The organism is Amycolatopsis dongchuanensis (genome assembly GCF_039542405.1).
Taxonomy (GTDB): Bacteria; Actinomycetota; Actinomycetes; order Mycobacteriales; family Pseudonocardiaceae; genus Amycolatopsis_E; species Amycolatopsis_E sacchari.
Window position 1 is genome coordinate 1 of sequence record NZ_BAABIB010000091.1, and the last position, 111,815, is coordinate 111,815.

Sequence of the window (111,815 nt, forward strand, 5' to 3'; positions counted from 1 at the left end):
TGGTTCGTGGCCCCGCGCCGCCCGGTCTCCCTGGCGACGAAGAGAAGATTACACACCCTGGAACCCCCCTGGAACAGGGGGGTCCGTTAACCACAAAACAGCAGGTCAGAACGGTTACCAGGGCACGATCCCGGCTTCGGCGAGGAACTGACCGGACGGGACGTCGTCGGCGGCCAGTGCGACTCGGGCGATCACCGCGGCACCGTCGGCGGCGGTCCGCGACCCGCGGTACTCGTTGAGGTCCGTCGCGCACAGGCCGGGCGCGGCGGCGTTCACCTTGATCCCGTCGGCCGCGAGCTCGTGCGCGTACATGACGGTGAGGGAGTTGACCGCGGACTTCGACGTGCTGTACGCGAGCAGCATGGGGTGGTCGGCGTACCACCCCGGGTCGCTGCTGATGGCGAGCGAGCCCAGCTCGCTGGACACGTTCACGATCCGCGGCGAGGTGGAGCGGCGCAGCAGGGGGAGGAAGGCGTTGGTCACCCGGACGACGCCGAAGACGTTCGTCTCGTAGGCGGTCCGCACCACCTCGGCCGTCGTCTCGCTCGGCCGCGCCTGCCCCGGGGGGTTGATGCCGGCGTTGTTCACCAGGATGTCGAGCCGGCCGTACCGCTGGTCGACCTCCTTCGCGGCGGCCTCCACCGATTCCTGGTCGGTGACGTCGATGGTGAGGGCGCTCGCCCCCAGCTCTTCGGCGGCGGCCTGGCCGCGCGCGGCGTCCCGCGAGCCGATGAGCACGGTGACCCCCTCGGCCAGCAACAGCCGCGCGGTCTCCCTGCCGATTCCCTTGTTGGCGCCCGTGACCAGGGCGATCTTCTCGTTCATGCCTCCACCCTCGGCGCTGGGGCGCACCGGTGGCAGAGACCGTTCAACCAGGGACCGGCGGTCCCTGGCAGCAACCACCGGCACGCCGCAGACTGGGGACGTGGACCGGAAAGGACTGGCGGACTTCCTGCGGACGAGGCGGGCGAAACTGCAGCCGCGGGACGTCGGGCTGCCCGCCGGACTGCGCAGGCGGACTCCCGGCCTGCGCCGGGAGGAGGTGGCAGGCCTGGCCGCGATCTCCACGGACTACTACACGCGGCTCGAGCAGGCTCGCGGGCCACAGCCCTCGCGGCAGGTGCTGACGGGGATCGGGCGGGCGCTGCGGCTGTCCGACGAGGAGCGGGCCCACCTGTTCCACCTCGCGGGCGAGGTGCCGGACCTGCCCCCTGGGCCGTCGCGCGAGGTCACGCCCGGTCTGCTGCACCTGATCGACCGGCTGGACGACGCCGTCGCGTACGTCACCGACATCGCCTTCGACGTGCTGGCGTGGAACCCGCTCGCCTCCGCGCTGATGGGTGACCTGACGAGGTTCGGCCGCCGCGAGCGCAACCTCGCCCGGCGCCACTTCCTGCCCCAGCCCGACGACGGCTTCCGCTGGTACCACTCGGACTTCGGCCGGACCGCCGTCGGCAGGCTGCGCACCGCGGCGGCGAAGTACCCCGACGACACGTACGTGCGGGAACTCGTCGACGAGCTGCGCGCGGGCAGTGACGAGTTCGCGGAGCTCTGGTCCCGGCATGACGTCGTGGCGCACCCGGCGCAAGGCACTCTGGCACCCGCTGGTCGGCGAGTTCGAGGTCGACTGCGAGGTGCTGCTGGTTTCCGAGCGGGACCAGCAGCTGGTGCTGTTCACCACCGAGCCCGGCACGTCCGGGCACGAGGCGCTGCAGCTGCTCAAGGTCGTCGGCACGCAGGACCTGGGACAGGTGAGCCACTAGGTTCGGCTGCCATGCCGACCCTGCTGATCGTCCACCACACACCTTCGCCGAACGTGCAGGCGATGTTCGAGGCCGTCGTGGCCGGAGCGACCACCGACGAGCTCGAAGGGGTGTCGGTCGTCCGCAAGCCCGCGCTCGCGGCCACCGCGCCCGACGTGCTCGCCGCCGACGGCTTCCTCCTCGGCACGCCCGCGAACCTCGGGTACATGTCCGGCGCGCTCAAGCACTTCTTCGACACCGTCTACTACCCCTGCCTCGACGCCACCCGCGGACGGCCGTTCGGCTACTACGTGCACGGCGGCAGCGACGTCGCCGGGACCGTCCGGGGCATCGAGGCGATCACGACCGGGCTGGGCTGGCAGCAGGTCGCCGCCGCGGTCACCGTCACCGGCGAGCCGGGCAAGGGCGACCTGGAGGCCTGCTGGGAGCTGGGCGCGACAGTAGCGGCGCACCTGGTTCCGTGACACTGTTTTTAAAACAGTGTTATGGTCACTGGCATGACGCTCACCGGTCCTGTCCAGCTGTTCACCGTCATCGCGCTGGTGTCACTGCCCACCGTCATGTTCGGCGGCTACTCCCTGCTCGGCCTCCTGCGCAGGCGCAGGCTCACCGAGGAGCAGCGGGCGTTCTTCCGCGCCGGGCACGCGCACGCGGGCGTGCTGCTCGTCCTCGCGCTGGTCGCGCTCCAGCTGCTCGGTCAGGGCGGGCTCGGCGAAGCACTCCGCTGGGTGACGTGCTTCCTGCTCCTGTTCGGCGTCCTCGCCCAGTCCGGCGGCCTGTTCCTGCACCTGCTCCCCCGCAAGGCGCTCGCCCACCGGGTGACGGTGAGCGGCGCGGTGCTGCTGGGGGCGGCGATGCTCCTGACGGCCTGGGGTGTGGCCGTCGCCTAGCTGGATAAACTGGGCGCACACCAGTTTTCCGACCGTGAGGATCGTCGTGCCCGAGTACCTGCCGACCGCGCCGTACCGGGGGACCAGGGATTTCCTGCCCCCGGAAATGTCCGTCCGGACGCAGGTGTTCGGCCATCTCTACGACGTGCTGGAGCGGTACGGCTACCAGCGCTACGACGGGCCGGTCCTCGAATCCGCCGAGATCTACGAGCGCAAGTCCGGGCAGGAGATCGCCGACCAGCAGCTGTACACGCTGACCGACCGCGGTGGCCGCCGGCTGGCGTTGCGGCCGGAGATGACGCCGTCGGTGGCGCGGATGATCGCCGGGAACGCGGGCTCGCTGCAGTTCCCGGTGCGCTGGTACAGCCACCCGAACTGCCACCGCTACGAGCGGCCGCAGCGGGGCCGCGTGCGTGAGCACTGGCAGATCAACGCCGACATCTTCGGCTCGGACAGCGCGAACTGCGAGATCGAGATCTTCGAGCTGGTTCACGATCTGATGCGGGGCGTCGGCGCGACCGACGACATGTTCGTCGTGCGCGCCAACGACCGGAACCTGCTCTCCAGCGCGCTGACCGACCTGGTCGGGGTGACCGCCGAGCAGCTGCCGCAGGTGTTCGGGCTGGTCGACCGGTGGGAGAAGTACGACCGCGAGACCCTGGCCACGCAGGCCGAGGAGATCGGGCTGCCGGACAAGCAGTTCGAGAAGCTGGGTGACGTGCTCGGTGCCGGCACGGCGCTGCTGGACGAGCTGCCCGAGCAGGTCAAGGAGACGTCGAACCTCGTCAAGGTGCTGGCCAACGAGGCCGCGGGCCTGGTGCGGTTCGACCCGATGATCGTGCGCGGGCTGGCGTACTACACGTCCACCGTGTTCGAGGTCTTCGACACCTCGCCGGAGAACAACCGCGCGCTCTTCGGCGGCGGCCGGTACAGCGACCTCGCCGGGATGTTCACGTCGCAGCAGATCCCGGGCATCGGCTTCGGCATGGGTGACGTGACGCTGATGGACTTCCTCGGCACGCACGGCCTGACGCCGCAGCCGCGCAGCGAGGTCGACGTCGTGGTCATCCCCGTCGCCGAGGAGCTGGCCGGGGCCGCCCGGCAGGTCGCCACCGAGCTGCGGGGCGCCGGGATGCGCACGTCGACGCCGCTGGAGCTGCGCAAGCTCGGCAAGGAACTGGGCCGCGCGGACAAGGCGGGCGCCAAGGTGGTCGTGATCGTGGGCCAGGAGGACTGGGCCGCGGGCAACGTGACGGTCCGCTCGCTGGCGACGCGGGAGCAGCGCGTGGTCGCGCTGACGGAAGCCGCCGCCGCGGTCGCGGAGCTGCTGGCCTGAAAACCCGTGGTCGCGCCTGCCCAGACGCGACCACGGGGGCTTCAGCGACCCGCGTTGCGGGCCAGGTGCGCCGGGTAGCGTTCGCCGGCCACGGCGTCCTCCGGTGCCGCGGCCTCGATGCGGGCGAGGTCGTCGGCGGACAGCTCCAGCGTCGCCGCCGCGACGTTCTCCTCCAGGTACGTGCGGCGCTTCGTGCCGGGGATCGGGACGACGTCGGCGCCGCGGTGCTGCACCCACGCGAGCGCGAGCTGCCCTGGCGTGACGCCCTTTTCGGCGGCCAGCGCCCGCAGCGCTTCCACGATCGCGAGGTTGCGGTCGAAGTTCCCCTCCGCGAACCGCGGCAGGCCGCGCCGCATGTCGTCCTCCGGCAGGTCCTGGACCGACCGCACGGCGCCGGTGAGGAAACCGCGGCCCAGCGGCGAGAACGGCACGATGCCGATACCCAGCTCACGGCACACGGGCACGACCTCGTCCTCCAGCTCCCGCGTCCACAGGCTCCACTCGCTCTGCAGCGCCGTCACCGGGTGCACGGCGTGGGCGCGGCGGATGCTGTCCGCGGACGCCTCCGAGATGCCGAGGTAGCGGACCTTCCCCTCCTCGACCAGCTCGGCCAGCGCGCCCCACGTCTCCTCGATCGGCACGTCCGGGGCCACGCGGTGCTGGTAGTACAGGTCGATGTGGTCGAGGCCGAGCCGCCGCAGGGACTCCTCGCAGCACTGCCGGACGTACGCCGCGTCGCCGCGGACACCCTGCCCGTCCTCGCCGAAGACGATGCCGAACTTCGTCGCCAGCACGACCCGGTCGCGGCGGTCGGCGATCGCGCGGCCGACGAGCTCCTCGTTGGTCCCGGCGCCGTAGACGTTCGCCGTGTCGATGAGCGTCACGCCGAGGTCGAGCGCGCGGTGGATGGTGGCGATCGACTCCTCGTCGTTGTCACGCACCCCGTAGGCGTGGCTCATCCCCATGCAGCCCAGGCCCTGCGCGCCCACTTCCAGCGCACCGAGCTTCCTCGTCGGGATCACGCCGACATCTCCTCCACGGTCACCCCGACGGCCACCATGTCGCGGCAGATCCGGTCGTAGTTGTCGATCTTGTAGTCGAGTATGTCCAAACAGGACTGCAGCTCGGCGATCCTGGCCCGCACGGAGTTCCGCTGCTCGATCAGGATGCCCATGCGGCGGGCGGCGCTCGCGTCGCCGTGGCGCCGCAGCTGCGCGTACTCGCGCATCATCTTGATGGGCATGCCGGTGGTCCGCAGGTGGGTGAGGAACTCGAGCCAGGCCAGGTCCTCGTCCGAGTAGGCCCGGCGGCCCGCCGTGTCGCGCGCCGGCGGGTCGACCAGCTTGATGCGCTCGTAGTACCGGAGCGTGTCGATGGACAGCCCGCTCCGGCGGGCGGCTTCCGCTATCGAGTAGCTCATGGTGGCTGACAGTACGACCTGGAGTGCACTCCAGGTCAACTCCCGCGGCCGGATTGATAACAGTGTTGCGATACGCTGGGACCATGCCCCGTCCTCGCACGCACGACGAAGCACTGCGGCTGCGCCTGCTCGACCGAGCCGGAGAACTGCTGTCCACGGAGGGCGCCAAGGCGCTCAGCCTGCGCAGGCTCGCCGCCGACGCCGGCACGTCGACCACCGCCGTGTACTCCCTGTTCGGCAGCAAACCGGATCTCGTCAACGCGCTGTACGCCGAGGGTTTTCACCGGTTCGGTGCGCGGATGCGGGCGGTCGAGCGGACCGGGGACGCCGTCGAGGACCTCGTGCGGCTGGGACTGGTCTACCGGGAGAGCGCGCTCGCCGACCCGCACCTCTACTCGGTCATGTTCACGACCGCCGTCCCGGGCTTCGAGCCCACCGAGGAGGCCCAGCGGCTCGGACGGGAGGCGCTCGCGCCGCTGGTCGAGGTCGTGCGGAACGGGGTCGAGTCGGGCCAGTTCGAGGACGTCGCACCCGAAACGATCGCCATCAGCGCGTGGGGCCTGGTGCACGGGCTCGTTTCGCTCGAACTCAACGGCACCCTGCCACCGGACTTCGACGTGGCCTCGTCCTACGAAACCGCGCTGCGCGCACACGCCGGGGGGTGGCGGCGCCACTAGACTCCGGCCGTGACCGTCATCGACGAGCAGGGCCGCCCCGAACCCCCGGTCGCGGCGGGCGAAACCGCCACGGTGCTGGGCTTCCTGGAGTTCCAGCGTGCGACCTTCGAGTGGAAGTGCGCCGGGCTGGACGCCGACGGCCTCACCGCGACGGTCGGCGCCTCCACCATGACGCTCGGCGGGATGCTCAAGCACCTCGCGTGGGTCGAGGACCACTGGTTCTCCCGGCGGCTGTTCGGGCACGACCCGCTGCCGGTGTTCACCGGGATCGACTGGCAGGCCGAGCCCGACTGGGAGTGGACGACGGCCGCCGCCGACAGCCCGGAGGAACTCCGCACGCTGTGGCAGGACACCGTGGCCCGCTCCCGCGAGCTGGTCGACGAGGCGCTCGCGGACGGCGGGCTCGACCGGATGGCGGTCCAGCCGTGGCAGGACGGGCGTGTGCCCAACCTGCGCTGGATCGTCTGCCACATGATCGAGGAGTACGCCCGGCACAACGGCCACGCGGACCTCCTCCGCGAGGCCGTCGACGGGGAGACCGGGGAATAGCCCTCAGCGCGGCCCGTACTGCCGGTCGCCCGCGTCGCCGAGGCCCGGCACGATGAAGCCCGAGTCGTTGAGCCGCTCGTCCACGCTCGCCGTCACCACGCGCACCGGCAGGCCGGACTCCTCCAGCCGCTTCAGCCCTTCCGGGGCCGCCAGCGCGCAGATCGCCGTCACGTCCGTGGCACCGCGCTCGGCGAGCAGCTGGATCGTGTAGACCATCGAACCGCCCGTGGCGAGCATCGGGTCGAGCACGAACACCGGCCGGGAGGCGAGGCTTTCCGGCAGCGACTCCAGGTACGGCGTCGGCTGCAGGGTCTCCTCGTCGCGGGCGAGGCCCACGAAGCCCATCTGCGCGTCGGGGATCAGCTTGTGCGCCTGGTCGGCCATGCCGAGGCCGGCCCGCAGCACCGGCACGAGCAGCGGCGGGTTCGCCAGCCGGTACCCCTGGGTGCGGGCGACCGGGGTGTGGATGCGCTCGGCCCGCACCGGAGCTTCGCGGGTGGCTTCGTAGATCAGCATCACGGTCAGCTCGTGCAGCGCGGCGCGGAAGGCGGCGCTGTCGGTGCGGGCGTCCCGCATGGTCGAGAGCCTGTCCTTGGCCAGGGGGTGGTCGACTACCAGGACGTCCATGGGGAAAAGGTACCCGCCGCGCGGGCCGGTGCCGCTACGCTCACCTGCGTGACGGAGGGGACCCCGGAAAGACCACCGATGCGGGCGTCGGACGCCGACCGCGAGCGGGTGGCGCAGATCCTGCACAACGCGTTGTCCGAAGGCCGGATCACCGTGGCCGAGCTGGAAGAACGGCTCGACACGGTGTACGCGGCGAAGACGCTCGTGGAGCTGGAGCCGCCGATCGCGGACCTGCCGGGCGTGTCGGTGGGCAAGGCCGTCGCGCACGCCCCGTCGCAGGCGGTGGACACGCGCATCGGCGGGATCCCGGGCTCGCAGGCGTCCATCGCGGTGATGTCCGGGGCCAACCGCAAGGGCAACTGGGTGGTGCCGCCGAACCACACGAGCTTCGCGTTCTGGGGCGGCGTCGAGCTCGACCTGCGGGGCGCGCGCTTCGCCGAGCGCCACTCCACCATCACGGCGATCGCGATCATGGGCGGGATCGACATCGTGGTGCCCGACGACATCGTGGTGGACGTCAACGGCATCGGGCTCATGGGTGCGTTCGAGAGCCAGGACCACGCGGGCGCCACCGCCGGGCGCGCCGACGGTGAAGATCACGGGTTTCGCCTTCTGGGGTGGCGTCACAGTTCATCGGAAGCCGCGAAAGCAGCAACCTACTATCGAGGGGTGAGCACACCTACTCTCCCGGCGGGGCTCGACGACGCGACCCGCGACGACGCCAGCCTGCGCCGGTTCCTGCACGGCCTGCCCGGCGTCGACCAGGTCGGCGTCGAGGCCAGGGCCGCTTCGCTGGGCACGCGCAGCATCAAGAAGGCCGCCAAGCTCTGGGCCATCGACACCGCGATCTCGATGGTCGACCTGACCACCCTCGAAGGCGCCGACACCCGGGGCAAGGTCCGCGCGCTGGCCGCGAAGGCCAAGCTGCCCGACCCCGAGCGGCCCGGCACCCCGCGGGTCGCCGCCGTCTGCGTCTACCCCGACCTCGTCGCCACGGCGGTGGAAAGCCTGCGCGGCACGGGGATCGGCGTGGCGAGCGTCGCGACCGCGTTCCCCTCCGGGCGGACCAGCCGGGAGATCAAGCTCGCCGAGGTCGAGTTCGCCGTGGCCGCCGGGGCCACCGAGGTCGACATGGTGATCGACCGCGGCGCGTTCCTCGAAGGCCGCTACGGGCAGGTGTTCGAGGAGATCCAGGCGGTCAAGGCCGCCTGCGGTGACGCGCACCTGAAGGTCATCCTCGAGACGGGCGAACTGGCCACGTACGACAACGTGCGCCGGGCGTCGTGGCTCGCGCTGCTCGCGGGCGGTGACTTCATCAAGACCTCCACCGGCAAGGTCTCCCCCGCCGCGACGCTGCCGGTCACGCACGTGATGCTGCAGGCCGTCCGCGACTGGTTCACCAGCACCGGCGAACTGCGGGGCGTCAAGCCCGCCGGTGGTATCCGGACGACCAAGGACGCGATCAAGTACCTGGTGGCGGTGCACGAGGTCGCCGGTGAGCAGTGGCTCACGCCGGAGCTGTTCCGGTTCGGCGCGTCCAGCCTCCTCAACGACCTGCTGCTGCAGCGGCGCACCCAGCTCGACGGCCACTACAGCGGCCCTGACTACGTGACGGTGGACTAGATGCCCGCCCGTCGCCCGACCACCACCCCCGATGGAGACGCTTTGCGCCGCCAATCTTTATTCGAATACGCCCCCGCGCCAGAATCGCGCGACCTGGCGAACCTCAAACCCAGCTACCGGCCTTTCGTCGACGGCGAGTTCGTCGACGGCTCCGGCGAGCCGCTCAAGACCATCAACCCCGCCACGGAGGAGATCCTCGCGGAGGTCGGCACGGCGAGTGAGTCTGATGTGGACACCGCCGTGAAGGCGGCGCGGCGGGCCTACGACAAGGTGTGGGGCCGGATGCCCGGCACCGAGCGCGCGAAGTACCTGTTCCGCATCGCGCGCCTGATCCAGGAGCGGTCGCGTGAGCTGGCCGTGCTGGAGACGCTCGACAACGGCAAGCCGATCAAGGAGTCGCGCGACTCGGACCTGCCGACGGTCGCGGCGCACTTCTTCTACCACGCGGGCTGGGCGGACAAGCTCGAGTACGCGGGCTTCGGCCCCGAGCCGAAGCCGCTCGGCGTGGCCGGGCAGATCATCCCGTGGAACTTCCCGCTGCTGATGCTGGCGTGGAAGATCGCGCCAGCGCTCGCGACGGGGAACACCGTGGTGCTCAAGCCCGCGGAGACGACCCCGTTGACGGCGCTGGTGTTCGCGGAGATCTGCCAGCAGGCCGACCTGCCGCCGGGCGTGGTGAACATCCTGCCGGGCGCCGGGGACGTCGGTTCGTGGCTGGTGCGGCACGAGGGCATCGACAAGATCGCCTTCACCGGGTCCACCGAGGTCGGCAAGCTGATCCAGCGCGAGGTCGCGGGCACGCCGAAACGGCTGACGCTGGAGCTGGGCGGCAAGGCGGCGAACATCGTGTTCGACGACGCGCCGCTGGACCAGGCCGTCGAGGGCATCGTGAACGGGATCTTCTTCAACCAGGGGCACGTGTGCTGCGCGGGCTCGCGGCTGCTCGTGCAGGAGTCCATTGCGGACGAACTGCTGGAGAAGCTGCGGTACCGCGTCTCGACGATGAGGCTGGGCGACCCGCTGGACAAGAACACCGACATCGGCGCGATCAACTCCGCGGAGCAGCTGGCGAAGATCCGCGAGCTCGTCGACTCCGGCGAGGCCGAGGGCGCGCAGCGGTGGACCAGCTCGTGCCCGGTGCCGGAGCGCGGGTTCTTCTTCGCCCCCACGGTGTTCTCCGACGTGCACCAGTCGATGCGGATCGCGCGCGAGGAGATCTTCGGGCCGGTGCTGTCGGTGCTCACGTTCCGCACGCCCGACGAGGCGGTGGCCAAGGCGAACAACACGCCGTACGGGCTGTCGGCGGGGATCTGGACCGAGAAGGGGTCGCGGATCCTGTCCGTCGCGAACCGGCTGCGTGCCGGGGTCGTCTGGGCGAACACGTTCAACCGCTTCGACCCGGCCGCGCCGTTCGGCGGGTACCAGGAGTCGGGCTTCGGCCGTGAAGGTGGCCGCATCGGCCTGGAGGGGTACTTGGATGTCTGACCGGATCGCTGTCGCGAAGACCTACAAGCTGTTCATCGGCGGAAAGTTCCCGCGGTCGGAGTCGGGCCGGGTGTACCCGGTGACGGACGACAAGGGCAAGTTCCTCGCCAACGCCGCGCAGGCGTCCCGCAAGGACGTCCGCGACGCGGTTTCCGCTGCCCGCAAGGCTTTCCCCGGCTGGTCCGGCGCCACGGCGTACAACCGAGGGCAGGTGCTGTACCGGGTGGCCGAGATGCTCGAGGGCCGGCGGGACCAGTTCATCGCCGAGGTGTCGGCGTCCGAGGGTTCCCGGCATGCGGCGTCCACTGTGGACGCCGCGATCGACCGCTGGGTGTGGTACGCGGGCTGGACCGACAAGATCGCGAGCGTCCTCGGCGCTGCGAACCCCGTTGCGGGGCCGTACTTCTCGTTCACCGTGCCGGAGCCGACCGGGGTGGTCGGGGTGCTGGCGCCGCAGCGGTCGTCGTTGCTGGGGCTGGTGAGCGTGCTGGCGCCGGTGCTCGCGACGGGCTGCACGGCGGTCGTGGTGAGCAGCGAGGAACGGCCGTTGCCCGCGATCACGCTGTCCGAGGTGCTCGCGACGTCCGACCTGCCCGGCGGGGTGGCGAACATCCTCACCGGGCGCGCGGCGGAACTGGGCCCGTGGCTGGCTTCGCACGCCGACGTGAACGCGCTGGACCCGACGGGCGCGGAGGACAGGGCCGCCCTGGCGCGCGACGCCGCGGGCACGGTGAAGCGGGTGCTGAACGTGCCCGCCGAGGAGCCGGACTGGACGCTGCGGCCGGACATCACGCGCCTGCGCCGCTACCTGGAGGCGAAGACCGTCTGGCACCCGATGGGGAACTGAGCGAGAAGATCGCCTCGCGGTCCGGTTCGCGCTCGCACCGCGCGACCTTGGCACCCCGGAGTGACTCGCCCGCTTGCGAGCCCCCATGCGGCCGGAGAGCCGGTTCGCGCTCGTACCGCACGGCCTCAGCCGCCGCCGGGCGCCGACACCGGCGGCCCCTTTCCCGGGGCCGCCGGTGTCCGCTGCTTCAGGACGCGTTGTACTGCTTCGCGATGAAGGCGGCGGCCGTGTTCACGCTGCCGTCGTTCGGGTAGCTCAGGTGTCCGTAGCCGGGGCCCGTGCCGGTGCCGCCGCAGACGGTGTCACCGCGGTTGCAGAACTCCAGCGACTTCGGGCCGTACGTCGGGCTGGCGGTCTTGATGGTCTGGCCGTAAAGCCCGAGCGGGTTGCCGAACGCGACGACCGCCACCACGCGGGAGGCCAGGTCCGTGGGAATGGTCTGCCCGGTGCCCAGGTAGGTGCGGATCCCGATCGCGATGTCGGTGACGCTCGCGCCCTGCGAGTAGCCGCCGATCGCGAACTTCGTGTCCGGGCACTGCGCGGCGGTCGTCTTGATGTGGTTGCTCATGTCGGTCGCGCCGGGGCCGGCGCTCGTCTGGTCGTAGCTGGCCGCGTAGTTCACGGCGTACGACGAGACCGAGGACGAGCCGACCGCCGACTTCACGGCGGACACCAGCGGAGTGCCGACGACGCCCAGCCCCGGCACCTCGCCGCTCCCGCGGGCGAAGACGACCTCCAGCGAGGAGCACGTGGCCTTCGCGTCCGCCGCGGCGGCCGGGAGCGCGGCGGCGGTCAGTGCGAAGGTGGCGGCGGCGAGCGCCGTGAGCAGCCGGGTGATGCGGACCATGACGTCAGTTCCTTTCTCGAACGCGACGAGTCGGAAAATAAGTCACGGCCGTAACGCCCGCATCGGCATATCCGCCAGTCCCGGCGGGAGTCAGCGCCTGCGGAGATCGTCCCCGGTCACGGGACGGCCGGGCAGCGGCGCGCCCGGCCGGGCGCGCAGTGCGTCGAGCATGAGCGCCAGGACGCGGTCGTGCACCTGGAGCTCCTCGTCCGGGGGCGCGGGCAGCCGCTTGAGCAGCAGCGACACGAGCACCGCCACGTCACCGGCTCCGACGTCGGCGCGCATCACGCCCTCACGCTGCGCCTCGCCGACGAGGTTCTCCAAGATCTCGAGGATCGCATCCCGGTAGCGCTGGGTCTCCGGGTCGTCGCGGACGACGGTCCACGCCTGCTGGGACAGCAGGGCGAGGTGCATGCTCAACCGCAGCGGGCGCGAACCGCTGAGCAGCCGCACCAGCGCGTCCCACGCCGTCGGCTCCTCGGCCGCCGCGGCCTCGGCCTCGGCGAGCATCTGCGCGAAGTTGTCCTGGGCGACCGCGCGGATGAGCGCGTCCCGGTCCGGGAAGCGGCGGTAGAGCGTGCCGACGCCGACCCCGGCCCGGCGGGCGATCTCCTCCATCGGTACGTCGAGGCCCTTTTCCAGGAACATCGCCTTCGCCGCCGCCACGATCTGGTCGCGGTTGCGCCGGGCGTCGGCACGCAGGCGGACCTCCGGGTCAGCGGTCATGTCCCGATTGTCGCATCCCACGGGAGGTGGACGAAGTCCTTCCGGTTCGGTAGCGTCGGCAAAGAAGTGGAAGGTGTTCGTCCGCATACTCACAGTACGGATCGGGGTGGAACCGTGACCACTGCTTCGCCGCTTCCCATCACGAGAACCTGTCCCTTCGCGCCACGCGAGGAACACCGCCGGATGCAGGAGGAGGAACCCATCTCCCGGGTGACGCTGCCCGACGGCCGCGAAGGCTGGGCGCTCACCCGGCACGAGGACATCCGGACCATGCTGACCGACCCCCGGTTCAGCTCCGACCGGCGCAACCCGGGCTTCCCGCTCCTGGTCGAGCGGCAGCAGCAGCCGCCGCTCTTCCGCGCGTCCCTGATCGGGATGGACCCGCCCGAGCACGGGCCGGCCCGCCGGGCGGTGGTCGGGGAGTTCACCGTCAAGCGGATGGCCGCGTTGCGCCCGCGCATCCAGGAGATCGTCGACGAGCACCTCGACGCGATGCTCGCCGGCCCGAAACCCGCGGACCTCGTGCGGGCGCTGTCCCTGCCGGTGCCGTCGCTGGTGATCTGCGAACTGCTCGGCGTGCCCTACGCCGACCACGAGTTCTTCCAGGAGCGGTCCGCAAAGCTGCTGCGGCGCACCACCCCGGCCGAGGAGCGCTCGACGGCGGTCAACGAGCTGCGGGACTACCTGTTCGACCTGCTCGAAAAGAAGGCGCAGGCACCCGGTGACGACCTGCTCAGCAGGCAGCTGGCGAAGCAGGACGACCGCGAGGAGCTGGTCAGCCTCGGGTTCCTGCTGCTCATCGCCGGGCACGAGACCACGGCGAACATGATCTCGCTCGGCACCATCACGCTGCTGGAGCACCCCGAGGCGCTCGCCGTGATCCGCGAAGACCCGGCGAAGACCCCGGACGCCGTCGAGGAACTGCTGCGGTACTTCACGATCGCCGAACTGGCGAACTCGCGCGTGGCCGTCGAGGACGTCGAACTCGGCGGGGTGCTCATCCGCAAGGGCGAGGGCGTCATCGCGCTCGGCAACACGGCGAACCGGGATCCGGAGGCCTTCGAGCGCCCTGACGACTTCGACATCGAACGCGGCGCCCGGCACCACATCGCCTTCGGCTTCGGGGCGCACCAGTGCCTCGGCCAGAACCTCGCGCGGATGGAGCTGCAGATCGTGTTCGACACGCTGTTCCGCCGCGTGCCGACGCTCCGGCTGGCGAAACCGGCGGACGAGCTGCCGTACAAGGAGGACGCGGCGGTCTACGGGGTGTACGAACTTCCCGTGACCTGGTGAAGGTAAGTGGTGGGGAGCGAGCGGGCAGACCCGGCACGGGCTCGTGGACGGCGGTGCCCCGGCTCGGTAGCGTCGGGCCCCGCACGTCGCCGGAGTTCGTCCGCAATTCCCAGTCTCGGATCGGGGTGGAACCGTGACCACTGCTTCGCCGCTCCCCATCACCAGGAGCTGTCCGTTCGCGCCACGCGAGGAACACCGCGCGCTCCGCGACGAGACCCCCGTGGCCAGGGTGGTCCTGCCCAACGGCCGTGAGCTCTGGGCGCTGACCAGGCTCCAGGACATCCGGACGATGCTCACCGACCCGCGGTTCAGCTCCGACCGGAGCCACCCCGGCTTCCCGGTGCTGACCGGGCAGCAGCAGACGACGACCAACCTGCGGGTGTCCATGATCGGCATGGACCCGCCGGAACACGGGCCCGTCCGCCGGTCCGTGCTCCGCGACTTCACGGTCAAGCGGGTGGCCGCGTTGCGTCCCCGCATCCAGGAGGTCGTCGACGAGCACCTCGACGCGATGCTCGCCGGCCCGAAGCCGGCCGACCTCGTGCAGGCGCTGTCCCTGCCGGTCTCGTCGTTGATCATCTGCGAACTGCTCGGCGTGCCCTACGCCGACCACGAGTTCTTCCAGGAGCAGTCGGCGAAACTGCTCCGGCGCACAGCTCCGCGCGAGGAACTCGCGGCGGCGCTCGGCGCGCTGCAGAAGTACCTGCTGGAGCTGGTCCAGCGGAAGGAACGCGAGCCGGGCGACGACCTGCTGACCAGGCAGCTGCCGAGGTACGACGACCAGCGGGAACTGGTCGGCCTCGCCTTCCTGCTGCTCGTCGCCGGGCACGAGACCACCGCGAACATGATCTCGCTGGGCACGATCATGCTGCTGGAGCACCCCGAGGCGCTCGCCGCGATCCGCGAGGACCCGGCGAAGGTGCCGAACGCGGTCGAGGAGTTGTTGCGCTACTTCACGATCGCGGAGTACGCGAGCCGCCGCGTCGCCGTCGAGGACGTCGAACTCGGGGGCGTGCGCATCCGCGCCGGTGACGGCGTGCTGCCGCTGGGAGCCATCGCCAACCGCGACCCGGAAGCGTTCGACAACCCCGACGAATTCGACATCGAACGCGGTGCCCGGCACCACATCGCCTTCGGCTTCGGGGCGCACCAGTGCCTCGGCCAGAACCTCGCGCGGATGGAACTGCAGGTCGTCTTCGAGACGTTGTTCCAGCGCGCACCGAGCCTGCGGCTCGCCGTCCCGTCCGGCGAACTGCAGTACAAGGACGACGGGATCGTCTACGGGGTGTACGAACTTCCCGTGACCTGGTAAGGGGAAACCATGCGAATCGTGGCCGACACCGATGTCTGCGTTGGCGCCGGGCAGTGCGTGCTCACCGACCCGAAGACCTTCGACCAGAGCGAGGAGGACGGCACGGTCATCGTCCTCGCCGAGCACCCCGCCGACGAGCAGAAGGCGCGCGAGGCGGTGCACATCTGCCCGAGCCAGGCCCTGTCGATCGAGGAGTGACCCGGGGTTTTGAGGGTCGGCGCGCAGCCGCGCGGCGGCCGAGCGGGCGAACCGGGTGATCGACTCGGCGGCCCGCTCGCGCCGTTCGCGCAACTGCGCCTGGTCCGCGGCGGCCTCGACGTCCCCGATGACCGCGATGGTCCGCTCGGCCAGCGACGCCAGCTCGGCGTCCACCATCCGGTAGTAGGCGGCCCACGCCTCGGTCCTCGCGGCGTAGAAGGCGTCGGCCGCGGCCAGCTGGACCGCCTCGTCCGCGCCCTCGTGGCGGCGGTACCAGCGGTCGCCCGCGAGCCGCCGCGCCTGGCCGGCCAAGGCGGCGAACTCCGCGCACGCCGCCTGCAGTTCCTGGTCCAGCCGCTCCGTACGGGCGGCGCGCCGCGACCAGCCCGCAAAGGCAGGTCGGCGGCGCGCCGCCGGTGCCCCCCGCTCCTCAGCGCGTTACTTCACCGCGCCCATCGACAGGCCGCGGACGAGGTGGTTCTGCGCGATCCAGCCGACGATCATCACCGGCAGGGACGCCAGCAGCGCCGCCGCGGACAGCTGCGCCCAGTACAGGCCCTCGCTCGTGATGAACCCGACCAGGAACACCGGCACCGTGCCGGCGCGGGCCGCGGTCAGGTTCACCGCGTAGAAGAACTCCGTCCACGAGAAGATGACGCAGATCAACGCGGTCGCCGCGATGCCGGGCGCCACCACGGGCAGGATCACCCGGTACAGCAGCAACGGCAGCTTCGCGCCGTCCACCCGGCCCGCCTCGATCATCTCCGTCGGCACCTCGAGGAAGAACGAGCGCAGCATCCAGATCGCCAGCGGCAGGTTCATCGCGGTGTAGAGGATGATCAGCACCAGCACGTTGTCCAGCAGCTGCGTCCGCTGCGAGATCACATACAGCGGGATGATCGCCGCGACGATCGGCAGCATCTTCGTGGATAGGAAGAAGCCCAGCACGTTGCTGGTCTTCGGCACCGGCGCGAGCGAAAGCGCGTACGCCGCGGGCACGCCCACCAGCAGCACGATCAGCGTGGACACGACCGTCACGAACGCGGAGTTCGCCAGGTACGGCAGGAAACCGCGCTCGATGATGTTCGCGAACTGCGACAGCGTCGGCGAGAAGAACAGGCGCGGCGGATCGGTGTAGGCGTCGGCCTCCTGCTTGAAGGAGGTCAGCACCATCCAGATCAGCGGGAACACGAACAGGATCGCGATGACCCAGGTGACCACGCTCAGCGAAATCCCGCCCGCGCGGCGTTGTGCGTGCGTCGTCATTTCACACCCCTGCTCACGTCGAAGGTGCGGAACATCAGCCGCAGCGCGAACGTCGCCACGATCAGCGTCAGCACGACCGTCACCACGCCCATCGCGGACGACTGGCCGATGTCGAAGCCCTGGAACGCGCGCTGGTAGATGTAGTACGGCAGGTTCGTGCTGGCCGTGCCCGGCCCGCCCTGCGTCATCAGGAAGATCGCGTCGAAGCTGTTCACGATGTAGATCGCGCCCAGCAGCACGGAAAGCTGGATGTAGCGCGACAGGTGCGGCAGGGTGATCGACGCGAACGTGCGCCACTTCCCCGCCCCGTCCACCGAAGCGGCCTCCAGCACGTCCTTCGGCTGGCTCTGCAGCCCGGCCAGGAGCAGCAGCATCATGAACGGCGTCCACTGCCACACGATCTGCGCCATCACCGACGCCAGCGGGAACTCCGACAACCAGTCCGTGTCCCCGCCGAACACGAAGTTCAGCAGCCCGTACGTCGGGTCGAACATCGTGGTCTTCCACAGCAGCGCCCCGGCGGCGGGCAGGATCAGGAACGGCGTGATGAGCAGCGTGCGCACCACCCCGCGGCCGAGGAACTTGCGGTCGAGCAGCAGCGCCAGCCCGAGCCCGAGCACCAGCGCGACGAACACGCACACCACCGTGATCAGCACGGTGTTGAGCAGCGCGCCGCGGAACTGGCTGTCGGTGAACACGTCGGCGTAGTTCCGCAGGCCGACGAAGTGCTGCGAGCCGGGGCGGACGAGGTTCCACGACTGGAACGAGTAGATCACCGTGACCACGAACGGGATCTGCGTCACGATGATGGTGAACAACAGCGCGGGCAGCAACGGCGCCCGGCGGGCCCACGCGCCGGAGCGCGAGCGGGTCCTGGCCGTCGTGGCGCGGGCGGGGGTTTCCAGTGAGGGAGCTACCGCAGTCATTTCGTCTCCCGGTAGGACTCGCCGACGGTCTGCGCGTACTTCTGGGACTGCTCCAGTGCCTCGTCGACCGAGACCTGCCCGGCGATGGCGGCGGACAGCTCCTGGCTGACGCGCGTGCCGAGGTCCTGGAACTCGGGGATGCCGACGAACTGGATGCCAGTGTAGGGCACCGGCGTCACGTGCACGTTCTCCGGTTTCGCCGCGTCGATGCTGTCCAGCGTCGGCTGGGCGTAGGCCTTCGCGGCTTCGCGGTACTCGGGGATGTCGTAAGTGGACAGACGGCAGCCCGGCGGCACGCGGTTCCAGCCGTAGGTCTTGCCGACCAGCTGCACGAACTCCTTGCCGGTCATCCAGTTCAGGAAGTTCCACGCGGCCTGCTTGTCCTTGGCCACCTTGGGGATCGCGAGCGACCACGTGTAGAGCCAGCCGCTGGACTGGGTACGCACGACGGGCGCGGCGACGTAACCGGACTTGCCGACGACCTTGCTGTTCTCGGGGTCCTCGTTGGTGCCCGCCATGACCGTGGCGTCGTACCACATCGCGGCCTGCCCCTGGGCGTACCGCGTGCCGCACTCCGAGAACCCGGCGCTCGACGCCCCGACCTCACCGTGGTTGCGCACCAGGTCGACGTAGAAGTTCGCCGCCTGCTTGAACTCCGGCGAGGTCAGCTGCGCGTTCCAGTTCTGGTCGAACCACGAGGCGCCGAACGTGTTCGCGACGGTGTCGAACGGGGCGAGGTTCTCGCCCCAGCCCGGCTTGCCCCGCAGGCAGATACCGGAGATCCCGGCCGCCTTGTCGTCGAGCTTCGCGGCGAAGTCGGCGATCTGCTGCCAAGTCGGGTGCTCGGGCATGGTCAGCCCGGCCTTCTCGAACAGGTCCTTGCGGTAGGCCAGGAACGACGACTCGCCGTAGAACGGCACCGCGTACAGGGAACCGTTGTAGGACAACGACTCCTTGATGCTCGGGATGAAGTCGCCCGGGTCGTAGCCGGGGGTACGGTCGACGTAGGGCTGCAGGTTCTCCAGCCAGCCGTTCGCCGCCCACTGGGGGGTCTCGTAGTTGCTGATCATCACCACGTCGAACTCGCCGCCCTGCGTGGCGGTGGAGGCGGTGATCTTCGCGCGGGCCTGGTTCTCCGGCAGCGACACGAACTTCAGGTTCACGCCGGGGTTGGCCCGCTCGAACTCGCCGGACAGCGAAATCGCGTCGTTCATCTGCGGGTTGGCCACGATGGCGATGACGAGCGTCCGCCCGCCCGAGCCGATCGCGCCGGCACCGGCGCAGCCCGTCAGCGCGAGCAGTGCGGCGACCGCCAGCAGGGCGAGGCGCTTACGCATCGGTCCCTCCCGGCAGCACCTGCACCTTCAGCCCCGCACCACTGCGCATGAGGTCCAGTGCTTCCGGGAACTTCTCGAGTGGAAGCGCGTCGGTGAGCAGCGCCCTGGTGTCGATCGCGCCACCGGCGACCAGGTCGAGCGCGGCCCCGTAGGAGTGCAGTACTGCCATCGAACCCACCACCGTGATCTCGTCGTTGTAGATACGGAAGGGAGAAAGCGCTATCCGGGCCTCGGCGGGCGCGACCCCGAACACCAGGAACCGGCCGCCGCGGCGCAGCGCGTCGAACGCGGCCTCCATCGCGGGCGCGGCACCGGTGCAGTCGACGGAGGCGTCGAACCGCTCACCGTCCAGTTCGGACACGTCACCGGCGACGGCGTGCGCGCCGAGGTCCTTGGCCCGCGGCAGGCGGCTGGTGTTGCGGTCCACCATCGTGACCCGCGCGCCCGCCCGCTGCAGGAGCTGCTGCATGATCAGGCCCATCGTGCCGGCCCCGACGACGAGAAAGCGCTCTCCCGCCTCGACGCCGATCCGGCGCACGCCGTGCACGGCGCAGGAAACCGGCTCGACGAGCGCACCCTCCTGCCAGCTCAGGTGGTCGGGCAGGCGGTAGCAGTTCGCCGAGGGCACGGCGACGTACTCGGCGAAGGCGCCGTCCACCGTGTCGCCGGTGGCGCCCCAGTTCTCGCAGAGGTTGCCGTGGCCCGCGCGGCACGGGTCGCAGTACCCGCAGAACAGCGACGGGTCGACCGCGACCCGGTCACCCACCTGCCAGCCGCCCGGCACGTCCGGCCCGACCTCGACGATCTCGCCGGCGAACTCGTGGCCGGGGACGATCGGGTACGGGGTGGGCGGGAAGTGGCCGTCGGCGATGTGCAGGTCCGTACCGCAGATCCCGGTGGCGCCCACCTTGACCACCACCTGGCGTTCCCCGGGGGTGGGGTCGGGCACCTCGCCGACCCGAATCGAACCCGGCTGGTCAACGATCGCGGCCCGCACTCCGGCTCACCTCTCCCTGCGCTCAAATGAGCGCGTCACGACACTGTGGTCCTATGCATGCCCGAGCATTAGAGGACTTTCGCCCATACCTCGTCAACCAGCAGGACGCTATAGTGCTCAAGTGAGCGTCAAGCGGAATCTCGCGGACACGATGACCTCGGCCGTCATCGCCCACCGGTTCTACGTGGGCGGCCGGTCCAAGATCGAGATCGCCGAGGAGTTCGGCATCAGCCGCTTCAAGGTCGCGCGCGTGCTCGACTGGGCGCGCGAGAGCGGGCTGGTGCGCATCGACTTCGACCTGCCGGTGCCGGTGGACGTGAAGCTGTCGGACCAGGTGCGGGCGGCCTACGAGCTGGACCAGTGCTTCGTGCTCGACCGCACGGCGAGCGAGGGCGAGCGGCCGGAGGTGCGGCGGCGCATCGGCGCGGTCGCGGCGCGGCTGCTGTCGGAGATCGTCACGGAGAACGACGTGCTCGGGTTGTCGTGGGCGCGCTCGGTGAACGTGACGACGGAGGCCGTGCGCAGGCTGCCGAAGGTCCCGGTGGTCCAGCTGTGCGGGGTGCAGGCGGGCATCGACAGCCGGGACCGCTCGGTGGAGACGGTGGCGCGGCTGGCCGCGACGTCGGGCGGCGAGGCGTACCCGATCTACGGCCCGCTCGTGCTGCCCGACCGGCGCACGACGGAGATCCTGCGGCGGCAGCCGGGGATCGCGGAGACGTTCGGCCAGTTCAAGAACCTGACGAAGGCCGTGGTGAGCATCGGCGCGTGGCTGCCCGGTGAGTCCACTGTGTACGACGCCGTGCACCCGGACGAGCGCAGGGCGATCGCCGAGCGCGGCGCGAAGGCGGAGGTCGCGGCGCGGCTGTTCGACGGCGAGGGCAAGCCGATGGACACCGGGCTGGCGCACCACGTCCTCGCGATCAGCACGGAGGAGCTGCTGCGCGTGCCCGAGGTCATCGCACTCGGCTACACGGCCCCCAAAGCCGAGGCGATCGACGCCGTGCTGCGCTCGGGCCTGGTGTCCACGCTCATCACGGACACCCCGGCCGCCATCCGCCTGCCCCGGCTAGCGGGTTAGCGACACCGGCAGGGTGTCGACGCCGTAGACGACGGACGTCTGGCGGTACGCGAGCTCGTCCGGTGCGACGGCCAGGTGCATGTCCGGGAACCGGCGCACGAGCGCGGGGTACGCGGCACGCAGCTCCATCCGCGCCAGCTCCGCGCCGATGCACCGGTGCACGCCCCAGCCGAACGCCAGGTGCGACGACGGCTCACGCGTCGCGTCGAAGGTTTCCATGTCCTCGCCCAGCTTCGCGTCCCGGTTCGCGCCGCTGAGCGACACGAACACGACGTCGCCCTTCGCGATGCGCGCGCCCGCGATCTCGACGTCTTCCTTGGCGAAGCGCGGGAAGGCCACCTGCACCACCGTCAGGTACCGCAGCAGTTCCTCGACGAACGGGTTCACCGACTCGTCGTCGTCCCGCACGCGCTCGAACGTTTCGCGGTCGCGCAGCAGCACGATCGCGCCCAGCGCCAGCATGCTCGCGGTCGTCTCCAGCCCACCGGTGAGCACGCCGTCGGCCAGCCCGGCCAGCTCGACGTCGGAGATCTCGTCGCCGTGCTCCTTGATGAGCATCCCGAGCAGCCCGTCCCCCGGCGACTCGCGCTGCTTCTTGACGATCTCCATCAGGTACGACAGGGACTCCGAAATCGCCCCGAAGGACGCGCCCGCCCCGGCGAACAGGTCGAACCGGACGGTGCTCAGCCGCTGGAAGTCCGCGCGGTCGGCGTAGGAGACGCCGAGCAGCTCGCAGATCGTGAGCGACGGGATCGGCAGCGCGTAGGACTGCATGAGGTCGACCGGACCCTCGGCCGCCGCCATCGCTTTCAGCTGGTCTTCGATGATCTCGTCGATGCGCGGCGTGAGCCGGCTCAGGCGGCGCATCGTGAACTCGGGCGTCAGCAGCTTGCGCAGCCGCGTGTGGTCCGGCGGGTCGGCGAACCCGAGGCCGCCGGGGTTCTGCTCCGCGGACATCCCCGCCGTGCCCACGAGGTTGGTGTAGTCGTTGCTGAACTTGCCCGCCGCGGCCAGCACTTCCTTGGCCTCGTCGTAGCCGGTGACCAGCCACGCGCGCAGCCCGAACGGCAGCTTGAGCCGGGCGATGGGTTCCGTCCCGCGCTTGTGCCCCAACTCCGGCACCGGGTCGAGGCCGGTGCGGCGCAACGGCATCAGGGTGGATTCGGGCAGCAGGGAAAGCAGGTCCACGCCCTTCTTCTGCTTCCGCTGGATGTACTTGCGCCCTGCCCACCCGATCACCCGGGAGCGAAGATCGGTCATGGTCCGGATGCTACACGCGGGAACCCGCAGCTCCGCCCGTGTTTGTCGGCCTCCCCACTTCGCGGTAACAGCCCGCGCACTGTCACTCACCCAGGTGAGTCAAAGCACCCACACCGGTGAGAAAGGGGGTCCGCTCGGAGCGGCCAGGGTAAGCCGCAGCGAGGTGGCGGGGACGGGCCCCGGAACCGGGAGACGGGAGTAGGCATGCCGAAGAACGTGGGCAGGTGGCTGGCGGCGGCAGCGCTGGGCGTGGTCGTGCCGCTCGCGCCGGCGGCCGCGGAAGCGACGGCGGCGACCGTGCCCGTGGCGCAGTACGCACAGCCCGGATCGCAGCAGAACGACAACGACCAGCCGGGGAACGACAACGACAAGACCAACGACAACGGGATGTGGGGGCTGCTCGGCCTGTTCGGGTTGCTCGGCCTGCTGGGCCTGACGCGCCGCTCGCCGAGGACGCCGAAGTCCGACGTCGTGCCCGAACCGCGCCCCGCCCGCCGACCGGAGGAGCCGCGCGCCGACACGGCTTCCGGCGTGTACCCGAACGCCGTCGCGGCCGGGTATCCGCCCCACGCCTCGACCGCGGAACGCCCGGCGTACGCGACCGGGGAACGCCCGGCGTACGCGACGGGGGAACGCCCGGCGTACGCGACGGGAGAACGCCCTGGGTACGCGACGGGGGAACAGCAGGCCTACGGGACGGGGGAACAGCAGGCGTATTCGGCGCCGACGGGTGAGCAGCCGGTGTACGCGCCGACTGGTGAGCAGCCCGCGTATGCGCCGCCGGCGGGTGAGCAGACCGCGTACCCGGCGGCTGAGCAGTCGGGTTACCGCCAGCCCGTGGGCGAGCAGGGTGCCATGGGCAACTACCCGCCACCGGAGCAGACCGCGCCGCCGACCGGTGCCGCGCCCGAGGGGAGGCGCCGCCGGTTCTGAGCGGCAGAATGCCAGCTCCTGCCCCACCCCGACGGGGCAGGAGCCGGCTCTTTTTTGGGGTGTCGGGAAAGCGCTTACCCGACCTTGACCCTCGCCAGGGCACCGACCGCAAGCACTCGCCCGGCCAACCACGGAAGCGTCGGTCGCCAGAAAGCGCTTACCCGGGCCTGACCCCCGCCAGCCCGCCGACGGCAAGCACGCACCCAGCCAGCCAGGGCAGGAGCCCGCCGCCAGAAAGCGCTTACCCGGGCCCTGTCCCGGCCAACCCGCCGAAGGCGAGCACGCGCCCACCAACCACCGCACGCATGAGCCAGCCTCGGGAAAGCGCTTACGTTGCCTGACCCCCGGCCAGGCCGCAGACGGCAAGCGCGCGCCCGGCCAACCGGGGCGGGAGTCAGCCATGGGAAAGCGCTTTCGCCGCCCTGACCCCGCCAACCCGCGGACGGCGAGCACGCGCCCGGCCAACCACGGCAGCAGTCGGCCGCCTGAAAGCGCTTACCCGCGCCCTGCCCCCGGCCAACCCGCCGACGGCAAGCGCGCGCCCGGCCAACCTGGGCGGGAATCAGCCGCCTGAAAGCGCTTACCCGGACACTGCCCCGGCCAACGCGCCGACGGCGAGCACGCGCCGCACGAGCCACTCGCCAGAAAGCGCTCACGCCGCCCGAACCCCTTCCAACGTGCCGACCGCGAGCACGTGCCCCGCCAGCCGCGGCAGCAGGCCGTCCACGGCACCGCCCCCGCCCGGGTCCACGGCCGTGTCCAGTGCGTACAGGTGGAACCGGTACCGGTGCGTCCCGTGGCCGGGCAGCGGCCGGGGGCCCACGTAACCGGTGCGGCCGCGGTGGTTCGGCACGTAGCGGAAACGCCCATCCTCAGCCGCCAGCGCACCTTCCTCCAGTTCGGACACCGCCGCGTCGAACAGGGCCACCGTGTGGATGCCCGGTTTCGCCGTCGGCGTGTCCACGTCTTCGATGATCAACAGCAGCGCACGCGTCCTCGCGGGAAGTCCACGCCACCGCAGCGCGGGTGAGGTGTTCACGCCGATACCCGGACCGCAGTGCCGGGCCGGAATCGTTTCGCCGTCGCGGAAAGCGGGTGAAGTGACCTCGATCCGGTCCGAAGTGGTCAGTTCCGGGGCCCGAGTGACACTGAGTGCCTCGTCCGCGCGTTCGCGGCGCAGCAGCCAGCCGAGCGGGGTCAGCAGGAGTTCGAGCAGCTTCACGAGGAGCCTTCCGTCGAGGGGGAGTCGGCGATCGCCTGGAGGAGGCGCGCGGCCTCCGCGAGGGTGCGGCGCTGGTCGGCGGTGAGGGCGCCCAGCTGCGAGCTGAGCCAGTTCTCCCGGTGCCGCAAGGATTTCTCCGCGATCTCCCGCCCGCCCGCGGTGAGCACGAACAACACCCGGCGCCGGTCGGCGGAGTCCCGTTCGCGGACGACCTGACCGTCGGCTTCGAGCCGGTTCACGGTCTGGCTCATCGACCCCGGCGTCACCCGCGCACGGTCGCTCAGCTCGCCGAGGCTGAGCGGGCCGTGCTTGCGCAACTGGTGCAACACGAGCAGGGCGGCCTCGGCCACCTCGCCATCGGCCCGCTCGGACCGGAACCGGCTGTACACGCGCGCGACCGCGGTGCGCAGCTCCGCACCCAGTTCCGGGATCGGCACATCCTTCGCTGACTTCGCCACGATTCTTTAGTATAACGAAAGAATACGCTTAGTACTACTAAGGATGGCGATGGTGGAGAAGAAGCCCTTCGGCCTGCGGTTCACCGGCCCGCTGATGCTCGGCACGACCCTCAACCCGCTGAACAGCTCGCTGATCGCCACCGGCCTCGCCGGGATCGCGGCCGACTTCTCACTCGGCCCCGGCACGGCGGCGACGCTGGTGTCCGTGCTGTACCTGTGCAGCGCCGTGATGCAGCCGACGATGGGCAAGCTGGCCACGTTGTTCGGACCCCGGCGGATCTTCCTCACCGGCGTGGCGATCCTGCTGGTCGGCGGCGCGCTCGGCGGGCTCGCGGTGAACTTCGGCATGCTGCTCGTCTCGCGGGCGCTGATCGGCGTCGGCACCTCCGCCTGCTACCCGGCGGCGATGGCGCTGGTGCGCCGGCGTGCCGACCGGCTCGGCACCGGCGTACCCAGCCGCGTGCTCGGTGACTTCAGCATCGCCGCGCAGGTCACCGTCGTGCTCGGCCTCCCGGTCGGCGGGGTGCTCGCCGGGGCGTTCGGCTGGCGCGGGCTGTTCTGGGTCAACGTGCCGCTCGCCGCCGTCACGCTGGTTTCGGCTTTCTTCGCCGTCGAGAAGGACGAACCCCGATCCCGCACCCGCGCCGCGATCGACCTGCCGGGCATCGCGTTGTTCGCGGGTGCCGTCGTCGTGCTGCTGCTCTTCCTCGGCGGCCTCGCCCATCCCGTGTGGTGGCAGCTCGCCGTGGCGGTCGTGCTCGTCGCCGCCCTGCTGCTGTGGGAAAGGCGCGCCACCGCTCCCCTGATCGACGTGCGGATGCTCGCCGGAAACGGCCCGCTGCAACGAACCTACCTGCGTCAGCTCGTCGTCGGACTGGGCGTCTACACCTCGCTGTACGCCACCAGCCAGTGGATGCAGGAGGCGGGCGGGTACTCCGCCTCCGCGTCCGGGCTCCTCCTGCTGCCCATGTCGCTGCTGAGCATCGTGCTCGCCCGCGTCACGTCCGCCAGGGGCTGGGTCCGGCTGCCACTCACCGCGGGCGCCGCCGCCGTGATCGCCGCGGGCGCGCTGATGCTCGACGTCCACCGCGGCTCGCCCGTCCCGGTACTGATCGCCCTGTCGGGCCTGTTCGGGGTGACGAACGGGCTGTCGAACTTCGCCAACCAGGCGACGCTCTACGCCCGCTCCCCCGGCGACACGATCGCCGTCGCGGCCGGCCTGTTCCGCACCGCCGGCTACATCGGCGCGATCTTCTCGTCGAGCCTCATCGGCATCACGTTCGGCGGCCAGGTCACCGACGCCGGCTTCCACCGGCTGGCCCTGCTCGTCCTCGGCATCGGGGTGGTCTCGACCCTGCTCGCGGGCCTGGACCGGACGATCCCGGTCAGAGCCGGTTCACGTCCGTGATGCGCAGGACGGCCGAGCCCGCCTCGTCGGAGGCCGCGAGGTCCACTTCGGCGCTGATCCCCCAGTCGTGGTTGCCGTCGGGGTCATCGAAGATCTGGCGCACCCGCCACACCTCGGGCTCCTGCTCGATGATCAGCAGCGCGGGGCCGCGGGCGTCCGGGCCGGTGAGCAGCTCGTCGTGCTCCTCGTAGTACTCCTCCAGCGCGGCCTCCCATTCGACCGCGTCCCAGCCGGACGCCGCGTCCAGCTCGCCGAGCTCCTCGTACGCCCGCCGCGCCGCCAGCTCCACGCGGCGGAACAGCTCGTTGCGCACGAGCACCCGGAACGCGCGCTCGTTGCGCGTGACCGGGGGCGGGCCCTCCGGCAGCGACGGCGCGTGCGCCGCCGGATCGGTCGGGTGGCGCAGCGCCTCCCACTCGTCCAGCAGGCTCGAGTCCACCTGACGCACCAGCTCGCCGAGCCACGCGATGAGGTCCTGCAACGGCTCGGTCTTCGCCTCGTCGGGCACGGTGTGGCGCAGCGCGTCGAACACGTCCGCCAGGTACCGCAGGACCAGGCCTTCCGACCGCGCGAGCGAGTAGAAGTTGACGTACTCCACGAAGTTCATCGCGCGCTCGTACATGTCGCGCACCACGGATTTCGGCGACAGCTCGTAGTCCGCGACCCACGGGTGCCCGCGCCGGTACGTCTCGTACGCCGCGTGCAGCAGTTCCTCCAGCGGCTTCGGGTACGTGACCTCGTCGAGCAACGCCATCCGCTCGTCGTACTCGATGCCCTCGGCCTTCATCGCCGCGACGGCCTCACCGCGTGCCTTGAACTGCTGCTGCGACAGCACCGGCCGCGGGTCGTCCACAGTGGACTCGATGACGGACACCACGTCGAGCGCGTACGTCGGCGACTCCACGTCCAGCAGCTCGATCGCGGCGAGCGCGAACGGCGACAGCGGCTGGTTGAGCGCGAAGTCGAACTGCAGGTCCACCGTCAGCCGGACGGTGCGGCCCTCCTCGTCCGGCTCGTCCAGCCGCTCGACGACCCCGGCCGCGAGCAGCGCGCGGTAGATCGCGATGGCGCGCAGGATGTGCCTGCGCTGCGCCTGCCGGTCCTCGTGGTTGTCTTCCAGCAGGTGCCGCATGTGCTCGAACGCGTTGCCGGGACGGGAAATCACGTTCAGCAGCATCGAGTGCGTGACGCGGAAGCTCGACGTGAGCGGCTCCGGCGGCGACGCGATCAACCGCTCGAAGGTGCTCTCGGTCCAGTTGACGAACCCCTCCGGCGCCTTCTTCCGGACGATCTTGCGCTTCTTCTTCGGGTCGTCGCCCGCCTTCTCCAGCAGCTTCGCGTTCTCGACCACGTGGTCCGGCGCCTGCACGACGACGTACCCGTCGGTGTCGAACCCGGCACGCCCCGCGCGGCCGGCGATCTGGTGGAACTCGCGTGCCTTCAGGTGCCGCTGCCGCACCCCGTCGTACTTCGTCAGCGCGGAGAACACGACCGTCCTGATCGGCACGTTGATGCCGACGCCGAGCGTGTCCGTCCCGCAGATCACCTTGAGCAGGCCGGCCTGGGCCAGCTGCTCGACGAGCCGCCGGTACTTCGGCAGCATCCCGGCGTGGTGCACCCCGATGCCGTGGCGCACGAGCCGGGACAGCGTCTTCCCGAACCCGGCCGAAAAGCGGAAGTCGCCGATCATCTCGGCGATCGCGTCCTTCTCCGCGCGGTTGGTGACGTTGATGCTCATCAGCGCCTGCGCGCGCTCGACGGCCGCGGCCTGCGAGAAGTGCACGACGTAGACGGGCGCCTGGCCGCCGTTGAGCAGCTCGGACATCGTCTCGTGCAACGGCGTGAGCGCGTAGCGGTACGTCAGCGGCACCGGCCGCTCCGCGGACGTGACGACCGCCGTGCTGCGCCCCGTGCGCCGCGTCAGGTCCTTCTCGAAGAAGGAGACGTCGCCGAGCGTGGCCGACATGAGCACGAACTGCGCCTGCGGCAGCTCGACGATCGGCACCTGCCACGCCCAGCCGCGGTCGGGCTCGGAGTAGAAGTGGAACTCGTCGGCGACCACCTGGCCGACGGGCGCGTCGGCACCGAAGCGCAACGCGATGTTCGCCAGGATTTCCGCCGTGCAGCAGATGATCGGCGCGTCCGGGTTCACGCTGGAGTCGCCCGTCATCATGCCGACGTTGTCCGCGCCGAAGATCTCGATGAGCGAGAAGAACTTCTCGCTCACCAGCGCCTTGATGGGCGCGGTGTAGTAGGAGCGCCTGCCGTGCGCCATCGCGGTGAAGTGCGCACCCACGGCGACCAGGCTCTTTCCCGAGCCGGTCGGTGTGGAGAGGATGACGTTGGCACCGGAGACGACCTCGATCAACGCCTCCTCCTGCGCCGGGTACAGCTCGATGCCGCGTTCGGTCGTCCAGGACGAGAACGCTTCGAACAGCGCGTCGGGGTCGGGATCCGCTGGTAGGAGGTCTGCGAGAGTCATCGTGGGTCCATCGTGCCATCCCCGGTGCCGGGGCCATGGGGCCCATCGCGGTCACACCCGCAAACCCGTAGGCTTCGCTGCACACAGGTGGTGAACCGGAGGACTGGCAATGGCACAGGACATCGTCCCGATCGAACTGGGACTGCCGCAGGGGGACCTGGTCACCCTCTGGGCCCCGCGCTGGCGGGAGGACGGTGAGGAGTGGGAGGCCTTCCTCGGCGACGGCGAGGACCTGTACGCCTTCCCCGACGCCGCGCACCTGGCGGCCTTCGTCCGCACCGCCGAGCAGCACGACCTGATCGACCACCCGGCGTGGCACGTCGTGCCCGCGCTGAACGTCCCCGAGCTGATCCCCGACGACGACCACTCCTACGACCTGGTGGGCGTGCCGGAGCTGGTCGCCGAGGAGCCGGACTCGTGGACCATCAGCGAGCTGGCCGAGATCGTCGGCATCGTCCGCTCGCTCGCCGACGTGTGCGAGCTGGACGAGGTGCACGAGGTGCTCGACGCCACCGAGGGCTTCTCGCTGCTGGACCAGGGGCGGCTGCCGTTCACCGGCCGCGAGGGCGAGCGCCTGTGGACCGACCTGTCCGAGGCGGTGTCGGAGAAGTGGGACACCGTGCTCGACGCGATCGACAGCCTCGTGAAGGTGCCCGACGTCGACGCCGCGACGCTGGACCAGACCGCGGAGGAGCTGGCCGCGTTCCTGGAGGAGTCCGCCGAGGCGGAGGCCGGGGTCGAGGCGCAGGACGACGAGGACCTCGACACCACGGTCGACGAGGCCGACGAGGAGGACGACGAGCCGACGGGCTTCTGGGCCGAGGTCGGCATCGACCCGATCAAGATCGTCACCTCGGACAAGGAGTACTACACGCTCCGCTGCTACCTCGACGACGAGCCGGTGTTCCTCGGCAGCGACGGGCGGATCGACGTCTACACCTCGCCCAAGGCGCTGCTGCGCGCGCTGGCGGACCCGGGTGAGCTGGCCGAGACCGACCTGGCGCAGGTGTCCACTTGGGACGAGGTGCTCACGAAGGCGACCGCGGGCGAGCTGGAGCTCGACGTCGACACCGACAACACCTACGTGCTCGCCGGTCTCGCCGAGGACCTCGGCGAGGGCCCCGACTCGGTCGACCCGACGCAGCTGGAGCTGGCGGTCGAACTGCTCACGGACGCCGGGGACTGGGCGGACGACGACAGCGCGGGCGCCGCACTGTCCTCTTCGGAGAGTCTGGGCTGGCTGGTGTCGTTCGTGCTGCGGCCGGACCCGAACCGGCTCGCGCCGAGCGCCCCGTTCGACACCGAGCAGAGCGAGTGGCGCAAGCTCGTCGAGGCGTTCGAGAACCGACTGCGGGCGCACTGACGGCCCCTCCGGGTTGCCCGTAAGACTCCGGATCGGTGCGTCCGGTGCCGCCTACCCCTAGGGTCACGCACACCGTTTTCACCGATCCCCCCGGGAGTTCCTCGATGCCTTCGTCCGGCAGATGTCTTGCCGCCCTGCCCGTCCTCGCACTCGGCCTGGCCGCCTGCGGCACCGACGCCCCGGCCGCCTCGAGCGGGCCGGCCCCGTCCTCGGCGGCCGCGTCCACGTCGTCGGCCGCGGCCGCCGGCCCCGAGGACGCCGTGAGCACGTGGGTCACCGCCGTCCTGCGCGAGGAGTACCAGAAGGCGTGTGAGCTGACCGCCTCGCCGGGCGACGACCTGAGCAAGTGCTCCTCCCCCACCGCGACGAGGACGTTCAGGTCGCTGCACGAAGCGTGGGCGAAGCCGGGCGTCACGCTGCCGCCGCAGGCGCCCGTGAAGGTGAGCACCACCACTGCCGGGGGCGACGCGATGAGCGTGCCCGACACCGCGATCACCGTGGACGGGCACAGCCTGCACGACCTGATGCTGATCGGCTCGAGCGGCGAAGGGGTCGGGAACTTCCACCTCACCCTCAAGCTCAAGCAGCAAGACGGCTCCTGGCGCGTCAGCGGCCTCGACCTGAAGTGAGCGCCCGCTCCGCCTGAACCGGCGTGAGGCCGATGGCCAGCACCGGGAAGATGGCCGCGACGCAGAACGCCAGCGCGTACCGCGAGTCGCCGATGACCAGGCCCAGCAGGGGCGGCGTGAGCGACGAAGCGATGTTCTGCGCGGTGTTCTGCGCGCCCATCGCCCGCCCCGCCCAGTCGATCCCGGCGAGTTCGGCGGAGGCGGTGAAGCCCAGCCCGTTGTCGGCGACGGTGATCACCGCGGCGAGCACCAGCGCCAGCAGCACCAGCCATGGCCACGTCGCGTCGCCGAGTGCGACCAGCAGCATCACCGCGGCGCTGGCCACGGCGAGCTGCCGCATCGGGCGGAGCCTGCTGCCGACGCGGTCCGACCAGTAGCCGGACGCCAGCCGTCCCGCGGCGCCCAGCGCCTGCACCGCCGCGAGGAACCACCCGGCGGCCAGCGGGCTCCAGTGGTGCGCGCTGACCAGGTACACCGGCGCGAACGCCGACACCGCGAACTGCGGCACCACCAGCAGCGTGCTCGCCCCGTGCAGCCGCCACAGCGCAGGCTGCCGGTACGGCGAAACCGCCTTCGGCGCGCCCGCCTTCTTCGGCGGGCGCGGCGGGTCGAGCACCAGCCACGCGACCAGGGCCGCGACCACCAGCGCCAGGCACGCGGGGAACAGCATCGCGGCGTGGAAACCCCAGTGCTGCGCCAGCGGCGGCAGGCCCAGCGCGGCGACCCCGACGCCGAGGGGCTGCGCGGTCTGCCGGATGCCCATCGCGACCCCGCGCTCGGACGGCGCGAACCAGCCCATCACGGCCCGGCCGCTCGCCGCGTTGACCGACGCCGTGCTGGCGCCGGCCAGCAGGAACAGCGCGATCATCAGGCCCAGCGGCGGACCGCCCAGCCCGACGGCCAGCAACAGCAGCCCCGAGCCGCCCAGCCCCAGCGCCATCACGAGCCGCTCGCCGTAGCGGTCGGCGGCGGCGCCCCACGCGATGAGCGTGAACAGCAGGCCGACGCTGGGTGCCGCGACCACGGTCCCGGCCTGCGCGAGCGACAGGCCGTCCGCCGCCCGCATGGCCGGGACCAGGAACGGGATGCCGTACAGGAACGCGCAGCTCGCGGTCTGGGCGGCGAGCCCGAGCGCGAGGATGCCCCAGCGCCGTTTGCTCTCCGTGCCCGGTACCGCGGTGCCCGCCATCGTTGCCATCCCAAAATGTGAGAAGTAGCTCTTACATCTTGGACATTACTTACTCAGGCTAACTACAGCAAGGGGTTTCCCGCACGGTCACACCAGGTGGGCGTAGCCCGGTTTGATCACGTTGTCGATCAGGTCCAGCCGCTGGTCGAAATCGATGAACGCGGACTTCATCGCGTTGATCGTGAACCACTGGAGATCCGCCCAGCCGTAGCCGAACGCCTCGGCCAGCGCGGCGAACTCGCTCGACACCGTGCAGCCGCTCATGAGGCGGTTGTCGGTGTTGACGGTCACCCGGAAGCGGAGCCGCTTCAGTAACCCGATGGGGTGGTCGGAGATCGACGCGGCGGCCCCGGTCTGCACGTTCGAGGACGGGCAGATCTCCAGCGGGATCCGGCGGTCGCGGACGTAGGCGGCGAGCCTGCCGAGCTCCACCGACCCGTCGGGACCGGTCTTGATGTCGTCCACGATCCGCACGCCGTGCCCGAGCCGCTCGGCGCCGCAGTGCTGAATGGCCTCCCAAATGGACGCGAGCCCGAACGCCTCACCGGCGTGAATGGTGAAATGCGCGTTATTCGTACGCAGATATTCGAAAGCGTCGAGATTACGGGTCGGCGGAAATCCGGCTTCCGGTCCCGCGATGTCGAACCCGACGACTCCGGCATCCCGGTAACGCACCGCGACTTCCGCTATCTCCTGTGCGCGGGCGTGCTGACGCATCGCACACAGAAGAGTACCCATTCGGATGTTTTTCCCCTGTTGGGCGGCCCGGCGCTCACCCTCCGCAAACCCCGCCTGGACGGCCTCCACGACGGCGTCCAGCGACAGACCGCGCTCGGCGAACAGCTCGGGCGCGTACCGGACCTCGGCGTAGACCACCCCGTCCGCCGCGAGGTCCTCCGCGCACTCCGCGGCGACCCTGACCAGGGCTTCCTCGGTCTGCATGACGCCGCAGGTGTGGGCGAAGGTCTCCAGGTAGGACTCGAGCGAGCCCGAGTCGGCGGCCTCGCGGAACCAGCGGCCCAGCTCGTCGGCGTCCGTCGTGGGCAGCGCGTCGTAGCCGGTGGCCGCGGCGAGCTCGACGACGGTGGCCGGACGCAGGCCACCGTCCAGGTGATCATGGAGTAACACCTTGGGCACGGAACGTATCGCTTCCAAGGTCAACGGGGGTACGGCAGCAGACATGCCCTCACGGTACCCACGGCCCCGTCACCCCGATGGCCGCTGAACTCTCCACCTCGACCTCACCCTCAGCTCCGCAGGCAGCGGGCGGAATGGGCCATGTGAGTAGCGCGGGACCGGCCCGCCTTTACGGGGGCGATACCCAGAGCAATTTTATCCCGGTTAAGCTTCGGCCCAACGTCCCTTCTTTCCCCGCCGACGAAGGACCTCGAAGTGACCACTGACAATCACATTGGAGCGCCGTCCTTCGACCGGATGCGCAACATGCTGGTGCGTGCGGCCGAAGTCCGGGAGAGCGAGCAGCAGCAGATCTTCGACGCTCTCGACGACATCTACGCGCGGCTCGCGCCCGTCGACTCGCTCGGCGCCGTGCGCAAGCGGCTGTCCGAACTGCCCGACCGCACCGAGGTCAGCGTCCTGGCCGAGCGGCTGGACGAGGCCATGTCGAAGCTCGAGGCGCAGGACAACGCGATCGCGGACCTGGCGCGGGCGGTCGAGAGCATCGTCGACAAGCTCGCGAAGCCGTTCGCGCAGCTCGACGGCAGGCTGGACGGCGTGGCCGCGCGCTTCGAGGGTGTCGCGGGGCGCATGGACGGCCTCGAGGACAAGCTGGAGAGCATCCACCGGCGGCTCGACGAGCTGAACGGGCACCTGGACAAGCAGGACGCGAAGCTGGACGCGCTGCCGCAGTCGGTGCACGGCCCGGTGAACGAGCGGCTCGACCGTGCGGAGGCGGCGCTGCGCGAGCGCGTCGAGGCGGGCGACGCCGATCTGCGTGAGCGGATCGAGTCGGGGCAGGCCGAGCTGCGGTCGCGGGTGGACACCCTCGACACGGCGACGCGGGAGCGCCTGGAGGCGACCGCGCAGGGCCTGCGCACGGCGATCGACGAGACCGGCGAGATGCTGGACTCGACCCAGCGGCTGGACGGCCTGTCGAGCAAGCTGGAGACGATCACCAACCGCCTCGACGACCTGACCGGCCGGATCGACAAGGTCGAGGAGGGCGTGAACGCCCAGTTCGGCGACCTCGGCGGTTCGGTGAAGAGCGGTTTCTCACGGGTCGAGAACACGCTGTCGAGCCGTCCGGACGCGGACAACGTGTCGAACCTGGTGCGCCAGCACAACGAGGAGTCGGAGCGCCGCATCGGCGGCCAGCTCGACGAGGCGATGGCGACGTTCGCGGAGCTGATGCTCGGCGGCGGTCCCGCTGTCCCGCAGATCGCCCCGCCCCCGCCGGCCCCGCGCCAGCCCCGCCGCGCGAGGAACGGCCGCGCACCGAAGGGCACGGAGATCAAGGCGAAGCCGGACACCGACGAGTCGAACGAGAACTAGGCACAAGGGCCCTCCCACTACTCCACAGAGCGGGAGGGCCCTTTTTCATGCCCACAGCACCCAACCGCCGCCCGGCGATGCAACGCGAGCGGCCACACCGCCCACACCCACCCCCGCCCCGATCCCCAGCCGCACTTACGGCCGCTCCGGCGAGTCAAGGGTGGGCGGGGGTGGGGCCGCTCAAGCAGGCGCGCCAGCGCCGGGCACACAAGCCGCACCCCCACCCCCAGCCCCAAGCCCCACCCCGACGATCAACCCAAATCAGCCAGATCCAGCACGAACCGGTACCGCACATCCCCCCGAGCCAACCGCTCCAAGGCCTCCCCGACCCGCCCGGACGGCAGCACCTCGACGTCGGCAACCACCCCGCGCTCAGCGGCGAAAGCCAGCATCTCCGCCGTGCCCCGCCGCCCGCCGGTCCCGGACGAGGTCACCTTCTTCCGCCCGTAGACCAGCTTGATCAGCGGCGCGGGCTCCTGCAGCGGGTAGCCGAGCACGCTCAGCGTCCCGTCCAGCGTCAGGAGATCGACCAGCGGTGACAGCTCGTGCGGCCCGGGGATGGTGTCCAGCACCAGGTCGAACCGCCAAGCCGACTGGCGCAGCTGCGCTTCATCACTGGTGACCACCAGGTCGGTGGCGCCGAGCCGACGCGCGTCGTCGAGCTTGTCCGGGGTGCGGCTGAGCACGGTGACCTCGGCACCGAGCGCGGCGGCGAACTTCACGGCGAGGTGCCCGAGACCGCCCAGCCCGGCGACGGCGACCTTGCTGCCGGGCCCGACGCCGGCCGCACGCATGGCTTCCCAGGTCGTGATCCCCGCGCACAGCAACGGCGCCGCGGCCGCCGGGTCGAGCCCGTCGGGCAGCCGGTAGGCGAACTTGTCGCGCAGCACGTACTCGCGGCTGTAGCCGCCCTTCGTCACCGTGCCGTCGATGCGGTCGGTGCCGCCGTAGGTGTTGACGCCGCCCTCCAGGCAGAAGTTCTCCTGCCCCGCCTGGCACATCGCGCACTTCCCGCAGGAGTCGACGATGGTCCCGACCGCGACGCGGTCCCCGACGGCGAAGTCCGTCACCGACGGGCCGACCTCGGTGACGGTGCCGGTGAACTCGTGCCCCGGGACCATCCCCTCGGTCGGCTTGCCGGTGAGGCCTTGGAGCGCGTGCAGGTCGCTGTGGCAGACCCCGCAGTAGTCGACGCGCACGGCTATGTCGTCGTCACGCAGGTCGCGACGCTCGAACGGGAGCCGCCGCAGTTCGGTGCCGCCGGCGCTCTGCCAGCCAGTGGTCGTTCGCATGGGAATCCTTCCAGACAGACTATTCGGTCTGTTTCCAGCGTACACGCAAACAGACTGGTTCGTCTGTTAGGGTTGTTCCCGTGCCCGCACTGCCGACCACCCCGCGTGGCGCCGCGACCAGCCGGCGCATCCTCGACGCCGCCGCGGTGGAGTTCGCGGAACGCGGCATCGCCGGCGCCAGGGTGGACCGCATCATCGCGGCGGCCCAGACCAACAAGGCGCAGCTCTACGGCTACTTCGGCAACAAGGACGGGTTGTTCGACGCGGTCGTCGCCGACCGGGCCGACCGGCTCGTCGACGCCGTCCGCTTCGACGCGAACGACCTGCCCGGCTGGGCGGTGGCGATGTACGACGAGACCCTGCGCCACCCCGAACTGGTCCGGTTGATGACCTGGCTGCGGCTGGAGCGCCGTCCGACCGGCAGGCTTTCCGACGGCGCGAACGACGAAGCCAAACTCTCGGCCATCGCGGCCGCCCAGGCGGCGGGTCGCGTCCGGCCCGGGGATCCGCTCGACCTGTTCACCATGGTCCTGGCGATGGCCTTCGCGTGGTCACCGGTCAGCGGGATGCACGCCGCCACGCCGGACGACCCGGCCGAGGACCACGAACGCCGTCGTCAGCTGCTCCGCGAGTGCGTCGAGCGCGCGGTGATGCTCTAAGCGCGCACGGTCTCCAGCACCAAAGGCCGCTGAGACACGGGCCCGTCGCCGACGACGACGGCCCCTTCCAGCGCCTCCAGAGCTCCCGCCACTGCCTCCGGCGTGTCGGTTCGCAGCTCCAGCAACGGTTCCCCCGCCGAGACCCGATCACCGGGTTTCGCTTGCAGGACAACGCCTGCCGCGTGCTGGACCGGGTCCTCGCGGCGTGCCCGTCCCGCGCCGAGGCGCCACGCCGCGACGCCCACGGCATAGGCGTCCAGCTGCTCCAGGATCCCGTCGCGTGGCGCGGGCACCACGTGCACGTGCTCGGCGACGGGCAACGGCGCCTCCGGGTCGCCGCCCTGGGCGCTGATCATGCGGCACCACGTCTCGTACGCCTCCCCGGACGCGAGCACCGCCGCCGGGTCCGCGTCGATGCCCGCCAGCGCCAGCATTTCCCGCGCCAGCGCGACCGTCAGCTCGACGACGTCCGCCGGTCCCCCGCCACGCAGCACCTCGACCGACTCCGCGACCTCCACGGCATTGCCCACGGCCCGGCCCAGCGGCACGGACATGTCGGTCAGCAGCGCCGTCGTCGCGACCCCGTGCGCGGTCCCGATCTCGACGAGCGTGCGCGCCAGCTCCCGCGCCTGCTCCGGGGTTTTCATGAACGCGCCCGAGCCGCACTTGACGTCCAGCACCAGCCCCGACGAGCCCTCGGCGATCTTCTTGCTCATGATCGAACTCGCGATGAGCGGGATGGACTCGACAGTGCCCGTGACGTCCCGCAGCGCGTACAACTTCCGGTCGGCGGGCGCGAGCCCCTCGGTCGTCGCGCACACCACGGCGCCGACGTCGTTGAGCTGCCGCGTGATCTCGTCGGTGGACAGCGCCGCCCGCCAGCCGGGGATGGACTCCAGCTTGTCGAGCGTGCCGCCCGTGTGCCCGAGCCCGCGCCCGGACAGCTGCGGCACGGCGGCCCCGCACGCCGCGACGAGCGGGGCCAGCGGCAGGGTGATCTTGTCGCCGACCCCGCCCGTCGAATGCTTGTCCACGGTCGGCCGGTCCACGGCCAGCGACAGGCGCTCCCCGGAGTCGATCATCGCGCCGGTCCACGTGGCGGTCTCGCGGGCGTCCATGCCCCGCAGGAAGATCGCCATCGCCAGCGCGGCCATCTGCTCCTCGGCCACGGCTCCGCGCGTGTAGGCGTCCACCACCCACGCGATCTGCTCGTCCGACAGCCGCCCACCGTCCCGCTTCGCGCGGATGACGTCGACCGCGGTGATCACGGCAGGTCGTCCGGGCCGAAGGCGTCCGGCAGCACCGACGACATCGGCAGGATGCCCGACGGGGTGTCCACCAGGCACTCCGGTCCGCCGTGTTCGTACAGCAGCTGGCGGCAGCGGCCGCACGGCATCAGCAGGTCCCCGTCGCCGGAGCGGCAGGCGACCGCCACCAGGCGGCCGCCGCCGGACAGCCGCAGCTGCCCCACCATCGTGCACTCGGCGCACAGGCCGAGCCCGTAGGAGGCGTTCTCCACGTTGCAGCCCTGCACGACCCGCCCGTCGTCGGTCAGGCCCGCCACGCCCACCCGGAGCTTCGAGTAAGGCGCGTAAGCGCTTTCCGCCACCCGCACGGCTTCCGCCCGCAGCGCATCCCAGTCCACAGTGGACACCCGTCAATCCCCTTCACCACGCCGGTACCGCGCCCCGTCGGCCTTCGGCGGCCGCAGCCGCTGCGAAGCCGCCGCCAGCACGATCAGCGTCACCACGTGCGCGGTGTACGGGATCAGGTCACCGGGCAGCGAGTCGTTCGACCAGTAGATCCAGTACAGGATCCCCGCGCCGACGACACCGAGCGCCGCCGCGATCCACTGCCGGCGGATCAGCTGCACCACCACGACCACGACCAGCAGCAGCACCGCGCCGTACAGCAGCGCCAGCACCGCCTTGCCACCACCGGCGAGCTGCAGACCGTCGGCGTACCCGAACAACGCGGCACCGCCGAGCAGGCCGCCCGGCCGCCAGTTGCCGAAGATCATCGCGGCCAGGCCGATGTAACCGCGGCCGTTGGTCTGGTTCTCCAGGTACCCGCCGCCGCCCTGCAGCAGCACCAGCGCCGCGCCGCCCATCCCGGCCAGCGCACCCGAGAACAGCACGCCCACGTACTTGTACGCGTAGACGTTCACGCCCAGCGACTCCGCCGCGACCGGGTTCTCCCCGACCGAGCGCAGCCGCAGCCCGAACCGCGTCCGCCACAGCACCAGGTAGCTGACCGGCACGAGCAGAATCGCGATGATCGTCAGCGGCGAAACCCCCGTGACGAGCCCGTCGACCAGCCCGGCCGCGTCGGAGATGCCGACACGCTGCTGGTTCTCCAGGTCACGCAGCCAGTCGGACAGGAACGTCGCCGAGTACGTGTCGAACACAGGCACGGTCGGCGACTGCCGCGGGTTTCCGGACAGGGGCTGGAAGATCAGCGTCGAGAGGTACTTCGCGATTCCCAGCCCGAGCAGGTTGATCGCCACACCGGAGACGATGTGGTTGACGTTGAACGTCACCGTCGCCACCGCGTGCAGCAGCCCGCCGAGCGCACCGAACACCATCGCCGCGAGCAGGCCCAGCCACGGGCCGCCGTGGTAGGCACCCCAGGCCGCGCCCCACGTGCCGAGGATCATCATGCCCTCGAGCCCGATGTTGATCACGCCGGCGCGTTCCGCCCACAGCCCGCCGAGCGCGGCCAGCAGGATCGGCAGCGCGAGGCGCAGCGCGGTCTGCGCGGTGTTCGTCGAGGTCAGCGTGTTGACCCCGGTCAGGTACGAGGCCGTGGACAGCACCGCGATGATCCCGACCGCCCACAGCACGCCACGCGCCCAGCCGGGCACCCGCCGCCGCCTCGGCGGCACGGGCACGGTCGTCGCGTCGCCGGCCTGAGCCGTTCCGAGCGCCATCAGATCGCACCGCCTTCCGCGACCGAAGCCGGTTTCCCGCCCGAGAGCGCCCGGCCGACGCGGCGTTGCGCGGCGGCCAGGTCGGCCCGCTTCACGACCTCGTAGGCCACCACGACCGACAGCACGATCGCGCCCTGCATGATCGTCGCGATCTCCTTCGGCACGTTGACGGTCTCCAGCGAGACGGCGGACTTGTCCAGGAACGCCCACAGCAGGGCGCCGAGCGCGATCCCGCCGGGGTGGTTGCGGCCCAGCAGCGCGACCGCGATGCCGGTGAAGCCGTAGCCCTGGGTGGAGGTGATGGCGTAGCTGAAGTCGCGGCCGAGCAGCTCCGGCATCGCGACGAGCCCCGCCACACCACCGGAGAGCAGCATCGCGATGAGCGTCATGCGCTTGGAGTTCACGCCGCCCGCGGCCGCCGCGGTCGGCGATTCGCCGCTCGCGCGCAGTTCGAAGCCGAACCGCGTGCGGTTGAGCAGGAACCAGTAGCCCGCGCCGATCACCGCGACGATGATCACGAACCCGAACAGGCTCGCGTCGCCGAGCGGGATGCCCGGCACGCGGCCGGAGGGGTCGATGACCTGCGTGCGCAGGTTGTTTCCGGTCAGCACGCCGAACTGGTCGGGGTTGATGAGGAACGCGACGATCCCGCCGACGACCGCGTTCAGCATGATCGTCGAGATGACCTCGGACACGCCGCGCGTCACCTTGAGGATCGCCGGGATCGCGGCGTAGACCACGCCAGCCACCACCGCGACGACGATGATCACGAGCGCGTGCAGCACCGGCGGCAGGTGGAGGGCGCCGCCGATGATCGCGGCCCACACCCCGGCGAACCGGTACTGGCCCTCGACCCCGATGTTGAACAGGTTCATCTGGAAGCCGATCGCGACCGCCAGCGCGGACAGGTAGTACACCGTCGCGAGGTTCACCGTGTCCACCGCGGTGGTGCCCTGGCCGAGCTGCTTGAGCATCGTCCAGTACGCGCTCAGCGGGTCGGAGCCGGAGATCAGCAGCGCGACCGAGCAGATGAGCAGTGAGAAGACGATCGCCAGCAGCGGCGGGAGAACCTTGGTACGCCAGGAAGTCACGCCGCCTCCACCCCCGTCATCGCCGAGCCGAGTTCCTGCGGCGTCACCGTCGCCGGGTCGGCTTCGCTCACCAGCTTGCCGCGCAGCATGACGCGGATCGTGTCGGAGAGCCCGATCAGCTCGTCCAGGTCCGCGGAGATCAGCAGCACCGCGAGCCCTTCGTGGCGCGCCACGCGGATCTGCTCCCAGATCAGCGCCTGCGCACCGACGTCCACACCCCGCGTGGGGTGCGACGCGATGAGCAGCACGGGGTTGCCCGAAAGCTCCCGCCCCACGATGAGCTTCTGCTGGTTCCCACCAGACAACGCGGCGGCCGGCACGTCGATGCCCGGCGTGCGGACGTCGTAGTCGGCGACGATGCGCCCGGTGTCCCGGCGCGCGCCCGCGATGTCGAGCAACTGTCCTTTCGAGACCGGTTTGCGCGTCTGGTACCCGAGGATCCTGTTGGCCCACAACGGTTGCGTGAGCAGCAGGCCGTGCCGCGTGCGGTCCTCGGCGATGTAGCCGATCCCCGCCTCGCGCCGCGCCAGCGTGCCGAGCCTGGTCAGCTCACGTGCGGTGCCGTCGGCCTCGACGAGCTCGACGCGGCCGCGGCTCGCCTTCCGCATGCCCATGATGGTCTCGACCAGTTCGGTCTGGCCGTTGCCCTCGACACCGGCGATGCCGAGCACCTCGCCCGCGTGCACGGTGAACGAGACGTCGTCGAGGATCGCGCGGTCGCTGCCCTCGGCGTCGAGCCGGAGCCCGGTCACCCGCAGCACGGCCCGCTCGGTCACGGTGGACTCGCGGGTCTCGGGGCTGGGCAGCTCGGAACCGACCATCATCTCGGCCAGCTCACGCGTGCTGATCTGCTTCGGGTCCGCCGTGCCGACGGTGGTACCGCGGCGGATCACCGTGACCGTGTCGGCGATCGCGCGGACCTCGTCGAGCTTGTGGGAGATGAAGATGAACGTGAAGCCCTGCTCGCGCATGGACCGCACGGTGTCGAACAGCGCCTCGACCTCCTGCGGCACCAGCACCGCGGTCGGCTCGTCGAGGATGACGATCTTCGCGCCGCGGTACAGCACCTTGATGATCTCGACGCGCTGCCGGTCGGCGACGCCGAGCGTCTCGACGAGCGCGCCGAGCGGGGCGTTCAGGCCGGTCTGCTTGGCCAGCTCGGTCAGCCTGGCCTTCGCGCGGCGCCCGATGCCGTGCAGGTTTTCCGCGCCCAGCAGGACGTTCTCGCTCACCGTCAGGTTGTCGGCGAGCATGAAGTGCTGGTGCACCATGCCGATGCCGGCGCGGATGGCGTCCTGCGGGTTGCGCAGCCGCACCTCCTCGCCGTTGACGGCGATCGTGCCCTCGTCGGGCTGCTGCATCCCGTAGAGGATCTTCATGAGGGTGGACTTGCCCGCGCCGTTCTCGCCGCAGACGGCGTGCACCTCACCGGCGCGAATCGTCAGGTTCACGTCCGAGTTGGCGACCACGCCGGGAAACCGCTTCGTGATTCCCCGCAGCTCCACCACCGGTGGTTGCTCAGTCATGGTTGGGAGACTCCCCGAAAGGCGTAGAAGTGTTCTGAAGGGATTTGCTTGGCGGTGCGGGTGGCGGAACCTGAGGTGGCCCCTCGCTCCGGGATCGCCTCCTCATGACCGCCAGGTCACCACGTCGGCGCTGTCCTCGCGAGGAGCCACCTCAGAACCCGCGGCGGTGCCGGTTGGCGGCCCACCGCAAGCGGCTCCGCCGCTTCAAAACACCATTGGGGCTCGGGAGAGGGTCGCCCTCCCGAGCCCCGCACGCGAGGTGGTAACTACTTCTGCGGTGTCGTCGGCACCGTGATCTGGCCGGAGATGATGGCCTGCTTGTAGCCCTCCAGCACCGACTTGATGTCGTCGACCTTGCCGCCCGACGTGGCGTAGCCGACGCCGTCGACCTTGAGGTCGAACCGCTTCGGCAGCGAGGCCAGGTTGTTCGTCGCGACGGCCTGGATGTAGTCGTAGACCGCGACGTCGACCCGCTTGAGCATGGACGTCATGATCACGTCCTTGTACTCGGCCACCGTCTGCTGGTTGTACTGGTCGGAGTCGACCCCGATGGCCAGCGCGTTGGACGCCTTGGCCGCCTGGAACACGCCCTTACCGGAGGCACCGGCCGCGTGGTAGACCACGTCGGCACCGGCGGCGATCTCCGCCGCGGCCTTCGCGTTGCCCTTGGTCGGGTCCTGGAACCCGGTGTTGTCACCGGCCGGGGTCAGGTACTCGTCCTCGATCTGGACCTTGCTCGACGCGGCCTTCGCACCGGCCAGGTAACCGGCCTCGAACTTCTGGATCAGCGGGGTGTTCACGCCGCCGACGAAGCCGATGTGGCAGTTCTTGCTCTTGTACACCGCGGCGACACCGGCCAGGAACGAGCCCTGCTCCTCCGCGAACACGAGCGGCGTCACGTTGGGCTGCTGCACCGAGTCGTCGTCGATGATCGCGAACTTGGTGTTCGGGTACTTCGGCGCGACGGCGCCGACGGCCTCCGCGTAGGCGAAGCCCACCGCGACGATCGGGTTGTACCCGCCGCCGGCCAGCTGCGTCAGCCGCTGCTCCTTGGCCGCCTCGTCCTCGGTCGGCGAAGCCGTGCTCTCCTGCACGTCCTTCACGCCCATGTCGGTCTTCGCCTTGTCGACACCGGCCGCGGCCGCGTCGTTGAACGAGGCGTCACCACGCCCGCCGATGTCGTAGGCCAGACCGATCCGCAGGCCGCTCGCGTCGACCTTGGCGCCCGCGGCGCTCGAGGACGTCGCGGCGGCGGCCGCGGACGGCGCGGTCGCGGTGACGCAGGACCCGGCGTTGCCGGACGCATTGTTGTTGCTGCTGCCGCCGCTGCCGGAGTCCTTCGCACATCCGGCCAGTGCGAGCACGCCCGCCAGCGCGGTCGCGGTCAGCATCGCGGCACGCGTTCTACGCACGCTCTTTCTCCCTCCCCGCCGTGGTACGACGGTCCCGAGACCGGCCCGGCGAATTCGCCGGGCTCGACTGGCGAACCGTACCGGGCGGTGAACGGAAGCCTGCACGGAAGCCACTGCCCGTAACCTAAATGTTTGTTACTGCTCCGGCAGGGCGATCGTCCTGCTACGGGGCGTGAGGATCACCAGGTGGAGTGATGCGGGCCACGCGCTCGGTGTCTGGTCGATCACACCCGGGAACCCGGCGTTGAGTGCGCCCCCGCGCGCGGGTTTAGCATCCGTTTATCCAAGCTCGTTGACGTTCCACTGCCACGGGCACAGTCCAACCACGACGTTGGAGGCCGTTCACCGATGTCCACCACGGCTACCCCCGCCGCTGGAAGCAGCGCGGCGGAGGCGAGCGATCGGGCGGGTGCCTCACGCCGGAAGGGGACCTTCTACCGGGGCGACCCCGGCATGTGGTCCTGGGTCCTGCATCGGATCACCGGGGTACTCACCTTCTTCTTCCTCTTCGTCCACGTGCTCGACACCGCATTGGTCCGGGTCTCGCCGGAGACCTACGACTCGGTGATCGAGACCTACAAGACCCCGATCGTGAACCTCATGGAGGTCGGTCTGGTGGGCGCGGTGCTCTACCACGCGCTCAACGGCATCAGGGTCATCCTCGTGGACTTCTGGTCCAAGGGCACGAAGTACCAGAAGCCGATGCTGTGGACGATCGTGGTCGTCTGGCTGGTCGTGATGATCCCCGGTGCCGTCGCGATGCTCTGGCGCACCGCGTCGATCCTGTTCGGAGGTGACGCGTCATGAGCCAGGAGGCACTGGCGCTCGACAAGCCGCGCTCCCCGCGGCGCCCCGCCGCCCGGCGGAACAACTTCGAGCTCTACAGCTGGCTGTTCATGCGGATCTCCGGCATCCTGCTGGTCTTCCTCGTGCTCGGCCACCTGCTGATCATGAACATCCTTGACGGCGGCGTGCACCGCATCAACTTCGGTTTCGTCGCCGGCCGCTGGGCCTCGCCGTTCTGGCAGGTCTGGGACCTGCTGATGCTGTGGCTGGCCGAGATCCACGGTGGCAACGGGCTGCGGACGATCATCGACGACTACGCCCGCAAGGACACCACGCGGTTCTGGCTGAAGATGCTGCTCTACTTCTCGATGGTCGTCGTGCTGTTCACCGGCACCCTGGTCATCTTCACGTTCGACCCGAACATCAGCTGACCCCACCACCAAGGAAGCGGATATGCAGTTCCACAAGTACGACGTGGTGATCGTCGGCGCCGGTGGTGCCGGGATGCGCGCCGCCATCGAGGCGGGGCAGCGGGCCCGCACCGCGGTCCTCACCAAGCTCTACCCGACGCGTTCGCACACCGGTGCCGCGCAGGGCGGGATGTGCGCCGCGCTCGCCAACGTCGAAGAGGACAACTGGGAGTGGCACACCTTCGACACGGTCAAGGGCGGTGACTACCTCACCGACCAGGACGCCGCGGAGATCATGGCCAAGGAGGCCATCGACGCGGTGCTCGACCTGGAGAAGATGGGCCTGCCGTTCAACCGGACGCCCGAGGGCAAGATCGACCAGCGCCGGTTCGGCGGGCACACCCGCGACCACGGCAAGGCCGCGGTGCGCCGGGCCTGCTACGCCGCGGACCGCACCGGCCACATGATCCTGCAGACGCTGTACCAGAACTGCGTCAAGCACGGCATCGAGTTCTTCAACGAGTTCTACGTCCTCGACATCACGCTGACCGACACCGAGGACGGCCCGGTCGCCTCGGGCGCCATCGCCTACGAGCTGGCGACCGGTGAGATCCACGTCTTCCAGGCGAAGTCGATCGTGTTCGCCACCGGTGGTTTCGGCAAGGTCTTCAAGACCACGTCGAACGCGCACACGCTCACCGGTGACGGCATGGGCATCTACTACCGCAAGGGCCTGCCGCTGGAGGACATCGAGTTCTACCAGTTCCACCCGACAGGCCTGGCCGGGCTGGGCATCCTGCTCACCGAGGGCGCCCGCGGCGAGGGCGCGATCCTGCGCAACGCCGACGGCGAGCGGTTCATGGAGCGCTACGCCCCCACCATCAAGGACCTCGCGCCGCGTGACATCGTCGCCCGGTCGATGGTGCTGGAGGTGCTGGAGGGCCGCGGCGCGGGACCGCACAAGGACTACGTGCTGCTCGACTGCACGCACCTGGGTGCCGAGGTGCTGGAGACCAAGCTGCCGGACATCACCGAGTTCGCCCGCACGTACCTGGGCGTGGACCCGGTGAAGGAGCCGGTGCCGGTGTACCCGACCGCGCACTACGCGATGGGCGGGATCCCGACCAACGTGCACGGCGAGGCGTTGCGGGACAACGACACCGTCATCCCCGGGCTCTACGCCGCCGGCGAGTGCGCCTGCGTGTCCGTGCACGGCGCGAACCGGCTGGGCACCAACTCGCTGCTGGACATCAACGTGTTCGGCCGCCGCGCCGGGATCGCCGCGGCGGAGTACGCGCAGGGCCGTGACCACGTCGAGCTGCCGGAGAACCCGGCCCGCCTCGTCGAGGGCATGGTCGAGCACCTGCGCACCGCGCACGGCGGTGAGCGGGTCGCCGACATCCGCACCGAGCTGCAGCAGACCATGGACACCAACGCCGCGGTCTACCGCACCGAGGACACGCTGAAGACGGCGCTGACCGACGTGCAGCGGCTCAAGGAGCGCTACGGCCGCATCGCCATCCAGGACAAGGGCAAGCGGTACAACACCGACCTGCTCGAGGCGATCGAGCTGGGCTTCCTGCTCGACCTGGCCGAGGCGCTCGTCAACGCGGCGCTGGCGCGCAAGGAGTCCCGTGGCGGCCACGCCCGCGAGGACTACCCGAACCGCGACGACGTCAACTTCATGCGGCACTCGATGTCGTACAAGATGCTGCCGGAGAAGGAGGACCCGGACGCCCCGCTGGGGATCAACGGGTTCACGGCCGACATCCGGCTTGACTACAAGCCGGTGGTCTTCACCCGGTACGAGCCGATGGAGCGGAAGTACTGATGACTGCGGTAGCAGAACCGACTCACGACACGTCGCAGATCCCCGCGCCGGAGGGCTCGGTCACCATCACGGTGAAGATCCTGCGGTTCAACCCGGAGGTCGACACCGAGGCGCACTGGGAGTCCTACGACGTCCCGGCGCTGCCGACGGACCGCGTGCTGAACGTGCTGATGAGCATCAAGAACTACGTGGACGGCACGCTGTCGTTCCGGCGTTCCTGTGCGCACGGCATCTGCGGCTCGGACGCGATGCAGATCAACGGCATCAACCGGCTCGCGTGCAAGGTGCTCGTCAAGGACCTGCTCGCCAAGGACGGCAAGCAGACCACGGTGACGATCGCGCCGATCAAGGGCCTGCCCACGATGAAGGACCTCTACGTCGACATGGAGCCCTTCTTCGAGGCCTACCGGGCGGTGAAGCCGTACCTCATCGCGTACGGCAACGAGCCCACGCGCGAGCGGATCCAGTCGCAGGCCGACCGGGAGCGCTTCGACGACACCACGAAGTGCATCCTGTGCGCCGCCTGCACGTCGTCCTGCCCGGTGTACTGGAACGACGGCTCGTACTTCGGTCCGGCCGCGATCGTCAACGCGCACCGGTTCATCTTCGACAGCCGTGACGAGGGTTCCGAGGAGCGGCTGGACATCCTGAACGACGCCGAGGGCGTGTGGCGCTGCCGCACCACCTTCAACTGCACCGACGCGTGCCCCCGCGGCATCCAGGTGACGAAGGCGATCCAGGAGGTCAAGCGGGCGCTGCTGTTCAAGCGCGTCTGACCACCTTCCCGGAAGGCGCCCGGCGGGATTCCCTCCCGCCGGGCCCCTTTTCGTCAAGGGCAACGATGGTGCACGAACGCCCTCATGATCTCCACTCCGCCCAGGGCGTTTGGAACGCTGGACGGGTGGAGAGATTGCAGGCCGCGATGACGGCGCGGGCCACGCTGAAGGGCTGGGCCGAAGGCAGGGAACTCGTCGAACTCGTCCGGGCGGCGCACCGGGCCGGCTGGCTGGACCAGCTGCGAAGTGGTGCCACCGTGGAGAAACTGGCCGCGCAGGGCGTTCCCGCCGAGCGGGTGCGGTCGGTGCTGGACCTGCTCGTCGCGGCCGGGGTGGCGGAGGCCGAGGCGGACACGTTCCGGCTGACCCCCGCGTTCGACGCCCTCGTCGAGGGGGGCGAAGGCATCACGCTGTCGTCGACGCTGGAGGCCGTGGACCTGGCGAGCAACCGGATCGCGCTGGCCACCGAGCCGGTGGTCCCGGGCTTCACCCCGGCGGAGGCGCTGGTGCTCGCCCGCGACTGGGGTGTCGGTCCCACCGAGGACGCGCGGCAGCTCTACCGGGTGATTTATGAGGCCCTGCCCGAATTCCGGGACCACCTCGAGCAAGGCGGTCCGCTGCTCGACGTCGGCAGCGGGAAGGGCGGCGCCCTGCTCACCACGCTGACGGCCTTCCCCGGACTCCGCGCGGTCGGCGTCGAAAGCGTGCCCGAGGTCATCGAGGAGACGCGGCGGCGTGCGGAAAACGCCGGAGTGGCCGACCGGGTCGAGCTCCGCGCCATCGACGCCCGCGACCTGAAGGACGTGTCGGAGTTCGCCGTCTGCTACTGGGCTCAGGCGTTCTTCGCCACCGAGGCCCGCGCTGGCACCCTCGCCCGGATCTTCGACGCGCTGCGGCCCGGCGGGCTGCTGCTGGTGCAGGAGATCCTGCCGCAGCAGGCCGAACCGACCGTCCGCGTTCGCCTCGACCTGCTGTTCCACCGGCAGCAGGGCACCGACTTCGGGCGTTCGGCGGAAGCGCTGGCGGAGGAGTTGTCCGCGGCCGGGTTCGCCGACCCACGGATCGCCGCGACCCCGGCGGGCAGGCTCGTCCTCGCGAAGAAACCCTGACGCGGCCTCAAACCTTCCGGCCGGCGCGCAGGCCGCGCCAGCCGAGGACCCCGATGATCGTGCCCAGCACGAAGGAGACGATCGCCAAAACCAGGTGCACGACGAAAAAAGCGGTGGCGGAACCGTCCGGTGCCCACGAATTGTCGCTGGCCCACAGGTTCTTCACGAAGGTGATCCAGATGATCCAGGACCACACGCCGAAGGCCAGCAGGAACAGCGCCACACGTCGAGACATGGATCGAGTATCCCCCGATCGGATTCGGGGTTTTCACGGGGAACCGAGACGGCCGTGAACTAGGCTCTTCCGGTGCGTGTCGGTGGGGTGCTGGGTGTCGTGCTGATCCTGTTGTCCGGTTTGCTGTTGGGTGCCGGACCCGCCACCGCGGTCCAGACCTGCCCCGACCAGCAGGCGCCGCCGCCCCCGGTGGACACCTCCGAGCAGCCGCCTCCCGGTCAGCCGTCCCCCGCGCCGCTGCCGGTGCCCGCCGAGCCCGTCGGCGGCGCGCGGCTGGGCGAGTGCGGGTACGTCTACCCCGCCGGTGCGAGCAGCCCGCCGGAGACCACGGCGGCGTCGTGGGTGCTGCAGAACCTCGACACGGGAGCGGTGCTGGCGGCGAAGAACCCGCACGCGCGGGAGCGGCCCGCGTCCCTCATCAAGACGCTGCTGGCGCTCGTGGTGATCGACGAGTTCAAGCCCGGGGACGTCATCCACCCCACGCTGGAGGACGCGAGCCAGGAGTGCACGTGCCTCGGCCTGGCCGCCGGTGACTCGTACACCGTCGACCAGCTGCTGCACGGGCTGCTGATGCACTCGGGCAACGACGTGGCGCACGCCTTCGCGACCGCGCTCGGCGGGGTGCCCGAGACGCTGCGGAAGATGAACGCGATGGCGGCGTCACTGGGCGCGAAGGACACCCGCGCGGCCACGCCGTCGGGGCTGGACGGGCCGGGCATGTCGACGTCGGCGTACGACCTGAGCCTGATCTTCCACGCCGCGATGCGGCAGCCGGCCTTCGCCGGGGCCGTGTCGACGAAGGCGTACCAGTTCCCGGCGCAGAACGGGAAACCGGCGTTCTCGATCATCAACGACAACAAGCTGCTCGGCGTGTACCCCGGGTTCCTCGGCGGCAAGACGGGCTTCACCGACGATGCCCGGCACACCTACGTCGGCGGTGCCGCGCAGGGCGGGCGCAGGCTCGCGGTGGTGATGATGCGGGCCGAGATGCGGCCGACGCAGGTCGTGCAGCAGGCGGCGCAGCTGCTGGACTACGGTTTCGCGCTGGCGAAGTCCGGCAAGGGTTCGGTGGGGCAGCTGGTCGAGCCGCAGCCGGAGGCGCAGGCCGCCACCGGCGACGAATCGGCGCAGGCCTCACCGGGCACCGCGCCCCAGGCGGGCGCCCGCACCCAGCGGGACGCGTTCGGCACCACGGGCTGGCTCGTGACGCTCGTCGTGGCGTTGCTCATCGGGGCCGGCTTCTTCCTCGGCCGCCACCGGCGCCGGGTGCGCTGAGGGCGCCCGCGCGGCCATCGAACCACGCGCGACAGCCTCGCTAGCTGTCGTGGCTCGTGAGGTTGTGGACGGCGTGTGTTGCGACGCACTCACGCTCGATCCTGGAGGTCCTCGTGGTTCACGCTAATGCACGCACGGCACCCTTTGCCCGGCAGTTGATCGTGCAGCGCTATGAGGCGGGATGGCCGCCGGCTCGGATCGCTGAACAGCTGGGGGGCGCGCTCGACGGTGTACAAGTGGCTGGCCCGGCACCGGGAGGAGGGCGAGGCCGGGTTGGTGGATCGGTACTCGCGCCCGCACCACAGCCCCACCCACGTTTCTGCCGAAACCGAGGCGGCGATCCTGGCGCTACGGCAACGGTGCCATCGGGGTGCGGTGTTCATCGCGGGCCGGCTGGGACTGGTGGCCTCCATCGTGGGGCGTGTCCTGCGCCGCCACCAGGTGCCGCCACTGTCAGCAATGGACCCGATCACCGGGATGCCGGTCCGGCGGCGGCCGCATTGGCAGCACCTGGCGCGCAGTCTGCACCGCCCTCGGCCTACGCCGCCGGTTCACCAAACCCGGCTGCCCCTGGACCAACGGCGAAGCCGAACGCTTCGACCGCACCCTGCTCACCGAATTCGCCTACGCCCAACCCTGGACCTCCAACACCCACCGCCTGACCACCCGGCAGCATGCGTCCAGCACTACAACACTGAACGCCCACACTCCGCCCTACAAGGCCACCCACCCATCACCCGACTGCCCTGACCATCCACAACCTGTCAGGTCACGACAGCTAGCGCTTCCGCCGCCCCAGCAACGCGAGCACCGCGCCGACGCTGAACGCCCCCGCGACCGAGCCGGCACCGGGGCCGCGCCGGACCTCGACGACCGGGCGGATCACCGCGGGCGGTGGCGGTTCCACCACCGTGACCAGGTTCTCCCTGGCCGTCGCCGTCCAGGCGGTGACGAACAGCAGGAACCGCGACACGAGGTTCGCGAACACCAGCAGACCGATGATCGGCCCGAACACCGCGCTGCTCGGCGACGACGCGACGCTCGCGAGGTAGATGCTGCCGACCTGCTTCAGCACCTCGAACCCGATCGCCGCGATGATGGCGCCCTTCACGGCGCTGCGGACGGCCACCTTCTCCCGCGGCAGGCGCGAAAGCACCCACAGGAACACCAGCATGTTCGCCAGCAGCGACAGCACCACGGTCGCGACGGTGAGCAGGAACAGCGCCCACCCCTGGTCCTCCAGGCCGACCAGCCGCAGCAGCCATTTGCCGACCCCGCCGCCGATCGCGGTCAGGCCGAACGACACCACGAGCGCGAGCCCCAGCCCCACCAGCGACGCGAGGTCCTTCAAGGTCGTGGACACCACGGGGAGCTTCTTCTTCTCCTGCCCCCACTGCGCGGTCAGCGCGTCACGCAGGTTCGTCATCCAGCCGATGCCGGAGTAGAAGGCCAGCAGCAGACCGAGGATCCCGGTGCCGCCGCGAGCGGTGATCGCCGCCTGGATCAGGGTGTTGAACAGGTCCCCGAGCCCGGCCGGTGCCGACGACAGGATGCCGCGGCGCAGCTCGTCGATCGCGGTCTGGTTGTCGGAAAGGACGAATCCGACGATCGAGAACCCGACCATCAGCAGGGGGAACAGCGACAGCACGCTGAAGTACGTGATCGCGGCGGCGTAGTGGTTGCCGTAGCGCTCGCCGAACGCGTCGTTGGCCCTGAACAGGTGGTCGATCCACGGGTGCCGCCTGCGCAGCCGCGGGACCAGCTTCTCCTTCTCATCCGCCACGGAAAGACACTAACCACCTGCGCGGCGACCCGCACTTCGAGATGTCCACAATGGATTCCCGGCACCATCGGCTGCTCCCCTCCTCGTCGCGTTCAGCTACCGGCCGTGCACGCGTCGCCTGGCGTTCAGGAGGCGCTGGTTCACTCCAAGGGCTCTGCTGAACTCTCCCGCGAGAGGACGAAGTGACCCAGTCAGCACCTCCCGGCGGCGGCGACCCGGTGGCCGCGTTCACCGCCGAACTCGAGGAAATCCAGGCCAAGGCCGCGGCAGCGCAGGAACGGCTCCGCACCGCCATCGCGACGGCCAGCGCACCGGACGGGGCGGTCTCGGTGACCGTCGGCCCGAACGGGGCGCTGCAGGACATCCGGTTCGGGGCGCGTGCTTTCCAGCGTCCTCCGGAAGCGCTTTCCCGGCTCGTCATGGAGCTGATCGGCCGCGCGCAGCGCGAGGTGTCCGCCGAGGTCGCCGAGGCGTTCACCGGGATGGTCGGCGAGAACTCGACGGCCCGTGCGCTGCTCGACGACTTCCTGCCCGCCGCCGAGGACGACGAAACCGAGGACGACAGCGACACCTTCACCCCCGAGCCCGACGTCGTGGAGGAGCCTCCCCCGCCGCCGCGCGCCCAGCAGCCACCACCTCCGCGCCGCCGTCCGTCCCGGCCGGCGCCCGAGGAGGACGACGAAGACAACAGTCCCTGGTAGGGAGGACAACCAGTGGTATCCGGAGCAGGGTTCTCGGTCGATCCGGCCGAGCTGCGGAACTTCAGCCAGTACCTGTCGAACACCACCCAGCCCGCCGTGCAGGACGCCGCGAACCGCATGCAGGCCGCGAACGGCTTCGACAACGCGGCCTTCGGCATCCTGCTCGCCCAGGTGCTCGCCGTCCCGTCGCGGATCACGATGGCCGTGATCACCTCGGAGATCAGGAACCTCGCCGGCGACATCGGCAGCGCGGCGACCGACGTGAACAAGGCCGCGGACGCCTACGAGAGCCAGGACTCGAACGCGGCGCAGGGCCTGAGCACCTTCAGCACGGAGCTGGGCCGGTGACCCTCTCCGTCGACGCGTCGAACTCCACGACCGGTGCCGGCGTCATCGACAGCTGGCACATGGTGGCCGACTCCATCGGGAAGGTCCAGAACGCGCACGGCGCGGACCTGGCCGCCGTCAGCGTCGAACTCGGCGTCAACATCGCCAGCGCCGTGCTCGACACCGTCGCGTTCGTCATGGACCCCCTCGCGAAGCTGATCGCGGCGGGCCTGGGCTGGCTGATCGAGCACGTGTCGTTCCTCCGGTGGCCGCTGGACCAGGTCGCGGGCAACCCGTCCGAGGTCACGAAGCTCGCCAACGAGCTGCACAAGATCGGCGAGTCGCTGCGGATGACGGCCACCGACCTCGACGCCGCGCTCAAGGCGCAGATCACGAAGTGGGAGGGCGCCGGCCACGACAGCTTCGTGAAGTCGATCAACGACCGGCGCGGCTGGATCGACGCCAACGCCAAGGCCGCCGACGTCGCGGGCTACATGGTCGAGACCACCGGTGCCCTGATCTCCGCGGTGCGCTCGCTGCTGCGCGACATCATCACGACGGTCCTCGGCGACATCATCGCCACGATGCTGATCGCGCTCGCCATGGCCGCGTTCACCTTCGGCGCGTCGATCGCCGTCGGCGTCACGAAGGTGGTGGTCACGACCTGCGTGAAGGTGAGCGAGATGGCGACGAAGCTCACCGGGCTCGCCGCCCACGGCGCCCGCACGCAGAGCCGGCTGAGCCAGCTCGCGGAGTCGGTCCAGCCGGCCTCGCGTCCGGGCAGCGCCGGGCACGAGCTGGACACGCTGTCCAGCGGCGCGAACGGCAGGCCCGGCCCCGTCCCCAACTTCTCGCGGCCGTTCGGACCCGGCAACCCGCCGCCGGTCAACTCGCAGCCGAAGCCCAACGATGGGATCGGACAGGCGTTCACCACGGACGAACCGTTCCCCCTGGGCCCAGGAACGGCGGTCACCACCCCCAGCACCCACACCACCCCCAGCAGCACCCCGCCGCCCACGCCGGAGCCCACCCCGGCCGGCACCCGTCCGCCGACACCGGAACCCACTCCGACGCCGGAACCGACGCCGCGCCCGTCCGGTCCCTCGTCGTACCTGAGCAAGTACGACGTCGACATGATCAAGAAGCACGAGGGCTGGCTCAAGGACAAGTTCGGCGACAGCTACGCGAAGATGAAGTGGGTCGACACCTGGCTGAAGAACAAGCACCCGGACTACTACCCGATGCTCAAGGCCCTGTCGGACGCCAAGAGCTCCAAGAACTTCGTCGGCTGGGGCGGCAAGAGCATCGTGCAGATCGACCGCGGGCTCACCGACATCCAGCAGCAGGCCGAACAGGCCTGGCAGGAGGAACAGCAGAAGCAGCAACAGGACCAGCAGCAGAACACCGGCGCGCACTGAGCCCGCCACACCTCGAACGCCGTCCCCGCCCGGGGGCGGCGTTCGTCGTGCGCTCTCGAGTTCTGTACCTACTGCTATGTACAGTACGGGCCATGGACATCACCAAAGCCACGCCGCTGCCGGTCCCCGCCGACTGGGTCACCGGCACCACGAGGCTGGCGAACGTGCCGGGCGCTCCGGAGGGCTTCACCTACTTCCACGTCGAATTCGAACCGGGGGCGCGGACAGCGTGGCACCGGCACCCGCGCGGCCAGCTCATCTACGTCACAGCGGGCGAAGGCCTCGTGCAGCGGCGCGGCGGACCGGTCGAGCGGATCACCGCCGGGGACACCGTGTGGACGGAACCGGGCGAGTGGCACTGGCACGGCGCGGGTCCGGCCACCGGCCTGTCGCACCTGACCTTGCAGGGCGTCGACGAGCACGGTGATTCCGCGTCCTGGGGCGAACCTGTCGGTGACGACGAGTACCCGGGCGCCTGACGTGTACGCGATGCAGTACGAGCTGCCCCTGCCCGCCGACTACGACATGGCGATCATCCGCCGCCGCGTCGCCACCCGCGGTTTCCGCACCGACGACTTCGCGGGGCTGGGCCTCAAGGCGTACCTGATCCGCGAGCGCGCGGCGGGCTCACCCGTCAACCAGTACGCGCCGTTCTACCTGTGGCACGACATCGGCGCGATGAGCCGGTTCCTGGTGGGCGGAGGCGGGTTCCAGGGCATCGTCGACGACTTCGGGCGGCCGCCCGTGCGGCACTGGACCGGGATCGCGTTCGAACGAGGCCCCGGCGACGCGGCCCGCACCGCCACCCGCGACGTCACCGCGATGCCCGAGGACCTCGACGCGGCGATCGCGGACCTGCGGGAGCTGACCGCGCACGACCACGTCCACAGCGCGGCGCTGGCGTTCGACCCGGCGCACTGGCAGCTGGTGCGGTTCGTGCTGTGGGCCGACGAAGCCCCGGGCCGGTACGAGGTGCTGCACCTGTCGACGCCGTCGCTGACCGAACTCCCCACGGGGCGGCACTGGTGACGCTCAGCCTCGCCGCGGCCCGCCGACGAGCCCGCGCGTGGAGGTGTTCGACGTGGGCAACGGCTCGTCGAGGTTCGCCAGCACGACCTGCTCACCCGCCGCGACACCGGACTTGATCTCCGTGGCCGATGGCCCCACCACGCCCACGGTGACCCGCCTCGTCTCGGTCTTCCCGCCGGAAAGCACGGTGACGAAAGCGTTTGCGCCCGTCAGGTGCACGGCGGACGTGGGCACGGTGACGGCCGCGTTCGCAGTGCTCGTGACGATCGAGACCGACGCGGTCGCACCCGGGTACAGCTGCCCGCCCGCCGGCAGCGAGATCGTAACGGGGTAACTGGGCGAGCCGCCCGAGGTCGTGGACGCGAGCAGGCCGATCGACGTGACCTGCCCGGTGATCGGCTGCGCGCTGCCGTCCGGGGTCACGGTCGCCCGCTGCCCCGGCTTGACCTGCCCGGCCTGCAGGTCGCTGACCGCGGTGGTGACCTGGTTCTCCCCCGGCCCGAACACGACCACGTGCTCCGACGACGACGCCTGCTGCCCCTGGGTGAAGCCGATCTCGCCGACGGTGCCGTTGATCGGGCTCACGAGCGTCGCGGCGGCGAGGTTCTGCTGCGCCACCGCGACCTGGGCGTCCGCCGCGTCGATCGCGGCCTGGTCCGCGGCGAGCTGCTCGGCCGACGCCGGGGTGCTCGTCTTCGTGCCGCCGCCGCCCGTGGCCGACTTGCCACCCGAGGACGACGGTGCCTTCGACGTCGGCTGGGGTGTGGCGGTGGCGCGTGGTTCGGTGCTCGTGGCGTTCTTCGCGAGCGCGTCGGAAAGCGCTTTCTCCGCGTCCGCCAGCTTCTGCTCGTCGACCGCGGTGGTGTGCTGGACGTCCTGCGCCTCCTGGATCGCCGTCGTGCACGCGTCGACGGTGTCCTGGCTCTGCGGCTTCGTCCCGTCGACGACCGTGCGGCACGCCTTCTGCTGTGCCGCGACGGCGGCCGAGGCGGCGGTCAGGTCGAGGTCCACCTGGTGCTGCGCCGAGGTCACCGCGTCCTGCTGCGCCTTGAGCCCGGACGACGGGGAGGCCGCCACGTACAGCGCGGGGGTGACCCGGGCGGAGCTCGTCGTCTGCCCGGACTGGTCCGCCGCGAGCTTCGCCCGCGCCGTGGCCAGCGTGGACTGCGCGGACGCGAGCTGGGCCTGCAACGACGTGGTGTCCAGCTGCGCAAGCGTTTGCCCGGCCGTGACCTGCTGTCCGGCCCGCACCGGGATCGACGCGACCTGGCCGCTGACCGGGAACGACAGGGTCGCGCTGTCGACCGGCTCGATGGTGCCGGTCGTGTCGAGCGTCGCCGTGACGGTCGCCGGTCGGGCCGTCGCCGTGCGGTAGCCCGGCGCGGAGGACGCCGACGTGGCCCAGAAGACCGCGCCGCCCGCGACGACGACCACCACCCCCGCGACGGTGACGATCCGCCTGGTGCGCCTAGCCATTGCCGCCTCCGGTTTCCCACCTGCCGCCGAAGCCCGTCGTACAGCCGTTGGGCCCGGCCTGGCTGATCGAGATCGTCTGCGCGGTCACGGCACCGGTTTCGTCGGCCTTCCCGGTCGCCGCGACGCATTCGCCGACCTTGAGCGCGCTGGAGTTCGCCGCCTCCGACTTCGTGTACGTCGTGCCGGCGTCGACCGTCACCTGCACGGAGGTGGTGGCACCGGTCTGCCGGTTGTCCTGCTCGACGGTGAACCCGGTGCCGCTGACCGCGGTGACCTTGCCGAAGGCACCGCGCCCCTGCCCGTTGCCCTGACTGTTCGTCCTCGACGGGCGCGCGGTGCCGTTCTGCGGGCGCATACCCCCGCCGGCGCCGCGGAAGCCGCCGTCGCAGGCCCCGTCGACCGGCGCGCTGATCTCGACGGTCTTCGCTGTCACCGGCGTCCCGGTACCGGTCACCACGACACACGAACCGGCCGTGACGTCGGCGAGTGTGGCCGCCACCCGGTCGGTGAACGTGGTGCTGCCGGAGAAGTTCACGGTCACCTGGCCGTCGGTCTGGTTCTGCATCTCGATGCTCGACCCGCTGACCTGTGCCACCGTGCCGGACGCCGCGGGACCGCGGTTCGCTCCCGCGCTACTGGACGGCGGCGCGGGACTGGCCGGTGCGGCCGTGCCGCTGTCCGCCGAACCACAGGCCGCGAGGGTGAGCGCGAGCGCACCGCCCGCGACGGTGAGCAAGCCGCGTCGCACCATGTTTCCTCCGTTACTCGCTGCGCAGGGCGTCGATCGGGGCGAGCCGGGCCGCGCGGCTCGCGGGGTAGACGCCGAAGACCAGGCCGATCGCGATCGCGGTGAGGATCGCGACGAGGGTCGCGGACGGGCTGATCGCGATCTGGATCGCGATCAGGTGCGGCAGGACCAGCGCGCCGACGATGCCCAGCAGTGCGCCGAGCAGCCCGCCCGCGAGCCCCAGCACCGACGCCTCGACCATGAACTGCCTGCGGATCACCACCGGGCTCGCGCCGACGGCCTTGCGCAGGCCGATCTCGCGGATCCGTTCGGTGACCGAGACGAGCATGATGTTCATGACCCCGATCCCGCCGACGAGCAGTGAGATCGCGGCGACCCCGCCGAGCAGCAGCGTCAGCGTCTGGCTCACCGAACTGGCGGTGGACAGCAGCGACTCCTGGCTCGCGATGGTGAAGTCCGCGCCGGCCGGGTCGGTGATGTGGTGCAGCGCCAGCAGTTCCTGGTTCGCCTCCTGGTAGGCGGCGGACAGCGTGTCCGGGGTGGTCGCCTCCAGGTAGATCGCCTGCACCGAGGTGCGCGTGCTGCCGCCGATCAGCCGGTCGGCGGCCGTGCTGATCGGCACGAGCGCGGTGTCGTCCTGGTTCTGCGCCGCCGACGTTCCGGCGGAGGCCAGCACACCGACCACGGAGAACGGCGTGGTGCCGATGGTGACGGTCCGGCCGACGGCGTTGCCTGCCGTGCCGAACAGCTCCTCCGCGGTGGCCGGCCCGAGCACCACGACGGCCGCTTCACCCGTCTCGTCGGCGTCGGTGAGGAACCGGCCTTCGGAGACCGTCCGCGCCCGCACCCCGAGCCATGTGGGAGTGGCGCCGACCACCGTGGTCGTCCACGTCGTGGCACCCGCGGCCAGCTCGGAGCTCTTGCTCGTCGTGGGCGCGACCGCCGCGATGTCCGGTGCCACCCCGGGCGCGGCGAGCGCGTTCGCGTCGTGCACTGTGAGCGTGGTGGCCGAACCGCTGCCGCCGCGCACCCCGGTGCTGCTCGTGCTGCTGCCCGGCGAGACGACGAGCAGGTTCGTGCCCAGCGAGTTGATCGCCGAGGCGACCTGCGCCTGCGCACCCTCGCCGAGGCCGACGGTGAGGATCACCGCGGCGATGCCGATCAGGATGCCGAGCATCGTCAGCCCCGACCGCAGCCGGTGCGACCGGATCGCTTCGAGGCTCGTGCGCAGGGTTTCCAGCCAACTCACCGGATGACCCCCGTGTCCGCGAGCGCGGTGTCCGACTCGATGAGCCCGTCACGCAGCCGCACCACGCGGTTCGCGTGTGCCGCGACCTCCTCCTCGTGCGTGATCAGCACGATGGTGTGGCCGACCTGGTTGAGCTCGCGGAACACCGACAGCACGTCCGCGGTGGCCGCCGAGTCGAGCGCACCCGTGGGTTCGTCCGCCAGCACCATCGACGGCCGGTTGACCAGCGCCCTCGCCAGCGCGACGCGGGACTGCTGCCCGCCGGACAACTCGTTGGGGCGGTGGTCGATCCGGTCGCCGAGCCCGACGCGCTCCAGCAGCTCGACCGCTCGTGCCCGCCGCTCGGCGCGCTTGACCCCGGCGTAGCACAGCGGCAGTTCCACGTTCCGCCACGCCGGCAGTCCCGGCAGCAGGTTGAACTGCTGGAACACGAAACCGATGCGGCGGTTGCGGATCGCGGCGAGGTCCAGTTCGGACAGCCCGCTCACGTCCTCACCGGCGAGCGCGTAACTGCCGGTGCTGAGCAGGTCGAGACAGCCGAGGATGTGCATGAGCGTCGACTTGCCGGAGCCGGACGGCCCCATGATCGCGACGTACTCACCCTCCTCGACACGCAGCGAAACCCCGCGCAGCGCCTCGACCTCCACCACTCCGGTGGAGTAGACCTTGCGCACGTCCCGGACGTCGATGACGGGAACGCTCATCCGCCGAACCCGCCTCTGCCACCGAAACCACCGGTCCGGTTGCCCCCGCCGGCGCCACCGAACCCACCGGTACCACCGAAACCGCCCGTACCGCCGGTGCGGCCACCGGTGCCGCCGGAGCGCGGAGCCGCACCACCGGTCTCGACCACGACCTGCTCCCCTTCGGACAGTCCACTGAGGACTTGGACCATGCCGCCGGAGGTCTGCCCGACCTGGATCGCCTTGCTGGTCCGCTTGCCGTCGGCCAGCTCGTCGACGGTCGCCTGGCCGCCGTTGTAGTGCACGGCGCCGGCCGGGACGGCGAGCACGTCGGTCAGCTGCTTGACCACGATGGCGACGGTGGCGTTCGCACCGGCGATGAGCCCGGCCGGTGTACCCGTGACGCTGATGGTCACCGGATAGCTGGGCACGGAGGTGGTACCGCTCGCCATCACGGCGACGGTGCTGACCGTGCCGTAGACCGGCTGCGTCGCGCCGTCCGGCGTGATCACGGCCTGCTCACCCGCCTTGACCTGGCCGACCTCGGTGTCGTCGACGCTCGCGTTCACGACGTACGAACCGGTCGAGATCACCACGATCTGCGCGGTAGAGCTGGAACTGGACGAGGAAGAAGCGGCCGAACCCGTGCTGCCCTGCCCACCGGCCTGGCCGCTGGAGGCACCGCTCCCCGACGACGACGCCGGGCTGCCGCCGTTACCCGAGCCGCCGGCCGAAACCTGTTGTCCCACAGTCAGGTTCACCGCGGCGACGGTGCCGTCGATGGGTGCGGTCAGCGTCGCCTGCGCCAGTGCGGCCTGCGCGTTGTCGAGCTGGTTCTGGGCCGCGGTGATCGACGCCTCGTCGGCCGCGAGCTGCGCCGAGGACGCCCCGCCCGACTGGTCGGACGAGAGTTTCGACTGGCCCGAGGCCAGGGTGGCCTTGGCCTGCGCCACGCTCGCCGCCAGCGACGCGGACTGCACCGTCGCGAGCGCCTGCCCGGCGGTGACCTGCTGGCCCACGGTCACGTTCACCGCGGTCACCTGCCCGGACACGCCGAAGTTCAGGTCGCTGCGCTGCGCCGGTTCGATCGTGCCCGACGAGGAGACCGTCTGTTTCAGCGTGGTCGTGTTCGCGGCCACGAGCCGGTACGAGGGCGCGGGATCGGGGCGGGTGACCACCCAGACCGTGATCCCCGCCGCCGCCACCACGACGACGGCGGCGGTGCCGTACACCCACCGCCGTTTTCCCTGAATTCTGCCCAGCACGGCGAAGAGCTTCACCGGTCATGCTGAGGAGGATCTGAGAAAAAGGCGGTTCCTCGCTGTGTATCAGCTGTGTATTCGGGGTAAAGGGCGTTTTACTTTCCCGGCGGCAGGAAACCGACGCGGTCGTACACGAGCGCGAGCGTCTCCGCCGCCACGCTCCGCGCCCGTTCCGCACCGCGCGCCAGCACCTTGTCCAGTTCGGCCAGATCGTCCAAATAGGACTTTACCCGCTCCTGGAACGGGGTGACGAACTCGACGAGCACCTCGGCGAGGTCCTTCTTCAGGTCCCCGTAACCCTTTCCGGCGTACGCCGCTTCGAGTTCGGGAATGGTGCGGCCGTCGAGCGCCGAATAGATCGTCAGCAGGTTCGACACGCCCGCCTTCTGCTCCGGGTCGAACACGATCTCCCGGCCGGTGTCGGTGACCGCGGAGCGGATCTTCTTCGCGGACCGCTTCGGCTCGTCCAGCAGCTCGATGATGCCGTTCGGCGAGGACGCCGACTTGCTCATCTTCACCGCCGGGTCCTGCAGGTCGTAGATCTTCGCGGTGCCCTTGACGATGTGCGGCTCCGGCACCGTGAGGGCCTTGCCGAAGCGCTGGTTGAACCGCTGCGCCAGGTTGCGGGTCAGCTCCAGGTGCTGGCGCTGGTCCTCGCCCACCGGCACCGCGTCCGCCTGGTAGATCAGGATGTCCGCGGCCATCAGCACCGGGTAGGTGAACAGGCCGACGCTCGCGTGGTCGGTGCCCTGCCGCGCGGCCTTGTCCTTGAACTGCGTCATCCGGCTGGCCTCGCCGAAACCGGTCAGGCATTCCAGCACCCAGGACAGCTGGGCGTGCTCGGGCACCTGGCTCTGCACGAACAGCGCGCTGCGCTCCGGGTCGACGCCGAGCGCGAGCAGCTGGGCCGCCGAGACCCGGGTGCGCTGCCGCAGCACCTTCGGGTCCTGCTCCACGGTGATCGCGTGCAGGTCGACGACCATGTAGTAGGCCTCGTGCGTGTCCTGCAGCAGCACCCACTGCTGCAGGGCCCCGAGGTAGTTGCCGAGGTGGAACGAGTCGGCGGTCGGCTGGATGCCGGACAGCACGCGCAGCCGGGCCGGGGTCTTTTCAGCGCTGGACACGGCTTCGATTGTTTCAGGCCCCGCGTGCCGCGATGGCGGCGAGGTCCGCGGCCGGTCCCCGCAGCGCCTGCCCGGCGGGCCAGATGACGCGCAGCGCCCGCCGCAGGTCGGTGCCGGAGACGTCGAGCCCCACGAGCGTGCCGGCGGCCAGCTCGGCGGCGACGGTGTGCGCGCCCAGTACCGCGGGTGCGATGCCCTCCATCACGGCGGCCTTGATCGCGGTCGTCGAGGACAGCTCGAGCAGCGGGTCGGCGAGCCGGTGCGGGGCGAGCGCCAGCTCCAGTGCCCGCCGCGTGCCCGACCCCCGCTCACGGCTGACGAGCGGGGTCGCGGCGAGTTCGTCGGGGCCGATGCGGCGCGCGCGCCTCGCCCACGGGTGGGCGGGCGCCACCACGAGCCGCAGCTCGTCGACGGCCACCGTCTCCGCCCGCAGGCCCGTCTGCAGGTCCGGCCCCTCGACGAAACCGAGGTCGGCTTCCCCCGCGAGCACCCGGTTCGCGACCTCCGAGGAGTTCCCCGACGTCAGCGCGACGGCGGTCCCCGGGGCGAGCGTGTGCAGCGCGGCGAGCCACTTGGGCAGCAGGTACTCGGCCACGGTGAGACTCGCGGCGACGTGCAGGTGGCTGTCTCGTTCGTCACGCAGCGCCGCAATCCCGGCCTCCAGGTCGGCCGCGGCCTCGACGACGGGCCGGGCCCAGTCCGCGACCAGCGCACCCGCCTTGCTCAGCCGGGAACCCCGGGGCGAGCGTTCGACGAGCGCGACGCCGATCCGGGCTTCGAGCTGCTGGATCCGGGCGCTGGCGGCGGGCTGGGAGATGCCGTGGGCGCGGGCGGCGGCTCCGATCCCGCCCAGCCTGGCCACCGAGAGGAGCAGGTCGAACCCGGCCAGTTCGGTGACACGTGGCGGCAAGGGCATAAGTCCAGGCTATGAGCTGATTGGCATGCGGTGTCTACCGTTTCCGTCGATATACCCCGAACGTGTGGGCATGGCCTCGTTTTCTCCCCTGCCGCGCGCGGGGACCACCCCGAACTGGTTCGCCTCGGTCATGGGTACCGGCATCGTCGCCAACGCCGTGCCCGTCCTGCCCCTGCACCTCCCGGGACTGCGCGGCGCGGCGACGGTGGTCTGGGCCATCGCGGCGGTGTGGCTGGTGGTGCTGTGCGCCGTGATGGCCGGTGAGTGGCGCCGCAACGCGTCCGGCCAGTTGGCGCAGCTGCGGGACCCCGTTCTGGCGCATTTCTGGGGAGCGCCGCCGATGGCGCTGCTGACCGTCGGCGCGGGCACGCTCGCGCTGGGGCGGGACTGGATCGGCCTGCCCGCCGCCCTCGGGGTGGCGTGGGTGCTGTGGGTGGCGGGGACCGCGCTGGGCCTCGTGACGGCGGTCGGGCTGCCGTACCGGATGATCACGGGTCGCGTGGTCGACGGTGAGGCGTTCGGCGGCTGGCTCATGCCGGTCGTCCCGCCGATGGTCTCGGCCGCGACGGGTGCCGCGCTGGTGCCGCACCTGCCCGCGGGACAGGCGCGGTTGACGATGGTGCTGGGGTGCTACGCGTTGTTCGGGGTGAGCCTGTTCGCCACGCTCGCGCTGCTGCCGCTGATCTGGCACCGCCTGGTGCGCGGCGGTCCGGGTCTGGCGCCGGGTGGTTCGGGTCTGGCGCGCGGCGGTCCGGGGCTGGCGCCGGGCGGTCGGGGTCTCGCGCCGGGCGGTCCCGGGCTGGCGCGCGGCGATCGGGGTCTCGCGCCGGGCGGTTCCGGCCTGGCGCCGGATGGCCCGGATCTGGCGCGCGGCGGTCCGGGTGTCGCGCCGGGCGGTCCGGGTCTGGCGTCCGATGGCCCGGGGCTGGTGCGCGGCGGCCCGGGTCTGGCGCCGACGGTGTGGATCGTGCTGGGGCCGTTGGGCCAGTCGATCACCGCGGCGAACCTCCTCGGCGGGGTCGCACCGTTCGGGGCGGCGGGACGGTGGCTGGGCGTGCTGTACGGCGTGCCGACGTGGGGGTTCGCGATGCTGTGGCTGGTGCTGGCGATCGCGGTGGTCGTGCGGGCGGGGGCGCCGTTTTCGTTGACGTGGTGGAGTTTCACGTTCCCGCTCGGGACCTGCGTGACCGGGACGTGCGCGCTGGCAGAGGTGACCGGGGCGGAGCTGTTCACCGTGGCGGGCGTGGCGCTGTACGTGCTGCTGGTCGGCCTGTGGGCCGCTGTCACCGCGCGGACCGTCGTGGCCGTGGGCCGCGTGGAGTTGCGCCGGTTCGCGGGGACGCCGGAGGTGCAGGTGCTTGGACGCCGGTAAGGCGCCGAGCGGGGGTCGCGGTCACCGTGCTGCGCTCGCCGCGGGGGCGCCGAGCGGCGAGTGCCGGAAGCGTTTAGGCGCTCGGATCCCGGTGGGGTGCTGAGCGAGAGCCGCGCGAGCCGCGGGAGGGCTCAGACGCTCGGGCGCCGGTAGGGCGTGAGCGTGGGCCGGGTGGTGTCCGGCTCGGCGGGGGTGGGTTCGGCGGGCGGCTGCGCGGCCTTGCGCCGCTGGCGGACGACGCCGAGCGCCATCCCCACGACGCCGAGGACCACGGCGGCCAGGCCGACGGGGCCGAGCAGCCCGAAGGACATCTCGTTGGTGGGGTTCAGCTGGGCCTCGGCCGCGTTCGCCACGCCCGGGGCCGCGAAGAGCGTGCTCGCGCTCAGCGCCAGGACCATGAGCCGCCTGGCCGGAGTGGTTCGGTTGCGCACCGGTGTCCCTCCTGAAGCGAGATGCCGTTCTGAAAACGCCGTCACCCTAATGGGCGGTTGTTGCCTGCGTGAAAACTACCGAGCGTGTCAAGCCCGACCGTCTACGCTCAACTCGGGGCCAGACCCTAGCGCCCATCCGAGTGCCCGCAACACAGGGGTGTGTCGATCATCGCTCGGCACGCGCAGAATGCCGGATATGTGTCGGAGCATCAAAACCCTGCGCCCGCCCTACGCCGAGCAGGTGACCAGCGAGGACGTCCACGCCGCCGCGCTGCAGTACGTCCGCAAGGTGTCGGGCTTCCGCGCCCCGGCCGCCCACAACGCGGAAGCGTTCGAGCGCGCAGTGGCGACCATCGCCCAGGCGACGGAGGAACTCCTGTCCACGCTGCAGGTCCGAGGCGCCCACTCCCACTGACTCGACAGCCGAGCCGCCGGACACCGGAGGCAGGCCCGCGGCGCGGGCGAGGAGGCGGCACTGGGGACCCATGACCGGTGGCCGAAGTGGCGCCAGCCGTCGGCGGAGATCGCACCACGGGCCGACACCCGGCGACGGGGCGGCATCAACGATCGGCGGGCGGCCGAGGTGGGCGTGCGGTGGCCGAAGTGGCGCCAGCGTCCGCGCCGGCGCCCGAGGCAGCAGCGGCCGTTGACCGGAACCGACCCGGGATGCAATCCGAGATCCGGTGACCATCGCATCGATTCCGCTCCAGTCCGATGGCGCGGGGGCCTCTCGTGGCCTCTGCGGCCACCAAACGCACCTTCTCCCCTCCCCGCATCACCACTCGCACCGACAACTTCTCCCGTCTTGACAACTTTTCTTTTCGGTGTCATCGTTGCCCCATGCTCGAAGTCGCCGTGATCGAAGACCCCGCCGCCGCGGAGGTGACGCTCGACCCGATCCGCCGGAAGCTGCTGGCCGCGCTCGCCGTGCCGGGGTCGGCCACTACGCTCGCCGCGCAGGTGGGCCTGCCCCGCCAGAAGGTCAACTACCACCTGCGGGCGCTGGAGCGGCACGGCCTCGTCGAGCTGGTCGAGGAGCGCCGGAAGGGCAACGTCACGGAGCGCGTCCTGCAGGCGAGCGCCGCGTCGTACGTCATCTCCCCCACGGCGCTCGCCGACGTGGCACCCGACCCGGACCGCGCGCCCGACCAGCTGTCCGCGCGCTGGCTCCTCGCGCTGGCCGCCCGGCTGGTGCGCGAGCTCGGCGAGCTCATCACCGGCGCGACGGCGGCCCGCCAGCGTCTCGCCACGTACGCCATCGACTCCGAAATCCGCTTCGCCACCGCCGCCGACAGGGCGGCGTTCGCGGAGGAACTCGGCGAGACCGTCAAGGAGCTCGTCGGGAAGTACCACGACGAAACGGCTCCGGGTGGCCGGAAGCACCGCCTGGTCGTCGCACTCCACCCGAGCCTCAAGAGGAAGGAGCACTGAAATGGGCAAGGAATTCAAGATCGAACGGGAAGTCGTGCTGCCGGCCGCGCCGGAAGAGGTCTTCGCCGCCGTCACGACCGGGACAGCCGGCTGGCTGTTCCCGACCCCGCAGCCCGACCCGGCCGACCCGGTGGTCAAGAACTGGGAGCCGCCCCACAGGTACACCGTGCGGCAGGACGGCGAGGACGGCTGGTTCAACGCGCTCGACTACATCATCGAGGCGCGTGACGGCGGCACCGCCGCGCTCCGGTACGTCCACAGTGGAATCTTCACCGACGACTGGGACACCCAGTACGACGGCGCGAGCAAGCACACCGACTTCTACCACCACACGCTCGCCCAGTACCTGCGCCACTTCCCCGGCCGCAAGGCGACCTACGCCGAGGTGCACGGCCCCGCCGCGTCCTCGACGCCGACCGCGCTCGAGTCGGTGAAGAAGTCCCTCGGCGTCTCGCGCGCCGACGAGACCGTCCGGCTCGAACTGCCCGGCCTCGCACCGGTCGACGCGGTCGTGGACTACCTGAACGAGTACTTCATCGGCCTCCGCACGGCGGACGCGATGTACCGCATCTTCGGCCGCAACAACTTCGGCAGCACGGTGGACGTGGGCGCGCACCTGTTCGCCGACGGCGCCGACGAGAAGCGGGTCGAGCAGGCGTGGCGAGAGTTCCTGAACGGGGTCTTCGCGGCGTGAGCCCGAAGCAGAGCGCGGGAATCCTGTTGTACCGCAAGACGGACGGCGAGCTCGAAGTCCTCTTGGGACACATGGGCGGCCCGTTCTGGGCGCGGAAGGACGCGGGCGGGTGGTCGCTGCCGAAGGGCGAGTACGAGCCGGACGAAACCCCGGAAGCGGCCGCCCGCCGCGAGTTCGCCGAGGAGCTGGGCATCCCGGTGCCGGAGGGCGAACTCGTCGACCTCGGCGCGGTCAAGCAGTCCGGCGGCAAAGTCGTCACCGTGTGGGCGCTGGAAGGCGACCTCGATCCGGCGCAGGTGGTGCCGGGCACGTTCGAGATGGAGTGGCCCAAGGGTTCCGGCAAGCTGTGCGAGTTCCCCGAGATGGACCGCTTCGGCTGGTTCCGGCTCCCCGAGGCACGCGAGAAGCTGCTGAAGAGCCAGCACCCGTTCCTCGAGCGCCTCGCCGAGGCCGTCGGCGGGTGACGGGCACGGCCCCGGCGGTGAGGACCGCGCCGGGGCCCGGACTCAGCTCACCGTGGCGGCTCCCAGTCGTAGGTGACGGTCAGCGGCGCGTGGTCGGACCAGCGGGCTTCGTAGCTCTCCGCGCGTTCGACCCGCGCCGACACCGCCCGCTCGGCGAGCCCCGGCGTCACGACCTGGAGGTCGATCCGCCAGCCCGCGTCGTTGTCGAACGCCTTGCCGCGGTAGGACCACCACGTGTACGGGCCGGGGCCCTCCGGGTCGAGCTTGCGCTGCACGTCGACGTACCCCGCCTCGGAGTACACCCGGCCGAGCCACTCGCGTTCCTCCGGCAGGAAGCCCGAGTTCTTCCGGTTGGTGCGCCAGTTCTTCAGGTCGACCTCGGCGTGCGCGATGTTCCAGTCCCCCATCACGACGACCTCGGCGCCGGCCGCCTCCGCCTTCCCGCGCAGCTCGACCAGGTACGGCAGGAACGCGGCCATGAACCGCTCCTTCTCCTCCTGCCGCGGCGTGCCGACGTCCCCGCTCGGCAGGTACAGGCTCGCCACCACCAGCCCCGGCAGGTGCACCTCCAGGTACCGCCCGCTCTCCTCGAACTCCGGCTCGCCGAAGCCCACACGCACCTCCAGCGGCTCGACGCGCGTGTACACCGAGACGCCGTTGCGCCCCTTGACCGAGCACGCCGCGTGGTGCGCGTGCCAGCCCATCGGCGCCACGACCTCCTCGGGCAGCTGGCTCGCTTCGGCGCGCACCTCCTGGCAGGCGACGACGTCGGCCTCGCTGGCGGCGAGCCACTCGACGAAGCCCTTCTTGGCGGCGGCACGCATGCCGTTGACGTTCACGGTGGAGATGGTCAGCACGCTCCGCAGGCTACCGGGCCCCACCGACAGAAAAGCGTCAGCCGCAGTTGGTGCCCGCGACCGGCTGCAGGTACTCGGTCTTGGCCCACTTGTTCTCGGCCAGCTTGCGGAAGCCGTTCTGCACCACGGGCTCGGCGCCGGTCTTCGCGTCGTGGTTGAACTTGGCCACGATGTCGGCGTGCACGTCGGGAGCCGCCCGCACGTTGAGCACGTCGGCGGTCACCGTGACCTGGCAGCCGCCGCTGCCGCCGGTCGCCCCTTCCGACGCCCGCTTGTCGGCGCCCATCACGTAGATGAGCCCGATGCCCACCAGCACGGCCACGATCATCAGGACCCGTTTCTTCGGGATGCCCAGGATCACGGGAAACTCCTCGCCGGTCTGCGAAAACGCTCCGGGTAAGGGTAGCCACACAAAGTTGACCGGCGACAGGCCGAACGGCGGAAACCACCCGGAGGCCGCAACGAGCGTGACCGGCCCGTCACGGACAGCGACAAGGGCGCGCCCGGCGAACCGGTGCGCGCCCTCGTTCCGCTGCTCAGGTACCCCGTCAGGCCTGGTTGATCTTCTTCGCCAGGTTCTCGTCGAGGGTCGCGAGGAACTCCTCCGTGGTCTGCCACGGCTGGTCCTTGCCGACGAGCAGGGCCAGGTCCTTGGTCATCTTGCCGCTCTCGACGGTCTCGATGACGACCTGCTCCAGCTTCGTGGCGAAGCCGATCAGCTCGGAGTTGCCGTCCAGCTTGCCGCGGTGCTCCAGGCCCCGGGTCCACGCGAAGATCGACGCGATCGGGTTCGTGGAGGTCGGCTTGCCCTGCTGGTGCTGGCGGTAGTGCCGGGTCACCGTGCCGTGCGCGGCCTCGGCCTCGACGGTCTTGCCGTCCGGCGTGCGCAGCACCGACGTCATCAGGCCGAGCGAACCGAAGCCCTGCGCGACCGTGTCGGACTGGACGTCACCGTCGTAGTTCTTGGTGGCCCAGACGTAGCCGCCCTCCCACTTCAGCGACGCGGCGACCATGTCGTCGATCAGCCGGTGCTCGTAGGTCAGGCCCTTGGCGTCGAAGTCGGCCTTGAACTCGTTCTCGAAGACCTCGGCGAAGACGTCCTTGAACATGCCGTCGTAGGCCTTGAGGATCGTGTTCTTGGTCGAGAGGTACACCGGGAAGCCGCGGTCGAGGCCGTACTGCAGCGAGGCGCGGGCGAAGTCCTCGATCGACTTGCGGAAGTTGTACATCCCCATGGCGACCCCGCCGCCCTCGGGGAACTTCGCGACCTCGAACTCCATCGGCTCGGAGCCGTCCTCCGGCGTGTAGGTGATGGTCACCGTGCCGGGGCCGGGCACCTTGAAGTCGGTGGCCTTGTACTGGTCACCGTGCGCGTGGCGGCCGATGATGATCGGCTTGGTCCAGCCGGGTACCAGCCGGGGGATGTTGGAGATGATGATCGGCTCGCGGAAGACGACGCCGCCGAGGATGTTGCGGATGGTGCCGTTGGGGCTCCGCCACATCTTCTTCAGGCCGAACTCCTCGACGCGGGCCTCGTCGGGGGTGATGGTGGCGCACTTGACGCCGACGCCGTGCTGCTTGATGGCGTTCGCCGCGTCGATGGTGACCTGGTCGTCGGTACGGTCCCGCTCCTCGATGCCCAGGTCGTAGTAAGCCAGGTTCACATCCAGGTACGGATGGATGAGCTTGTCCTTGATGAACTGCCAGATGATGCGGGTCATCTCGTCGCCGTCGAGCTCGACGACGGTGCCCTCGACCTTGATCTTGGCCATGAGCAGCGGTGCTCCTCTCGCGGATCCTCGCGTTTTGAGTTCGATGCGCTGTGGTATGCGGTACAAGCGTACTGCTAGCGCGAGCTCAGCGCCCCAAGTGGTGACGAACGCCCAGTCTCGCAGTTTCGGACCGTGGCCCGGATCACCGGGTGCGCGTAGGTTTCCCGCATGCGCTTCGGGATGAAGACGTACGTCCCCGCCGACTGCCGGAGCGCTGACCTGCGCCCCGCGATGGCCGAAGGCCACGGGTGTAAGAAGTGGCTCACTCCGCCACCTGCGGCACCCGGAAGGTTCGCGGCGGCACCGGCGCTAGTCGTGCCGTCGGCGCCTCTTTCGGGCTCACCTCAAGTCGCAGGCGGCGGCCGGGGCGTCAACACCTTCATCGACGAATGCTTCGGCAGGCCGGAAAACGCGCGTCGGCGGGGGTCCGCGGGTGGCAGAATCGCGCAATGCGCTTCGGGATAAAGACCAGGCCGGAACACACGACGTGGCCGGAACTGCGGGACGTCTGGATCGCCGCGGACGACATCGAGCTGTTCGAGTCGGCGTGGAACTGGGACCACTTCTACCCGCTCACCGGCGACCTCGCCGGCCCCAACTTCGAGGGCTGGACGATGCTCGCCGCGCTCGCGCAGGCCACGCGCCGGATCCGGCTCGGCTGCCAGGTCACGGGCATGATCTACCGGCACCCCGCGGTGCTGGCGAACATGGCGGCGACGATCGACGTGATCTCCGAGGGCCGTCTCGACCTCGGCGTCGGCGCGGGCTGGAACCAGCAGGAGTGCGACGCCTACGGCATCGAGCTGCCCCCGTTGCGCGAGCGGTTCGACCAGTTCGACGAGGGCGTGCAGGTGCTCATCGGGCTGCTGTCCCAGGAGACCACGACGTTCGAAGGCCGCTACTTCCGGCTCACCGACGCGCGCTGCGAACCGAAGGGCTTCCAGCGCCCGCACCCGCCGATCGTGATCGGCGGCCGGGGACCGCGGCGCACGCTGCGGGCGGTGGCGCTGTGGGCGCAGCAGTGGAACGCGATCGTGCAGAGCCCCGCCGACTGGCGCGCGCTCAAGGAAACCCTGCTGGTGCGCTGCGACGAGGTGGGGCGCAACCCGGCGGAGATCGTGTGCTCGGTGAACGTGGTGATCGACCCCGAGCAGGGCATCGGCCCGGCGGTGGACAAGGTCGCGGCCTACGCCGAGGCCGGCGTGGACCTGGTGATCATGAACCTGCCCCACCGCGCGAAGCCGGAGATCCTGGAGCCGCTCGCCGAGGCGCTCACGCCGCTGGCCTCGGCGTAGGCGGCACCGGACAGCGTTTCAGCGCCGCGCCGCGGGCCTGGTCTCCGGCGCGAACCGGAACGTGAGGCGTTCCATCAACGCCTTGCGCCGCGTGTTCTGGAACGCCGCGATGAGCCACCGCTCCCCCTCGCGCACGAGGGTGTAGGTCTGGACCTTCGGCAGCTTCTTCGGAGCCGCACCCTTGTGGTTGTCCCCACGGGTGGTGAGGACGGCCACGTCCGGGCCGAGGAAGCGCACGTCGAGCAGCTCGTACGTGAGTTTCGTGCCCTTGAGGAACCCGGCGAACAGGGCGCGGTGGCTCTCCGCGATGTCCCGCCGCCCCTGGTAGTGCGTGCCGACGAAGGTGACGTACGTGGCGTCTTCGGTGAAGTGGGCGGCATACGCGTCGGCGTCGCCACGAGCCCACGCGTCGCCGAGCGAGTCGACCACCGCGGTGACCGCCGTCGTCTGGTCCGTGCTGTTCATGATCACCCTCCAGGCTGTGTAATGTATCTGTACAGAAGCAGTATCTGCACACATGCAGATACTACGGAAGGAGGGTGACGATGGCAAGCGTCCAGGAGCAACACGTGATCTTTCGCCAGTACCTCGACGCCGTGGGCCTGCACGGACTGGCCGCCGCGGAGGCCGCGGGCCTGAACCCCTCGGAGTGGTACGCGCTCAGCCTGCTCGCGCTCGAGGGCGCGCTGACCTCGGGAGAGCTGTCCACTCGCACGGGTCTGACCACCGGCGCGACGACCCGGCTCATCGACCGCCTCGAACGCGCCGGCTACGTCCGCCGCGCGGCCGACCCCGCGGACCGCCGCAAGGTGGTGGTCGAGCAGGTGCCGGAGGCTCTCGCAGAGATCCAGCGGATCGTCACGCCAGCCCGGCGCCACATCGCCGAGGTGCTCGCCCAGTACCCGGCCGAACAGCAGGAGATCCTGTTCGACTACTTCGCCCGCGCCGCTCCGGCCTACCGCGAGGCCTCGGAGGAGATCCGCCGGACGATCAAGCGCCGGCGCGGCCGGTGACCCGCCCTAACCCTGGAACGCGGCGCGGTAGCGCTGCGGGCTGGTGCCGACGACGCGCTTGAACCGGTCGCGGAACGCCGTGGACGAACCGAAACCGACCGCGCCCGCGATGCGGTCGACCGGGTCGTCGGTGGTTTCGAGCAGGTGCTGAGCGCGGCGGACGCGGATCCGGTGCAGCCACTGCACCGGCGTCGTGCCGGTCTGTTCCCGGAAGCGGCGGTTGAGGGTGCGCGTGCTCATCCCCGCGTGTGCCGCCATGTCTTCGAGCGCGAGGTCTCGCTCCGCGTTGTCCTCCAGCCACCGCAACAGTGGTTCCAGCACCGAGCCGCGGGGCACCGGCGGCTGGTCGTGGACGATGAACTGCGCCTGCCCACCCTCGCGTTCCAGCGGCATCACGGACAGCCGCGCGGCCTCGGCAGCGACGGCGGAACCGTGGTCCCGGCGGATGAGGTGCAGGCACAGGTCCAGCCCCGCCGCGGCACCCGCCGACGTGAGGAACTGGCCGTTGTCGACGTAGAGCACGTCCGGGTCGAGGTCGACGGCCGGATACCGCTGCGCGAAAACGCCTGCGGCGAACCAGTGCGTCGTCGCGCGCAGCCCGTCGAGGAGGCCTGTGGCGGCGAGGATGAAGGCGCCCGAACAGATCGAGGCGATCCGGCTGCCCCGCGCCGCGGCCTGCCGCAGGGCGTCGAGGACGTCGTCGGGCACGGGTCTGGCCGGATTGGCGGTGCCCGGCAGGATGATCGTGTCCGCCTCGGCGAGCGCCTCCAGGCCGTGGCCCGGTTGCAAGGTGAACGCGCCCGCGGCGACGCTCGGCGACGCGCCGCACACCAGCACGCGGTAGGCGGGGCCGCCGCCGCGCAGGCGAGTCCGGCTGAACACCTCGATCGGGGTCGACAGGTCGAACGGGATCACGTCTTCCAGCGCCAGTACCGCCACCGTGTGCATGGCACGACCGTAGCTGGCGAAAATCCGTCGCAACCTGGCAATCCAGCCCGTTCCGGGGCGCGGCGGCCGGGCATAGCGTCCAGCCGTGATCATCGTTGCCCCGATTCTCATCGGCATCCTGTACGCCTTGTTGAACTCGCTCATCCGCGATCCCGTTTCCCGGCGCCGTTTCAACGCGCTCATGGTCGGCGGCGCCGGTGCCGCCTACCTCAGCAGCGGCGCGCTGGGCCCGTGGGAGATCGCCGTCACGGCCCTGATCACCTACTGCGCCTACCGGGGACTGGACTCGTGGACGTTCATCGGCATCGCGTGGCTGCTGCACACGGCGACCGACATCGTCCACCACCTCAAGGGCGCGCCGATCCTGCCGTTCGCCCACACCTCGTCACTCGGCTGCGCGATCTGCGATCCCGTCATCGCCATCTGGTGCTTCGCGGGCGGACCGCGTGTCAAAATGCCCCATGCCCAAGACGCTGCGCCTGACCGGCGACGCCGAGGCCGACAAGCTCCTCTCGGCTGACCCGTTCGCCCTCCTCACCGGGCTCCTCCTGGACCAGCAGTTCCCGATGGAACACGCGTTCATGGGGCCGAAGAAGATCGCCGACCGGATGGGCGGGTTCAGCATCACCAAGATCGCCGAGACCCCGGTGGACGAGTTCGTGGAGCTGTGCGTGCAGCCGCCCGCCATCCACCGCTACGGGGGTTCGATGGCCCGCCGGGTCCACGCGCTGGCGCACCACGTCCTGGAGCACTACGACGGCAAGGCGGACCGGATCTGGAAGGCCGGCAAGCCGGACGGCAAGGAAGTCCTCAAGCGCCTCAAGGCGTTGCCGGGTTACGGCGACCAGAAGGCCCGGATCTTCCTCGCCCTGCTGGGAAAGCAGCGCGGCGTGCAGCCGGAGGGCTGGCGTGAAGCGGCGGGCGCGTACGGCGAGGAGGGCTCCCGGCGGTCGATCGCGGACGTCACCAGCGCCGAGACGCTCGCCGAGGTCAGGGCGTTCAAGAAGGCGGCCAAGGCCGCGGCGAAGTCCTAGCGAGGCCCTCGACGCCTCCGGCGCGCGAAACTATCCTGGTTCCCGCGGAGGTGTCGACGATGCACGCAACCGTGGGAGACCGGATCCTCGTGCACGGCCGGACGGTCGGCGCGGCCGAGCAGCAGGGTGAGATTGTCGAGGTGCGGGGTGAGGACGGCGGGCCGCCGTACCTCGTCCGCTTCGCGGATGGCCACGAGGGGCTCGTCTTCCCCGGCTCCGACTGCGAAATCACGCCGGCCCACGACTGAGCGTCACGTAAGAAGCATCACCCCGGCGGCGGGATGACATGGCGCCCCCACGCCGTTCAGAATGAATGCGGGACAGTTCCGCGCGCTGCGACGCGCCCGGTGGCTGTCCTTCTTTCTTGTCCCCGGTCTGTATCGATGCAGTTCTAGTCCTGGAAAGGAGAACCGTGCCCATCGCGCTACTCGCGCTGGCCATCGGTGCCTTCGGAATCGGCACCACCGAGTTCGTCATGATGGGTGTGCTCCCGCAGGCGGCCGCCGACTTCGGGGTCTCCATCCCCTCGGCGGGCTACCTGATCACGGGGTACGCGCTCGGCGTGGTCGTCGGCGCACCCCTGCTCACCGCGGTCGCCGTGCGGCTGCCGCGCAAGACCATGTTGCTGGCCATGATGGCCCTGTTCACCCTGGGCAACCTGCTGTTCGCGCTGTCGCCGAACCAGGAGTTCGGGGTCCTGTTCCGCTTCCTCGCCGGGCTGCCGCACGGCGCGTTCTTCGGCGCCGGGGCCGTGGTCGCGTCGAGCCTCGTCAAGCCCGGTGACCGCGCCAAGGCCGTGTCGATGATGTTCCTCGGCCTGACGCTGGCCAACGTGGTGGGCGTGCCGCTGGGCACCCTGCTCGGCCAGCAGGTCGGCTGGCGCGCGACCTTCGGCGTGGTCGCGTTGATCGGGGTGCTCGCGCTCGCCGCGATCGCGAAGCTCGTGCCGCACCAGGGCCGCCCGGCGGAGGCGTCGCTGCGCAGCGAACTCGCCGCGTTCCGGCGCCCGCAGGTGTGGCTCGCGCTGGCCATCGTCACCGTCGGCATGGGCGGCGTGTTCGCCTCCCTGTCCTACGTGACGCCGATGCTCACCGACGTGGCGGGCTACTCGCCGCACAACGTCACGCTGCTGCTGGCGCTGGCCGGTGTCGGCATGACGATCGGCAACCTGCTGGGCGGGCGGCTGGCGGACCGCGCGCTGATGCCCAGCCTGTACGTCGCGCTGTTCGCGCTGGCCGCCGTGCTGGCGGTCTTCACCCTCACCGCGCACAGCAAGATCGGCGCGGCGGTGACGATCTTCGCCGTCGGCGTCACCGGGTTCATGATCGGCCCGATGATGCAGACGCGGATCATGCAGAAGGCCGGCGGCACGCCGTCGCTGGTCTCGGCCGCGGTGCAGTCGGCGTTCAACATCGCCAACTCGATCGGCGCCTACCTCGGCGGCCTCGTCATCGCGGGCGGCCTCGGCCTGGTCGCACCCAACCTGGTCGGCGCGATCCTGTCGGTGCTGGGCCTGTCCATCGCCGCCGTGTCGGGCACGCTCGACCGGAAGCAGGCCACGGCACCCGAACCGGTCGCGGCCTGAGCGTTCAGCCGCCGAACGGGCCGTTGCTGATGGTGAACGCCAGGAACAGCAACAGCACGCCGAGCCCGGCGTAGCTGAGGACGTCCACCGGGCGGCCGCGGACCGCGAGCAGCCCGGCGCGGACGCTCGGCAGCACCGCGCGGAACACCGCCGCCACGAGCAGGGCGCCGCCGACGATGACGGCGCCCTGCCGCCAGTGGTACTGCAGGATGCGCACCGCGGCGACCGCCACCAGCGCGAGCACGATGGCGAACGGCACCTGCTCCAGCAGGGCGGGACGGCGGCTACCGCGAGGCAACGACACGCTCGGCCGCCTCCACGACGTTGGTCACGAGCATCGCCCTGGTCATCGGCCCGACCCCGCCGGGGTTCGGCGAAACCCAGCCGGCGACCTCCTCGACCCCGGGCGCCACGTCCCCGGTCAGCTTGCCGTCGACGTGCGAAACACCGACGTCCAGCACCGCCGCACCGGGCTTGACCATGTCCGGCGTGATGATCCCCGGCACCCCGGCCGCGGCGACCACGATGTCCGCGCGCCGCACCTCCGCCGCCAGGTCACGCGTGCCCGTGTGGCACAGCGTCACGGTCGCGTTCTCGCTGCGGCGCGTCAGCAGCAGGCCCAGCGCGCGGCCGACGGTGATCCCGCGGCCGACCACCGTGACGTTCGCGCCCGCGATCGGGATTTCGTAGCGGCGCAACAGCTCGACGATGCCGTACGGCGTGCACGGCAGCGGGCCGGGCTGGTTGAGCACGAGCCTGCCGAGGCTGACCGGGGCCAGGCCGTCGGCGTCCTTCGCCGGGTCGATGCGCTCCAGGATCCGGCCGGTGTCGAGGTGCTTGGGCAGCGGCAGCTGCACGATGTACCCGTGGCAGGCCGGGTCGGCGTTCAGCTCGTCGATGACGGCTTCCAGCTTTTCCTGGGTGATGTCGCCGGGCAGGTCACGCCGGATGGAGTTGACCCCCACCTTGGCGCTGTCCGCGTGCTTCATCTTCACGTACGAGTGCGAGCCGGGGTCGTCCCCGACGAGCACCGTGCCGAGGCCGGGCGTGACGCCCTGCTCGGCCAGTGCGGCCACCCGCGGCTTGAGTTCCGCGTAGATGGCGTCCTTGGTCGCTTTGCCGTCGAGAACCTTCGCCGTCACGGCCCCCATTCTGGCAGAGGACACTCCGAGTAGCTCCGGTCAGACGCTGCGTACCTCGGTGGAGGTATAAATACAGGTCAACCGAGGTAATGGTGCGGGTGGTGTGCATTCGTCCAGCCCACCCGTCAAAATGAGCTGGTGGCTCAACCGACGACGCAGCTGAACGCGACCGAGCAGGACACTCTGGTCAAGCAGATCGGACTGGCCCTGCTCCGGGCGGCCCCACGCGACTGGCGCCGCGTGACGGCGCACTACCGGGCGGTGGGCCGGTACCACGAGCTGACCGGGGAGGTCGTCTCGGAGGACGGCAGCGTCGGCGAGTGGATGGCGACCCACGACATCGCGACGCTGTTCGGGCGCCTGCGCGCCGGTATGTACCGCGAGGGTCGCGGCACCTGGTTCAACGCCCGCTACCAGCTTGACCACCCATCGAGCTACAACCTGGAGTACGACCGCGACGAGCCGCACTGGGACCTCCAGCCGCCCCCGCAGGCGTACGCCGACGAGCTGCGCATGTTCCCGCGTTCCGAGGAGAACGTGCCGGAGTGGCTGATGCGGCGGATGTCCGGCCTCGGCCCGGAGCAGCCGGGACCGCGGTTCCGCATCGCCCGCATCTTCGACGGCCAGGGCCCCGACGGCCGCCCGGTGCTCAACCGCCCGGAGCTGGACGCCGACGAGCTGGACCGGCTGTACGAGTACCTGAGCACGGCGCCGGTGGTGCTGTCCGAGCGCGGCCTCGACCTCGACCGGCTCGCGTCGCCGCCCACCCCGAAGGTGCCGGTGGCGTTCCACACGGACGGCACGTGGATCTGGCCCGCCGCGGTCAACTACTACCTGCAGGAGTACGGCATCGCCCCGGAGGGCGAGCTGGTCGCGCACATCCAGCAGGCCGGGTTCCGGCTGGGCGATGTGCCCGAGCAGACCCGGCAGGCGGCCGCGGCCCACCTGACCCGCGGCAACCAGCCGCCGCCTCCCCCGCCGCGCGCGCCCCGGCCGCCGGTGCCGGAGCAGGAGGCGCAGCCCGCCACGACGTTCGCCCCGGCGCCGAAGCTGGACGACGGGCCGCCCACGATGGTGCAGCCGCCCGTCGTGGACGAGAAGCCGGAGCCCGCGCTGGAGACGTTGCGGAGCCGGTTGCGGGAGCTGGGTGTGCCCGAGTCGGCGTACCGGCTGGGTGAGCCCGCCGAGCGCGGCTGGAGCATCGAGCAGGTGGAGTCCGGCTGGCGCGTCGGCTGGTACGACGGGGAGTTGAAGAACCCCGCCGTCTTCGGTGACGCCGAGGACGCGGCGGCGTTCATGCTGGGCAAGCTGCTGCTCGACCGGCGTGGGCAGGAAGTGGTGCTAGCGCCGGCGCCGCCGCCCCAGCCGGACGACACGGCCCCCGTCAACGGCGGCCCGAGCGCGGACCGCGCGCGGGCTTCGCGTCGCGGTTTCGGCGAGGCGGCCGAGGGTGGCCCGGAGCCGCGAGAGGCCGCGGCTGGGTCGGCTGTGTCGGCCGTGTCCGCCGAGGAGGTCCCGGCGGAGGGGCCCGATTTCGAGGCCGCCAACCCCGAGGCGACTGCTTTTCACGCCCCGGTCCAGGAGGGTGCGGCTGCCGGTGGTTTCCGGACCGGCCCGGAGGCGACCGCCTTCCACGCGCCCCCGCAGGAAGGAGCGGCGGAGTTCGGCGCCGCGGCCGTGGATGCCGCAGGCGGCTTCCGCGGAGGCGAGCCGCAGGCAGGCCCACGCGGAGCCGAGGGGCGCGGGCACGAGGCTGGCTCGCGTGGGGCCGAGGCGCCGGGCTTGCACGGGGCCGAGCAGGCGGGCTTGCGTGGGCGCGAGCGGCAGGCAGGCGCGCATGGGTCCGAGCAGGCGGGCTTGCGTGGAACCGAGGCTCAGCCGGGTTCCCGTGGCTCCGAGCAGTCCGGCTTGCGGGGGTCTGAGCAGGCGGGCTTCCGTGGATCCGAGCAGCTGGGCTTGCGCGGATCCGAGCAGTCCGGCTTGCATGGAGCCGAGTCGCAGGCAGGTTCGCGAGGTGCCGAGGCAGGCTCCCATGCGCCCGAGGCGCAGGCAGGCTCGCGCGGGTCCGAAGCGCCGGGCGTGCCTGGGGCGCAAGCGGGCTTCCGTGGAGTCGAGGCGCAGGCGTCCGAACCGCAGACGGGCTTGCACGGAGCCGAGCAGCCCGACCTGCGCGGGACGGAGGCGCAGCCCGGCTTCCGTGGCGCCGAGGCGCAGCCAGGCTCGCGCGGGCCCGAGCAGCAGCCCGCGTTCCGCGATGGGCGGGGCGAGACTCCCGCGGCCGGTGGCGCCCACCCAGCCTTCCGTCCGGACGATGCCAGGTCGGCCGCCGAGGGCCGGGACCCCCAGCCAGACTTCCGCGGCGGCGACGCGCGCCCCGGCTTCCGTGAGGGCCAGGCCCCCACAGGCTTCCGCGATGAGCGGGGCGAGCAGCAGGCACCTCCGGGCTTCCGCGATGAGCGGGGCGAAGAGCAGCCGCCCCCGGGCTTCCGCAGCGGGCGCGGTGAGGAGCCAGGGTTCCGTGAGAACCGCGGCGAGGAGCCGGGCTTCCGCGAGGGCCGCGGCGAGGAGCAGGCACCTCCGGGCTTCCGTGGCGGCCGCGGCGAGGAGCCAGGCTTCCGCGAGAACCGCGGCGAAGAGCAGGCAGGGCGCCCCGGAACGCAGGGCGGCCGGCGCGAGGAGCAGCCGTCGTCGGGCTTCCGGGGTGAGGAGCAGCCCGCCCCGTTCCGGAACGGGCGGAACGAAGAACAGCCGCTCCCAGGCCGGGAAATCCCCGCTTTCCGTGGCAACCGTGCGGAGGAGCCGTCGCCTGCCGGTCGCCCCGGGCAGCGTGAGGAGCACGCCGCCGCCCACGCTGGTTTCCGCGGTGAGGAGCAGGCCGCCCCCGGCTTCCAGGGCGCCCGCGAGGACCAGGCCGCCCCCGGCTTCCAGGGTGCCGCCGAGGAGCCGCCACACCCGGGCTTCCGCGGCGAGGAACAGCACGCCGCGTTCCAGGGCGGGCGAGGCGACGAGCAGCACGCCGCTTTCCAGGGCGCTCGCGAAGAACACGCGGCGTTCCAGGGCACCCGCGGCGACGAGCACCCCCACCCGGGCTTCCGCGAGGGGCGCCCCGAGGAGCAACCGCCCGCCGCCTTCCAGGGCGGCCGCGGGGAACCGGGCTTCCAGGGCGCCCGCGGCCAAGAACAGCCGCCGGGGTTCCGGAACGGCCGCGGGGAGGAGCCGCCTGGCTTCCGCGAAGGACACCCCGACGAGCAACCCGCGGGCTTCCAGGGCAGCCGTGGCGAGGACCCGGGACGCCCAGGATTCCAGGGCCCTCACGCCGAGGACCCTGCGCGCCCCGGCTTCCAAAGCCCCCACGCCGAGGACCCGGCACGCCCCGGCTTCCAAACCCCCCACGCCGAGGACCCGGCACGCCCCGGCTTCCAAACCCCCCACGGCGAAGACCCCGCCCGCCCCGGCTTCCAAACCCCCCACACCGAAGACCCCGCACGCCCCGGCTTCCAAACCCCGCACGGCGAGGAACAGCCGCCCGGGTTCCGGAACCGCGGGGACGAACCGGACTTCCGCGAGGAACAGCCCGGCTTCCGCGGGGAGGAGCAGCCGGCCGCGGGGCGGGAGCCGCATCCGGGGTTCCGCGAAGGGCGTGCCGAGGAGGCTCCGCGCCCGTCCCCCGGGGACGCGGGGCTGGAGGAGACCGTCGTCGAGGCGCCGCCCACCATGGTGGCCGCCCCGGTGCCGCCTCCCGCGCGTCGCGAGCCGGCGACGCAGCAGCCGCGCCGCGAGGCACGGCCTGCCGCCGCGCAGAACGGCGGGCAGTGGCCCGTCCAGCCGCTGCCCGGCGAACCCCCGCTGACCCTGTTCCGCGGCAAGGAAATGCGCGAACTGCCCGCCGGCAGTGAACTCGACCGCTTCGGCAACCCCGACGGCAACCTGACGTACGCCGCGGGCACGCCGTTCGAGGAGCGCTCGCTCGTGCCCGAGTGGGTCAGCAGGCCATACCACGTGTACCGCGTGCAGCGGCCCATCGAGGCGCTCGCCGGCGTCGCGATCCCGTGGTTCAACCAGCCCGGTGGCGGCGCGGCCTACCTGCTGCCCGCGTCGATCGAGGAACTGCTCGCCGAGGGCGACCTCATCGAACTCGACCCGGGCGAACCACCCATCGAATGACCGGCAACGGCCGGCTCCCCACCCGGGGAGCCGGCCGTTTTCCGTTACGACACCACGAGTCCGTGCGCGGCCGCGAACGTGATCGCCATGTCGACATCGATCCGCGCGCCGCTGAACTTCGCCTGGACGAACCCGTTCGCGTCGAGTTTGGCGCCCCGCAGGTCCGCGTCCGAGAAGTCGGTGCCGAGCAGCCGCGCGCCCCGCAGGTCCGCGTCACGCAGGTTCACACCGGTCAGGTTCGACTCGACGAGGTTCGCCTCGCGGAACCGCAGCCCCGACAGGTCGAGCTTGCGCAGGTCCGCGCGGCCGAGGCTGACGAGGGTGAAGTCGGTGTCCCGCGCCGAAATCGACCGCATGCGGCAGTCCACAAAGGACGACCCGAGCAGGGAGCAGCCACGCCACGAGACCGAGGCGAGCACCGTCCGGTCGAAGGTGCAGGACCGGAACGCCGACGTCTCGTGCCGCGACTCCCCGAGGTCGGCACGCGTGAAGTCGCACTCGTCGAACGTGCAGCCCTGCGTGACGAGCCCCCGCAGGTCCGCCTCGCTGAAGTCGCAGCGCACGAACCGCCGCTTCTCCCAGCGCGCCCCCGGCAGCACCGCGTCCCGGTAGTCCTCCCCGATTTCGGCTTCGTCCATGCCCGGAGCCTGCCACAATCGGGGACATGGCCCACGAGCCGATGCTGTCCCCCGAGGACGTCGACCGGATCCACCGCTGGCACGAAGAGGCCAACGAGGGCATCCGCAGCGACACGCCACGCACCTTCTCCTACCTCGGCCACACGATCGTCGTGCCGCCGGAGGTGATGCCGATCTCCGGCACGTCCGCGCTGCTCGGCGACGCGGTGCTGGAGGAGGTCCGCGAGGACGACCGCGTGCTCGACGTGGGCACCGGCAGCGGGGTCAACGCGATCCTCGCCGCGTCGAAGTCTCGGGACGTGGTGGCCGTGGACATCAACCCGCACGCGCTGGCCGCCGCCCGGGAGAACGCCGAGCGCAACGGCGTCGGCGACCGGATCACCGTGCTGCGGAGCGACGTGTTCGAGGCCGTCGAGGGCCGGTTCGACCTCATCGTGTTCGACCCGCCGTTCCGCTGGTTCGCGCCACGCGACCTGTTCGAGGCCGCGATCACCGACGAGGACTACCGCGCGCTCAGGGCCTTCTTCGCGGGTGCCCGCGCCCACCTGACCGACCGCGGCCGCCTGCTCGTCTTCTTCGGCACCAGCGGTGATCTGCCGTTCCTGCGGCGGCTGGCCGACGAGGCGGGCTTCACCACGGAGGTCGTCGCCAGCCAGGAACTGACCCGGGAGGGCCGGCGCGTCGAGTACTTCACGTTCCGGATGTCCTGAGCTCACCGGAAATCCCGCGATTTCGACGGGATCCGCATCGGCAGGTGCTGCAGGCGGTCGGCCAGGACGCTCACCACCCCGTCCGCCCGCTCCACGACCCCGCGGATCAGCAGCGCCGGGCTGCCCCGCGCGATCCGGTGGTAGCGGTGCCACAGCCCGGCCGTGCAGATGACGTTCACCATGCCCGTCTCGTCCTCGATGTTGAGGAACGTGATGCCGCCCGCCGTCGCCGGGCGCTGCCGGTGGGTGACCGCCCCGCCGATGAGCACCCGTTTGCCGCTTTCGACGTCGGCCAGCTTCGCCGCCGGCACCACGCCCAGCGCGTCGAGCCGGTCGCGGATGAACTCCGTGGGGAAGCTGCCGGGGGACATGCCGGTGGCCCACACGTCGGCGACCGCCAGGTCCACTTCGTCCATGCCCGGCAATGCGGGCGCGTCCGTGCCGACGACGCTGCCCGGCAGCTTCTCCGGCCGTTCCTCGGCCACCGCCCCGGCCGCCCACAACGCCCGGCGCCGGTCCCCGCCGATCTCCGGGAAGCAGCCGAACGCACCCGCCGTCGCGAGTGCCTCGACCTGCGGTCTGGTCAGCCGCACGCGCCGCGCCACGTCCGCCATGTGCTGGTACGGCCCGCCGCTTTTCCTTTCCTCGACCAGTTTTTCGGCCAGCGCCTGCCCGATCAGCCGCACGGTCCCGAGCCCTGCGCGCACCGCGTGCCCGTCACCGTGGGGTTCGAGCGTGGCGTGCGGTTCGCTGGCGTTGACGTCCGGGCCGTGCACGGTGACCCCGTGCCGCCGCGCGTCGGCGACGAGGGACTGCGGCGAGTAGAACCCCATCGGCTGCGCCCGCAGCAGGCCCGCGCAGAACGCGTCCGGGTGGTAGTACTTGAAGTACGCGCTGGCGAACACGAGGTACGCGAAGCTCAGCGCGTGGCTCTCGGGGAACCCGAAGTTGGAGAACGCCTTCATCTTCTCGAAGATGCGTCCGGCGAGCTCCTCGCCGATGCCCTTCTTCGCGGCGCCGTCGTAGAACCGGCGGCGCAGCCGTTCCATCTTCTTCGTGGACCGCTTGGCGCCCATGGCGTGCCGCAGCTCGTCGGCCTCGGCGGCGGTGAAGTCGGCGAGGTCCAGCGCGATCTGCATCAGCTGTTCCTGGAACAGCGGCACGCCCTTGGTCTTGCCGAGCGCGTTCTTCAGCAGCGGGTGGTCGTACCACTCCTCCCGTTCCCGTCCCTCCTTCCGGCGCCGGATGTAGGGGTGCACCGAGCCGCCCTGGATGGGGCCGGGGCGGATGAGCGCCACCTCGATCGCCAGGTCGTAGAACTCCGTGGGCTTGAGCCGCGGCAGCGTCGCCATCTGCGCCCGGCTCTCCACCTGGAACACCCCGACGGCGTCGGCCCGCTGCAGCATCTCGTAGATGTTGGCGTCCTCCAGGTCGAGCTTGCCGAGTTCGACCTCGATGCCCTTGTGGTCGCGCACCAGCTCGATCATGTACCGCAGCGCGGAGAGCATGCCCAGCCCGAGCAGGTCGAACTTGACCAGCCCCGCGGACGCGCAGTCGTCCTTCTCCCACTGCAGCACGCTGCGGTTCTCCATGCGGGCCCACTCGATCGGGCACACCTCGCTCACCGGGCGGTCGCAGATCACCATGCCGCCGGAGTGGATGCCGAGGTGGCGCGGGAAGTCCTCCAGCGCGCCCGCCAGTTCCAGCACCGGTGCGGGGATGTCGTGGTCGTGGTCGTCCTTGGTGGTCCGCAGCGGGCCCCAGCGGTCGATCTGCTTGCTCCACGCGTCCTGCTGCCCCGGCGAGTAGCCGAGCGCGCGTGCCGCGTCGCGCACGGCGGACTTGGCGCGGTAGGTGATCACGTTCGCCACCTGTGCCGCCCGCAGCCGCCCGTGCTTGGCGTAGACGTACTGGATGACCTCCTCGCGCCGGTCGGACTCGATGTCGAGGTCGATGTCGGGGTAGCCGTCGCGGTCGGGGGCGAGGAACCGTTCGAACAGCAGGTGCCACTTCACCGAGTCGACCTTCGTGATGCCCAGCGCGTAGCAGACCGCGGAGTTCGCGGCGGAACCCCGGCCCTGGCACAGGATTCCCTCCTCGCGGCAGAACTTCGCGATGTCCCAGACGATGAGGAAGTAGCCGGGGAACCCCAGCCGCTCGATGATCTCCAGCTCGTGGTCGATCTGCGCGTACGCGTCCGGGCGTTCCTCGCGGGTGCCGTACTCCTTCTGCGCGCCCTCGAACACCTTCTCCCGCAGGAACTTCGCCTCGGTGTACCCCTCGGGGATGTCGAACGGCGGCAGTTTCGGCGCCATCAGCTTCAGGTCGAACGCGCATTCCAGGCCCAGCAACGCGGCGCGTTGCACCGCGCCGGGGTAGCGGGCGAAGCGTTCCGCCATCTCGGCGCCGGAGTGCAGGAAGGCCGTGCCGGCGGCGGGCAGCCAGCCCTCCAGCTCGTCGATGCTGCGGCGGGCCCGGATGGCCGCCATGGCCCCGGCGAGCCGGTCCCGGCCCGGGGTGGCGTAGTGCACCGCGTTGGTCGCCACCGTCAGCACCCCCAGCCGCTCGGCGACCGCGGCGAGGACGTCGTTGTGCGTGCTGTCCCCGGGGTGGCCGTGGTCGAGCAGTTCGACGAACACCTGCTCCCTGCCGAACAGGTCCATCAGGCGGCGGATCTCCCTCGCCGCACCGGCGGGCCCCTCCCGGTGCAGCGCGCGGCGCACGGGACCCTTGCGGCAGCCGGTGAGCACCACGACCTTGCCGTGCACCTCGGAAGCCACGGCCTCCAGGTCGTACACCGGGCGGCCCTTCTCGGCGCGTTCCGCCTTGGGCAGTTCGACGTCGTGGCCGTGCAGCTGACCCGCGGTGATCGCCCGGCACAGCGCCGCGTACCCGTCGGTCTGCTTGGCCAGCAGGAGGAGGTGCTCGCCCTCGGGGTCGGGAATCCCGTTCTGCGGGCCGGAAAGCCCGAAGCTCAGCTCGGTGCCGAACACCGTGCGCACGCCCAGTTCCCTCGCCGCGTCGGCGAAGCGGACCACGCCGTACATGCCGTCGTGGTCGGTGAGCGCGATCGCGTCCAGCTCCAGCCGCGCGGCCTGTTCCACCAGCTCCTCGGGGTCGCTCGCGCCGTCGAGGAAGCTGAAGTTGGAGTGGCAGTGCAGCTCGGCGTAGGGCACGCGCTTCCGGCCGCCGGACAGGTCGTCCGCCCGGCGGGCCGGGAAGTCGGCCGGTTTCAGGTAGCCCTCGCGTTTTCGGCTCCACGCGGGGGAATCGCCGCCGTCGAGTGGGACCGGGTCGCCGTTCAGCGTCCGTTCCAGGTTCCGCCACGGGACGACGGGGTTGTTCCAGCCCATGCTTTTTCAGTCCTGCGGGGTCCGGGGCAGCGGGATGAGGGGCTCGTCCTGCTCCAGCGCCTGTTCCATCCGCCGGAGTTCCGCTCGCACCAGCCATTGCCGCACGCTGCGGAGAAACTCGTCGTCCATCAGTCGTACACTCCTTCAACTGTCCACTTCGGACTTTCTTCGTCGGTTCGGGTCAGCAGCAGCGCCAGTTCCGGTTCGCCCGCCAGCAGCACCTGGATGCGCGTGCACCCGCCCGTGCCACCCCACCGCGGTTCGACCCGCCACGGCCCGGCCCAGTCCAGCACCGGGCGCGGGCCGCCCCCGCCGGGCAGGACCACCTCGGCGGGTGGTGCGGTGAGCCTTCGCCGCGGGGTGAGGGCGACCTCCTCGCCCGAGGCGTCCCGCACCTTGGCGGGTGTGGGCGTGGCGAGCACCGTCGCCGGGGACGGCTCCGGCAGGCGGCCGGGCCAGGTGGCGTCCGGTGGGCTCGTGGTGGCCCGCTGGTCACCCCACGGCACCAGCCGGACCCGTTCGGCGGGGCCGCGGCCGCCGTCGAGGACCGCGGTGAACACGCTGTCCGGGCCCAGCAGCCCCTGCACCCGGACCAGTGCGCGGCCCGCTTTCTCGTCCTGCTCGCCGGACATGCCGGGCGAGCCGCCGCGCCAGAGGCCGAGCTGGAGTGACCGCCCTTCGACGGTTTCCTCCGGTTCCAGCCGCAGCCGCACGACACCGGCCGTGGGCCGGTCCCGCTCGTCGGCCCGCAGCCAGCCTTCGAACTGCCAGCGGACGCGGTCGGCGATCCCTTGTGGCGTCAGGGGTTCGGCGCAGCGCCACACCCGGCTGAGTTCCTGGCCGTGCTCGGTGGTGGCGTAGATGCCCAGCCGCGTGCAGGCCAGGCCGTGCGCGGCGAGCCCGGCGTGGAACCGTTCGGCGAGGGTGCGCGCCATGAACGCGGCGGCGTCGACGCGGTCCAGCGGTGGGTCGAACTCCTCGGGCACGGACAGCTCCGGCGGTGGGCGGCGCCGGTGGGGCGGGCGTTCGACGCGGCCGTTGGCGAGGCGGTGCGCGAGCAGGCCGGGGTGGCCGAACCGGGACACCACGTCGCGCTCGGTGAGCGCGGCGAAGGCGCCGAGGGTGCGCAATCCCAGTCGCCGCAGGAGGTCCACGAGTTCGGCGCGGTCGGCGTCCGGCTGGTCGAGTTCGTGGACGCCCAGTGGGGCGAGGAACTCCTTGGCCGCCCCGCGGTCGACGATGGCCGACCGGTGCGCGGCGAGCGTCGCGGCGAACAGCCCGTCGGCGATGCCGATCTGGCACTCCACCCCGGCGCGGGTGGACACCTGGTCGAGGAGGAGTTCGGCCAGCGCCTGCTCACCGCCGAAGTAGCCGGCGGCCCCGTCGGCGGGGACCGCGACGAGCCCCGGCCGCACCACCTCCACGCCGACGACCAGTTCCTCGACGGCCGCCGCGACGGGTTCGAACAGCCGCGCGTCACGCCCTTCGTCGGTGGCGAAGACCGTCAGTTCGGGGCAGCGGGACTGCGCTTCCCGCCGCCGCATGCCGCGGCGCACCCCGGCAGTGCGAGCGACGGCGGAGCAGGCGACGACCCGGTTGGCGGCGAACACCGCGGCGGGCAGGTGCGCGGGCACCCCCGCCGCGAGCGCCGCCGCGACCGCGGGCCAGTCGGGACACCACACGACGAGCATCCGGACGGGGGTGGTCATCCGACGTCCTCCGCTGTCCACACCCGCCCGGGGATGGTGTTGGGCAGGGGCAGTTCGGCGCGCCGCGCTCTGGCCGCCGCACGGCGGTCCGCTGCCGCGCCACCCGCTCGAGGGTGGCGCCAGGCAGGGCCACTTCGGCGTGCCGCCACACCACGGCCCGCTGCGGCTCCACCCACTCGAGGGTGATGCCAGGCAGGGCCACTTCCCAGACAGGCGACGGTCATCCGACTTCCTCCGCGGCCCGCTGCACCGCGAGCAGCTCCACCCCAGGGGCGGCGCCAGGCATGGCCAGTTCGGTGTGCCGCCACACCACGGCCCGCTGCGGCTCCACCCACTCGAGGGTGATGCCAGGCAGGGCCAGTTCCCAGACAGGCGGTCATCCGACCTCCTCCGCGGCCCACTGCACGACGAACGGCTCCACCCGCTCGAGGGCGGCGCCGGGCAGCGTCAGTTCAGCGTGCCGCGCCCTGGCCGCCGCACCGCGGCCCGAGACCCGGACTTCGAGCCGGCGGCTGCGGAGGTGGCCCGCGCCGGAATCGAGCCCCGTCCACTGGGCGGTGACGCAGGTGAGTTCCAGCTCAGCGCCGGGCCACGGGCCCAGCGACAGCAGCACGGCTCCCCGGTGTCGCGCACGGGCGGAGAGCCTGCGCGCCACCGAGGGAGCCACACCGCCCGGGGCGACTGCGACCAGGTCGACACCGTCGAGCAGCGCTGCGGCCACCGAGGCGATCTCCACCCCCGGCCGAGGCACCAGCGCCAGCCTGCCGACCTCCACCCCGAGTTCTTCCGCCGCGACCAGCCCGAGGTTCGGCATCCCCACCGCGGCCGCCCACGACCCGGTCGCGGTGGCCTCGGCCAGCAACGCGAGCAGCAGCGACGTGGAGCCGTGCACGGCCACGGTGCCGCCCCGCCGGAGGCCGCCGCCGGGTAGCAGGTCACGCAGGTCCGGCCGGACGGGCAGCAGCCGCCCGGTGACCTGCGCCCGCGCCGCCGCGTCGGCCACCCCGCTGGCCGTGCTGACGCCGGGCAGCGCCGCCAGCTCCGCCGCTGTCCGGTTCCTGCCCCTGGGAGACGGCACCACGGCGAGGCCTGAGCGCGGGCTGGTGCTCTTTTCCGTACCGGGTTGGCGCGGGTGCGGATCGGCTGGGTGTAGGCGCATGTCGGCCGGGTGCGGAGGCGCGGCAGGCGGGTGCGCACCGGATGGGTGCGGGTGCACGTCGGCCCGACGCGAGGAAGCGGAAGCCGAGTGCGGATGCCCGTTGGACGGATGCGGATGCACGCCAGTTGGGTGCGAGTACAAGTCGACCGGGTGCGAGTACACGTCGGGCGAGTGCGAGGGAACGCCAGGCGGGTGCGGATGCACGCCAACCGGGCGAGCGCCAGCCGGGTGCAAGTGCACGTCGGCCGAGTGCGAGGGAACGCCAGGCGGGTGCGGATGCACGGCAGCCGAGCGAGCGCCAGCTGGGTGCGGGTGAGGCGAGTACAGGTGGGCGTCCGGGTGGCTCCGGGGCTCAGTGACTGCCCCATCAGCCGCCTCGGGGTCGGGCAGAGGTGGCCGGTCCTGCGGATCAGCGGGCCGAGCACCCCGCACCCCCACGGAACAGTCCACTGTGGACTCCGGTGTCACACTTCCCCACTGTGGCACCGGAAGGCCCAGCTCCGCGACCTCATCACCCCACGGTTCGACTGTCCGCCGAGTCGGGCGGTCCTGGTCGGCGGACCGCTCCGCCGCCGACCGGGCACCCCGCGGTTCGGCAGGCACCACGCCGCACCGCTCGACCTCACCGCCCGACTCGGCGGACAGCCCCACAGCGGACCGGGCACCCCGCGCCTCCGCAGGAAGATCCACTGTGGACTCGACCGCCGAGCCGCCCCACGGCTCAGCGGTCACCGCGCCAGGCCGCCGCGCCGCGCGGCCTGGATCGGTAGCCAGGTCCACATCGGACGAAGCCGAGCTGTCCCACGACTCGGCCTCACCCGGGCGCCGTACCGTGGCACGGGTTCGCGGGTCGGCAGCCGCCCCCGGAGCGGACTGCCTCACCGCCGGGCGATCGGCGGACTCCGCGGCCACCCCGTCGGCCACGCTTGCCACCGGCATCGCACTTCACCTCCCCACGAGCACCCAGCCCTCGCGTCGTGCGAGGGTGGAGAGCCACCGTGGGGAAGACGGCGACTCGAACACCAGTTCGACTAGAGCCAGTCTGCCGCCCCTCCCGACCCCTGTCAAGCCACAGCGGAACCAGCTAACCCGACCGAGGGAAAACGGGCCCGCTTTCCTTTCCGCACAACACAAAACCGCCCACGCCCGGACGGGAACCGGGCGTGGGCGGTCAGGGAAAACCGGGTCAGTGCGTGAAGTGGCGCGTTCCCGTCAGGTACAGGGTCACGCCGGCCTCCTCGGCCGCCGCGATGACCTCCGTGTCGCGGATCGAACCGCCGGGCTGGACGACCGCGCGGACCCCGGCCTCCAGCAGCACCTCGAGCCCGTCCGGGAACGGGAAGAACGCGTCCGACGCCGCGACCGAGCCCTTCGCCCGCTCACCGGCCCGCTGCACCGCCAGCCGTGACGAGTCGACGCGGTTGACCTGGCCCATCCCGACGCCGACCGTGGCGCGGTCGTTCGCCAGCAGGATCGCGTTCGACTTCACCGAACGCAGGGCCCGCCAGGCGAACTCCAGGTCGGCGAGTGTCTCCTCGTCGGCCGCCTCACCGGTCGCCAGCGTCCAGTTGGCCGGGTCGTCACCGGGAGCGTCGATGCGGTCCACGGTCTGCACGAGCATGCCGCCGGAGATCGGCCGGAACTCGATCGGATCGGGGTTGCGCAGCTCCGGCAGCCGCAGCAGGCGGATGTTCTTCTTGCGCCGCAGCACTTCCAGCGCGTCGTCGTCGAACGACGGCGCGAGCACCACCTCGGTGAACACCTCGGCGATCTGCTCCGCGGCCTCCAGCGTGATCGCCCGGTTGCTCGCGATCACCCCGCCGTAGGCCGACACCGGGTCGCACGCGTGCGCCTTCCGGTGCGCCTCGGCGATGTCCGCGCCGACGGCGATCCCGCACGGGTTCGCGTGCTTGATGATCGCGACGGCGGGCTCGGCGAAGTCGGCGGCGGCGCGGCGCGCGGCGTCGGTGTCGACGTAGTTGTTGTAGGACATGGCCTTGCCGTGCAGCTGCTCGGCGTGCGCCAGCCCGTCCCGCCAGTGCTTGTACACCGCGGCCTTCTGGTGTGGGTTCTCGCCGTAGCGCAGGATCTCGCCGCGCTCCCACGTCGCGCCGGTGACGTCGGGGAACCCGGAGTCGTCGGCGGGCGCGTACGCGTTGGCGAACCACGCCGAGACGGCCATGTCGTAGCTCGCGGTGTGCGCGAAGGCCTGCGCCGCGAGGCGCTTGCGGTCCTCGAAGTCGAACCCGCCGTCACGCACGCGCTCGAGCACCCAGTCGTACCGCGACGGGTCGACCACGACGGCGACGCTGCCGTGGTTCTTCGCCGCGGCGCGGACCATCGCGGGCCCGCCGATGTCGATGTTCTCGACGCAGTCCTCGGGGCTCGCGCCCGACGCGACGGTCTCGCGGAACGGGTACAGGTTGACCACCAGCAGGTCGAACGGCGCGATGTCCAGCTCACGCAGCTGCTCGACGTGCTCGGGGCGGTTCCGGTCGGCCAGCAGCCCGGCGTGCACGCGCGGGTGCAGCGTCTTCACGCGGCCGTCGAAGGACTCCGGGAACCCGGTGACCTGCTCGACCGGCGTCACCGGCACCCCGGCGTCGGCCAGCGCCTTGGCCGTGCCGCCGGTGGACACGATCTCCACGCCGGCCGCGTGCAGGCCGGTGCCGAGTTCCAGCAGACCCGACTTGTCCGAAACACCGATCAGGGCCCGCTTGACCGCCCGCCGTCCTGTCACCGGAAACTCACCTTTCGTCCGTCCACAGTGCACCCACCGCGGCCCAGCCGCTCGACCACCTCGACGAGCAGCCGCCGCTCGACCACCTTGATCCGCTCGTGCAGCCCGGCCTCGTCGTCGTCGCTGCCGACCTCGACGGCCTCCTGCGCGATGATCGGCCCGGTGTCCATGCCCGCGTCCACGAAGTGCACCGTGGAGCCGGTCACCTTGACCCCCATGGCCAGCGCGTCGGCGACCGCGTGCATGCCGGGGAACGACGGCAGCAGCGCGGGATGCGTGTTGATCACCCGGTTCGCGAACCGGTCGAGGAAGCTCGGCCCCAGCAGCTTCAGGAAACCCGCGGACACCACGAGGTCGGGCCGGTAGGCGGCGACCGCTTCGGTGAGCGCCTTGTCCCACGCCGCGCGGTCGGGGTGGTCGCTCACCCGCACGGTGAAGTGGGGCACTCCGGCGCGCTCGGCCTTCGCCAGCGCTTCGGCGCCGTCGCGGTCCGTGCCGACGGCGACCACCTTCGCCGGGTAGCCCGGACGTCGCGTCGCCTCGATGAGCGCCTGCATCAGCGTGCCGGACCCGGACGCGAGCACGACCACCTTCACCGGCGTGGGCAGGTCCACTCGACTGGACTCCAACGCCTCTCCTTCGCCTGGTGGTGTTACTCCCCCAGACTAGCTGCCGGGCTCTTTCGCCTCGTCGGAGGCCTGAGCGGGCTCCTCGGCATCCTCGGCATCCTCGGCGGTTTCGGTGTCTTCAGAGTCCTCGACGTCCGCGGTGTCTTCGGTGTCTTCGGTGTCCTCGACGGCCGCGGTGTCTTCGGTGTCTTCGGTGTCGTCCGGCTCCTCGACCGTGTCGGGCTCCCGCTGCTCGTCGGCTTCGTCCTGGGACTCGGCCTCCGGCTCGGGCTCCTCCACCACCACCGGTTCAGGTGCGGGCGCCGGACGGCGCGGTCCCGCGAGCCACGCGACCAGGCCGCCGGGCACGGCGATCCAGCCGAACGCGGCCACCGACAGCAGCCCGACCGGCACGGACACCGGGTTGAACGGCCCGTGCCCCAGCTGCCCGCCGGCGAGCGTGCCCAGCAGGACGCAGCCGAACCCGATGAGGGCACCCGCGATGCCGACCGTGCGCAGCCGCGCCCGCGGGTCCTCGTCGCTGCGCCGCAACGACCACCCGACCAGCACCCCCACCGCGGCGGGCAGCACCAGCAACGCGGGCCACCAGCGCGCGGCGTGCTCCGGCATGTTCGCGAGCAGCGGCAGACCGGGCAGCGTGCCACCGCGGTAGCTGAACGGGGTGAGCGAGACCGAGCCGATCGAGAACCCGGGCCCCGCGACGAAGGACAGGGTCGCGATCACGGCGTTGGGCAGGTAACCGATGGACAGCAGCAGCATCCCGGCGCCGCTGCCGAAACCGGGCGCGTTAGCCGCGAACAGGTGCCCCACCGTCCGCACCGAAACGCCCAGCGTGACCGTGTAGACCACGGCGCCCACGCCGAGGAGCCCGGCCAGGCCCAGCGCCCCCGCGCGCAGCCCGCGCAGCGCGAGCGGGTCGAGGTGGTCGCGGGCCGCGGCGAGGATCCCGCACCGCTTCGCGACACCCGCCGTCGCACACAGGGCGGAGACGAACCCCGGCACGAGGAACGCGGTGAGCGGCTCGACGTTGACGCGCACGCTGCCGACGGTGAGCGCGATGGTGATGCCCGCGAGGGCGTGCGTCGCCGCGATCGGGGCGACCACGTTGACGGCCTGCCCCGGCTCGCGGTAACCGAGCCGCCCGGCGGCGTGCGCGGCCGACCCGGCGACGAACGTGCCCACGACCGCGGTGCCGAGCAGCGGCAGGACGCCCAGGGTGCCGCCGGTGACGGTGACCGGGACCTGGTAGGCGGCGAGCAGTCCGGGACCGGCGGCACGCAGCACGCCGAGCACGGAGAAGTGCGAGAGCGACGCGAGCGCGGTGACCAGCGCGAAGAGCGCGACGACGAGGGCGTACCCGGCGACCAGCGGCCCGAAGGCCGCCGCGAACACGATCTTCGTCCGCGTGGCGCCGCTCAGCTCACCCGTCGCGCGCAGGCCGGTCACCTCTTCCTCGGCGGGAGGACGCGGGGTGAGCAGCTGCATGTCTCGCACCCTCGCATCCGGTTTGCGCCGGTCGGGTGAGGCACGCCGCCCAGGAGGCGTGTCCCCGCGCACACGTCACCCGGTGGGGTGCTGTTCCAGGATGCTCGAAAGGGCACCTCGAAACCGCCCCGAGGTGCCCTTCTCGCTGGTCGTTCAGCCCTGGTTGCCGAAGCCGCCGGGCGGCGTGCCGGTGCCGGGCTGCTGGGGCTGCTGGCCGGTCTCCGGCTGCTGCGGCTGGTAGAACTGGCCCTGCTGCGGGGCGTAGACCGTCGACTGCGGCGCCACCGGCGGGGCGAACTGCGTGCCCTGCGGGCCGCCCTGCTTCTCCGGGCCCTGGCCGTACGGGCCGGGCTGGCCGTAGGGCTGGTACTGGGGCCGCGGACCGGGCGTCGGCAGCTTGATCACGTTGTACTCGACGAGCAGCACCGCCACCGCGACGAGCAGCTGCAACAGCCCCAGTATCAGGATCACCGTCATGATCCCCGGGGTTTCGCCGCCGGAGGGCACCTGGACCACCGCGAGGATCGCGTACAGCCCGCCGAGCACGCTGAACAGGACCGCGAACGGCAGCACCTTCGGCGCGCGCGGCAGCAGCGACAGGCCCGCCAGCAGGCCGCCGACCAGCAGGAACAGCAGTGCCTGGCCCGAGCCGCTGGCTTCGTCCGAGAAACCGAGGAAGTAGCTGACCACGCCGAGCACCAGCACGGCGAGCGTGAGGATCACGGGCAGGTTGACCGCCGACAGGTTCGCCCCGCCCTGCTGCTGGTGGGGGAAGCCTCCAGGGCCCGGAGGCTGGGGGTTCGGTTGTGCGCCGCCACCCTGCTGGGGGTAGCCCGGCCCACCGCTGGGGAAGGTCATTCCGTGCTCTCCTGTCGTGTTGCCCGAAAGGTGGGGGTGGCCGATATGTCCGGAAACGCTAGCGCACCGGGGGTGTCCGGCCCATCCCTCGGCTATCCGACGTGCCACGGCGGCAAACGGTTGCGTCGAGTTCGCTGTGAACCCGGGCAGCAGAACGGCCGGGCCCCGCGGCGGGGACCCGGCCGTTTCCACGGACCGTGCTCGGGTCAGTGCAGGTTCTCGTACAGCTCCCTGGCCAGCGCGGCGGTCTCGGACGGCGTCTTGCCGACCTTGACACCCGCGGCCTCGAGGGCCTCCTTCTTCGCCTGCGCGGTGCCGGCCGAGCCGGACACGATCGCACCCGCGTGCCCCATGGTCTTGCCCTCGGGCGCGGTGAAGCCCGCGACGTAGCCGACGACCGGCTTGGTCACGTTCTCCTTGATGTAGGCCGCGGCCCGCTCCTCGGCGTCGCCACCGATCTCACCGATCATGACGATGACCTCGGTCTCCGGGTCGGCCTGGAAGGCCTCCAGCGCGTCGATGTGGGTGGTGCCGATGATCGGGTCACCACCGATGCCGACGGCCGTGGAGAAGCCGATGTCACGCAGCTCGTACATCATCTGGTACGTCAGCGTGCCCGACTTCGACACCAGGCCGATCTTGCCGGGGCCGGTGATGTTGGCCGGGATGATGCCGGCGTTCGACTTGCCGGGCGAGATGACGCCGGGGCAGTTCGGGCCGATGATGCGGGTCTTGTTGCCCTTGGCGACGGCGTGGGCCCAGAAGTAGGCCGAGTCGTGCACCGGGATGCCCTCGGTGATCACCACGGCGAGCGGGATCTCGGCGTCGATGGCCTCGATGACCGCGTCCTTGGCGAACTTCGGCGGCACGAAGATGACCGACACGTCGGCGCCGGTCTCCTTCATGGCCTCCTCGACCGTGCCGAACACGGTGAGGTCCTTGCCGGCGATGGTGACCGTCTGCCCGGCCTTGCGGGCGTTGACGCCACCGACGATGTTGGAGCCGGCCTGCAGCATCTTGGTCGCGTGCTTGGTGCCCTCGGACCCGGTGATGCCCTGAACGATGATCTTGCTGCTGGAATCGAGGAAGATCGACATTTCTCTTACGCTCCTGCCGCGGCCAGCTCGGCAGCCTTGTCCGCTGCGTTGTCCATGGTGTCCACCTGCGTCACCAGCGGGTGGTTGGCCTCGTTGAGGATCCGGCGGCCTTCCTCGACGTTGTTGCCGTCGAGGCGGACCACGAGCGGCTTGGTGGCCTCGTCGCCCAGGATCTTGAGGGCCTCGACGATGCCGGTCGCGACCGCGTCGCACGCGGTGATGCCACCGAAGACGTTGACGAACACCGACTTGACGGCCGGGTCGTTCAGGATGACGTCCAGGCCGGCGGCCATGACCTCGGCCGAGGCGCCGCCACCGATGTCGAGGAAGTTGGCGGGCTTGACGCCGCCGTGCTTCTCGCCCGCGTAGGCCACGACGTCCAGCGTGGACATGACCAGGCCCGCGCCGTTGCCGATGATGCCGACCTCGCCGTCGAGCTTGACGTAGTTGAGGTTCTTGGCCTTGGCCTTGGCCTCCAGCGGGTCCTCGGCCTGCTTGTCGACGAGCTCCTCCTGCTTCGGCTGCCGGAAGGAGGCGTTCTCGTCCAGGGTGACCTTGCCGTCGAGGGCGACGATCTTGTCCTGCGGGTCGCGGACCAGCGGGTTCACCTCGACCAGGGTGGCATCCTCGGCCACGAAGGTCTCCCACAGCTTGACGACCACGTCGGCCGCCTGGTCGCGGATGACCTCGGGGAAGTTGCCCTGGGCCAGGATCTCCAGCGCCTTGGCCTTGTCGACCCCGGCGATCGCGTCGACCGGCACCTTGGCGAGCGCTTCGGGCCGCTCCACGGCCAGCTGCTCGATCTCCATGCCGCCCTCGGCCGAGGCCATGGCGAGGAAGGTGCGGTTGGCGCGGTCCAGCAGGAAGGAGAAGTAGTACTCCTCCGCGATGTCGGACGCCTCGGTCACCAGCACGCGGTGCGTGATGTGGCCCTTGATGTCGAGGCCGAGGATGGCTTCGGCCTTCTCCTTGGCCTCGGCCGGGTCCTTGGCGAGCTTCACGCCACCGGCCTTGCCACGGCCGCCGGTCTTGACCTGCGCCTTGACGACGACCTGTCCACCGATCTTCTCGGCGGCGGCCTGGGCTTCTTCGGGGGTGCTCGCTACGGCGCCGGGAAGAACCGGCACACCGTGGGCGGCGAAGAGGTCCTTCGCCTGGTATTCGTAGAGGTCCACTACTCCAGTCTCCTGACGACACACGCCACTGCGTTGACCTGCGTGAGGTGGGTCCAGATGCGTGCTTGATGCAAACCATGCTGCCGGACGGAGACGACCCTAGCGACCTGGGGAGAGGCGCGGGGCGCCGCACCCGGTGAACTCTGTCACCGTATGGATCCAGAGGGTGTTTTCCGGGTGTGAATCGTCCCACGCGGGGCCAGGACGGTGGCGATCGCGAGCGCCACGACGCAGCCGAGCGCGAGCCACCAGCCGACGCCGGCGTGCGCGCCGGTGATCTGGTCGCCCGTCAGCGGCAGCGCCAGCAGGCGCAGCACGGCGAGGCAGGTCGCCCCGGCGAGCAGCCCGGTGGCGCGGGCGGGCCGGCTGCGCGGGGCGAGGAAGCACGCCCCGAGCACCGTCAGCAGCGCGAGCAGCAGCCCCCAGGAGGGCGTGCCGAAGTTCGACCACAGCGCGGGCTCGACGTAGTCGGGCGAGACGATCGACGGGGTGCCGAACCCCCCGATCGCGAGGATCCCGCCCGCGACCAGCGGCGTGATCAGGTTGGGGCCGGGCACCTCGGCGGCCTCTTCACTGTCGTCGCGCTCGACCATGCCGGCCACGACGGAACAGCACGCGGTCGCGGCCGCGGCGACGGTCGCCACCGAGGTCCACACCACGCCCTGCCCCGGGGACAGGCCGGCGCCCAGTTCGGTCGCGGTGATGGCCGTGGTGAGCACGGCCGTCGCCGCGAGCGGAACCCCCGCCCACGCGACCGACAGCACCGGCCGCAGCACCGGCGCCAGCCCCGGCACGAACATCGCCGCGCCCAGCACGCCGACCAGCAGCCCGGCGACGAGCAGCGACCAGCGCCACGGGCTCTGCGGGCCGCCCAGCTCACCGGTCACCACCACCTGATCGGTGAAGGTGCCCGCGATCGCGGCCAGCATCGTCACCAGGCCCAGCACGCCGGTGGCACGCCGCAACCCGGGCGAACCGGGCAGCCGTGCCTCGCCCGCCTCGTCACCGGCCCTCGCCACGCCCGCCTTGTCCGCCGCGTAGTTGGCCGCCGCGTAGTGGGCCGCCTCGTACTTGCCCGCCGCATAGTTGGCCGCCGCGAAGTCGCCCGTCGCGTAGTTGGCCGCCGTGTCGTCGGCACCGGGGTCGGCGCTCGCCTCGCCCGTCGCGTCGCCGCCGAGGCGCACCGGCAGCCCTTCCCGCCCTTCCGAGGGCAGGAAGGCGACGACCGCGAGCCCGGCAGCACCGACCAGGACCACGATCGGCCCGGCCGACACGCCGATGCCGTCGACCGCGATGCCCGAGCCCAGTTCAGGCAGTGCGACGGTCGCGGCGGCCAGGCCGAGCCCGAGCAGCCCGCCGGTGCTGAGCCCGTCCGATCCCGAGCTGATCGCGAGCCCCGCGGCCACCGGCAGCGCGAACGCGAGCAGCAGGCTTCCGGCGAGCACCAGCGCAGGCCGCTCGAAGGCACTGCCGACCGGCAGGAACGCGTCGTCCCCGGCGAACGGCGCCATCATGACGCCGACCGCCGCGACACCCGCGGCCACCAGCCCGATGGGCAGCAGACCCCGGTCCGCGACACCGGACTCGGGCCGGGGCCCGAGCGCGCGCACCCCGGCGACGCCGGCCGCGACCGCGACGACGTGCCCGGCGAGCAGCAGCCAGAAGCCGACACCCGGCCCGGGCAGGGCGAACACCTCCGGCCGGTACAACTCCGGACGCGACACCGACGACGGATCGGCGAGGAACTGCAGGTCGAGCACCGCCTGTCCCGGCGCGAGCGCGGCGACGCCCGCCAGCACCCCCGCGCCCGCGGCGGGCCTGCCCCGCAGCACGAAGGCGATCGCCAGCACCGGAGGCACGACGGCGAGCACGATCAGCAGGGGTGCACTCGCGTAGCCGCGCACAGCACCGTCGACCACCGGCAGGACCGCGCCGAGCGCCGACAGCAGCGCCGCGAGCGCGGCGAGCACGAGGGCAGGGAGCAGCACCGAGGTCGGGTGCCCGTCGAGGGTTTCGGCCGACCGCGGATCACTCCGCGAAAGCCGGGCGGGAACAGTCCAGCGAGTCCGGATCATTGCCACGGAACGCTAGCAAGGACCGCGGTGGTTCACGGCCTGGACCGCGCCGGACGGTGCCCGGGTTTATTCCTCGACAAACGTTAGCCACGTCACACCAACGGTGTAATCCTCTCTCCACACTGCGTCATTACCGCTGCTAGAACGCTCGCGTCTCTCACACTTTCAGCCCTTGCGCCGACGACGCCTTGCCCAGAAGGACCTCCCTTCGTTACTGTCCCCCGGTCCCCATTACGGTCAGGTCACAAAGCGGACAGCGAGTCAACCACCCCCGAGGTCGGCTCACCGGGTTCCCCCGCCCGGGTTCGCGGATCTGGCTCCCCCGAGTAACGGAAGGCCTCGCTTTGGCTCGACACCGCTCCCCCAGCGGCGAAGCCCCTTCCCCGGAACTCGATGACGCACTGGACGGTGCGGTCGTCCGCGTCCGGGGTGGACACCGGATCCCGGCACCGTCCTCGGCCCTGCGTGGGCGCGTGGTGGTCGCCGCAGTCGCCGCAGGCGCTTTCGCCGCCGCCGCGGCGGGACAGACCCTGCAGTCGTCCTTCGGCACCGCCGAGGCCGAAGGTGTGACGCCGCTGGCGAACACCTCCGACGCGCGTGCTTCGTTCGCCCTCGGTGGTGACGCCCCCGCGGGCGCTCCCGAGCTGGTCCCCGCCGCGCACTACACCGACGCCTCGGCCGAGGTGCAGAAGCTCAACGCCAGCCTCCAGGTCACGCAGGACCGCGAGGCCCGCGACGCCGCGGCCGCCCGAGCCGCCGCCGAGGAAGCCTCCCGGCCGAAGACCTGCCTGCCCGCGCACGGCACCTTCACGTCCGGTTTCGGCGCCCGGTGGGGCACGACCCACTACGGCATCGACATCGCGAACTCGATCGGCACCCCGATCTACGCCGCCTCGGACGGCGTCGTGATCGACGCCGGGCCTGCCAGCGGCTTCGGCCTGTGGGTCCGGATCCAGCTCGCCGACGGCACCATCCAGGTGTACGGGCACATGAACACCTTCTCCGTGCGCGAGGGCCAGAAGGTCAAGTGCGGGCAGCAGATCGCCGAGATCGGCGACCGCGGTCAGGCGACCGGTCCGCACCTGCACTTCGAGGTCTGGCTGAACGGCACGAAGAAGATCGACCCGCGCCCCTGGCTCGCCGCGCGCGGCGTGTACCTGTAGCCGCCAGCCTGCGGGCCGCCCTGGCTCGCATCCGGAGGGCTGGCGTTCGCGCTCTGGCGTGTTCGGCTGTCGGTCGGCCCCGGACTGCGGTGGCTGCCGAAACCTCGGCTGGCGCTCGTCCCCGGGCAACGCTGGCTGCCGAGACCCGCGCCGCGGCTCGTGCTGCCGGGGTTGCCCTGCGGCCTCGCTACGGGACAAGGCAACCGGCGGCGAACCGCTGACCGCTCCTCGGCGGGGATGCTCCTCTCCGTGGTCCTGGCGCCCCGTCGAAGGCCCCCTCGCCTTTCGAAGCGCGCCTCGGCTGAGTGCGATGACGTGGCTGGCTTCTGCTCCCTCCTGTGGCGCTGCAAGGTGTCCGCGCGGCGTCGGGCCTCTGGTTCCCCTACCGCCGACGGGCCAAACCCCGCTATCGCACGTCCGGGGGACGCAGGCCTGCCAGTCCCGGGACCGGACACGAACCGGCCCGGGCACACCCCACCGCACCGCACTCGACGAACCCATCGGAACCCCTCCTGACGCTCGAACTCATGTTCGAGTACAGGTATAGCGGAGGGGTCCGACAGTTTCCGGCCCTCGCGAGGGCCGCCGGCGAAAACCGGGCGAAAAACAGCTACAGCTTCACCATCGGCACGCTGCCGATCAGCATCAGCTTGACCTTGCCCGCCGCGCCGAAGTCGATCGTCGCGGTGGCGCGCGCGCCTTCGCCCTGGGCTTCGACCACCGTGCCGAGGCCGTACTTGTCGTGGCTGACCCGGTCACCCACGTCGAGCTTCAGCGCGACCGTGTTCTGCCAGCCCTTGAACGGCGTCGTCCGCATGCCGCGCGCCGCGACCCCGGCCTGCGCCGAGTCGCCGCCGAACGAGCGCCTGCTGCCCCACGTCGTGGCGGTGCGCGGCGAGCCGTACGACTCCGGCTCCTCGCGGCGCCAGTCGATCAGGTCGGCCGGGATCTCGTCGAGGAAGCGCGACGCCGGGTTGGTCATCGGCTGGCCCCACGCCGACCGCGTGATCGCCCGTGACAGGTACAGCCGCTCCCGCGCGCGCGTGATCGCCACGTACGCCAGGCGCCGCTCCTCCGCCAGCTCGGCCGGCTCCCCCAGCGCCCTCAGGTGCGGGAAGACGCCGTCCTCCCAGCCCGTGCAGAAGACCACCGGGTACTCGAGACCCTTCGCGGTGTGCACGGTCATCAGCGTGACCACGCCGGTGTCGTCCTCGTCGTCCTCGCCGTCGGGCGACGGGATCGAGTCCGCGTCCGCGACCAGCGACACGCGCTCCAGGAACGCGGGCAGCGAGCCCGGCTCCGGCAGCCCGTCCTCCGCCGGTGGCTGTTCGGCCGCCGCCTCGGTGAACTCCCGCGCCACCGTCACCAGCTCGGTCAGGTTCTCCACCCGGGAGGCGTCCTGCGGGTCGTCCGACTCCTCCAGCTCCGCGCGGTACCCCGTGCGGTCCAGCACCGCCTCCAGGACATCCGCCACCTCGGCGCCCTCGTCGGCCAGCTCACGCAGCCCGTCGAGCAGCTCCACGAAGCCCGTGATCGCCTTCGCCGAGCGCGGGTTGAGCAGCGGAACCTTGCCCTCGACCGCCTCGCGCAACGCGGCGTTGAACGAGATCCGCTCCCGCTCCGCGTGCGTCGCGATCACCGCCTCCGCGCGGTCACCGATGCCGCGCTTGGGCACGTTGAGGATCCGGCGCAGGCTCACCGTGTCCTCCGGGTTCGCGATGACCCGCAGGTACGCCAGCATGTCCCGGACCTCGCGCCGCTCGTAGAAGCGGACGCCGCCGACCACCCGGTACGGCAGGCCGAGCCGGATGAAGATCTCCTCGAACACGCGCGACTGGTTGTTGGTGCGGTAGAAGACCGCCACGTCGGAGTACTTCGCCTCGCCGCGGTCGGCCAGCGCGTCGATCTCGCCCGCGACGAACGCCGCCTCGTCGTGCTCGTTGTCGGCGACGTAGCCGCCGATCTTCGGGCCGTCACCCGAGTCGGTCCACAGCCGCTTGTCACGCCGGTTCGGGTTCCGCGAGATCACGGCGTTGGCGGCGGACAGGATGGTCTGCGTCGAGCGGTAGTTCTGCTCCAGCAGGATCGTGCGGGCGTTGGGGAAGTCCCGCTCGAACTCCTCGATGTTGCGGATCGTCGCGCCGCGGAAGGCGTAGATCGACTGGTCCGCGTCACCCACCACGCACAGCTCCGCGGGCTCCACGCCGGACTCCGTCGGCTCCGTGCCGACCAGCTCGCGGACCAGCGTGTACTGCGCGTGGTTGGTGTCCTGGTACTCGTCGACCAGCACGTGCCGGAACCGGCGCCGGTAGTGCTCGGCGACGTCGGGGAACACCTGCAGCAGCTCGACCGTGCGCATGATCAGGTCGTCGAAGTCCATCGCGTTGGCCAGCGACAGGCGCCGCTGGTACTCGGCGTAGACCTCGGCGACGCGGCGCTCCAGGTCGTTGGTGGCCTTGTCCTTGGCGCTCTCCGGGTCGACCAGCTCGTTCTTCAGGTTCGAGATGTGCACCGCGAGCGTGCGCGCCGGGTACCGCTTCGGGTCCACGTCGAGGTCGCGCGCCACGAGCGTGATGAGCCGCTTCGTGTCGTCGGAGTCGTAGATCGAGAAGTTCGACGACATGCCGAGCGTCTTGGCCTCGCGGCGCAGCAGCCGCACGCACATCGAGTGGAACGTCGACACCCACATCGCGTTGGCGCGGCGGCCCACCAGGTCGGAGACGCGCTCCCGCATCTCGGCGGCGGCCTTGTTGGTGAAGGTGATGGCCATGATCTGCCCCGGCTGCGCGCCGCGTTCGGCGAGCAGCCAGGCGATCCGCCTGGTCAGCACCCTGGTCTTGCCCGAACCGGCGCCCGCGACGACCAGCAGCGGCACACCGGCGTGGGTGACGGCTTCGCGCTGGGCGGGGTTCAGGTCCGCGAGCAGGTCGGCGTGGCGGCCGGCGGGGACGGCCGCGGGCTTTTCGGCAGGGAGATCGAAGAGGGTGCTCATCGGGGATCCACGCTACTCGGGGGGACTGACGGTCTACCGCACCGGACGTAGCCGCGAATGTCGCCCACGAGCCGATGCCGGCCCCCGTCCCGGTGCGGAGCATCGAGCTTATGACGACACCCACCCGAATCCGCGCCTCGGACGCCGACCGCGAGCGCGTCGCTCGCCGGATACAGCGCGCCAGCGGCGAAGGCCGCCTCCCCCTCGATGAGACAGAACGACGGCTGGGCACGGTTTATGCCGCGACCTACGTCGACGAGCTGGCCGCACTCCTGTCCGACCTGCCACCGGAGCCCGCACCGCGGTTCCCGCTGCCGCTGCAGGTGCACGCCGCCGTGGCCGTGGTGCTCGCCGTGCTGCTCGTGACGGTGTGGGCGGTTTCCGGTGCGCCGTTCTTCTGGCCGGTCGCCCCGTTGTTCTGGCTTTCGCTGAGTCTCGTGGCTCACGCCGCGTTCCGGTGGCGGGCTGTGCCATACTGAGGGCATGCGGCACCACGCGTACCGATTTTTCTACGGGAACCGGACTCCGGCTCCCGTGATCGCGTAGTGTCCGACCGCAATCACCGCCAAGCCCCGGAGTCCACGGACCCGGGGCTTTCGTCGGCTCTGGGACCAGGTGGGAGTCCGGACCGACCGGAGGTCCAGATGGACGCACAGACGGAAGAAGACCGGGTCTCCTCCGCGGAGCCGATCGCCTCGGCCGAGGAGATCGCCGAGCTGCGCAAGGAGATCGACTGGCTGGACTCGGAGATCCTGCGCCTGGTCAAACGCCGGATCGAGGTGTCGCAGACGATCGGCCGCGCGCGGATGGCCGCCGGTGGCACCCGGATCGTCTACAACCGCGAGATGGACGTGCTCGCCCGCTACCGCGACCTCGGCCCCGACGGGCGCCAGCTGGCGATGGCGCTGCTGAACCTCGGTCGCGGCAGGCTCGGCCGGTAAGCGCTTTTTTCAGGGAGTTTCCCCGACCCGGGAGGCGCCGCGGGCGGGCACACTGGACGCATGATTAACCTCATCGCGGTCGTGGTCGCGATCGCCAGTGTGCTCGCCGCGCTGGGCCATGTCGGCTACCTGGCGCTGCTCAACAACGCCGCCAACAAGAGGGCGGGCGGCGCCCCCGTCGCGCAGTACGTGCGCAGCCGGTGGGCCGTCGCCGGAGGGACCACCGCGGCCTCCCTGCTCGCGTGGTTGCTCACGGCCGGCGGACCGACGATGGACGTCATCGCGATCCTGCTGGCCGCGGGAAGCGGGGCGGTGGCCGTTAAGGCGCTGCAGTCGACGCAGGAGAAGTACCGCAGCGGAGGCTGAACCCGGGGCACGCATTGCGGTGAGACCTGGACCGCACCACACCGCGGTTACACACTGCAAGTCGCACTTCCGCCGCGACGCGACCCCGACAGGGTGAACTTGGGATCCGGCCCTCCCGTTGTGGCCGAAGCCTTTTACCCTTGGGGCGTGGAATCCCGCACGCTCACAGGTACTCGCTCGGCGGCATGCCGTGCGCGTGCAGATGAACGTGCATCTTCACGCGTGCATGTTGCTCCGTTCGACTTAACCCGGGTCCCGCCCGCGTCACGGCACACGGGGGGAGGGGTCCTCCCGGCATGACCAGCGGGGCCGATTCGACCGACCGACTTCCTCTTGTGACAGGCCGGCACCGGCGGGGCGCGGGCACCTGGACACCCCGGGTACCGCAGCGCTCGACCGGCGGCCGCCACTCGTCGTTCGCGTCCGCCGCGATCGACCCGCCCGCCCGCGGCTCCCTGCCGCTGGTCCCCCCGGGGCCCGAAGAAGGCGGCGTCTTCCCCACCTCCCGCGGTGAGCTGCCGCTGCCGAAACCGCCCGAGCGGCAGGCGCCGCCCGCGAAGCCCCGGCGGACGAAGGTCACGCTGACGCCGCCCACCCCGCACGACGAGAACGCCGAGGACGAGGACGTGCGCGTCTACGTGGCGCCGCCCGAGACCGGCCTCGGCTCCTTCGACCTCGGGTCCGTGCCCGCGTCGGTCACCCCGCCGCGCACGTGGCGCAAGGCGGCCTGGTTCGCGACCGCCTCCTCCGGCGGGGTGGTCCTCGCCCTGCTGTTCGCCGGCTCCGCGCTCGTCGGCAAGCCGACGCCGGACCAGGCGGGCGACGCGTGGATCCCCGGTCTCGGCGGCGGCCTCCCCACGCTCGGCGGTGAGCGCGTCGTCCCCGCCCCCGGCGGCGGTGGTTATCCCAGCGACCCCACCTCGGGCTCCCGGAACTTCCGCAGCGAGACCAGCACGTCGGAGCCACCGACGACGACGGAGGCACCCGGCAGCACCCGGAACCCCGGCGTCAGCAGCTCCCACGGCGTCACCGGCGGCCACGGGCTGCCCCCGGTGTCCGGCGGCGGGCCCGGTCAGTCCGGCACGCCGTCCACCAGCACCGCGCCGCCCGTCAAGCCCTCGCCCACCCCGGCGCCCTACGACGCCGACCCGTGGCGGTTCCGGATCCCCGAGGGCGACCCGCAGGTGCTGGCGCAGAACTCCCAGCGCTACCTCGACACCGTGACCGAGGACCCGCAGGCCGCGTACGCGATGACGACGGGTGAGCTCCAGCAGGAGGGCACCCAGGGCATCGAGCAGAAGTACGCCGACGTGGCCTACTTCCAGGTCGAGCACGTGCAGGTGCACCAGTACGACGGCAAGACCGTCTGCACGGTGAAGCTGGTGCGCAAGGACGGCAGCGCGAGCACCGAGCAGCGCACCCTGACCTTCGACGGGCCCAAGATCGCGAACGACGGCACCTGACCTGCCGTTACTCCACCCGGGTGACAGGTACTGCCGTTCGTCGTGCGATCGGGGCTGTCCACCGATCGGGGGTGGCCGGTAACGACGAGCCACGGTTCGCTGATGAACGAGCAGACCACCCGATCAACCGGAACAGAGGCCATGAGAGTCGTGCACGATCGGCGGCGGTACCGGCAGACGCCGGACGCCCTCACCGTCGAGGACCTCCTGTCGGCGCAGGAGTTCGACTTCGAGCTGGTCGAAGACGCCCACCTCACGGAGCCGGCGCACGAGCCGCGCAAGTTCCTGCCGCCCCCGCGTGCGCGCGGCAGGCGCGAGCCACAGCCGCCGCGGGCGCCCGAGAACAGGGTTTCCAAGATCGCCAAGCTCGCCGGCCTCACCACCGCCGCCTCCCTGCTCGTGGGCGCGGTCGTGGCTTCGGCGGTGCTGACCCGCCAGCGGCCGGCCAACGGCGAGGCGGCGGCCCCGGTGCCGCCGCAGATCACGGGGGCGGCCGCGCTCGGCGCGTTCGTGCCCGACGTCGCTGGCCACCGCCAGGACCAGTCCCGGACGCCGCGCACCGCGCCGTCGGTCGTGCCGACCTCGCAGGTCCCGGTCGCCCAGACGCAGGCGGCCCCCGGCAGTGCGGCGAGCAGCGCCCCGGCCACCAGTTCCACGCCTGCCGACACGTCGACCAGCGACAAGGTCGCGCTGGTCGAGAAGTTCTACCAGCGCATGGTCTCGGCCCACCCGGAGGACGCGCTGGCCATGCTCACCCCCGACCTGGCCGGCGAAGAGCCGGGTGACCTGGTGCGGGCGTGGAGTTCGATGTCCCGGATCGAGGTGGACAGCGTCGAGGTGCAGCCGGACGGCACCGTGCGCGCGGTGGTGACGGTGCACCAGCACGACGGCACGCAGCTCCGCGTCACCCAGGTGCTCACGGTGACGAAGGGCAAGCAGAACGTGATCTCCCGGGCGGTGCTGCTCTCGGCGGAGCAGCTGTAGTCTCCGCCATAGCAGGTAACCGTCGGCCGCCCCGAAGCGTGCCAGGTGTATGTGCGCAGAGTGAGCGCCCTAGCCTTGTCACGAGCTGGCTTCGGCTGAACCGGCCCTCCGGGGCCGCGACATGTGCATACGCTCGGGCAGGCGAAAGGTGTGGCGTGCCCTGCAAGACAGCCCCGAAGGAGGTCGCGTGAGCGACGAAGGTCGCCTGGTCGCCGGCCGCTACCGCGTGGTCCGGCGGATCGGCACCGGTGCCATGGGTGCGGTCTGGCAGGCACATGACGAGGTGCTGGCGCGCACGGTCGCGATCAAGCAGCTGCTGCTGCAGCCCGGGCTCGACCCGCACGAGGCCGAGGACGCCAAGCAGCGCACGATGCGCGAGGGGCGGATCGCGGCCCGGCTGCACCACCCGAACGCCATCACGGTCTTCGACGTCGTCACCGACGACAACGGGCACCCCTGCCTCGTCATGGAGTACCTGCCGTCGACGAGCCTCGCCGAGATGCTGCGTGAGCGGAAGACGCTGCCGCCGGTCGAGGTGGCGCGGATCGGGGCGCAGATCGCGTCGGCGCTCAAGGAGGCCCACGCGGTCGGCATCGTGCACCGCGACATCAAGCCGGGCAACATCCTGCTCGGTGACAACGGCATCGTGAAGATCACCGACTTCGGCATCTCCCGCGCGAAGGACGACGTCACGGTGACCAAGACCGGCATGATCGCCGGTACCCCCGCCTACCTGGCGCCTGAAGTGGCCATCGGTGGCGACCCGGGGCCCGAGTCCGACGTGTTCTCCCTCGGCTCGACCCTGTACGCCGCGTGCGAGGGGCAGCCGCCGTTCGGGCTCAGCGAGAACACCCTGAGCCTGCTGCACGCCGTCGCGGCGGGGCAGATCAACCCGCCGCGGCAGTCCGGTCCGCTGGCGAGCGTGCTCGCCGTCATGCTGCACCCCGATGTGAAGCACCGCCCGACCGCCGAGGAGGCCGAGGAGCTGCTGGCCGCCGTCGGCCGCGGGGAGACCCCGCTCGGCGGCCCCGCCGACGCGACCCAGGTCGCGGGCGCGGTCGGCGCCGCTGCCGCGGGCGCGGCGGTCGGTGCGGCCGCGACCAGGGCGTTCAGCGGCAACCTCGGCCAGACCCGGCAGGACGACTTCTACGACGACTACGAGGACGAGTACGACGAGGACGGGTACGGCGCCACGGCGGCTTACCCGACCGAGGACCAGGACGGCCGCACCCGCGCCGTGCCGGCGGGGTACGCCGGGTACGACGACGAGAAGCCTGCTGCCGAGCAGGACGAGGACGAGCGGCCCGGGAAGTGGAAGGTGCCCGCGGCGATCGGTGCCGTCGTGGTGGCGGGGCTCGTCGCGCTGGGGATCTGGCTGTTCAACGGGCCGAACACCGGCAGCAGCAACATCACCGACAACCAGCCGGTCGTCCCGCCGCCCGCGCAGACGAGCTCCTCGGTGCTGCCCACGGAGTCCTCGGTCCTGCCGTCGAGCGAGGAGAGTTCGGCGTCCCGGCCGGCGCGGAGTTCCACGCCGCGGCGGAGCAGTGCGGTCGAGCAGCCGCAGCAGCCCACGTCGAGCAGCCCCTCGAAGAAGCCGACGACGAGCTCGCCGAGCAAACCCACCTCGAGCGAGGAACCGCCGTCATCCACGCCGTCCTCCTCCAACCCCGATCAGTGAGGTCCAACAAGAAATCCCGGTAGGGTGGTCGGCAAGTTTCCGGCCGTCGGCGCGACGAGAGGTTGTTTTGGGTACTGAGGGCGCAGTGGTCGGCGGCCGGTACCGGTTGGACCAGCCGATCGGCCGTGGCCGTGCCGGGATCGTGTGGCTGGCCTACGACCTGCTGCTGCACCGGACGGTCGCCGCGAAGCGGATGTACATCCAGCCGGGGCTCGACCCGGCACGCGCCGAGCAGGCGATCGGCACGGCGCTGCAGGAGGGCCGCGCCGCGACGCGGGTGCTGCACAACTGCGTGCTCACGGTCTACGACGTCGTCCGCGACGGGTCGGACGCGTGGCTGACGATGGAGTACGTGCCGTCGCGCAACATGGCGGACTTCCTCACCGAGCACGGCACCCTCACCCCGGAGCAGGCGGCGTACCTGGGCAGCCAGCTGGCGTCCGCGTTGGCGGCCGCCCACCGGGCCGGGGTGTTGCACCGCAACCTCGAACCCGGCAACGTGCTGCTCGCCGACGACGGCGGGGTGAAGGTCACCGACATCGGCATCACGGGCAGCGGGCCGAACCCGGCGTTCCGGGCCCCCGAGGTCACGCGTGGCGCGCCGCCGGATCCCGCGGCCGACGTGTTCTCCCTCGGCGCGACGCTGTACCAGGCGGTCGAGGGAGTGCCGCCCTACGGCGAGGACGGCACCGGCCCCCTGCGACAGCCGCAGCGCGCGGGGCAGCTGACCGGTGCGCTGATGAAGCTGCTGCGTGAGGACCCGATGTCCCGGCCCACGCTGGCCGACAGCATCACGTCGTTCCTGGCGATCACCCAGGGCAGGCAGACCGCGTTCATCCCGCCGACCGCGCCCGCGCTGCCGACGGTGCCCGCCGTGTGGCCCGTCCAGCCCCAGCCGCAGCCCGTCGCGGCGAAGCAGCCGCTCATCCAGCTCACGCCCGACCGGATCCGGAAGCTGATCCTCACCGTGCTCGCCGTCCTGTGTGCGGCGGCGATCGGTATCGGGATCACGCAGGTGCTCTTCCTCTAAGCGGCGGCGGGCGCGGCCTGTCGCAACCTGTCCAGCAGGTAGCGGACGACGGGCTGGCTCGCCGAGCGCGTGGCGACCGCGGCGTGGATCGCCCGGACCGGTTCGGGACGGCGGATCCGCTTGATCACCACGCCGGGGTGGGGCGCGCCGAGGCCGAGCACCGGCACCAGGCTGACTCCCAGACCGGCCGCCACGAAACCCTGCGCCGTCTGGTAGTCCTCGCACTCCAGCACGAAGTTCGGCGCGAACCCCGCCGCCCCGCACGCCGCGATCAACGTGTCGCGGCACGGACCCGGCGTGCCTTCGGTGCCGACCCACGGTTCGTCCCGCAGGTCGGTCAGGTCCAGGACACGCTTGCGCACCAAGGGGTGCGTGCGGGGCAGCGCCGCGCGGTACGGGTCGTCGAGCAGATGGACCAGCTCCGCCGTCCGGACCCGCCACTCCCCTCGCCACACCACGATCGCCACGTCCACGTCACCGGACTCGACCTCCGGGATGGACTCGTGGGGTTCGCGCAGCCTGAGGTCCAGCTGGATACCGGGGAACTCCCGCCGGATCTCCGCCACCGCGGGCGGCACGAGCGCCGCGCCGGCGGTCGCGAAGTACCGGATCGCCAGCCGCCCGGTGCGGCCGGCCTTCAGGTTGGCCAGCTCGGCTTCGGCCTTGGCCAGCTGGCCGCTGAGCACCTCGGCGTGCTCGGACAGCAGCGCGCCTGCCGCTGTCGCCCGCACCCCCCGCCCGACGCGTTCCAGCAGCTCCGTGCCCGCTTCGCGTTCGAGGGTCGCGAGTTGCTGGCTGATCGCCGAGGGGGTGTAACCGAGGTTGCGGGCGGCCGCCGTGATCGAACCGCTGGTGACCACGGCCCGCAGGACCTGCAATCGCCGGACGTCGAGCATGCCCCGACCCTACAGAATTCCTGAAAGACGCGTGTAGTTTATTTCGCTTGTCCTTACTGATCACCGGCGGCAACCTGAAGGCCGTGGGCGAGACGAAGACACTGCTGCGGCTGAGCGCGCTGGCGTTGATGTGGGGTTCGAGCTTCCTCTGGATCAAGCTGGGGCTGACGGCGTTCTCGCCGGTCCAGCTCGTGCTGATCCGGATCGTCCTGGGCGCGGCCGTACTCGTGGCGATCTGCTACGCCCAGCGGGACCGGCTGCCGTCGGGACGGCGCCTGTGGGGACACCTCGCGGTCGCGGCCCTGTTCCACAACGCGTTGCCGTTCCTGCTCTTCGCGGTCGGCGAGCGGACGGTCGACTCCGGCATCACCGGGGTCATCAACTCGACCACTCCACTGTGGACGGTCGTGTTCGCGTTCGCGTTCGGCGTCGACCGCACCCTCGGCGGACCGCGCCTGGCCGGGCTGCTGGTCGGCCTGCTGGGTGTCGTCGTGATCTTCGCGCCCTGGCACGCGAACGGGCTGCTCAGCTGGGGCGCGCTCGCGTGTGTCGCGGCGTCGCTGAGCTACGGCTTCGTCAACGGCTACGAGAGCCGGTTCCTGTCCGCCACCGGTGCCTCGCCGGTGGCGCTCGCCGGAGCCCAGATGCTCGCGGCGAGCGGGTACCTCGTGTTCATGCTGCCCGCGGGCGGCGCGGAGCCGGTGCACCTGAACGCGGTCGCGGTCGCGGCGGTCCTCGTGCTGGGCGTGCTGTCCACCGGTATCGCGTTCGCGCTGAACTACCGGCTGCTCGCGGCCGAGGGGCCGGTGGCGGTGTCGATGGTCAGCTACCTGATGCCCGTGGTCTCCGTGCTGCTGGGCACGGTGTTCCTGCACGAGGCGCTGAACCTCCGCGTGCTCGGCGGGATGGTCGTGGTGCTCGCCGGGGTGGCGCTGACCAGGGTCAGACGAGCCGGCGGTCCGAAGCCCAGCGCGACAGCTCGTACCGGTTCGACAGCTGCGTCTTCCGCAGCACGCTCGACACGTGTGTCTCAACCGTCTTGACGGAGATGAACAGCTCCGACGCGATCTCCTTGTAGGCGTACCCCCGCGCGAGCAGCCGCAGCACGTCCCGCTCGCGCGGGGTGAGCAGGTCCAGCTCGGGGTCGTTGATCGGCGCCGAACCGGGCCGGTCGGCGAACGCGTCGAGCACGAACCCCGCCAGCCGCGGCGAGAACACCGCGTCCCCGTCGGCGACGCGCGTGATGGCTCGGACCAGTTCCTTCGACGAAATCGTCTTGGTGACGTAACCGCGGGCCCCGGCGCGGATGACCGCGATGACGTCCTCGGCGGCGTCGGACACCGACAGTGCGAGGAACACGACGTCCGGCAGCTCGGGCCGGACCCGCCGCAGCACCTCCGCGCCGCCACCGTCCGGCATGTGCACGTCGAGGAGCACCACCTGCGGCTTCGTCCGCGCGATGCCGGCGACGGCGTCCGCCACGGAACCCGCCTCGCCGACCACCCGCACCTCGTCGGTGATCGAGTCCAGCTCCGTGCGCACCCCGGCGCGGAACAACGCGTGGTCGTCCACCAGGAAGACCGTCACCGGTGTCTCACTCATGAGGCCGCACTCCCCGTCTTGATCGGCATCTCCAGCTGCACTTCCGTCCCGTCCCCCGGCGCGGTGCGCAGCCGGACCGTTCCGCCGTTGCGCTCCATCCTGCCCCTGATGGAATCCGCGAGGCCATGCCGGTCCTCCGACACGGCCTCCGGGTCGAAGCCCTTGCCG

108 protein-coding genes and 2 pseudogenes (1 of these 110 running past the window's edge) are annotated in these 111,815 nt (G+C 71.1%); 54 read left to right on the forward strand and 56 right to left on the reverse strand.

Going from position 1 to position 111,815, the window contains the following annotated elements; genetic code table 11:
* Positions 1 to 114: 114 nt before the first annotated feature.
* Positions 115 to 825, reverse strand: a complete 711-nt coding sequence (locus ABFX51_RS24565; protein WP_091504871.1) for an SDR family oxidoreductase — start codon at positions 823 to 825, stop codon at positions 115 to 117.
* Here ABFX51_RS24565 and ABFX51_RS24570 point away from each other — a divergent pair.
* From ABFX51_RS24570 to hisS, 4 genes and pseudogenes are all read left to right on the forward strand, one after another.
* Positions 824 to 1,525: pseudogene (locus tag ABFX51_RS24570) on the forward strand (helix-turn-helix transcriptional regulator); the annotation flags it as partial. The gene ABFX51_RS24565 and the pseudogene ABFX51_RS24570 overlap by 2 nt on opposite strands.
* 249 nt (positions 1,526 to 1,774) lie before the next feature.
* The gene (locus ABFX51_RS24575) at positions 1,775 to 2,227 is read left to right on the forward strand and encodes a flavodoxin family protein (RefSeq protein ID WP_091504872.1); all 453 of its coding nucleotides are present in this window, start codon (positions 1,775 to 1,777) and stop codon (positions 2,225 to 2,227) included.
* Positions 2,228 to 2,260: 33 nt separating this feature from the next.
* Complete coding sequence (locus ABFX51_RS24580; RefSeq protein ID WP_091504873.1) at positions 2,261 to 2,653, forward strand: hypothetical protein; 393 nt, start codon at positions 2,261 to 2,263, stop codon at positions 2,651 to 2,653.
* A 46-nt stretch (positions 2,654 to 2,699) separates the two neighbouring features.
* A complete protein-coding gene (gene hisS, locus ABFX51_RS24585) occupies positions 2,700 to 3,989 on the forward strand; it encodes a histidine--tRNA ligase (RefSeq protein ID WP_091505182.1) in 1,290 nt (429 codons plus the stop codon).
* 41 nt (positions 3,990 to 4,030) lie between these two features.
* Here the strand turns inward: hisS and ABFX51_RS24590 are convergent, their stop codons facing one another.
* Both ABFX51_RS24590 and ABFX51_RS24595 read right to left on the reverse strand, forming a co-directional pair.
* Complete coding sequence (locus ABFX51_RS24590; protein ID WP_177228564.1) at positions 4,031 to 5,011, reverse strand: aldo/keto reductase; 981 nt, start codon at positions 5,009 to 5,011, stop codon at positions 4,031 to 4,033.
* Complete coding sequence (locus tag ABFX51_RS24595; RefSeq protein WP_091504874.1) at positions 5,008 to 5,409, reverse strand: MerR family transcriptional regulator; 402 nt, start codon at positions 5,407 to 5,409, stop codon at positions 5,008 to 5,010. The genes ABFX51_RS24590 and ABFX51_RS24595 overlap by 4 nt, the downstream gene beginning before the upstream one ends.
* Positions 5,410 to 5,492: 83 nt before the next feature.
* Here ABFX51_RS24595 and ABFX51_RS24600 point away from each other — a divergent pair, with 83 nt between their 5' ends.
* Positions 5,493 to 6,086 carry a TetR/AcrR family transcriptional regulator gene (locus ABFX51_RS24600; RefSeq protein ID WP_091504875.1) on the forward strand — a complete coding sequence of 198 codons (594 nt, stop codon included), beginning with the start codon at positions 5,493 to 5,495 and terminating at the stop codon, positions 6,084 to 6,086.
* Between the two features lie 9 nt (positions 6,087 to 6,095).
* Entirely contained in the window at positions 6,096 to 6,635 is a 540-nt protein-coding gene (locus ABFX51_RS24605) for a DinB family protein (protein ID WP_091504876.1), read from the forward strand.
* A 3-nt stretch (positions 6,636 to 6,638) separates the two neighbouring features.
* Here ABFX51_RS24605 and upp read toward each other — a convergent pair whose 3' ends face one another.
* A complete protein-coding gene (gene upp, locus ABFX51_RS24610; protein WP_091504877.1) occupies positions 6,639 to 7,262 on the reverse strand; it encodes a uracil phosphoribosyltransferase in 624 nt (207 codons plus the stop codon).
* Between the two features lie 78 nt (positions 7,263 to 7,340).
* Between upp and ABFX51_RS24615 the strand changes: the two are divergent.
* The 4 genes and pseudogenes from ABFX51_RS24615 to ABFX51_RS24630 all read left to right on the forward strand — a co-directional run bounded on the left by ABFX51_RS24615 (position 7,341) and on the right by ABFX51_RS24630 (position 11,217).
* A pseudogene (locus tag ABFX51_RS24615) lies at positions 7,341 to 7,935 on the forward strand (DUF1707 SHOCT-like domain-containing protein).
* Positions 7,932 to 8,885: a deoxyribose-phosphate aldolase gene (gene deoC, locus ABFX51_RS24620; RefSeq protein WP_091504879.1), complete on the forward strand. Its 954-nt coding sequence runs from the start codon at positions 7,932 to 7,934 to the stop codon at positions 8,883 to 8,885. The pseudogene ABFX51_RS24615 and the gene deoC overlap by 4 nt, the downstream one beginning before the upstream one ends.
* Positions 8,886 to 10,370: an aldehyde dehydrogenase family protein gene (locus tag ABFX51_RS24625; RefSeq protein WP_091504880.1), complete on the forward strand. Its 1,485-nt coding sequence runs from the start codon at positions 8,886 to 8,888 to the stop codon at positions 10,368 to 10,370.
* Positions 10,363 to 11,217: an aldehyde dehydrogenase family protein gene (locus tag ABFX51_RS24630; protein ID WP_346055070.1), complete on the forward strand. Its 855-nt coding sequence runs from the start codon at positions 10,363 to 10,365 to the stop codon at positions 11,215 to 11,217. Before ABFX51_RS24625 ends, ABFX51_RS24630 begins: the two co-directional genes overlap by 8 nt.
* 187 nt (positions 11,218 to 11,404) lie before the next feature.
* Here the strand turns inward: ABFX51_RS24630 and ABFX51_RS24635 are convergent, their stop codons facing one another.
* Positions 11,405 to 12,064, reverse strand: coding sequence for a cutinase family protein (locus ABFX51_RS24635; RefSeq protein ID WP_091504882.1), 660 nt, complete (start codon positions 12,062 to 12,064; stop codon positions 11,405 to 11,407).
* Positions 12,065 to 12,154: 90 nt separating this feature from the next.
* On the reverse strand, positions 12,155 to 12,790 hold the full coding sequence (locus ABFX51_RS24640; RefSeq protein WP_091504883.1) for a TetR/AcrR family transcriptional regulator: 636 nt from the start codon (positions 12,788 to 12,790) through the stop codon (positions 12,155 to 12,157).
* A 183-nt stretch (positions 12,791 to 12,973) separates the two neighbouring features.
* Between ABFX51_RS24640 and ABFX51_RS24645 the strand changes: the two genes are divergently transcribed.
* From ABFX51_RS24645 to ABFX51_RS24655, 3 genes are all read left to right on the forward strand, one after another.
* Complete coding sequence (locus ABFX51_RS24645) at positions 12,974 to 14,083, forward strand: cytochrome P450 (protein ID WP_091504884.1); 1,110 nt, start codon at positions 12,974 to 12,976, stop codon at positions 14,081 to 14,083.
* Positions 14,084 to 14,216: 133 nt separating this feature from the next.
* Positions 14,217 to 15,395 (forward strand): cytochrome P450, encoded by a 1,179-nt coding sequence (locus ABFX51_RS24650; protein WP_177228565.1) that lies wholly within the window; start codon positions 14,217 to 14,219, stop codon positions 15,393 to 15,395.
* 9 nt (positions 15,396 to 15,404) lie between these two features.
* Complete coding sequence (locus ABFX51_RS24655; protein WP_091504885.1) at positions 15,405 to 15,593, forward strand: ferredoxin; 189 nt, start codon at positions 15,405 to 15,407, stop codon at positions 15,591 to 15,593.
* Positions 15,594 to 16,031: 438 nt separating this feature from the next.
* Here the strand turns inward: ABFX51_RS24655 and ABFX51_RS24660 are convergent, their stop codons facing one another.
* The 4 genes from ABFX51_RS24660 to ABFX51_RS24675 are packed head-to-tail and all read right to left on the reverse strand — an operon-like array spanning position 16,032 to position 20,119.
* A complete protein-coding gene (locus ABFX51_RS24660) occupies positions 16,032 to 16,859 on the reverse strand; it encodes a carbohydrate ABC transporter permease (protein ID WP_091504886.1) in 828 nt (275 codons plus the stop codon).
* Positions 16,856 to 17,785, reverse strand: a complete 930-nt coding sequence (locus ABFX51_RS24665) for a carbohydrate ABC transporter permease (RefSeq protein ID WP_091504887.1) — start codon at positions 17,783 to 17,785, stop codon at positions 16,856 to 16,858. The genes ABFX51_RS24660 and ABFX51_RS24665 overlap by 4 nt, the downstream gene beginning before the upstream one ends.
* Positions 17,782 to 19,122 carry an ABC transporter substrate-binding protein gene (locus tag ABFX51_RS24670; protein WP_091504888.1) on the reverse strand — a complete coding sequence of 447 codons (1,341 nt, stop codon included), beginning with the start codon at positions 19,120 to 19,122 and terminating at the stop codon, positions 17,782 to 17,784. The genes ABFX51_RS24665 and ABFX51_RS24670 overlap by 4 nt, the downstream gene beginning before the upstream one ends.
* Entirely contained in the window at positions 19,115 to 20,119 is a 1,005-nt protein-coding gene (locus ABFX51_RS24675) for a zinc-dependent alcohol dehydrogenase family protein (protein WP_091504889.1), read from the reverse strand. The genes ABFX51_RS24670 and ABFX51_RS24675 overlap by 8 nt, the downstream gene beginning before the upstream one ends.
* Before the next feature lie 151 nt (positions 20,120 to 20,270).
* On the opposite strand from ABFX51_RS24675, the gene ABFX51_RS24680 reads away from it, so the two are divergent.
* Positions 20,271 to 21,197, forward strand: a complete 927-nt coding sequence (locus tag ABFX51_RS24680) for a sugar-binding transcriptional regulator (RefSeq protein WP_091505186.1) — start codon at positions 20,271 to 20,273, stop codon at positions 21,195 to 21,197.
* Here the strand turns inward: ABFX51_RS24680 and ABFX51_RS24685 are convergent.
* On the reverse strand, positions 21,186 to 22,457 hold the full coding sequence (locus ABFX51_RS24685) for a cytochrome P450 (RefSeq protein WP_177228566.1): 1,272 nt from the start codon (positions 22,455 to 22,457) through the stop codon (positions 21,186 to 21,188). The two genes, ABFX51_RS24680 and ABFX51_RS24685, sit on opposite strands and share 12 nt — an antisense overlap.
* Before the next feature lie 204 nt (positions 22,458 to 22,661).
* Between ABFX51_RS24685 and ABFX51_RS24690 the strand changes: the two genes are divergently transcribed.
* Positions 22,662 to 23,390: a WGxxGxxG family protein gene (locus tag ABFX51_RS24690; protein WP_143249812.1), complete on the forward strand. Its 729-nt coding sequence runs from the start codon at positions 22,662 to 22,664 to the stop codon at positions 23,388 to 23,390.
* A 652-nt stretch (positions 23,391 to 24,042) separates the two neighbouring features.
* Here the strand turns inward: ABFX51_RS24690 and ABFX51_RS24695 are convergent.
* Together ABFX51_RS24695 and ABFX51_RS24700 are read right to left on the reverse strand one after the other, a co-directional pair.
* Entirely contained in the window at positions 24,043 to 24,612 is a 570-nt protein-coding gene (locus ABFX51_RS24695) for a YbhB/YbcL family Raf kinase inhibitor-like protein (protein ID WP_177228567.1), read from the reverse strand.
* Positions 24,609 to 25,070 (reverse strand): MarR family winged helix-turn-helix transcriptional regulator, encoded by a 462-nt coding sequence (locus tag ABFX51_RS24700; protein WP_177228568.1) that lies wholly within the window; start codon positions 25,068 to 25,070, stop codon positions 24,609 to 24,611. The genes ABFX51_RS24695 and ABFX51_RS24700 overlap by 4 nt, the downstream gene beginning before the upstream one ends.
* 49 nt (positions 25,071 to 25,119) lie before the next feature.
* On the opposite strand from ABFX51_RS24700, the gene ABFX51_RS24705 reads away from it, so the two are divergent.
* Positions 25,120 to 26,478: an MFS transporter gene (locus ABFX51_RS24705; protein WP_218153413.1), complete on the forward strand. Its 1,359-nt coding sequence runs from the start codon at positions 25,120 to 25,122 to the stop codon at positions 26,476 to 26,478.
* Here the strand turns inward: ABFX51_RS24705 and ABFX51_RS24710 are convergent.
* Positions 26,456 to 28,960: a DEAD/DEAH box helicase gene (locus ABFX51_RS24710; protein ID WP_091504893.1), complete on the reverse strand. Its 2,505-nt coding sequence runs from the start codon at positions 28,958 to 28,960 to the stop codon at positions 26,456 to 26,458. The two genes, ABFX51_RS24705 and ABFX51_RS24710, sit on opposite strands and share 23 nt — an antisense overlap.
* Positions 28,961 to 29,069: 109 nt before the next feature.
* On the opposite strand from ABFX51_RS24710, the gene ABFX51_RS24715 reads away from it, so the two are divergent.
* Both ABFX51_RS24715 and ABFX51_RS24720 read left to right on the forward strand, forming a co-directional pair.
* A complete protein-coding gene (locus ABFX51_RS24715) occupies positions 29,070 to 30,323 on the forward strand; it encodes a primosomal protein (protein WP_091504894.1) in 1,254 nt (417 codons plus the stop codon).
* Positions 30,324 to 30,427: 104 nt separating this feature from the next.
* Complete coding sequence (locus tag ABFX51_RS24720; protein WP_245782941.1) at positions 30,428 to 30,952, forward strand: hypothetical protein; 525 nt, start codon at positions 30,428 to 30,430, stop codon at positions 30,950 to 30,952.
* On the opposite strand, the gene ABFX51_RS24725 is transcribed toward ABFX51_RS24720, so the two are convergent.
* Both ABFX51_RS24725 and ABFX51_RS24730 read right to left on the reverse strand, forming a co-directional pair.
* Complete coding sequence (locus ABFX51_RS24725; RefSeq protein ID WP_091504895.1) at positions 30,930 to 32,150, reverse strand: MFS transporter; 1,221 nt, start codon at positions 32,148 to 32,150, stop codon at positions 30,930 to 30,932. The genes ABFX51_RS24720 and ABFX51_RS24725 overlap by 23 nt on opposite strands.
* Positions 32,151 to 32,228: 78 nt before the next feature.
* Positions 32,229 to 33,323, reverse strand: coding sequence for an adenosine deaminase (locus ABFX51_RS24730; protein ID WP_091504896.1), 1,095 nt, complete (start codon positions 33,321 to 33,323; stop codon positions 32,229 to 32,231).
* Between the two features lie 210 nt (positions 33,324 to 33,533).
* On the opposite strand from ABFX51_RS24730, the gene ABFX51_RS24735 reads away from it, so the two are divergent.
* A complete protein-coding gene (locus tag ABFX51_RS24735) occupies positions 33,534 to 34,652 on the forward strand; it encodes a PA containing protein (protein ID WP_177228569.1) in 1,119 nt (372 codons plus the stop codon).
* Between the two features lie 251 nt (positions 34,653 to 34,903).
* On the opposite strand, the gene ABFX51_RS24740 is transcribed toward ABFX51_RS24735, so the two are convergent.
* Positions 34,904 to 35,944 carry an NAD(P)-dependent alcohol dehydrogenase gene (locus ABFX51_RS24740; RefSeq protein WP_091504898.1) on the reverse strand — a complete coding sequence of 347 codons (1,041 nt, stop codon included), beginning with the start codon at positions 35,942 to 35,944 and terminating at the stop codon, positions 34,904 to 34,906.
* An 80-nt stretch (positions 35,945 to 36,024) separates the two neighbouring features.
* On the opposite strand from ABFX51_RS24740, the gene ABFX51_RS24745 reads away from it, so the two are divergent.
* The gene (locus tag ABFX51_RS24745) at positions 36,025 to 36,603 is read left to right on the forward strand and encodes a TetR/AcrR family transcriptional regulator (protein ID WP_091504899.1); all 579 of its coding nucleotides are present in this window, start codon (positions 36,025 to 36,027) and stop codon (positions 36,601 to 36,603) included.
* Here the strand turns inward: ABFX51_RS24745 and ABFX51_RS24750 are convergent.
* From ABFX51_RS24750 to ABFX51_RS24775, 6 genes are all read right to left on the reverse strand, one after another.
* On the reverse strand, positions 36,600 to 37,871 hold the full coding sequence (locus tag ABFX51_RS24750; protein ID WP_091504900.1) for a thymidine phosphorylase: 1,272 nt from the start codon (positions 37,869 to 37,871) through the stop codon (positions 36,600 to 36,602). The genes ABFX51_RS24745 and ABFX51_RS24750 overlap by 4 nt on opposite strands.
* A complete protein-coding gene (locus ABFX51_RS24755) occupies positions 37,868 to 38,248 on the reverse strand; it encodes a cytidine deaminase (RefSeq protein WP_091504901.1) in 381 nt (126 codons plus the stop codon). The genes ABFX51_RS24750 and ABFX51_RS24755 overlap by 4 nt, the downstream gene beginning before the upstream one ends.
* Positions 38,249 to 38,260: 12 nt before the next feature.
* A complete protein-coding gene (locus ABFX51_RS24760; RefSeq protein WP_091504902.1) occupies positions 38,261 to 39,532 on the reverse strand; it encodes an ABC transporter permease in 1,272 nt (423 codons plus the stop codon).
* Positions 39,532 to 40,623 carry an ABC transporter permease gene (locus tag ABFX51_RS24765; RefSeq protein WP_091504903.1) on the reverse strand — a complete coding sequence of 364 codons (1,092 nt, stop codon included), beginning with the start codon at positions 40,621 to 40,623 and terminating at the stop codon, positions 39,532 to 39,534. The genes ABFX51_RS24760 and ABFX51_RS24765 overlap by 1 nt, the downstream gene beginning before the upstream one ends.
* Positions 40,620 to 42,149, reverse strand: coding sequence for an ABC transporter ATP-binding protein (locus ABFX51_RS24770; protein WP_091504904.1), 1,530 nt, complete (start codon positions 42,147 to 42,149; stop codon positions 40,620 to 40,622). The genes ABFX51_RS24765 and ABFX51_RS24770 overlap by 4 nt, the downstream gene beginning before the upstream one ends.
* Positions 42,150 to 42,415: 266 nt before the next feature.
* Positions 42,416 to 43,540: a BMP family lipoprotein gene (locus ABFX51_RS24775; RefSeq protein ID WP_091504905.1), complete on the reverse strand. Its 1,125-nt coding sequence runs from the start codon at positions 43,538 to 43,540 to the stop codon at positions 42,416 to 42,418.
* Positions 43,541 to 43,909: 369 nt separating this feature from the next.
* Between ABFX51_RS24775 and sdhC the strand changes: the two genes are divergently transcribed.
* The 5 genes from sdhC (at position 43,910) to ABFX51_RS24800 (ending at position 48,473) form a co-directional block, all read left to right on the forward strand.
* Positions 43,910 to 44,368: a succinate dehydrogenase, cytochrome b556 subunit gene (gene sdhC / locus ABFX51_RS24780; RefSeq protein ID WP_091504906.1), complete on the forward strand. Its 459-nt coding sequence runs from the start codon at positions 43,910 to 43,912 to the stop codon at positions 44,366 to 44,368.
* The gene (locus ABFX51_RS24785; protein WP_091504907.1) at positions 44,365 to 44,778 is read left to right on the forward strand and encodes a succinate dehydrogenase hydrophobic membrane anchor subunit; all 414 of its coding nucleotides are present in this window, start codon (positions 44,365 to 44,367) and stop codon (positions 44,776 to 44,778) included. Before sdhC ends, ABFX51_RS24785 begins: the two co-directional genes overlap by 4 nt.
* A 22-nt stretch (positions 44,779 to 44,800) precedes the next feature.
* Complete coding sequence (gene sdhA, locus ABFX51_RS24790; protein WP_091504908.1) at positions 44,801 to 46,588, forward strand: succinate dehydrogenase flavoprotein subunit; 1,788 nt, start codon at positions 44,801 to 44,803, stop codon at positions 46,586 to 46,588.
* Entirely contained in the window at positions 46,588 to 47,364 is a 777-nt protein-coding gene (locus ABFX51_RS24795) for a succinate dehydrogenase iron-sulfur subunit (protein ID WP_346055071.1), read from the forward strand. The genes sdhA and ABFX51_RS24795 overlap by 1 nt, the downstream gene beginning before the upstream one ends.
* 125 nt (positions 47,365 to 47,489) lie before the next feature.
* Positions 47,490 to 48,473 carry an SAM-dependent methyltransferase gene (locus ABFX51_RS24800; protein ID WP_346055072.1) on the forward strand — a complete coding sequence of 328 codons (984 nt, stop codon included), beginning with the start codon at positions 47,490 to 47,492 and terminating at the stop codon, positions 48,471 to 48,473.
* Positions 48,474 to 48,480: 7 nt separating this feature from the next.
* Here ABFX51_RS24800 and ABFX51_RS24805 read toward each other — a convergent pair whose 3' ends face one another.
* Positions 48,481 to 48,708: an SCO4848 family membrane protein gene (locus tag ABFX51_RS24805; protein ID WP_091504911.1), complete on the reverse strand. Its 228-nt coding sequence runs from the start codon at positions 48,706 to 48,708 to the stop codon at positions 48,481 to 48,483.
* Between the two features lie 72 nt (positions 48,709 to 48,780).
* Here ABFX51_RS24805 and ABFX51_RS24810 point away from each other — a divergent pair, with 72 nt between their 5' ends.
* Complete coding sequence (locus ABFX51_RS24810) at positions 48,781 to 49,983, forward strand: D-alanyl-D-alanine carboxypeptidase family protein (protein WP_346055073.1); 1,203 nt, start codon at positions 48,781 to 48,783, stop codon at positions 49,981 to 49,983.
* Positions 49,984 to 50,154: 171 nt separating this feature from the next.
* A complete protein-coding gene (locus tag ABFX51_RS24815; RefSeq protein ID WP_425425797.1) occupies positions 50,155 to 50,733 on the forward strand; it encodes a helix-turn-helix domain-containing protein in 579 nt (192 codons plus the stop codon).
* Between the two features lie 28 nt (positions 50,734 to 50,761).
* On the opposite strand, the gene yhjD is transcribed toward ABFX51_RS24815, so the two are convergent.
* Positions 50,762 to 51,766: an inner membrane protein YhjD gene (yhjD, locus tag ABFX51_RS24820; protein ID WP_091504912.1), complete on the reverse strand. Its 1,005-nt coding sequence runs from the start codon at positions 51,764 to 51,766 to the stop codon at positions 50,762 to 50,764.
* Positions 51,767 to 51,948: 182 nt separating this feature from the next.
* On the opposite strand from yhjD, the gene ABFX51_RS24825 reads away from it, so the two are divergent.
* The 5 genes from ABFX51_RS24825 (at position 51,949) to ABFX51_RS24845 (ending at position 55,241) form a co-directional block, all read left to right on the forward strand.
* Entirely contained in the window at positions 51,949 to 52,467 is a 519-nt protein-coding gene (locus ABFX51_RS24825; protein ID WP_091504913.1) for a YbaB/EbfC family nucleoid-associated protein, read from the forward strand.
* 12 nt (positions 52,468 to 52,479) lie between these two features.
* On the forward strand, positions 52,480 to 52,815 hold the full coding sequence (locus ABFX51_RS24830) for a hypothetical protein (protein ID WP_091504914.1): 336 nt from the start codon (positions 52,480 to 52,482) through the stop codon (positions 52,813 to 52,815).
* Positions 52,812 to 54,212 carry a WXG100-like domain-containing protein gene (locus ABFX51_RS24835; RefSeq protein WP_091504915.1) on the forward strand — a complete coding sequence of 467 codons (1,401 nt, stop codon included), beginning with the start codon at positions 52,812 to 52,814 and terminating at the stop codon, positions 54,210 to 54,212. Before ABFX51_RS24830 ends, ABFX51_RS24835 begins: the two co-directional genes overlap by 4 nt.
* A gap of 92 nt (positions 54,213 to 54,304) precedes the next feature.
* A complete protein-coding gene (locus tag ABFX51_RS24840; protein WP_091504916.1) occupies positions 54,305 to 54,691 on the forward strand; it encodes a cupin domain-containing protein in 387 nt (128 codons plus the stop codon).
* Entirely contained in the window at positions 54,666 to 55,241 is a 576-nt protein-coding gene (locus ABFX51_RS24845; RefSeq protein ID WP_342743470.1) for a DUF4865 family protein, read from the forward strand. Before ABFX51_RS24840 ends, ABFX51_RS24845 begins: the two co-directional genes overlap by 26 nt.
* Before the next feature lie 3 nt (positions 55,242 to 55,244).
* Here ABFX51_RS24845 and ABFX51_RS24850 read toward each other — a convergent pair whose 3' ends face one another.
* The 7 genes from ABFX51_RS24850 to ABFX51_RS24880 all read right to left on the reverse strand — a co-directional run bounded on the left by ABFX51_RS24850 (position 55,245) and on the right by ABFX51_RS24880 (position 62,693).
* Positions 55,245 to 56,717 carry an efflux RND transporter periplasmic adaptor subunit gene (locus tag ABFX51_RS24850; RefSeq protein ID WP_091504918.1) on the reverse strand — a complete coding sequence of 491 codons (1,473 nt, stop codon included), beginning with the start codon at positions 56,715 to 56,717 and terminating at the stop codon, positions 55,245 to 55,247.
* Complete coding sequence (locus ABFX51_RS24855) at positions 56,710 to 57,468, reverse strand: hypothetical protein (RefSeq protein ID WP_346055074.1); 759 nt, start codon at positions 57,466 to 57,468, stop codon at positions 56,710 to 56,712. Before ABFX51_RS24855 ends, ABFX51_RS24850 begins: the two co-directional genes overlap by 8 nt.
* A 10-nt stretch (positions 57,469 to 57,478) precedes the next feature.
* Complete coding sequence (locus ABFX51_RS24860; RefSeq protein ID WP_091504920.1) at positions 57,479 to 58,714, reverse strand: ABC transporter permease; 1,236 nt, start codon at positions 58,712 to 58,714, stop codon at positions 57,479 to 57,481.
* Complete coding sequence (locus ABFX51_RS24865) at positions 58,711 to 59,418, reverse strand: ABC transporter ATP-binding protein (RefSeq protein WP_091504921.1); 708 nt, start codon at positions 59,416 to 59,418, stop codon at positions 58,711 to 58,713. The genes ABFX51_RS24860 and ABFX51_RS24865 overlap by 4 nt, the downstream gene beginning before the upstream one ends.
* Entirely contained in the window at positions 59,415 to 60,677 is a 1,263-nt protein-coding gene (locus tag ABFX51_RS24870; protein ID WP_218153414.1) for an efflux RND transporter periplasmic adaptor subunit, read from the reverse strand. Before ABFX51_RS24870 ends, ABFX51_RS24865 begins: the two co-directional genes overlap by 4 nt.
* Before the next feature lie 77 nt (positions 60,678 to 60,754).
* Positions 60,755 to 61,783, reverse strand: coding sequence for a tryptophan--tRNA ligase (gene trpS, locus ABFX51_RS24875; RefSeq protein ID WP_091504922.1), 1,029 nt, complete (start codon positions 61,781 to 61,783; stop codon positions 60,755 to 60,757).
* Positions 61,784 to 61,796: 13 nt separating this feature from the next.
* Positions 61,797 to 62,693: a LysR family transcriptional regulator gene (locus ABFX51_RS24880; protein WP_091505190.1), complete on the reverse strand. Its 897-nt coding sequence runs from the start codon at positions 62,691 to 62,693 to the stop codon at positions 61,797 to 61,799.
* A gap of 76 nt (positions 62,694 to 62,769) precedes the next feature.
* Here ABFX51_RS24880 and ABFX51_RS24885 point away from each other — a divergent pair, with 76 nt between their 5' ends.
* Entirely contained in the window at positions 62,770 to 64,071 is a 1,302-nt protein-coding gene (locus ABFX51_RS24885; RefSeq protein ID WP_346055075.1) for a TDT family transporter, read from the forward strand.
* Between the two features lie 131 nt (positions 64,072 to 64,202).
* Here the strand turns inward: ABFX51_RS24885 and ABFX51_RS24890 are convergent, their stop codons facing one another.
* On the reverse strand, positions 64,203 to 64,502 hold the full coding sequence (locus tag ABFX51_RS24890) for a hypothetical protein (protein WP_425425798.1): 300 nt from the start codon (positions 64,500 to 64,502) through the stop codon (positions 64,203 to 64,205).
* Between the two features lie 196 nt (positions 64,503 to 64,698).
* Between ABFX51_RS24890 and ABFX51_RS24895 the strand changes: the two genes are divergently transcribed.
* The 4 genes from ABFX51_RS24895 to ABFX51_RS24910 all read left to right on the forward strand — a co-directional run bounded on the left by ABFX51_RS24895 (position 64,699) and on the right by ABFX51_RS24910 (position 67,091).
* Positions 64,699 to 64,917 (forward strand): DUF2277 domain-containing protein, encoded by a 219-nt coding sequence (locus tag ABFX51_RS24895; RefSeq protein WP_091504924.1) that lies wholly within the window; start codon positions 64,699 to 64,701, stop codon positions 64,915 to 64,917.
* Positions 64,918 to 65,342: 425 nt separating this feature from the next.
* Positions 65,343 to 65,933, forward strand: a complete 591-nt coding sequence (locus tag ABFX51_RS24900) for an ArsR/SmtB family transcription factor (protein WP_091504925.1) — start codon at positions 65,343 to 65,345, stop codon at positions 65,931 to 65,933.
* Position 65,934: 1 nt separating this feature from the next.
* A complete protein-coding gene (locus ABFX51_RS24905; RefSeq protein ID WP_091504926.1) occupies positions 65,935 to 66,627 on the forward strand; it encodes an SRPBCC family protein in 693 nt (230 codons plus the stop codon).
* On the forward strand, positions 66,624 to 67,091 hold the full coding sequence (locus ABFX51_RS24910; protein WP_091504927.1) for an NUDIX hydrolase: 468 nt from the start codon (positions 66,624 to 66,626) through the stop codon (positions 67,089 to 67,091). Before ABFX51_RS24905 ends, ABFX51_RS24910 begins: the two co-directional genes overlap by 4 nt.
* A gap of 47 nt (positions 67,092 to 67,138) precedes the next feature.
* Here the strand turns inward: ABFX51_RS24910 and ABFX51_RS24915 are convergent, their stop codons facing one another.
* The 3 genes from ABFX51_RS24915 to ABFX51_RS24925 all read right to left on the reverse strand — a co-directional run bounded on the left by ABFX51_RS24915 (position 67,139) and on the right by ABFX51_RS24925 (position 69,720).
* Positions 67,139 to 67,957, reverse strand: a complete 819-nt coding sequence (locus ABFX51_RS24915) for an exodeoxyribonuclease III (RefSeq protein WP_091505192.1) — start codon at positions 67,955 to 67,957, stop codon at positions 67,139 to 67,141.
* A gap of 28 nt (positions 67,958 to 67,985) precedes the next feature.
* Complete coding sequence (locus ABFX51_RS24920) at positions 67,986 to 68,309, reverse strand: hypothetical protein (protein ID WP_091504928.1); 324 nt, start codon at positions 68,307 to 68,309, stop codon at positions 67,986 to 67,988.
* A 187-nt stretch (positions 68,310 to 68,496) separates the two neighbouring features.
* Entirely contained in the window at positions 68,497 to 69,720 is a 1,224-nt protein-coding gene (locus ABFX51_RS24925) for an NADP-dependent isocitrate dehydrogenase (RefSeq protein ID WP_091504929.1), read from the reverse strand.
* A gap of 449 nt (positions 69,721 to 70,169) precedes the next feature.
* Here ABFX51_RS24925 and ABFX51_RS24930 point away from each other — a divergent pair, with 449 nt between their 5' ends.
* A complete protein-coding gene (locus tag ABFX51_RS24930) occupies positions 70,170 to 71,015 on the forward strand; it encodes a TIGR03560 family F420-dependent LLM class oxidoreductase (protein WP_091504930.1) in 846 nt (281 codons plus the stop codon).
* Between the two features lie 18 nt (positions 71,016 to 71,033).
* Here the strand turns inward: ABFX51_RS24930 and ABFX51_RS24935 are convergent, their stop codons facing one another.
* Entirely contained in the window at positions 71,034 to 71,480 is a 447-nt protein-coding gene (locus ABFX51_RS24935; protein ID WP_346055076.1) for an SgcJ/EcaC family oxidoreductase, read from the reverse strand.
* A gap of 80 nt (positions 71,481 to 71,560) precedes the next feature.
* Here ABFX51_RS24935 and ABFX51_RS24940 point away from each other — a divergent pair, with 80 nt between their 5' ends.
* A complete protein-coding gene (locus ABFX51_RS24940; protein WP_346055077.1) occupies positions 71,561 to 72,028 on the forward strand; it encodes a MarR family winged helix-turn-helix transcriptional regulator in 468 nt (155 codons plus the stop codon).
* A 6-nt stretch (positions 72,029 to 72,034) separates the two neighbouring features.
* Here the strand turns inward: ABFX51_RS24940 and ABFX51_RS24945 are convergent, their stop codons facing one another.
* On the reverse strand, positions 72,035 to 72,976 hold the full coding sequence (locus ABFX51_RS24945) for a GlxA family transcriptional regulator (RefSeq protein WP_346055078.1): 942 nt from the start codon (positions 72,974 to 72,976) through the stop codon (positions 72,035 to 72,037).
* 85 nt (positions 72,977 to 73,061) lie between these two features.
* Between ABFX51_RS24945 and ABFX51_RS24950 the strand changes: the two genes are divergently transcribed.
* From ABFX51_RS24950 to ABFX51_RS24965, 4 genes are all read left to right on the forward strand, one after another.
* The gene (locus ABFX51_RS24950; protein ID WP_245782942.1) at positions 73,062 to 73,496 is read left to right on the forward strand and encodes a DUF6010 family protein; all 435 of its coding nucleotides are present in this window, start codon (positions 73,062 to 73,064) and stop codon (positions 73,494 to 73,496) included.
* Complete coding sequence (locus ABFX51_RS24955; protein ID WP_091504933.1) at positions 73,438 to 74,010, forward strand: HhH-GPD-type base excision DNA repair protein; 573 nt, start codon at positions 73,438 to 73,440, stop codon at positions 74,008 to 74,010. The genes ABFX51_RS24950 and ABFX51_RS24955 overlap by 59 nt, the downstream gene beginning before the upstream one ends.
* A gap of 59 nt (positions 74,011 to 74,069) precedes the next feature.
* The gene (locus ABFX51_RS24960) at positions 74,070 to 74,258 is read left to right on the forward strand and encodes a DUF1918 domain-containing protein (protein ID WP_091504934.1); all 189 of its coding nucleotides are present in this window, start codon (positions 74,070 to 74,072) and stop codon (positions 74,256 to 74,258) included.
* Between the two features lie 164 nt (positions 74,259 to 74,422).
* Entirely contained in the window at positions 74,423 to 75,595 is a 1,173-nt protein-coding gene (locus ABFX51_RS24965; protein WP_346055079.1) for an MFS transporter, read from the forward strand.
* A gap of 4 nt (positions 75,596 to 75,599) precedes the next feature.
* Here the strand turns inward: ABFX51_RS24965 and ABFX51_RS24970 are convergent, their stop codons facing one another.
* Both ABFX51_RS24970 and ABFX51_RS24975 read right to left on the reverse strand, forming a co-directional pair.
* Complete coding sequence (locus tag ABFX51_RS24970) at positions 75,600 to 75,899, reverse strand: DUF3017 domain-containing protein (RefSeq protein WP_091504936.1); 300 nt, start codon at positions 75,897 to 75,899, stop codon at positions 75,600 to 75,602.
* On the reverse strand, positions 75,880 to 76,737 hold the full coding sequence (locus ABFX51_RS24975) for a bifunctional methylenetetrahydrofolate dehydrogenase/methenyltetrahydrofolate cyclohydrolase (protein ID WP_091505194.1): 858 nt from the start codon (positions 76,735 to 76,737) through the stop codon (positions 75,880 to 75,882). Before ABFX51_RS24975 ends, ABFX51_RS24970 begins: the two co-directional genes overlap by 20 nt.
* Before the next feature lie 138 nt (positions 76,738 to 76,875).
* Here ABFX51_RS24975 and ABFX51_RS24980 point away from each other — a divergent pair, with 138 nt between their 5' ends.
* Positions 76,876 to 80,901, forward strand: a complete 4,026-nt coding sequence (locus tag ABFX51_RS24980; protein WP_346055080.1) for a glycohydrolase toxin TNT-related protein — start codon at positions 76,876 to 76,878, stop codon at positions 80,899 to 80,901.
* A gap of 44 nt (positions 80,902 to 80,945) precedes the next feature.
* On the opposite strand, the gene ABFX51_RS24985 is transcribed toward ABFX51_RS24980, so the two are convergent.
* Complete coding sequence (locus tag ABFX51_RS24985; protein WP_091504937.1) at positions 80,946 to 81,539, reverse strand: pentapeptide repeat-containing protein; 594 nt, start codon at positions 81,537 to 81,539, stop codon at positions 80,946 to 80,948.
* A 26-nt stretch (positions 81,540 to 81,565) separates the two neighbouring features.
* Here ABFX51_RS24985 and ABFX51_RS24990 point away from each other — a divergent pair, with 26 nt between their 5' ends.
* Positions 81,566 to 82,249 carry a methyltransferase gene (locus tag ABFX51_RS24990; protein WP_346055081.1) on the forward strand — a complete coding sequence of 228 codons (684 nt, stop codon included), beginning with the start codon at positions 81,566 to 81,568 and terminating at the stop codon, positions 82,247 to 82,249.
* A 2-nt stretch (positions 82,250 to 82,251) separates the two neighbouring features.
* On the opposite strand, the gene ABFX51_RS24995 is transcribed toward ABFX51_RS24990, so the two are convergent.
* The 11 genes from ABFX51_RS24995 to ABFX51_RS25045 form a co-directional block, all read right to left on the reverse strand.
* Positions 82,252 to 85,602 carry an error-prone DNA polymerase gene (locus ABFX51_RS24995; RefSeq protein ID WP_346055082.1) on the reverse strand — a complete coding sequence of 1,117 codons (3,351 nt, stop codon included), beginning with the start codon at positions 85,600 to 85,602 and terminating at the stop codon, positions 82,252 to 82,254.
* A gap of 6 nt (positions 85,603 to 85,608) precedes the next feature.
* A complete protein-coding gene (locus tag ABFX51_RS25000) occupies positions 85,609 to 85,731 on the reverse strand; it encodes a hypothetical protein (protein ID WP_281245150.1) in 123 nt (40 codons plus the stop codon).
* The gene (locus tag ABFX51_RS25005; protein WP_091505196.1) at positions 85,731 to 87,293 is read right to left on the reverse strand and encodes a DNA polymerase Y family protein; all 1,563 of its coding nucleotides are present in this window, start codon (positions 87,291 to 87,293) and stop codon (positions 85,731 to 85,733) included. The genes ABFX51_RS25000 and ABFX51_RS25005 overlap by 1 nt, the downstream gene beginning before the upstream one ends.
* A gap of 394 nt (positions 87,294 to 87,687) precedes the next feature.
* Positions 87,688 to 88,389: a hypothetical protein gene (locus ABFX51_RS25010; RefSeq protein ID WP_091505197.1), complete on the reverse strand. Its 702-nt coding sequence runs from the start codon at positions 88,387 to 88,389 to the stop codon at positions 87,688 to 87,690.
* A gap of 1,267 nt (positions 88,390 to 89,656) precedes the next feature.
* Positions 89,657 to 91,210: a bifunctional phosphoribosylaminoimidazolecarboxamide formyltransferase/IMP cyclohydrolase gene (gene purH / locus ABFX51_RS25015; protein WP_091504939.1), complete on the reverse strand. Its 1,554-nt coding sequence runs from the start codon at positions 91,208 to 91,210 to the stop codon at positions 89,657 to 89,659.
* The gene (gene purN / locus ABFX51_RS25020; protein ID WP_091504940.1) at positions 91,207 to 91,824 is read right to left on the reverse strand and encodes a phosphoribosylglycinamide formyltransferase; all 618 of its coding nucleotides are present in this window, start codon (positions 91,822 to 91,824) and stop codon (positions 91,207 to 91,209) included. The genes purH and purN overlap by 4 nt, the downstream gene beginning before the upstream one ends.
* A gap of 51 nt (positions 91,825 to 91,875) precedes the next feature.
* Positions 91,876 to 93,324, reverse strand: coding sequence for a cell division protein PerM (locus tag ABFX51_RS25025; protein ID WP_143249814.1), 1,449 nt, complete (start codon positions 93,322 to 93,324; stop codon positions 91,876 to 91,878).
* A gap of 153 nt (positions 93,325 to 93,477) precedes the next feature.
* The gene (locus ABFX51_RS25030) at positions 93,478 to 94,182 is read right to left on the reverse strand and encodes a DUF5336 domain-containing protein (protein WP_346055083.1); all 705 of its coding nucleotides are present in this window, start codon (positions 94,180 to 94,182) and stop codon (positions 93,478 to 93,480) included.
* Positions 94,183 to 94,388: 206 nt separating this feature from the next.
* On the reverse strand, positions 94,389 to 95,279 hold the full coding sequence (gene sucD / locus ABFX51_RS25035; protein ID WP_091504942.1) for a succinate--CoA ligase subunit alpha: 891 nt from the start codon (positions 95,277 to 95,279) through the stop codon (positions 94,389 to 94,391).
* Positions 95,280 to 95,284: 5 nt separating this feature from the next.
* A complete protein-coding gene (gene sucC, locus ABFX51_RS25040; RefSeq protein WP_091504943.1) occupies positions 95,285 to 96,454 on the reverse strand; it encodes an ADP-forming succinate--CoA ligase subunit beta in 1,170 nt (389 codons plus the stop codon).
* Positions 96,455 to 96,600: 146 nt separating this feature from the next.
* Positions 96,601 to 98,529 (reverse strand): hypothetical protein, encoded by a 1,929-nt coding sequence (locus tag ABFX51_RS25045; protein ID WP_346055084.1) that lies wholly within the window; start codon positions 98,527 to 98,529, stop codon positions 96,601 to 96,603.
* 476 nt (positions 98,530 to 99,005) lie between these two features.
* Between ABFX51_RS25045 and ABFX51_RS25050 the strand changes: the two genes are divergently transcribed.
* A complete protein-coding gene (locus tag ABFX51_RS25050) occupies positions 99,006 to 99,692 on the forward strand; it encodes a M23 family metallopeptidase (protein ID WP_091505199.1) in 687 nt (228 codons plus the stop codon).
* 610 nt (positions 99,693 to 100,302) lie between these two features.
* On the opposite strand, the gene pcrA is transcribed toward ABFX51_RS25050, so the two are convergent.
* Positions 100,303 to 102,684, reverse strand: coding sequence for a DNA helicase PcrA (gene pcrA, locus ABFX51_RS25055; protein ID WP_346055085.1), 2,382 nt, complete (start codon positions 102,682 to 102,684; stop codon positions 100,303 to 100,305).
* 110 nt (positions 102,685 to 102,794) lie between these two features.
* On the opposite strand from pcrA, the gene ABFX51_RS25060 reads away from it, so the two are divergent.
* The 7 genes from ABFX51_RS25060 to ABFX51_RS25090 all read left to right on the forward strand — a co-directional run bounded on the left by ABFX51_RS25060 (position 102,795) and on the right by ABFX51_RS25090 (position 109,149).
* Positions 102,795 to 103,163, forward strand: coding sequence for a DUF1707 SHOCT-like domain-containing protein (locus ABFX51_RS25060; protein ID WP_091504946.1), 369 nt, complete (start codon positions 102,795 to 102,797; stop codon positions 103,161 to 103,163).
* Positions 103,164 to 103,328: 165 nt separating this feature from the next.
* A complete protein-coding gene (locus ABFX51_RS25065; RefSeq protein ID WP_091504947.1) occupies positions 103,329 to 103,625 on the forward strand; it encodes a chorismate mutase in 297 nt (98 codons plus the stop codon).
* Between the two features lie 60 nt (positions 103,626 to 103,685).
* Positions 103,686 to 103,991 (forward strand): hypothetical protein, encoded by a 306-nt coding sequence (locus ABFX51_RS25070; RefSeq protein ID WP_091504948.1) that lies wholly within the window; start codon positions 103,686 to 103,688, stop codon positions 103,989 to 103,991.
* A gap of 335 nt (positions 103,992 to 104,326) precedes the next feature.
* Positions 104,327 to 105,454, forward strand: a complete 1,128-nt coding sequence (locus ABFX51_RS25075; protein ID WP_245782945.1) for a hypothetical protein — start codon at positions 104,327 to 104,329, stop codon at positions 105,452 to 105,454.
* Positions 105,455 to 105,595: 141 nt separating this feature from the next.
* The gene (locus ABFX51_RS25080) at positions 105,596 to 106,438 is read left to right on the forward strand and encodes a hypothetical protein (protein ID WP_091504949.1); all 843 of its coding nucleotides are present in this window, start codon (positions 105,596 to 105,598) and stop codon (positions 106,436 to 106,438) included.
* A 187-nt stretch (positions 106,439 to 106,625) separates the two neighbouring features.
* On the forward strand, positions 106,626 to 108,119 hold the full coding sequence (locus ABFX51_RS25085) for a serine/threonine-protein kinase (RefSeq protein ID WP_091504950.1): 1,494 nt from the start codon (positions 106,626 to 106,628) through the stop codon (positions 108,117 to 108,119).
* A 67-nt stretch (positions 108,120 to 108,186) separates the two neighbouring features.
* Positions 108,187 to 109,149 (forward strand): serine/threonine-protein kinase, encoded by a 963-nt coding sequence (locus ABFX51_RS25090; protein ID WP_346055086.1) that lies wholly within the window; start codon positions 108,187 to 108,189, stop codon positions 109,147 to 109,149.
* On the opposite strand, the gene ABFX51_RS25095 is transcribed toward ABFX51_RS25090, so the two are convergent.
* Positions 109,146 to 110,045, reverse strand: a complete 900-nt coding sequence (locus ABFX51_RS25095) for a LysR family transcriptional regulator (protein WP_091504952.1) — start codon at positions 110,043 to 110,045, stop codon at positions 109,146 to 109,148. The genes ABFX51_RS25090 and ABFX51_RS25095 overlap by 4 nt on opposite strands.
* 83 nt (positions 110,046 to 110,128) lie before the next feature.
* Between ABFX51_RS25095 and ABFX51_RS25100 the strand changes: the two genes are divergently transcribed.
* The gene (locus ABFX51_RS25100; RefSeq protein ID WP_091505201.1) at positions 110,129 to 111,088 is read left to right on the forward strand and encodes a DMT family transporter; all 960 of its coding nucleotides are present in this window, start codon (positions 110,129 to 110,131) and stop codon (positions 111,086 to 111,088) included.
* Here the strand turns inward: ABFX51_RS25100 and ABFX51_RS25105 are convergent.
* Both ABFX51_RS25105 and ABFX51_RS25110 read right to left on the reverse strand, forming a co-directional pair.
* Positions 110,988 to 111,647, reverse strand: coding sequence for a response regulator (locus tag ABFX51_RS25105; protein ID WP_346055087.1), 660 nt, complete (start codon positions 111,645 to 111,647; stop codon positions 110,988 to 110,990). The two genes, ABFX51_RS25100 and ABFX51_RS25105, sit on opposite strands and share 101 nt — an antisense overlap.
* On the reverse strand, positions 111,644 to 111,815 hold the final stretch of the coding sequence (locus ABFX51_RS25110; protein ID WP_091504954.1) for an ATP-binding protein. Its footprint extends 1,133 nt past the window's final position; the window shows 172 of its 1,305 coding nt (coding positions 1,134-1,305); its start codon lies beyond the right edge, outside the window; it ends in the stop codon at positions 111,644 to 111,646. The genes ABFX51_RS25105 and ABFX51_RS25110 overlap by 4 nt, the downstream gene beginning before the upstream one ends.

Bases quoted from the DNA above. Each gene is read 5' to 3' on its own strand.
- ABFX51_RS24710 (WP_091504893.1), bottom strand. From the start codon at position 28,960: ATGACTCTCGCAGACCTCCTACCAGCGGATCCCGACCCCGACGCGCTG.
- ABFX51_RS24865 (WP_091504921.1), bottom strand. From the start codon at position 59,418: ATGAGCGTTCCCGTCATCGACGTCCGGGACGTGCGCAAGGTCTACTCC.
- ABFX51_RS24850 (WP_091504918.1), bottom strand. From the start codon at position 56,717: ATGGCTAGGCGCACCAGGCGGATCGTCACCGTCGCGGGGGTGGTGGTC.
- ABFX51_RS25060 (WP_091504946.1), top strand. From the start codon at position 102,795: ATGACGACACCCACCCGAATCCGCGCCTCGGACGCCGACCGCGAGCGC.
- ABFX51_RS24730 (WP_091504896.1), bottom strand. From the start codon at position 33,323: ATGTCTGCTGCCGTACCCCCGTTGACCTTGGAAGCGATACGTTCCGTG.
- ABFX51_RS24895 (WP_091504924.1), top strand. From the start codon at position 64,699: ATGTGTCGGAGCATCAAAACCCTGCGCCCGCCCTACGCCGAGCAGGTG.
- ABFX51_RS24925 (WP_091504929.1), bottom strand. From the start codon at position 69,720: ATGGCCAAGATCAAGGTCGAGGGCACCGTCGTCGAGCTCGACGGCGAC.
- ABFX51_RS25000 (WP_281245150.1), bottom strand. From the start codon at position 85,731: ATGGACGACGAGTTTCTCCGCAGCGTGCGGCAATGGCTGGTGCGAGCG.
- ABFX51_RS24715 (WP_091504894.1), top strand. From the start codon at position 29,070: ATGGCACAGGACATCGTCCCGATCGAACTGGGACTGCCGCAGGGGGAC.
- sucD (WP_091504942.1), bottom strand. From the start codon at position 95,279: ATGTCGATCTTCCTCGATTCCAGCAGCAAGATCATCGTTCAGGGCATC.
- ABFX51_RS24985 (WP_091504937.1), bottom strand. From the start codon at position 81,539: ATGGACGAAGCCGAAATCGGGGAGGACTACCGGGACGCGGTGCTGCCG.
- ABFX51_RS24580 (WP_091504873.1), top strand. From the start codon at position 2,261: ATGACGCTCACCGGTCCTGTCCAGCTGTTCACCGTCATCGCGCTGGTG.
- ABFX51_RS24905 (WP_091504926.1), top strand. From the start codon at position 65,935: ATGGGCAAGGAATTCAAGATCGAACGGGAAGTCGTGCTGCCGGCCGCG.
- ABFX51_RS24770 (WP_091504904.1), bottom strand. From the start codon at position 42,149: ATGACTGAGCAACCACCGGTGGTGGAGCTGCGGGGAATCACGAAGCGG.
- ABFX51_RS25005 (WP_091505196.1), bottom strand. From the start codon at position 87,293: ATGCTCGTCGTGTGGTGTCCCGACTGGCCCGCGGTCGCGGCGGCGCTC.
- ABFX51_RS24720 (WP_245782941.1), top strand. From the start codon at position 30,428: ATGCCTTCGTCCGGCAGATGTCTTGCCGCCCTGCCCGTCCTCGCACTC.
- ABFX51_RS24840 (WP_091504916.1), top strand. From the start codon at position 54,305: ATGGACATCACCAAAGCCACGCCGCTGCCGGTCCCCGCCGACTGGGTC.
- ABFX51_RS24725 (WP_091504895.1), bottom strand. From the start codon at position 32,150: ATGGCAACGATGGCGGGCACCGCGGTACCGGGCACGGAGAGCAAACGG.
- ABFX51_RS24575 (WP_091504872.1), top strand. From the start codon at position 1,775: ATGCCGACCCTGCTGATCGTCCACCACACACCTTCGCCGAACGTGCAG.
- ABFX51_RS24855 (WP_346055074.1), bottom strand. From the start codon at position 57,468: ATGGTGCGACGCGGCTTGCTCACCGTCGCGGGCGGTGCGCTCGCGCTC.
- ABFX51_RS24945 (WP_346055078.1), bottom strand. From the start codon at position 72,976: ATGCACACGGTGGCGGTACTGGCGCTGGAAGACGTGATCCCGTTCGAC.
- ABFX51_RS24705 (WP_218153413.1), top strand. From the start codon at position 25,120: ATGGTGGAGAAGAAGCCCTTCGGCCTGCGGTTCACCGGCCCGCTGATG.
- ABFX51_RS24665 (WP_091504887.1), bottom strand. From the start codon at position 17,785: ATGACTGCGGTAGCTCCCTCACTGGAAACCCCCGCCCGCGCCACGACG.
- ABFX51_RS24960 (WP_091504934.1), top strand. From the start codon at position 74,070: ATGCACGCAACCGTGGGAGACCGGATCCTCGTGCACGGCCGGACGGTC.
- ABFX51_RS24630 (WP_346055070.1), top strand. From the start codon at position 10,363: ATGTCTGACCGGATCGCTGTCGCGAAGACCTACAAGCTGTTCATCGGC.
- ABFX51_RS24785 (WP_091504907.1), top strand. From the start codon at position 44,365: ATGAGCCAGGAGGCACTGGCGCTCGACAAGCCGCGCTCCCCGCGGCGC.
- ABFX51_RS24935 (WP_346055076.1), bottom strand. From the start codon at position 71,480: ATGAACAGCACGGACCAGACGACGGCGGTCACCGCGGTGGTCGACTCG.
- ABFX51_RS24660 (WP_091504886.1), bottom strand. From the start codon at position 16,859: ATGACGACGCACGCACAACGCCGCGCGGGCGGGATTTCGCTGAGCGTG.
- ABFX51_RS25095 (WP_091504952.1), bottom strand. From the start codon at position 110,045: ATGCTCGACGTCCGGCGATTGCAGGTCCTGCGGGCCGTGGTCACCAGC.
- ABFX51_RS24600 (WP_091504875.1), top strand. From the start codon at position 5,493: ATGCCCCGTCCTCGCACGCACGACGAAGCACTGCGGCTGCGCCTGCTC.
- ABFX51_RS25025 (WP_143249814.1), bottom strand. From the start codon at position 93,324: ATGCAGCTGCTCACCCCGCGTCCTCCCGCCGAGGAAGAGGTGACCGGC.
- ABFX51_RS25105 (WP_346055087.1), bottom strand. From the start codon at position 111,647: ATGAGTGAGACACCGGTGACGGTCTTCCTGGTGGACGACCACGCGTTG.
- ABFX51_RS24640 (WP_091504883.1), bottom strand. From the start codon at position 12,790: ATGACCGCTGACCCGGAGGTCCGCCTGCGTGCCGACGCCCGGCGCAAC.
- ABFX51_RS25030 (WP_346055083.1), bottom strand. From the start codon at position 94,182: ATGACCTTCCCCAGCGGTGGGCCGGGCTACCCCCAGCAGGGTGGCGGC.
- ABFX51_RS24930 (WP_091504930.1), top strand. From the start codon at position 70,170: ATGCGCTTCGGGATAAAGACCAGGCCGGAACACACGACGTGGCCGGAA.
- ABFX51_RS24635 (WP_091504882.1), bottom strand. From the start codon at position 12,064: ATGGTCCGCATCACCCGGCTGCTCACGGCGCTCGCCGCCGCCACCTTC.
- ABFX51_RS24760 (WP_091504902.1), bottom strand. From the start codon at position 39,532: ATGGCGCTCGGAACGGCTCAGGCCGGCGACGCGACGACCGTGCCCGTG.
- pcrA (WP_346055085.1), bottom strand. From the start codon at position 102,684: ATGAGCACCCTCTTCGATCTCCCTGCCGAAAAGCCCGCGGCCGTCCCC.
- ABFX51_RS24690 (WP_143249812.1), top strand. From the start codon at position 22,662: ATGCCGAAGAACGTGGGCAGGTGGCTGGCGGCGGCAGCGCTGGGCGTG.
- ABFX51_RS24885 (WP_346055075.1), top strand. From the start codon at position 62,770: ATGGCCTCGTTTTCTCCCCTGCCGCGCGCGGGGACCACCCCGAACTGG.
- ABFX51_RS24625 (WP_091504880.1), top strand. From the start codon at position 8,886: ATGCCCGCCCGTCGCCCGACCACCACCCCCGATGGAGACGCTTTGCGC.
- ABFX51_RS24670 (WP_091504888.1), bottom strand. From the start codon at position 19,122: ATGCGTAAGCGCCTCGCCCTGCTGGCGGTCGCCGCACTGCTCGCGCTG.
- upp (WP_091504877.1), bottom strand. From the start codon at position 7,262: ATGGACGTCCTGGTAGTCGACCACCCCCTGGCCAAGGACAGGCTCTCG.
- ABFX51_RS25070 (WP_091504948.1), top strand. From the start codon at position 103,686: ATGATTAACCTCATCGCGGTCGTGGTCGCGATCGCCAGTGTGCTCGCC.
- ABFX51_RS24900 (WP_091504925.1), top strand. From the start codon at position 65,343: ATGCTCGAAGTCGCCGTGATCGAAGACCCCGCCGCCGCGGAGGTGACG.
- sdhC (WP_091504906.1), top strand. From the start codon at position 43,910: ATGTCCACCACGGCTACCCCCGCCGCTGGAAGCAGCGCGGCGGAGGCG.
- ABFX51_RS24815 (WP_425425797.1), top strand. From the start codon at position 50,155: ATGAGGCGGGATGGCCGCCGGCTCGGATCGCTGAACAGCTGGGGGGCG.
- ABFX51_RS25045 (WP_346055084.1), bottom strand. From the start codon at position 98,529: ATGATCCGGACTCGCTGGACTGTTCCCGCCCGGCTTTCGCGGAGTGAT.
- ABFX51_RS24680 (WP_091505186.1), top strand. From the start codon at position 20,271: ATGACCTCGGCCGTCATCGCCCACCGGTTCTACGTGGGCGGCCGGTCC.
- ABFX51_RS24685 (WP_177228566.1), bottom strand. From the start codon at position 22,457: ATGACCGATCTTCGCTCCCGGGTGATCGGGTGGGCAGGGCGCAAGTAC.
- ABFX51_RS24805 (WP_091504911.1), bottom strand. From the start codon at position 48,708: ATGTCTCGACGTGTGGCGCTGTTCCTGCTGGCCTTCGGCGTGTGGTCC.
- ABFX51_RS24565 (WP_091504871.1), bottom strand. From the start codon at position 825: ATGAACGAGAAGATCGCCCTGGTCACGGGCGCCAACAAGGGAATCGGC.
- ABFX51_RS24990 (WP_346055081.1), top strand. From the start codon at position 81,566: ATGGCCCACGAGCCGATGCTGTCCCCCGAGGACGTCGACCGGATCCAC.
- ABFX51_RS24740 (WP_091504898.1), bottom strand. From the start codon at position 35,944: ATGCGAACGACCACTGGCTGGCAGAGCGCCGGCGGCACCGAACTGCGG.
- ABFX51_RS24940 (WP_346055077.1), top strand. From the start codon at position 71,561: ATGGCAAGCGTCCAGGAGCAACACGTGATCTTTCGCCAGTACCTCGAC.
- sdhA (WP_091504908.1), top strand. From the start codon at position 44,801: ATGCAGTTCCACAAGTACGACGTGGTGATCGTCGGCGCCGGTGGTGCC.
- ABFX51_RS24655 (WP_091504885.1), top strand. From the start codon at position 15,405: ATGCGAATCGTGGCCGACACCGATGTCTGCGTTGGCGCCGGGCAGTGC.
- ABFX51_RS25065 (WP_091504947.1), top strand. From the start codon at position 103,329: ATGGACGCACAGACGGAAGAAGACCGGGTCTCCTCCGCGGAGCCGATC.
- ABFX51_RS24995 (WP_346055082.1), bottom strand. From the start codon at position 85,602: ATGGGCTGGAACAACCCCGTCGTCCCGTGGCGGAACCTGGAACGGACG.
- ABFX51_RS24775 (WP_091504905.1), bottom strand. From the start codon at position 43,540: ATGCTGACCGCGACCGCGCTGGCGGGCGTGCTCGCACTGGCCGGATGT.
- ABFX51_RS24795 (WP_346055071.1), top strand. From the start codon at position 46,588: ATGACTGCGGTAGCAGAACCGACTCACGACACGTCGCAGATCCCCGCG.
- ABFX51_RS24955 (WP_091504933.1), top strand. From the start codon at position 73,438: ATGCCCAAGACGCTGCGCCTGACCGGCGACGCCGAGGCCGACAAGCTC.
- ABFX51_RS25080 (WP_091504949.1), top strand. From the start codon at position 105,596: ATGAGAGTCGTGCACGATCGGCGGCGGTACCGGCAGACGCCGGACGCC.
- ABFX51_RS24645 (WP_091504884.1), top strand. From the start codon at position 12,974: ATGCAGGAGGAGGAACCCATCTCCCGGGTGACGCTGCCCGACGGCCGC.
- ABFX51_RS24595 (WP_091504874.1), bottom strand. From the start codon at position 5,409: ATGAGCTACTCGATAGCGGAAGCCGCCCGCCGGAGCGGGCTGTCCATC.